The organism is Novosphingobium sp. JCM 18896 (assembly GCF_025938095.1).
Lineage (GTDB): Bacteria > Pseudomonadota > Alphaproteobacteria > Sphingomonadales > Sphingomonadaceae > Novosphingobium.
In genome coordinates, this window is record NZ_JAPCZF010000004.1 from 440,508 (window position 1) to 555,528 (window position 115,021).

A 115,021-nucleotide genomic window follows, 5' to 3' on the forward strand; every position below is an offset into this window, starting at 1 on the left:
CAGAGCCGTAGCTGTACTCGTCTTCGGTGAAATCGAGCCGCAATGTCGAGCCGCGCGTCGCGCGCGGATCGCAGGGCGAAACCTGGGTGCGATTCTTGTCCTCCACCGGAACCGCGCCGGCGAACACGCCACTGTTGGGGGCAGTCTCCAGCAACTCGTTGCGAATGCTGGTTTCACCAGAAGTGGTTGTTATATAAGCCTTTTCTCGGACGTTCGGGTTGCGATTGCCGCCCGAATTCTCAAGCACCATGATGATCGGCTGTTTGAGGTCGAGCGCTTCTAGAGCAGGAGAGGACTCGAGGGTCTGCTGCGTGATCGCTGCGGGGACGAAGGTCGCTTCCACTCCGTCCGTGACGCAGGCGATGCCATCGTAACCGAGCTTATAGTCGACCGGGAGCAGGCGAAAGCTCAACCGTGTGGGAACCTTGGCCCGCGCGACGTCGAGTGTGACGGTGTTCGACGAGACCGAGCGAGGTTCGCCGGCCTCGCGGAAACGCATGACCGCCGTGTTCGACACTTGCGCGGCATCGCCCGCCGACGCCGGAACGGCGACGATCAGCCAGAAGGCCAGGGCGATGAAACGCGCGAGATGCCGGAGAGCGGACATGACGGGGCCTTGCCCGAAGCGCTGAGCGCTACGAGCCGAGTTCATCTCTTCTCGACCTCTTTAGTTGATCTTGACGTGGAACAGGGCGCCGACCGAGGTATTGCCGGGCACGGACGCAATGTTCATCGTCACGGTCTTGGATGTCGGGTTGAACGAGGCCGTGTAGCCGTCGATCTCGCCCGAATCGCTATCGTCGTCGTCTTCGGTCGAGCCGGTAAGCAGGCAGGCCCCGAGGATGCCAACGGGACCGAGCGAAATCGAGCCCGGAACGTAAGTCGTGTTCGCGGGGATGAGGTCGGTCAGTACGACGGCGCTGGCTGCAGTATTCGCCGTTCCGTTATTGACGACGAAGCAGTATTCGACTTCCGCACCGGGCAAAGCCTTCGGCAGCAATGCATTGACGCCGTCGGAGATGACCTTGGCGGTCTTGGTCACGCTAAGGGCAACGTTGCTCGCGGTGACCTGCACACCGCCATAGGCGCGACCCTGGCCGTTGCGCGCGATGTCGCCCGCATAGGCGCCATCGCTGTCGTCGTCGGCGAAGACGATGTCGACGGTATTGTCGGCATTGGCGAGATTGAGATCGGTCGCGACCAGCGCGGCGCCGAGCGAATTCGCCGTGCCGCCCGTGGCGATCGTCACATGCATCGAGGTGAAGGCCAGATTGATGCTCTGCGAGTTCGGCACGTTGCCGACCAGGAACACCGTCGCCGAGGCGTCGGGTGCCAGTTCGTCGATGTATTCGGCGGTGTCGACGCCCGGATCGTAGACGCCGTTGCCGTTCTTATCGACATAGGCCTTGAGCCCGGTCAGGTCGAAGTTGTCGGTGCCGGGAAGGATGCCCAACGAGATGTTCTGCTGATCGGGATCGAGAATGAAATCCTGCGTGCCGTTGGTGGTGTTGGTCACCTTGAACTTCACGAAGACGTTCTGCTGGTTGACCGTCGCCTGGGTGAAGCCCGACTGGTCGAGCGTCACGGTGAAATTCGCCTTGCGGTCGACCACGAAGCTCGACGTCGTCGAGTTCGTCGTCTGCGCGTTGCCGTTCACGGTGTAGGACACCGAGGCCGTGTTGCTGATCGTCGTGCCGGCGGTGGTGCCGGTATCGGCATGTGCGGTGCCGGCGCTGGCGAGTAGCGCCGTTCCCGACAGCAGGATTGCGCGTGTTCTATACATTTTCTTCAAGCCCCGTTTTTATACGATAATGGTTCGATATTTTTACTTGAGCAGGCCTTCGAACGAGACCTGGCCCTGCGCGCCGGCAGCGATCGGCGAGGCGATCCGCCAGCGGACATGGGTGACGTCGTCGGTCGTCGCGGCGCGCGGACGGCCATCGGCACCCGTCACGCGGAGCGTGGCGAGCGCGCCGAAGTTCTGTCCGTCGACCGAGACCTCGAGCGGTGCCGAGCCCGCGGTGGGCGCGCGGAAGGCGATGCCCTTGGGCACCGGATTGCTCAGCACGACATTGCCGATCGGAACGCTGCCCGTGTTGCGATAGGCGAGCCGCATCACGACCTTGTCGCCGGGCACGGCCTTGGCCGCGCGGACGAGGCTGACCGTGGTCGTGCCGTCGGCCGCAGCGCGCTTCTGGAAGGTCAGCATGCTGGACTCGACCGTCAGCGGGCCGTTGGCGAGGGCAGGAACGGCGATCGTGGCGGCCAGAGCCGCCATCAAGTATCGGGACATGAACGATTTCCTCATAGTATTCGAACCTTGAAAACGATGGTGCGAGTGCCGGGGGCCACCTCGCCGAGACCGACGAGGATCGAGCTGTCGTCGGCGCGACCAGGGTCGTCGTCGCCCGCGTCCGACAGCGTGGCGCCGTCGAGTGTGAGGCTGCCGGGCACGTAGGCCGTGCCGGCGGGGATCGGATCCTCGATCTCGACATCGGCGGTGGTGCGCGGGAAGGCGGCGACCAGGCGGTAGGTGACGATCGCACCGGCGCTCGCCGTATCGCTACCGTCCGAGGTCTCGACGCTCTGCGATTTCGTCAGGCTGGGCTCGACCGACTTGGCGAGCAGCCGCAGTTTCGTTCCGGTGACCGTGCCGTTTTTGTCCGCGCCGGTCTTGCCGACGATCGCGTCGCCGCCGCCGTCGCCCTGTCCCGGGAAGACCGTGCCGGGCACGCCCGAACCCGTCCGTGCCAGGGCGCGCAGTCGTACCGACCCCGCCTTGGCGCAATCGCCGCCGACCACCGCGAAGACGTGCGCGCTTGCGCCGCTGGCGAGGGTCAGTTGCGAATTCGCCAGCGGTTTGTCGATCGCGGCGTTGTAGACCCGGCTGCCGTCGGTATCGCCGGCGATGTGGACGACCGATGCGCCCGGTCCCTCGGCCTGGGCGGTCAGGTCGAAGGTTTCCGTGCCGCTGCCGTGGTTGGCGACGACGAAGCCGACCGCACACTCTTCTCTCTCCGGTACGGGGCCGCTCGGCGCATCGGTATCGACCGAAACGTCGAGCGTTTCGGCGATGATCAGGCTGGCCGTGTTCGAGAATACGGTGTGGCGCATGCCGGCGATGTCGAAGCTCAGCGTGGCCGTGTTCGAAATGACGGTGCCGGCGGTCGTCGCTGCTCGGGCCTGAGCGCTGGAGAGCGCGATGGCCAGGCCGAACGCAACAAGCCACACCGCCAGCTTCTTCGCTGCGGTGGGGATGAGGCTCGACCCGAAATTCCGGGTGGCCACAAGGGGTTCTGCGCCGTTCACGCGATCCACCAGCGGCGAACGCGGTTAACTCGGACTTACCTCAGCGCCCAAACCGGGGATTCTGCGACCATGGTCTTAGCCCTACGACCAAGGTCGATGGGCGGATTTTCCGTTTCTGCAGAGAGGGATGGGCCTTACGAGAGCATCATCAGGCTCGCATTGCCACCCGCCGCCGTGGTGTTGATCGAGGTCGAGACTTCCTCGAGCAGCCAGTCGCAAGCATAGGCTAGCGGTTGACCCGTTTCGGCGGCGTGGACGGTCACGATAGCGCCCGGCATGGCGGCGACTGCTTCGACCATCGCCGCGGCCTGGGTGCGGCTGCCTTCGACCAGTGCTGCGGCGAAAGGCGCGGAACGATCAAGCGCGAAAGCCGCCGCAACGGCGGGCGGCAGGCCGGCGGGAAGCGGCATGGATTCGACGAAGCCGCGATTGCCGGTGGCGAGCACCGCGGCCATCTGCTCGATCAGGCCGTCGCGCGTGGCGGGCCGCATCAGCACGGCGCCGCGCGGATGTAGCGCATAGAGATTGCGTTCGCCCACCGGACCCGGCAGCGCGAGTTCGACAGCGAGCGCCGAAGCCTCGCCATAACGCCGCGCGAGCGCCGCACCGGGCGCGTTGCCCGCACGCTCGAGCCAGTCGGCGAAATCGTGCAGCGGTGTCGCCAGGTGTCCGGCGCGTTCGGCGAAGACCGGCGGGACCGTCACCAGCCGCCCCAGATAGAGTGGGCCGCCCGCCTTGGGACCGGTGCCCGAGAGCCCGCGCCCGCCGAAGGGCTGCACCCCGACGATCGCGCCGATGACGTTGCGGTTGACGTAGAGATTGCCCGCCTTCACCCGCGTGGTGACGTGCGCGACGGTTTCGTCGAGCCTGGTGTGGAGGCCGAAAGTCAGTCCATATCCGGTGGCGTTGATCGTATCGATCAGTTCGCCCAGCCGCTCGCGGCGATAGCGCACGACATGCAGCACGGGGCCGAAGACTTCGTGCGTCAGTTCGGCAATGCTCGGGATCTCGATGATCGTCGGCGGCACGAAAGTGCCTTGGGCGGCCTCGGGCGGCAGGTCCTGCTGCTCGACCGCGAAGCCGCGCGCGCGCATCGACGCGATGTGCCGTTCGATGCTCGCCTGAGCCTCGTCGGTGATGACCGGGCCGATGTCGACCGCCAGCCGGTCGGTCCGCCCCAGCCGCAATTCCTTGAGCGCGCCCTTGAGCATCGCCAGGGTGCGATCGGCGGCCTCTTCCTGCAGGCAGAGTACACGCAGTGCCGAACAGCGCTGACCGGCGCTGTCGAAGGCCGAGGCGATGACGTCGGCGACGACCTGTTCGGCGAGCGCCGAACTGTCGACGATCATCGCGTTCTGCCCACCCGTCTCGGCGATCAGCGGGATCGGCTTGCCGGCGGGCGACAGGCGCGTCGCCAGTTCGCGCTGGATCAGGCGCGCGACCTCGGTCGAGCCGGTGAAGATGACGCCCGCCGTCTCGGGTGCCGCGACCAGCGCTGCACCGATCGCGCCGTCACCGGGGATCAGTTGGAGCGCGTCGGTCGGCACGCCGGCGAGGTGCAGCAGGCGTACGGCCTCGGCGGCGATCAGCGGGGTTTCCTCGGCGGGCTTGGCGAGCACCGGATTGCCGGCAACCAGAGCAGCGGCGATCTGGCCGGTGAAGATCGCGAGCGGGAAATTCCACGGGCTGATGCAGACGACCGGCCCGAGTGGCATCTGGCCGGGGCCGAAGGTCGCCCGCGCCTGGCTCCCGTAGTAGCGCAGGAAGTCGATCGCCTCGCGGACTTCGGACACGGCGTTCGCCGCCGACTTTCCTGCCTCGCGCATGGCCAGGCCCATCAGTGCGGGCATCCGTTCCTGCATGGCATCGGCCGCGCGTTCGAGCACTGCGGCGCGTTCGCCGACGGACACCGCGCTCCAGGTCGAACCGACGGCCTGGGCGACTGCCGCTGCGGCCTGCTCGGGCGAGACTTCGACGACTTCGCCGACCACGTCGCGGTGATCGGCCGGATTGCGCACTTTGCGCGCCGTTCCTCGTCCGTCGGCCGGGGCGGCCGTCCAGGTGGAGCGGGCGCTGTCGGTGAGAGCATCGGCGAGGGTTGCGAGCGCATGCTCGTCGCTGAGGTCGATACCCGCTGAATTGCATCGGTCGGGATAGAGTTCGGCCGGCAGCGCGATCCGATCGTGCGGCGCGCCCGGGTGTGGCATCGCGCGGACGAGGTCGATGGGATCGGCGATCATCTCGTCGATCGACACCGCTGGATCGGCGATGCGATGGACGAAGGAGGAATTGGCGCCGTTCTCCAGCAGGCGGCGAACCAGATAGGCTAACAAGGTCTCGTGCGTGCCGACCGGCGCATAGATCCGGCAGGGGCGATCGAGCTTCTGCTTACCGACCACCTGTTCGTAGAGCGGCTCGCCCATACCGTGGAGGCACTGGAACTCGTATTGGCCCAGGGTGAAGTCGGGCCCGGCGAGATGGTAGATCGTCGCCAGGGTCTGCGCATTGTGCGTGGCGAATTGGGGGAACACCGCCTCGGGCGCGGCGAGCAGCTTCCTGGCGCAGGCGATATAGGCGACGTCGGTGTGGAGCTTGCGCGTATAGACGGGGAAGTCGGCCAGGCCCTCGACCTGGGCGCGTTTGATCTCGGCATCCCAGTAGGCGCCCTTGACCAGTCGGACCATGATCCGGCGCCCGGCGCGCCGGGCAAGATCGACGATCCAGTCGATCACGAAGGGACAGCGTTTGCCGTAGGCCTGGATGACGAAGCCGAGCCCGGCCCAGCCGGCCAGTTCGCGATCGAGCGCCAGGCTTTCGAGCAGGTCGAGCGAAAGTTCGAGGCGATCGGCTTCCTCGGCGTCTATGTTGAAGCCGATGTCATAGGCCTTGGCGAGGCAGGCGAGCCGTTTCACCCGTGGCAACAGTTCCTGCATGACTCGATCGGCCTGGGCGCGGCTGTAGCGCGGATGCAGCGCGGAGAGCTTGATCGATATGCCGGGGCCCTCGTAGACGCCGCGGCCGTGCGCGGCGAGGCCGATGGCGTGGATCGCGCGCTCGTAGTCGGCATAGTAGCGTTCGGCATCGGCCGCGGTGGTCGCCGCTTCGCCGAGCATGTCGTAGGAGTAGCGGAAGCCTTTCGCTTCCTGCACCTCGGCGCGCTTCAATGCCTCGGCGATCGTCTCGCCGGTGACGAACTGTTCGCCCATCAGTCGCATCGCCAGATCGACACCGCGGCGGATCACCGGCTCGCCGGCGCGTGCGACCAGTCTTGCCAGCGCGGCGCCGAGCCCGCGATCGTCGACGCTGCCGACGAGCTTGCCGGTGACGACGAGCCCCCAGGTCGCGGCATTGACGAACAGCGACTTGCCGCCGCCGATGTGCGCGCTCCAATCGCCATCGGCGATCTTGTCGCGGATCAGCGCGTCGCGCGTCGCGTCGTCGGGAATGCGCAGCAGCGCTTCGGCCAGGCACATGAGCGCAACGCCTTCCTCGCTCGACAGCGAGTATTCCTGGACCAGCCCTTCGACGCCGCTGCCGCGCTTCTGCTTGCGCAGCGTGGTGACGAGCTGCCGCGCGGTTTCGCGGATGGCGCTTCCGGTCGGGGCGTCGACTTCGGCTGCCGCGATAAGCGGCGCCAGGCATTCGGCTTCGGCGCGTCGATAGGCTGCGGTGATCGCCTGCCGGAGCGGGGTTTGCGGAGCGACGGGCGGGGCGAACTGATCGAAGGGTGTTGAGGCCATGCTCCGAATATAGATCATTTCACGGCGAGGACGATCCGTTGCCTTCGCAGCGCATCCCGCGCTAGCGCGCGCTCATGGCAGATACGACGATCATCGACTGGACCCGCGGCGACATCCTCGGGCTCGACTTCCCCGCCCACCCCCAAGCGCTGCAGGCGGGTGGCCCCGAATTCCTCACGCGTGCGTTCCGTGCGAGCGGCGTGCTCGGCCCCGACAACAGCGTGACCGCGATCACCGGTCTCGACGAATGGACGCTGGGCGGTACCGGCGTGAAGGCGATGCTCTCGGTCGCTTACGAACGCGAGGTGCCGGGTCTGTCGACGGATCTCTTCGTGAAGTTCTCGCGCAATTTCGCGGACCCGGTGCGCGACAGCGGTCGCTATCACATGCCGCCGGAGGTGAGGCTTGCAAACCTTTCGCGTGAGCTGAATTTTCCGGTGGCGGTGCCCGAGTGTTTCTACGCCGATATCGCACAGGACACGCTTACCGGGATCATCGTCACCGAGCGCATTCCCTATGGGCAGGGTAGAGTAGAACCACATTATCCCAAATGCATGGATCACCTTCTTCCCGATCCGAGCGAGCATTACCGGGCATTGGTTTCGAATCTCGCGCGATTGTCGGGCGCGCACAAGTCGGGGCGTTTGGGAGAGACGGTCGAGCGCGATTTCCGCTTCGATGTCGATGGCCTGGTCGCGCGCCGTGCCGGCCTCGAGGTGTCGCTCCTCACAAAGAGGATCAACCGGCTCGCGGAATTCATTCTGCAATATCCGCATTTGGTGCCCGCTCATGTCGCCGACCGCGGCTTTCTCGATCGCTTCTGCGCCGAGGCGCCGCTGGCGGTCGAACGGCAGGAGCAGATCTGGCTCTTCCTCTATTCGCGGCCCGACATGATCGCGCTCTGCCACATGAACGCGAACATCGATAATGCCTGGTTCTGGCGAGAGGCGGACGGCACGCTCGGTGCCGGTCTGATCGACTGGGGCAGCGTCGGGCAGATGTCCGTGGCCTCCTCGATCTGGGGTTGCGTCGGTGCGGCCGAACCCGAGATGCACGATCGCTATCTGGACGAATTGATCGATCTCTTCGTCGAGGAATATGCGCGTGCAGGCGGGCCCGCTCTCGATCGCGCCGAACTCGCGCTGCATCTCGAGATGCACGTGATGATGTCGGCGCTGCACATGACGACGGCGCCGCCGGCGATCCTGCGCGAGGTGCCCGATCCGAACGTCGCCGTCGATCGATACGATCCGATCTTCACGGCGAACGAGACCGCGCGCGTGCAGTTGAAGATCACCGTCTCGCTGCTGAACATGTGGCAGCGACGCGACCTGGGGCGGTACTTGCGCGCGGATGCTGCCTGGCAGGGCTAGGACGGAGAAAGTTCGCCCCCACGAAGTTCCGGGCGATTGACCCGAACGACACATCCCGGTTATTATGCTGAAATATTATTCGGTATATCGAACAATTTGGGAGTCGGAGAGGTTATGACCGCTACGGTAGCGAGCGCGGCTAAGGACGACGATCTTTACGAAGCCCTCTACGACGTGCGCAAGGAAGCCGAGGAAATCGGCAACTACATCGACCACGATCCCTATCCGACGATGAACGCGCTGCGCGAGCGTGGGGCCGTGCAGAAGGGCTTCATGCGCCAGCTGATGGAACTGCCGCCGTTCCACCGGCACAAGGGTTCGCTCGAACGCCAGGGCTATACCTGCTTCACCTTCGACGCTTGCGAGAAGGCGTTCCGCGACAACGTGAACCTGTCGAACAACGTCTATCATTTCGACGGCAGCCCGCCGAAGACGATGGGCATCCTCGAGATGGACAATCCCGAGCACCACGCGTTCCGCCGTGCCGTGCAATCGCTGTTCATCAAGCCCAAGGCGCAGAAGTGGTGGCGCGAGCACTTCATCGACAAGCTGGTCGACGATCTCGTCGTCGACCTCGAGCGTCGCGACCGCGCCGAACTGAACCTGCAGCTCTGCGCACGCGTGCCGGTTCACACGATCACGCGGGCGGTGGGGCTCAATGGCGACGACGCGCTGCTGTTCCGCAACGCGCTGGTCGGCACCTCGGCCAGTCGGCACGGCATGGAAGTGCGCATGCAGTCGCATGCCACCGTCCAGCGGATGCTCATGGAGCAGATCGCCAAGCGCAAGAGCGATCCGGGCGAGGACATCATCTCGTGGCTGCTGGCCGCCGAGATCGACCCGCCGGGCGAGGAACGCCGGCATCTGACCGACCAGGAGATCGTGATCTTTGCGCGGCTGATCCTGCTGGCCGGCGGCGGCACGACCTGGCGCCAGCTCGGCATCGTGCTGTTCGCGCTGCTCGACAACCGCGACTATTTCGAGGCCTGCAAGGCCGATCGCAAGCTGATCGACGCGGCGATCGAGGAATCGCTGCGCTGGAACCCCACGAACCCCACGTTCAGCCGCGTCGCGCTGGTCGATACCGACCTCTGCGGGGTGACGATCCCGCAGGGCGCCGTGCTCGACATCTGCCTGGGCGCGGCGAACCGCGATCCGGCGCGCTGGGACAATCCCGAGGTGTTCGATCTCTACCGTCCGTTCCAGCAGCATCTGGGCACGGGCATCGGCGCGCACATGTGCCTGGGCCGCTTCGTCGCGCAGGCCGAGATGGGCGTCACGATCAACAAGCTGTTCGATCACTTCCCGAACATGCGGTTCGATCCCGACGCGGAAACGCCGCACATCACCGGTGGCCTCGAACAGCGCGGCGTTTCGGCTCTGCCGGTGCTGCTGCGCTGAGCCTGCGGCTTCATTCAACACACAACGAGATCGAGAGGAGAACGCCATGAGCGACGCAGAAGCCACCCCCGCGCGCAGCAATCTGGGCACCGACATCACGCTGATCGGCGAAGAGCACGTGCGCCAGTATCGCGAGACCAATGGCGAGACCGGCTATATGTGGAACGGCGCCACGGCCTGTCTGCTGACCACCAAGGGGCGCAAGTCGGGCGAGGACCGCACGATCGCGATCATCTTCAAGCAGGTCGGCGATCGCTATGCGATCATCGCCTCGAAGGGCGGCTCGCCGACGCACCCGGCCTGGTACCTCAACGTCGAGGCCGATCCGCACGTCACGATGCAGATCAAGGGCGAAGCGTTCGCCGGCATCGCGCGCACCGCCGAAGGCGCGGAACGCGAGGAGCTGTGGGCCGCGTCGCTCGAGCAGTGGCCGAACTACGACGTCTACCAGTCGCGCACCGATCGCAAGATCCCGGTCGTCGTGATCGAGCGCGCCTGACCTGAGGTTTCGGCGCGGGGCGACCTGCGTCGATTGTCGGTAATGAGAAAAGCCCGCGGTCCGAGAGACCGCGGGCTTTTCCTTTTTGGCCGCCGGCAGGCCGGGCTTAGAACGGCGACTGGCTGATGAAGGTGTCGCCGCGGTCGATCTGGACCAGCGAATAGTCCTTGACGCCGAGCAGCGTGACCGTGCCGTTGAGCCCGAGCAGCCCCAGGGTCAAGGTCAGATCCTGCTTGCCGTCGCCGTTGACGTCGCTGACCTTGGTCTTCGACACCGACACGCCGAAGCCGAGCATCAGGCGGTCTTCCGCCACGTTGAAGTCGGTGATCGTGTCCTTGCCGCCGAACAGGCTGAAGCCGAAGGTATCGCGACCCGCGCCGCCGGTCAGCTTGTCGTCACCGGTGTCGCCGTACAGCATGTCGTCGCCGGCACCGCCGTCGAGCTCGTCGTCGCCGAAGTCGCCCGACAGCATGTCGTTGCCGTTGCCGCCGAACAGCTTGTCGTTGCCGAGCCCGCCCCAGAGCTTGTCGTTGCCGTCGAGGCCATAGAGCGTGTCGTTGCCCAGCAGGCCGCCGATCAGGTCCTCGCCCGAAGTGCCCGTCAGCGTATCGGCGCGCAGGCTGCCCACGCGGATCGCGCCGTCGGAGACGCCGGTGACCGAGACCTGGACGGTGGCGGTGCTGGTGAACTGGCCGTCGGTGACCGTGTAACTGAAGCTGTCGCTGGCCTTGGCGCCGCTATCGAGATCGTCGAAGCTTTCGTCGTCGGCGATGTAGAACAGCGTCTTGGCGGCAGCATCGAACTGGACGGTGCCCTTGGTCCCGCTGGCGTTCACCGCGCTGATCGACAGCGTGGCGATGCCTTCGGGATCGATGTCGTTGCCGATCAGCTGCGACCAGAGATTGCCCGAGGTGGCGTCCTCGTCGATCGTGATCGCGTCCGCCTTGGCGGTCGGTGCCTCGTTGACGTTGTCGACCGCGATCTCGATCGTCTTCTCGATTATCGCGTTCGCCTTGTCGCGAACTTGCGTGGTGATCTGGAAGCTCTTGTCGGTCTCGTAGTCGAAGGCCCGGGTCGTGGTGACCTGGCCCGTCGCCGCGTCGACCGCGAAGCGGCCGCCGGCGTTGTTGGTCAGGCTGTAGGTCAGCACGTCGCCAGCCGTGTCCTTGGCCGACAGGGTGCCGACCACTGCACCGGCCGCCAGGTTCTCGGCGACCGCGGCATGGCTGATCGCCAGATCGGTCGGCGCGGTGTTGGGCTTGGCGTTGACCGTCACCGCGACCTGCGCCGAGTGGACCGCACCGTATTCGTCCGTAACCGTATAGGTGAACCTGTCGGTGGCCGATCCGCCGCTCGGAATGGCGTCGAAGGCGTCGTCATCGGCGGCATAGGTGAGCGTCTGCGTCGCCGCGTCGAACACCACCGTGCCGAGCGTGCCAGTGGCATCGACCGCCTTGATCCGCAGGGTCGAAGCGCCGTCGGGGTCGGTGTCGTTGGCCAGAAGCTGCGACCAGAGGTTGCCCGTCGTCGCGTCGACCGTGACGGCGACCGCGTCGTTCACCGCGACCGGCGCCTCGTTCTCCTGGACGTCGGTGATGTCGCCGAGATCCTGGGCCTGGTCGATCGCCTGGGTGACGTCCTGCGTCTCCTCGACCAGCTGGGCGAGCGTCGCCGGCGCCGCGCCGGGCAAGCCGGCACCGATGACCTGGGCAAGGACCTCGGTCTTGGTCAGATCGACCGGCTGGCCATTCTTGGCGAGATCACCGAGCGCGACGAGCGCCGCGGCGAGATCGCCCTGGTTGTCCTTCACCGTGTTGAGCACTTCGGCAACCGATGCGGCGGCCTTCTGGGCTTCGAAGGCTGGCGAACCGGGATTGGCCGCTCCGGCGACGAGGTCGACCTGGGTCAGCGCGAGGCCCGCATCGAGCCCGAAGGCTTGCTTCACCGCCGCCTCGGCCTGGGCCGCGGTCTTGCCGCCATCGACCAGGGTCTGGATCAGCGTGGTCAGCGGGTTGATCACCGAGGCGCCGTCGGGGGCCGAGAGCACGAGGTTGTTCGGCAGGTTCGTGTCGGTGTTCACGCCGCCCACCGCGCGGATCGGGCCGGTGGCACTGCTGAAGAAGCTGAACTTGCCCTGGCTGTCGGTCGTGGTGGACGTCTCGCCGGCATCCAGCACGCCATTGCCGTTGGCGTCGATGAAGACCGTCGCGCCGCTCAGATAGCCGTCGGCCACGGTGCCCTGATTCAGCGCGATGCCGCCCGGCGAGCCGATCTCGTTGGCATCGTTGATCGCCTTGAAGGCATCGTTGGTGCCGACCGCGCTCAGTACCGTGATCGTGCCGTTGAGGCCGGCGGTGTTGTCGAAGGTCGAATAGGGCGCGGTGCTGTCCGCGGCGCCGAACGCGACATTCGCCTGGAGCTTGCCCGAGGCGTCGTAGATGTTGACCTCATCGCCCTTGCCGCCGAGGCCGATCCCGCTGCCGGTGTAGGTGCCGATCTGCAGGCCAGCGGGCTTCACACCGCCGAACCAGGTGTCGACGAACTGCGCGGCGATCGCGGGAGCCCCCTCGATGAAGATCACCGACTCGCCCGGCGCGATCGTCGTGATGCCGTTGAGCGCCAGGGCCGAGCCGAAGGCCTTAGAGTCGTCGTCGACCTTCCAGCCGGCGATGTTGACCGCCACCGTGCTGGTGTTGGTCAGCTCGAACCAGTCGGCCTTGAACGGGCTGTTGTCGTTCGACCAGGGCGCGACCTCGGTGATCGCGATCTTGCCCTGCGGGGTCTCGTTGACAACGTTGGTGAGGCCGAGCGTATAGGTCGTGCTCGCGTCGGGCGTGGTGCCCACGGTGACGTCGTCGACCGAGACCGTGACCGAATAGCTCTGCTTGGCTTCGTAATCGAGCACGGTGCCGGCCTTGATGTAGAGGCCGGTGCTGTCGACTTCGAAATACTGCGCATCGGTGCCGGTGACGCTGAGCTGGTTGGTGCCCATGCCGTCGTCGGTGACGTTCACGTCGGCCACCTTGATCCGCGTCGCCGTGCTGGTGTTTTCCTCGATCGCGGTCGTGGCGTTGGCCAGGGTGATCGCGGTCGGCGCCTTGTTCGACGCGACCGGCGGCGTTGCGCCGCCCGGCGAGCCGATTTCGTTGGCGTCGTTGATCGCCTTGAAGGCGCCGTTGGTGCCCGTGGCGCTCAGCTGCGTGATCGTCGTGCCGTTGAGGCCGGCAGTGTTGTCGAAGGTCGAATAGGGTGCGGTGCTGTCTGAGGCGCCGAAAGTGACGTCCGCCTGGAGCTTGCCAGAGGCGTCGTAGATGTTGATCTGATCGCCGCCCGCGCTGAGCCCGATGCCGCTGCCGGTGTAGGTGCCGATCTGCAGGCCCGCCGGCGCGTTGCCGCCGAACCAGGTGTTGATGAACTGCGTGGCGATTGCGGGATCGGCGGATTCGATAAAGATCACCGACTCGCCTGGCTTGATCGTGGTGATGCCGTTGAGCGCGAGTGCCTTGGTGAAGTCCCTCGAGTTGTCGTCAACCTTCCAGCCGGTGATGTCGATCGCGACCGCGCTCGTATTGGTCAGCTCGAACCAGTCAGCCTTGAACGGGCTGTTGTCGTTGGACCAGGGCGCGACCTCGGAGACGATCAGGCGCCCCACCGAGCCCGGCGAGCCGATCTCGTTGCTGTCCTGCGCCGCAACGAAGGCGCCGTTCTTGCCGACTTCGCTGAGCGTGGTGACGGCCGAGCCATTGATGCCGGCAGCGTTGTTGAACGTCTGGTAGGGTGCGGTGGCATCCGCCGCGCCGAAGGTGATGCTGGCCTGGAGCGTGCCCGTGGTGTCGTAGAGGTTGAGCGCATCGCTTTCGGTGCTGAGGCCGATACCGCTGCCGCTGTAGGTGCCGATCTGCAGACCAGCGGGCTTGGTGCCGCCGAACCAGGTGTTGATGAAGGCATCGATTGCAGCGGGTGAGCTGCTCTCGATGAAGATCACCGATTCCCCGGCAGCGATGCTGGTCACGCCGTTGAGCGCGACGGCCGTGCTGAAGGCCTTCGAGCTGTCGTCGATCTTCCAGCCGGCGATGTTGACCGCGCTCGTGCCGCCGTTGGTGATCTCGAACCAGTCGGCGCCGACCGGGCTGTTACCGCTCGACCAGGGTGCGGCTTCGGAGATGTAGAGGCCCGAATTGCCGCCGCTGCCTTCGTTGACCACGTCCTTGAGCGTGAGCGTGTAGTTCACCGTCGCGTCGGGCGAGCCGCCGACGGCTGCGTCGTCGACCTGGACCGTGACCGAGAAGCTGGCCTTGGTCTCGTAGTCGAGGACCGTGCCGGCCTTGATGTAGAGCCCCGAGGCGTCGGCCTCGAAATACTGCGCGTCGGCGCCGGTGACGCTGAACACGTTGTTGCCGAGCTGATCGTCGGTCACCGTGATGTCGGCAACCTTGAAGCGCGTTGCCGTGCTGGTGTTTTCCACGAGCTCGGTCGCGGCATTGGTCAGCGCGATCGCGGTCGGTGCCGCGTTGGGCACGGACGAGGTCTGGTAGACCCAGAGCTGCGGATGGCTGGCATCGCCGCCGCCGTTCTCGCTGACGACATAGAGGTTGCCCTGCTTGTCCATCGCCAGGCCTTCGTGCTGCTGCTGGTTGGCGCTGTTGCCCGGATCGCCGATGATCGTCAGCGACGAGAGCACGTTGCCCGCGCGGTCGACCTCGAGGATCTTGCCCGATTCCTGGCTGAGCACGAGCAGGTTGCCGCGCTCGGACGTGCCGATCGTCGACAGGTTCGACAGCGCGAAGACGTCGGCCATGTCACCCAGGGCGAGCTTCGCGGGATCGAACAGGTTGGTCGAATTCGCGGTGGTCGCCGAGCCGTTGCTGGCGGTGCCATTGGCGAAATCGACCGTCGTCTGGAAGATGCCCTGCGGATCGCTTTCCTTGACGAAGATGTAGCCGCCGGTTGCGGGATCGTAGGTCACGCCCTCGAGACCGACGTTGCCGGTCGTCGTGCCCAGCTTGACCACCTGGGTATCGGTGCGAACCAGCGAGCCGCCGGCCGTATATTCGAAGCTGATGACGCTGCGCGTGCGCTCTTCGACCATGACGAACTTGCCGTTGCCGACATAGGCCAGGCCCTCGATGTCGTCGAAGGCGCCCGCGGTCAGGGTCATCGAACCGATGAGCTGGCCGGTCTTGCTGATCTCGACGATCGCGGTCGTGCCGTCACCGACGACGAACAGCGAGTCCTTGTCCCAGTTGTAGGTGATCGCCGAAGCTTCGGTTGCGAGCTTGTTGCTCGCCGGAACGCCGGCAGCGGTGGTCGGCAGGTCGTAGCGGCCGGTGCGGACGTAGGTCGACAGGTCGACCGAGAGCGGCGTCTCGCCCTTGATCTCGAACGAGGCGACGAGCGGATCGTGATCGGTGCCGCGCGCGGCGGTATCGGGCTGTTCGGAATTGATGTGGACCGCGTCGAACTGCACGTTCTGATACAGCGCGTTGCTGACCAGGACGTTGTCGAGCGCCTGGGCATTGCTGCCGAACATGTAGGAGTAGCGCTCTTCCTCGGGCAGCGTGCGATGCAGGTTGGTCAGCAGGCCGCCGGCTTCGAGCAGTTCGAGCGACTGTTCGAAGTAGAAGCCGTTGAAGTCGCCGAGCACGGCGACGCGCGCCTCGGTATCGGCACCGATCAGGTCCTCGACATAGTCGCGGATTGCTTCGGACTGGGCGATGCGCGCGGCCTCGGCGCCGTTGACCGGCGGCTGGGTCGCGCCGAACAGCGGATCGCTGCCGCCGCGCGAGCTCGAATGCACCGAGATCGCGGTCACTTCCTCGCCGTTGAACTCGAAGGTCGCGGCCAGCGGATTGCGGCTGTTGGCGAAGGCTACGCCGGTGATCAGCTCGGCGCTGCCCTCGACGTAGTCGACGCGGCCCGGATTGTAGAGGAAGCCGTTGCGGATGTTGCCGCCCGGCTCGCCGCCGGTGGTGCCCGCCGCGCTCGGCGTGATCTCGATATAGACGTATTCGGGGCCGCCGAGCGCCTTGATCGCGTCGATCAGGCCCTTGGCCGTGACATAGCCCGAAAGATCGCTGCCGTTGCCTGCGCCGTCCTTGTCTTGGATTTCCTGCAGCGCGATCACGTCGGGCGCACGCAGGTTGTAGGCGATGTCGCGCGCGAGGATGGTGAACTTGTTGTCGCCGGGATCGAGGTTCTCGACGTTGTAGGTCGCCATCGTCAGGTGGGTGGCGTCGCCGACCAGCGTGGTGGTCTCGCGCGTCGGCTCGGCCACGTCCTTGGTGACGGTGACCGCGCCGGTCACCAGCAGTTCGTAGGACTGGAAGTCGTAGTTGATGATGCCGGTGACGTCGCTGAGCTCGTCGCCCTGGGTGTACTTGCCGTTGAAGCCCGAGAGGCTGGAATCGTCGAGCTGGATCCGCTCGGGATTGTAGTCGTCGAAGCCGTTGGCATTGCCCGAGATGGTCATGCCGCCGCGGTCGTTGAGGCCGGTGGCGCCAGCGCCGCCCGAGGCGACGACATAGGTCTCGCCGAACGAATTGGTGCGGTCGACGACGATGGGTGCATCCACCGTGACGCGCATGCCTTCGAGCGATTCGAAGAAGTCGGCGGCGTCGTTCTGCGGGTCGTAGACCGCGAACTGATCGTCGTCGAAGGTGTCGGTCGGCGGCAGCAGGCCGCCGGTGCCGATCACGACGGCATCGGGCAGGGCGTGGACCAGGGCCTGGCCGCCGGTGTCCTTGGCGACCGATACGGCGGTCGCGACGATTTCGGTGGTCGTGAGATTGGCCGCGGACCCGCCCGGCAGGAATTCCTCGACCTTGCCGGTGACCGTGGCTTCGTTGCCCACCTGCACGCTCGGCGCGGTCGTGGTGAAGACGAAGATCGCGTCCGAAGTCCGCGCGTTGCCGTCGCCGGTCTTGTCCTGGAGGTAGAAGCCGTTGCTGGCGACCGCGGTGACCACGCCGGTCGTCGTCACGCTCTGGCCGGCATAGGCCGACTTATGCGCTTCGCCCTGGATCTGGTAGATCGCGATCTGCTGGGCATCGTCGTTGAGGATCTTGCCCGTTGCCGCGGCCGTGCCGATCGTGCCGGCCGTGGCATTGGCGAGCGTTACGGTGAAGGTCTCGTCGGCTTCGGCGATGGTGTCGTTGACCACCGCGATCTTGATCGTCGCCTCGGTCTGACCGTCGGCGAAGCTGACCTGGCCCTGGGGAAGGGCGTTGCCGACGAAATCGGCGGCGTTCGCCGTGCCGGCGCTGACCAGATAGTCGAGCGTGGCCGCACCGGCCGAACCGCCGCTGCGCGTGACCTTGAGCTCGACGAAGCCAGCGCCCTCGGCGGCCGAACCTGCGGCGATGCCGAACACGCCCGGGGTCGGAGTGACGGGACCCGGATTGGCGGTGATCGCGAAGTTGTCGATCGCGAGACCATCGTCGGAGCCGTTGGCGTTGAAATCGGTCCAGCGGATCCAGAACTTGGCACCCGCGGCGAGCGGATTGTCGAGCGCGACGGTCGACGAGATGTCGGTCCGGTTGGCGGCCGCATTGCCGTCGAGCGCGCCGGCGGTACCAGCCTGTACCGGCGCTACGAAATCGAGCGCGTCGATGTCGGTCCAGGTGCCCGTGGTCAGGCTGGTCGCGTCGAAGCTGATCTGGAAGTCGAGCTGATCCTTGCGTCCGGTCGCGCCCAGGCGCCACTGCTCGCCGGTATAGGCGATCAGCAGCGAGGTAAGCGTCTGACCGGTTTCGTTGACGAATTCGGCGCCGATCGTGGGGGTGTTGGTGCCGCTCAGCAGAGTACCCAAGGCGCGATCGGTGCCGTTCGCCGCGCCGAAGCTGTAGGTATCACCCGCCGTCCCCGAACCGGTGCCCGCCGTGTAGGATTGGTTGACGGTGGCGCTGGTGCCGCTTTCGGACAGGAACCAGCCACTGGGCAGGGCGCTGCTCGCACCAGAAGCCGCAAGGCTGTCGAAATTCTCGGTCGCGGCAGTCCCGGTGCTGGTCAGCTTGGTCACGTCGATTCGCCCCTCGTTAATAAAGCGTTAAGGTCGCTAGGAACTGTCGATGACGGCCGGATGGAGTTTTTGTGACCCTATGAAGACTCTCCCGAAATGAATGGCTGGACCGTGCGGTCCCGGGTGGGGTGGGCTTTGAGAGGCCGGATGAGACGTTAACCGTCCCGACCGCTGAAGGCCTCCCGGCTAGGGGCGAGCCAAGGAGCATGGTTAACGGTTCCGAATGACTTGGCTGCTAGAATTCCGGCCATGCGTTTGTCGACCATCACCAATTGGGCCTACGGGGCAACCGTTGCGCTGACGCTCGTTTCGGGAACGACGATGCTGCTCGCATCGGACGCGCAGCGGGAGGAGCGGGCCGCGGTCGCGCAGCGGCATGGCCTCGATCAGGCGACCGCCAATCTCGAGCGCGACATCTTCGCGCTGACCGATCACGCGCGGCAATATCTGAACACCGGCGACGAGACCTACCTGGTGCTCTATCGCGGTGACATTGGCGCGCTTGCCTCGATCGAGGACCGCATCCGCCATGTCCGCGACGCCGGGGCGAGCGTGCAGGAACTGACGCTGCTCAAGGACGCGATGCGTTGGGCCGACACGCTCCACGACGAACAGCAGGCAGCCCTCGCGGCGCACCAGCGCGGCGACGAAGCCGGGGCGCGGCGCATCCTGTTCGGCGGCGAGTACGAACGCGAACTCGACCGTGCGGTAACGCTGGTCGAACGCTTCCAGGACCAGCTCGATCAGCGGACCGATGCCGAAGTGGTGGAAGCGGGCCGGGTCGCGCAGCTCTGGCGGACGACGTCGGAGATCGTGCTCGGTCTCACCGGCCTGCTGTTCCTCGCGGTGCTCTATTTCATTTTCAAGCGGCGCGTGCTGCGGCCGGTCGTGCGCCTGTCCGACGTGGTGAACCGCCTCGCCGCGCAGGATTTCGCGGTCGAACCGCCGGCCTACGGCGAGATCGACGAGATCGGTGACATGGCGCAGGCGATCCGGATATTCCGCGAGAACGGCCTCGAGCGCCAGCGGCTGGAGGAAGAGCGTGCCGCCGACCGTGCGGTGCGAGACCTGCTCTCGCGGATGACCCAGCGCATGCAGGGCTGCGATACCCTGCTCGATCTCAAGGAGGTCGTGCAGCGCTTCGTCCCCGAGATCGCGCCGGAATTCGCAGGACGGCTCTACCTCGTCGATCCCGCGCGCAACGCCGTGGTCGAGGCCTGCGATTGGCTGAATCCCGTTCATTCGAGCCCTGAATTCTCGCCGCTGTCGTGCTGGGCCATGCGTCGCGGACTGGCCCACCGGCCCGCGGGCGAAGCCATCGACGTTCCCTGCGATCACCTCGATCGCGGCGACGGTCCGGTGCTCGACACGCTGTGCCTGCCGCTGACCGCGCATCGCAAGACGCTGGGCCTGCTCTATTTCGAACTGCGCGCTGCTTCCGGCCGTGGCACGCCCGACGTCTACCTGTCGATGCTCGCCGAGAACGTCAGCCTCGCGCTGGCCAACCTGCGCCTGCGCGACACCTTGCGCGAGATGGCCATGGCTGATCCGCTGACCGGGCTGGCCAACCGCCGCCAGCTCGACGGCATGATGGAAGCGCTGCTCGCAGACGCCGAGCGGCTCGGTCAGCCGATCTCGTGCTTGATGGTCGATATCGATCATTTCAAGCGCTTCAACGACGCCTTCGGTCACGAGGCCGGCGACACCGTGCTGCGCGAAGTCGGCGCGGTCTTGCGCCATGCCACGCGCGAGGAAGGCCATGCCTTCCGCTATGGCGGCGAGGAATTCCTGCTGGTCATGCCGGGCTTCGATGCCGAGCGGGCGGCGGAGCGGGCCGAGGACATCCGTCAGCGCATCGCCGCGCTGGACGTAACCCATCATGGCGGTGATCTGGGACCGGTAACGGCGTCGCTGGGCGTCGCCACGGCGCCGATCCAGTGCACCATGGATCGCCTGATCCAGTCCGCCGACGCGGCGGTCTATCGCGCCAAGGCGCTCGGCCGTGATCGCGTCATTTCGGCGACGGCGCGCAAGATCGTCGCCTAGCGAGCGGCACGCATCGGCGTTGCATCGCGCCTGAAAGGTGACGGGACACCGCTTGCGCGGCATCCCGTCCCATGGTTGCTCAGAACTTCTTGCTGAAACCGACCTGGACCACGCGGCCGAGTGTCTGGCTCTGGCCGCTGGGGAAGCCGTTCTGACGCGCGGCACCGTCGCGCAGGACCGGCGGGTCCGTGTCGAACACGTTGTTGACGTGGAGCGTCATCGCGAGGTCGTCGGTCAGGCCGCTGCCTTCGAAATCGTACTTGAAGAACAGGTTGACCACGTTGAACGCGCCGATGCGATCCTGCAGCCGCGTCGACGACCTTACCGTGTCGTAGCCGTGGGTGTGGTAGAGGCTCGCCTGGGCGCGGAACTTGCCGACAGTGGCGCCGAGGCTCGCCGAGAAGCGCAGGACGGGCTCGTTGGTGTCGAGCAGATCGACCTGCGACGCCAGCGGGCTGACCTGGTTGGTCCGCACCGTCTGCAGGTTGCCGCCGAAGCTCGCGTCGATCGCGCCGAAGCCGGTCTCGTGCGTGTAGTTGGCGCTGAAGTCGATGCCGCCGAGACGGAACAGGCCGAGGTTGCGCGCGCGGATGTCGAACACCGCGACGACGCGCGGGCCGCCCGGCGTGTTGATCGCATTGGGGTTGCCATTGATGATCGTGGTCTCGAGCGCGGCGGTTCCGCCGATCACCTGCGATGCATAGGCCCTGACCTGGGCATCGGTCGGATCGACGATGACGAGCTCGGGGAACTGCGCGAAGAAGGCCTGCGAATCCGAACCAGTCTGCGGGCTGTTGATCGCGTCGCGATAGTCGATGCGATAGTAGCTGGCGCTGAGCTGGAGCCCGGGCACGAAGGGCGGCTGGATCTTGGCACCGATCGACCAGTTGGTGGTCCGCTGCGGCTTGAGATCGCTGACCGTGCCGCGCAGGAGGCTCAGGTTGAACACGGTCTGGCCCAGGGTCAGCGGCGCATAGGTTGCGGTGTTCGGCGCCGAAAGCGTCGCGGGCAGCGAGGCCGAGCTGCTGCCGGGCACGGTGACCACGCCCGACGAGATGTTGGTTCCCGCGGTCAGCGGACCCAACTGGTCGGCGGCGCTCGGCGCGGCGAAGGACTTGCCGTAGTTGGCGGTGATCGTGATCCAGTCGACCGGCTTCCAGGTCAGCGCGAACTTCGGATTGAAGGTGTCGCCGAAGTCGTTGTACTTGTCGTAGCGACCCGAGGCGGAGAACGAGAGCTCCTGCAGGCCCGGCATGGCATTGTCGGTGCCGAACACGGGGACCTGGATCTCGCCGAACAGCGACTTGACGTTCTGCCCGTAGGACACCGCTGCCGGCAGCGTGTAGTTGGTCGTGTCGGTCTTCTGCTGGGTATAGCGCGTGTTCATGTACTCGCCGCCCGCGGCGATCTTCACATCGCCGCCCGGCAGGGTGAACAGGGTGCCGTCGAGCACCGCGCGAACGTCGGTGAAGCGGTGGCGCCCGGTGCCGATGTTGTGCTTGAGCAGCCCGGCGAGCACCGCCGGATTGGTCGCTGCGATGTCATAGGGATTGAGCGCGGTCGCCAGGGTCGTACCGTTGATCGCGGCGGTCTGCGCGGCCGTGTAGAGATCGACGTTGTCGAACAGCGTCGTGCTCTCGCCATAGTTGAACAGCGTGCGGAGCTGCCAGTTGCCCTTGCCGCCGAGATCGGCGGTGAAGGTCGGCGTGATGTTCCAGGTGTCGTAGACGTTGCGCGTGGTGCGCGCATAGTCGCCGAACACCGGGCCGTAGCTGAAGCTGACGGTCTGGTTCGCCCCGGCGTCGGTCGTGCCGACGAGGTTGCGGTAATAGGGATTGGTCGGCCGGATCGTCAGGTTGTTCGCGCGCGCCGGGCCGACGCTACCCTTGTCCTCGCGCCAGGTGTAGTAGGCCTTGACGTCGACGGTCAGCCAGTCGGACAGCTCCTGATAGAGGCTGGCCAGCGCGTGGTGCTGCTCGCCCGCCGGATAGATCGCCTGATAATCGGAGATGTCGCAGGTGTTGGGCAAGGTCGCGCGCGTGAGCCCGGGCAGCGGATAGTTGCGTCCGCCGACCGAGACGTTGGCATTGTCGCAGCCGCGCTCCTGGCCCAGGCCATAGGTGGCATTGGCCGGGTTCCAGTCGATGTTCTTCACATAGTCGCGTTCGATGCCGAAGATCGAGTCATGCTTCGAATAGGAATAGGCGGCGTAGACCGAGCCGCTGTCCCAATCCTTGCCGACGATCGTGTTGGCATCCCAGGTCCAGTAGTCGTCGCCCAGGCCGTAGTGCGCCTCGACCTTCACGCCGTCGAAGCGCTTGCGCGTGATGAAGTTGATCACGCCGCCGATCGCGTCCGACCCGTAGACGGCCGAGCCGCCGTCGGTGATCGCCTCGACGCGTTCGATCGCGCCGGGCGGGATTGCATCGGGATCGACCGCGACCGTGCCGATGCCGGCGCCGACGACGCGGTGGCCGTCGAACAGGACCAGGGTCAGGGCCGCGCCGCTGGTCGAGCTGCCGGGCAGGTTGCGCAGGTTGGGGCGGTTGATCGTCGAGACGCTGTTGCCGCCGGCCGTGCCGCCACCAGGCTGGGGCAGGACGTTGAAGAAGTTGGTCGCCTGCGGAATCTTGGCCAGCAGGTCGTTGGTGGTGGTCGCACCGGTCGCGGCGATCTGCTGCTCGCCCAGGCCGATCACGTTCGAGCCGGCGGGCGCGATGCCGCGGATCTGCGATCCGGTGACGACGATGTCCTTGCTGTCCTCGTCGACCCAGGCCGTGTCCTGCGCCATGGCGGCGGTCTGGAACGCGGCGGCCGCGGCCACGCTCATGCCCAGCTTGAGGGCTGTCCTGAACTGCATTGAAGCTATCTCCTCCCGTAACGTCCACTGTCGGGACGGGGAGCAAGACGCAGCGCTGGACGAAGTCCGAACCGGTTTTTTGGTGTGCTGGTTTCTAGCGGGCCTTGAGCACGATGCGGTTGCTCGTGCTCTCGGCGGTTTCGATCGGCAGGACGTCGGTGAGGGCCTCGGCGAAGGCCTTGGTGTCGCCGAGGCGGAACGCGCCGCTGATCCGCATCCGCGCGGTGCGTTCGTCGGCGAATTCGATGTGCCGGGCGTCGTAGCGGTTCATTTCCGCCGCGGCCGAGCGCAGATCGCGATCGTGCAGTACCAGCAGTCCCTCACGCCAGGAGGCCAGGGCATGCACGTCCTCGCTGTCGACGGCAATGCGGTTGCCGCGTGCGGTCAGGACTTCGTTCGGTTTCAGCATGATGCGGCCGGCCTGCTTGTCGGCTGGCGCCGTGACAGAGACCGAGCCTTCGAGCAGGGCGACGCGGAAGAGATCGGCATCGACGCGGACGTCGAACTCGGTGCCGTGCGCGGTCACCTGCCGCAGCCCCGAGGTGACGGTGAAGGGACGTGCGGCATCCTTGGTCACCTTGAACAGCGCCTGCCCGCGTTGCAGCACCAGACGGCGCTCGCGCGCGGAATAGGCGACATCGAGCGCCGTGTCGGTGTTGAGCGTGACCTCGGAACCGTCGGCGAGCTGGATCGTGCGGCGATTACCGATCGCGGTGCGATAGTGCTGCGAGGTGACCTCGGCATCGCCCGAGGCCAGGGTCGCGACATAAGGGTAGCCGAGCCAGACCGTCGGTACCGCCAGGACCAACGCCACGGCAGCGGCGACGGCGCGCGATCCGTACCAGGGGCGCCGACGCAGCGCGACGCGCGCGAGTGTCTGATGGCGCAGTGCGAGCAGGCCCGGATCGTCGGCGGCATCGCGCGCGATCGCCAGGGTCGCCTCTACCTCTGCAAAGGCCTGGGCGTGGGCCGGCGAGGCGACGAGCCAGGCATCGAGGGCATTGCGGGTCCGTTGCGGATCGCGCGCCAACCGCTCGTGCCAGAGCGCGGCCTGTTCGATCACGGCTCCTTCGATCTCGGGAAGCTGCTCAGACATGACCGCGGGCCTTCATCGCGGCGGTGACCTTGGCCAGCGCCTTGGCATGATGCTTCTCCACTGCACGCTGCGAGATGCCGAGCGCGGTGGCGATCTCCGCCGTACGCATCTCCTCGAACACGCGCAGGACGAAGATGTCGCGCGTGCGTTCGGGCAGCCGCTCTATGACCTCGCGCAGCTCGCGGACGGCGAAACGGCCGATGGCGACGCGCTCGGGCGAGATCTCGCTGCCGCCGTGATGGCTCTCGTTGAACTCCTGATGCGCGCCGTGCTCGCGGGCCGTGTCACGCCGCGCCCGGTCGCGCAGCGCCGAGGAGGCAGTCTGGAACAGGTAGTGCTCGGGCTGGCGCACTTCGTCGAGGCTGCGCAGCTTGGCTAGACGCAGGAAGGTGTCCTGGACCAGATCGGGCACGTCGGCCTTGTTCGACACGCGGCGGCGGAAGAAGCTGGCGAGCGCGCGCGAATAGCGGCGTGCGAGGTGTTCGAGCGACCGCTCGTCCTCGCCGCCGGTGCCGGCCTCGGTGTCGTGAGTCTCGCTTTGCGGCATGGCCTGTCCCGTGAAGGAGAAGGCCGGACCTTGCGCGGCATCACAAGCGAAAAGCGCCGGCTCTTCGAAACAACGCCAGGGCGTGCCGGTCTCGGCCCGCAGCGGTTCGGTCTCGTGAAGGAGATCGCCCTGGCGCATGTCTCGGTTCACTCGGCTGCCAGCGCCGATGCTTCCGCCGCGCAATCGCGCTTCGCCGCGATGGCGGGCAGGGTCGCCAGTTCCTGCCGTGCCGCGGCGAGATCGGCGGCGAAGGCGGGGTTGGACTGGAGGCGCACGAAAGTGGCGGTCGCGGTGACCCGGCCTTCCTCGATGTCGCTGAGCCAGTGGACGTTGCACACGCGCCGGCTGTCGCCGAAGGCGCGGCCGCGCGCGACGAGCGCGGCGGTGCGCGCGGGGATCAGCTCGGCGAGGACCAGGCCCCAGCCATAGCCGATCGCGCTGTGGCCCGAGGGATAGGAGCCGTTGAGCCGCAGATAGCGTTCGGCGTCGGGGGTGCAACTCGGCTGGCCGTTCTCCATGAACGGCCGCGGCCGCTTGTAGTGATCCTTCGCCGATGCGGTCGAGTTCGAGAAGTCCACCGCCGCGCGGCGCAGCAGCTTGAGTGTGACGGGGGTCGCCTCGGCGTCGATCTGGCGGCCCGCCGCGCAAGACAGCGCCGCGGTCGAAGTGGGCGAAAACAGTTCGGCATCGCTGGTCGCGAGGTTCCAGCGTGCGCTGCCGCGCTGGGCCACCGCGCGCTGCGCACCCTCCAGATCGCGCGCCAACGCGGCCGAGCCGGCTTTGGGTGGCGGCGGCACCAGCAGCATGCCGTCGGGCAGTTCACCCGCCGCGAGGTAGGACGCGGGCCGATCGCCGGGCGCCGGAATGCCGGCTATGGGCGCGGCAGGGGCAGCGGCGGGAGCCCGGGGCTCCTCCGCTCGCGACGAGGCGACGCAGCCCGCGGCGAGCAGGACGATCGGCAAGGCCAGCCGGTAGGCGCGAGGTTGGATCATAAAGGCTCTTCTCCCAATCGGTATCGTGCTTGACCAGGACCAAGACGCAAGACGTGGCCAAGCGCGAACCAGAAAATTTACGGTGCGGGACGCCGTATTCGTTTCAGGTCACGGTGTTGCTTATTGTGCATCACGACAAATCTGGCCACTAGCTCGTACGAGGTCCGTGACGGACCGCAGGTGCAAGGGGCCGATGACGAGCAAATCCGATCCGCAGGACGATCCCAAGCTGCAGGACCGCCGCATCCGCAAGACCCGCAACGCGATCCGCGCGGCGCTCAAGACGCTGCTCCAGCGCGGTTCGATCGAGCAGATCACGATCAAGGACATCGCGCGAGAGGCGGACATCGGCTACACCACCTTCTTCCGGCATTTCGGTACGAAGGAAGCGGCGATCGCCGATTTCGCCGACACCGCTGCGGCCGAACTTCTCGACGCGACCCTGCCCCTGCTGAGCACCAGCGATGGCCTGACCTCCACCCTGGCTCTGTGCCATCACGTCGCGGCCAACCGCCACGTCTGGGAAGCGCTGCTGACGGGTGGTGCGGCCGACTACGTGCGCAGTTCGCTCGCCGCCCACACGACGGAACGCGCGACGCTATGGCCGCCGATGCAGGACTGGTTGCCCGCGGACAAGGGCACGATCCTCGCCACCGGCATGGTGGTCGAGACGCTGACCTGGTGGCTGGCTCATGCCCCCGAACTCTCGCCCGAACAGGTGGCGCAGATCATGAACCACACCTTCATTTCGGCGCTGCTCGGCGCGCGCTAGGCGAAATAGGCGAGGAGCATCGCCAGGCCGAAGCTCGCCAGCCAGCCGTCGGTGATCCAGCGCAGCCTGGCCGGCGCGTGGCGCACGTCCATGAATTCGCGGATGATCACGCGGACCTTGATCAAGGTGATCGCGATGGCGCTGAAGGCCACCGCCGCGTCGGGCTCGATCGGTCCCCGGCCATGACTGGCGCCGATCGACCAGGCTACCAGGGTGATCGCCGAAAGCGTGAACCAGGCGGCGACGAGCCGTTGATGTGCCGAAAGTGTCACCGATCACCTCATGACGTAGAGCAGCGCGAAGATGATGACCCAGAGGAAATCGACCATGTGCCAGAAGGTGGCGCCGGTCTCGATGACCTCTAGGGAACGGCGCGCCGGGCTCTTGAGCTGGTAGTAGACGACCCCGAGCGCGATGAACCCCACGAGGACGTGCAGCAGGTGCATGCCCGTGAGGAAGTAGTAGAACGAGAAGAATTCGTCGGTCGAAAAGAAATTGCCCCGGCCGATCTCGACCGACCACTCGTGCAGCTTGAGTGCCGCGAACAGCAGTCCGCCGCCGGCGGTCAATGCCAGGTTGCGGGTAGCGGCGCGATGGTCGCCGGCGCGGGCGCGTTCGACGCAGCGCGCGACCGACCACGAACTTGCCAGCAGGATCAGCGTGTTGATCACGCCCAACGCGAGGTCGAGCTGCGATTGCGATCGCAGAAAGGCCTCGGCGCTGCGGCAATAGTAGATCGTGTAGACGACGAAATAAGACGAGAAGGTGATGGCCTCGATCATCACCAGGACCCACATGTCGGACTGGCCGGGCATGCGCTCCTGGCCGTCGTCGGACGAGGTCGGGCGGGCGCGGGCGACTTCGGTCATGGCGTGGCCTTTCTTTGCGGGGGCACGGCGGCGGTGCGGCGCTAGCGGATGCCGCGCACCTGGGGACTGTCCATGTCCTCGCGCTCGATCATCTTGCGGAGGTAGGTGATGAACAGGCCGGTGTAGATGCCGAACACCACCATGTTGATGTAGAACGCGATCACGCCGTCCCAGGCGAAAGGGCCGCTCTTGAGCACGCAGCAGGTCGCGACGACGACCTCGGTCAGCGCGTTGCAGATGTTGAAGTAGCCGAACCACTTGGGCAGGATCGCGTTCTCGTCGAGCAGGATGGCGACGCCCCAGACGACCGAGCCGATCAGGAAGATGCCCATCGTGCCGCTGAACGACAGGAAGCCCATGTCGTAGAGCAGGCCCATCAGCCTGGGATCGCGATCGGGGCGCATCGCCCCGGTGACGAGCGCGATGCAGGTCAGCAGCATGCCCGGCACGGCGGCCAGCGAATAGAGGATCAGGTAGGACCAGGCGAAGGCCGGGCTCACCGACATGCGGCGGATCGAATAGGTGATCAGCGCGGTCGAGGCCGTGGCGAAGGCGCCCATCACGAAGATGATGCCGAAGCCGACCAGCAGGCCCCAGCCCTTGTCGTGGAACCACCAGACGATCTTGGGCAGGTCCCACCAGGCCTTCGGCGGCGGCTGGGTCCGCGTGATGCCGAAGAACACGATGCCGAACACGTTGTAGAAGACGAGGATAGTGTACCAGGACAGCCATAGCTCGAGCTTGGGATTGTGGCGCCACTGCCAGGCCAGCTTGCCGAGGCTGGAGGCGGGGGGCTGCGGCGCGGTCTCTTGCGCGAGCGCGGCGACGGTCATGCCGCGGCTCCCTGTTCGTGCCGCTGGCGGTAGACCGCCTGACCCGTCACCAAGGTCATGACGACGATCCACAGCGCGATCGCGCCGTTCTTCAGGCCGAACGAGAGCGCGCCGTCCCAGGCGATCGGGCCGTCGAAATGGATCGCGGCGAAAGCCGCCGGCGCCATCGCCGGGGCGGTCGCGAGGTTGAAGTGCGCGACCCAGGTGGGGAAGATCGGTCGCGGCTGGCGATCGAGATGGATCGCGACGGCGAGGAACACGTTCTGTGCGATCAGAAAGGCGACCTGGCTGGTGAAGGTCACCCAGGCCATGTCGTTGAACAGTTGCACCAGTGCGGGATCGCGCTCGGGGCGGAAGGCGGCGATCAGCCAGAACAGGTCGGCGATGCAGAACAGCGTCGGACCGCCGGCAATACAGCCGATGAAGCAATAGGTCAGGATCGGCGTGCGATGGGCCATGCGCTGCACCTGCATCGCGATCATCGCCAGGAACGGGATCAGCGCGACGCCGAACCAGTTGAACACGATCATCGAATAGCGGATCCGCGGCAGGTTGGCGGGATCGAAATAGAAGGCGGCCACCTCCTGCGCCGACAGCTTCGGCGACATCGGCGTGACGAAGCCGGGGAACGCGAGGAACGATCCCAGCCAGAAGATCCAGATCACCGGCATGGCCCAGAGCAGGATCAGTTCGCCGTTCACATGCGTCGCCGGCTTGGCCAGATTCGTCATCGATCCTCTCCCTCGGGGCGCTTCAGCGGGAGGGCATCGTCAGCCGGCACCGTCACGCGCCATTGCCGAGGCGCGCGAAACCTTGCTGCCCACAGAGCCGCTTTCGCCATCGATGACGGCACGCGGATCCCATGCTCTCCCGTTGATTGCGGCCGGCGTGCGGCGCCGCCCGCGAACGCCCTTTGGGTAATTGACTGGATATAGGAGTCAATGGACTATTTGGATTTATATATAGCTTATGGAATACAATGTTCAATATCGTGAGGCGGGTTGAGGCTTGGCATTCGGGTCGAAAGCCGATCCGCCTAGTTCGGCTCCGGGTCTTCCCAATTGCGCACCAGATCGACGAAGGACTTGATCGCGATCGTTTCGATCATGGGCATGCGCGCCTCGAAGGGTTTCTCGTAGCCTGCGAACATCGTCGTGCCTTCCATCGAGGCCGAGATGAACAGGGCGAGATCGTGGCGCTGGTCTTCGCTCAGGTCGGGCCGCATCTCGCCGACGATCTCGACCAGCGGCGCGCGGGCGCGGGCATAGGTTTCCTGCACGCGCTCAAAGACGAAGGGGTCGTGGTTCGACAGCGCCCATAGCTCGGGAAACACCCGCGTCGTCTTCTTGGTGCGGATGTCTTCGAGGATGAGGCCGCAAATCTCCGCCAGGCGTTCCTCGGGCGGGGTGCCGGGCATGTGCACGATCGCTGCGAACTCGATCTCGTAGGCGCGGATGACCGCATCGAGCAGGCCGCGGACCAGGTCCTCGCGACTGGCGAAATGGTAGGTGAGGTTGCCCAGTTTCATGCCGCAGGCCGCCGCGACTCGGCGCATCGACATGGCCTGGTAGCCCTCCTCGACGAGCAGGTTGAGCGAGGCGGCGAGGATCGCCTCGCGCGTTTCGTGGCCTTTGGCATAGCCACCCTCGCGAGGGGGAAAGGCCAGGTCGGCGACCGTGATCGACCGGAAGTTTCCCTTGATCTCCGTCATTTAGGCCATCCTCATTCGCCTGTAAAAAATAGGTCTTACGACAAATTTAGGACGCTTGACAACTTTTATCCCTCTAGGTCACTTTTGTTGCAGTTCTTCGGCAATTCCGATCGAAGCAAGAGGGGACATCCATGCGGACGACACTATCGTCGCTGGCTCTACTGCTCGTTTCCACGACGGCACCGGCATTCGCCAAGTCGGCGCCGCTGCCCGAGGAAGCTATTCCCAGCGTCGCGACTTTGCCGGCGGACTATCCGGCATCCTGGCTACTGGTCCACGACTTCCACTTCAACGCGCTGCTCGATGGCCGTATTGCGATCGTCGACACGCAGAACGAGAAGCTGCCGCTCAAGGCGCAGGTCCGCGCGGCCCAGTTCGCCAACTATCTGCTGTCGCGCGGCAAGCGCGAGATCTACACGGCCGAGACGTTCTATTCGCGTCTCACTCGCGGCGAGCGGACCGATGCGATCACGATCTGGGACACGGCGACCTTGGAGCCCAAGGGCGAGATCGTCCTGCCTGGCGGCAAGCGCCAGCTCTCGGTCAGCTACACGGGCCTGTTCCAGTTCACCAATCGCGAGAAGTGGGCGCTGGTCGCCAATTTCACCCCCGCGCAGTCGATCACCGTGGTCGATCTCGATGGCCGCAAGGTGCTGAACGAGATCGACCTGCCGGGTTGCGCGCAGATCTATCCCACCGGCGACCGCGGCTTTGCCAGCCTCTGCGCCGACGGTTCGCTGATCAGCATGACGCTCGACGACAAGGGCGCGGTCGCCTCGTCGAAGACTTTCGAAGGCTTTCAGGACATCGACCGGCAACCGCTGTTCGGCATGCCCGCCCTGGTCGGCAAGACCGCCTGGTTCGTCAGTTATTACGGCCAGCTCCAGGCGGTCGACCTGTCCGGCGCCGTGGCCAAGCCTTTGCCCGCCAAGGCCTCGGTCGGGACGGCGGAGGGTGGGGCGCCCGAATGGCGGCCCGGCGGCTGGCAGGTGATCGCCAGCGACGCCAAGGGCCTGCTCTACGTGCTGATGAGCCCCAACGGCCGCGAGGGCAGCCACAAGGACGGTGGTACCGAGGTCTGGGTGGTCGATCCCGTGGCCAACAAGCGCCTGCGCCGCATCGACCTCGGCGGTCTGGCCGGCTCGATCACGGTGACGCGCGAGGCGGCGCCGCGGCTGGTGGTCTCGCGGCCCGATGCCAAGGTCGACGTCTTCGACGCGCAGAGCGGCCAGCTCGTTCGCCATCTCGGCGCGAACGTGGGGGCCAATCCGATCCTGCTGGTGCCCGCGCAATGATGGCGCCGGTCACGCTCTTCCTCGCGCTGCTGCTCGCGGTGTCGGCTGGTCACAAGCTGGTCGATCGCGCGCGGCTGGCGCCGGTCGCGGCCCGCCTGACCGGCGCGCCGGCACCGCTCGGCCCCGTGCTGCTGCTCGCCGCCGCCGCGGTCGAGGCACTCGCGGCGCTCTCGCTGCTCGCCGCGCCCGCGCCGGTCGGCGGCGCGCTCGCGGCGGCGCTGTGGACGACCTATGCCCTGGCGCTCTGGCGCCGCCGCGGCGAACGGCTCGATTGTGGCTGCGATCTCGTCCGGCGCGAGCGCCCGGTCGCTGCGGCCGCGATCCTGCGTCCCGCTGCACTGGCAGCGCTCTCGCTCGTCCAGCTTGCCATGCCCGGTCCGGTCTGGACCGCCGAAGCGCCCTTCGCCGCGCTCGCGCTGTTGGCGCTGTGGTTCGCCGCTGCCGAACTTTCTGCTCTTCCCCAATTCGTGAGGAACAAGCCATGATGCTGACGTCGCAGATCCTCCTATGGGTGGCCGTGGTCGTGCTCGCCCTGCTCGTTGCGGCGCTGGCCCGCCAGGTCGGCATCCTGCACGAGCGTATCGCCCCCGCCGGTGCGCTGACGCTGCACCAGAACGTCGCCGTGGGCGAGGTGCCGACCGCGCTCGAGCTCAAGGCCGTGGGCGGAGGCAGCGTCACCGTCGGCGGCCCGCGCGGTCGCAGCCAGCTGGTGTTCTTCGCCGCACCCGACTGCCCGATGTGCAAGAGCCTGCTGCCGGTCCTGCGGTCCTCCGCCAAGGCCGAGGCCGACTGGCTCGACGTGGTGGTCGCGGGTGACGGCAACGAGGCCGCCTATCGCGCCATGGCCGACCAGCACGGGCTGGGCGATCTGCCGATGGTCCTGTCCGAAGCGCTCGGCCGCTCGTTCGGGGTGTCTAAGCTGCCCTACGCCGTACTGCTCGACCAGGACGGCCGCCTGGCCTCGCTCGGCCTCGTCAACAGCCGCGAACATCTCGAAAGCCTGTTCGAAGCCAAGGAGCGCGGCGTCGCCTCGATCCAGGACTTCCTCGCGCGCCGCAGCGGGAGCCTCTGACCATGGCCGACTTCGATCGCTGGACCGAAAAGCTCTCGCGCGGGCTCGCCCGCGGCACCTCGCGCCGTTCCTCGCTGGCTTGGCTCGGTGCCTTGGCCACCGGCGCGGCGGTAATCCCGGCGCTGCCCGTGGCGCGCGCCGCCACCCCGGCACCGAGCGGCGGTGACAAGCGCCCGCCGGTCATGTCGAGCAACCCCCAGGATCCCGGCGACGCGACGACCTGCGAATACTGGCGCTACTGCGCGATCGACGGCTTCCTCTGCACCTGCTGCGGCGGCACGGTGAACACCTGCCCGCCGGGCACCGAGATGTCGCCGATCACCTGGATCGGCACCTGCACGAACCCCGCCGACGGCCGTGCCTATGTGATCAGCTACAACGACTGCTGCGGCGTCTCGTCCTGCGGACAGTGCCTGTGCAACCGCAACGAGGGTGATCGCCCGCAGGTCCGCCCCCAGGCCAACAACGACTACAACTGGTGCCTGGGGACGCAGAGCAGCATCTACAATTGCTCGGTCGCGGCGATCGTCGGCGTCGCGCTGGAGGATGCGAAGTGAGCCGGGGGCCGATGCTGTCGGCCGCCCTGAGCCTGGGGCTGGGCCTTTCCCTCACGGCCGCGGGATCCCCCGCCTTCGCGGCTGGCCCGGCCCCAAACGGCGCGCAGATCTATACGCGCTGCGCCGCCTGTCACACCGCCACGGGCCGCGGCGTCCCCGGCGCCTTCCCACCGCTCGGCGCGGATTTTCGCAGCCAGGCGACCACGCCTGCGGGGCGCCGCTATCTGTCGCTGACGGTGATCAAGGGGCTGATGGGGCCGCTGACCGTCGAGGGCCGGACCTATCGCGGCATGATGCCGGCGCAAGGTGGGCTCGACGATGCCGCGGTGGCGGCCGTGCTCAACCACGTCGGCACCGTCATCGCGCGGGTCGGCCCGCCGTTCCGCGCCTTCACCCCCGCCGAGGTCGCGGCGGCGCGGGCCAGCGGCGCGAAATTGACCGCCGCCGACGTCGCCAAGCTCCACCCCTAGGCCATACCACGATGAAGCGCCTCGCCCCCCTTGCTCTTGCCGCCGCATTGGTGCCGCTGGCAGCTTGGGGGAATGCCGGCGATGCGGCAAACCCGCCATTGGCGATGACCGGCGTGCCCGATCCGGCGCAGGCGCGGATCGACTACATGCTCAAGTGCCAGGGCTGCCACCGCCCCGACGGCACCGGCGACATGGCGAGCACGCCGCCGCTCAAGGGCATGGTCGCGCGCTTCCTCCAGGTCGAAGGCGGACGCGAATTCGTCGGCCGGGTGCCCGGCGTGGCGATGACCGATCTCGGCGACCGCCGGCTCGCGCAGTTGCTCAACTGGACCTTGCACCGCTTCGATGCCCGCCACGTCCCGGCGGGCTTCCGACCATATACCGAGGCGGAGATCGGCGCGCTGCGCCGCGATCCGCTGCGGCTCGACCGAGCGCCGACAAGAGCGCGCCTCATTGCACGCATGAGGGATGACTGACGGCAAACACACCGCACACAGGGAAGGGCAGAACGATAATGTCGAACGTCAAAATGCGGATCTGGGCATTGCCCAATCTCGCCATCGCCGCCGCGCTCTTCGCCAGCCCGGCCTGGGCGCAGGCGGAAACCGAGGCCGGTGCGGGCGATGAGATTGTCGTCACCGCCGCCAAGCGTGCCGAGAACCTGCAATCGGTGCCGATCTCGATCTCGGCGATCGGCGGTGATGCGCTCGAACGCGCGCGCGTGACCAATGTCGACGATCTGGTCACCAAGGTCGCCAACCTGCAGCTGACCTCGATCGTCGGCGACAACACGCCGATCTTCGCGCTGCGCGGCGTGTCGATGTCCGACTACAGCCTCAACCAGTCGAGCCCGGTCGCGACCTATTACGACGAGGTCTACAAGGGCAACTTCGCCTTCCTCGGCGTGTCGATGTTCGATCTCGAACGCGTCGAGGTACTGCGCGGGCCGCAAGGTACGCTCTACGGCAAGAACACCACGGGTGGCGCGGTCAACCTGATCGCGCGCAAGGCCAAGCTGGGCGAGACCAGCGGCTATTTCAACGCGGGCTACGGCAATTACAACCGGATCGACGTCAACGGCGCGATCAACCTGCCGCTGGGCGACAAGGCGGCGCTGCGCCTCGCGGGCGTCTTCGCCAATGCCGATGGCTGGTTCAAGAACGTCGTGCCGGGCAAGGCCGATCTCGCCAGCGTGCGCGAATGGGCGCTGCGCGGCACACTCTATGTCGAGCCGACCGACGGCCTGCGCATGACCCTGCGCGGCTCCTACAGCCGGCAGACGCCGCGCAACTACGGCATCTATGCGCAGCCCGAGGCGGTGAACAGGCCGGGCTTGGGCAAGTGGGAGATCGCCGCCAACATCGACGATCGCCGCCTGGCGGAAACCTGGTCGGTCGCGCTGACCACCGACATCGACGTGGCCGACTGGCTGACCCTGACCAGCATCACCTCCTACGACGACGGCAAGCTTTCGTTCTATGAGGATACCGACGGCATCGCCGGGCAGACGCTCGAAATCCCCTACTACGACAAGGCCAGCCAGTTTGCGCAGGACCTGCGCCTGACCAGCGACACCGGCGGCCCGTTCGATTTCATCCTCGGCGTCTATTACAACCGCGAGAAGGTCTTCAACCGCACCACCTTCGAGATCGGCAAGGACGTCGATTCCGACGGACTGCCCGGCATCACCGCGAATGACTGCGCGGTCGGCTTCCCGCTCGGCTGCCTGTTCAACAACCGGTTCACCCAGATCAAGAAGAGCTTCGCGGTCTACACCGATCTCAAATACGTGGTGTCCGATGCGGTGACCCTGCGCGGCGGCCTGCGCTATACCAACGACCGCGGCCGGCAGAGCGACTTCGAGGCCAATGCCTTCGGCGTCGATGGCGTGCTCGTCACCAACCTGATCCCGAATTCGGAGCTGCGCTACAAGACCGACAATCTCTCGGGAAAGATCGGCATCGACCTCAAGTTCGCCGACAACGACCTGCTCTATGCCAACGTGTCGAAAGGCTATCGCGCGCCGAGCTTCAACGCCCAGGCCTTCTTCGATCCTTCCGAGCTTTCGGTGGCCAAGCCCGAGAAGGTCACGGCCTACGAGGTCGGCGCCAAGCTCCAGTTCGCCGGGCGCTCGATCACGCTCAACATGGCGGGCTTCTATTACGACTATCGCAACCAGCAGTTCATCAACGTCGATCCGGCGACGGCGGCGCAGACCCTGCTCAACATCGACAAGTCGCGGATCTACGGCGGCGAAGCCGAGCTCTCGATCCGCGCGAGCGACATGCTGTCGCTGCGCGGGGGCCTGGGCGTGCTCTCGACCAAGATCCTGCGCGGCACGGTCAGCGGCGTCAACGTCTAGGGCAACCGCCTGTCGAACGCGCCGAGCGTGACCTTCAACCTGGGCGCCGACCTCACCCTGTTCGACAACGACAGCGGCCGGCTCTCGTTCCACCCCGACATGGCCTACCAGTCGAGCCAGTTCTTCGAAGTGCTCAACGTGCCCCGGCTGCGCCAGAGCAGCTATGCCATCGTCGGCGCCCATCTCGACTTCGAGACCGCGGACGGACGCTGGAACGCTTCGGTCTGGGGCAAGAACCTGACCAACAAGTTCTACTTCACCTCGCGCGTCGATCTGCTGGCGGGCTTCGGGCTCGACTACAACCACATCGGCAACCCGCGCACCTACGGCGTCACCGTGGGCACCAAGTTCTGAAGAACGAAAACGAAGGGCTGAGGATCATGACCGAGTACCGACTGCTGATCGGCGGCGAACTCGTCGCGGGCGACGCGACCCTCGAGGTCGTCAATCCCGCGACGGGGCAGCCCTTCGTCACGGTGCCGCGCGCCTCGCCGCGCCAGGCCGAGGCCGCGATCGCCGCGGCCAAGGCGGCGCTGCCGGGCTGGGGCGCGACGCCGATCGACGAACGGCGCGCGCGGATCGTCGCGCTCGCCGATGCCGTCGCCGCCAATGCCGATGCGCTGGCGCGCAGCCTGACCCTCGAACAGGGCAAGCCGCTGCCCGAGGCCCAGGGCGAGGTCGCCTGGACCGAAGGCTACCTGCGCCACTACGCCACGCTCGACCTGCCCGACCGGGTGATCCAGGACGACGACCAGGGCTACATCGCGGTCCGGCACAAGCCGCTGGGCGTGGTCGTCGGTATCATCGCCTGGAACTTCCCGCTGCTCGTCGCCTGCTGGAAGATCGGCCCGGCCGTGCTCGCGGGCAATGCCATCGTGCTCAAGCCCGCGCCGACCACACCGGTCACCGCGCTCAAGCTCGGCGAGCTCTGCCGCGAGATATTCCCCGCGGGCGTGGTCAACATCATCACCGATGCCAACGACCTCGGCGCCCATCTGACCTCGCATCCCGACGTCGCCAAGATCGGCTTCACCGGCTCGACCGGTACGGGCAAGGCGATCGTCGCCAATGCCGCCAGCGGGCTCAAGCGCGTGACCCTGGAACTCGGCGGCAACGATCCGGCGATCGTGCTCGACGACGTCGACATCAAGGCGACGGCCAAGGCGATTTTCGGCAATGCCTTCCTCAACGCCGGCCAGGTTTGCCTCGCGGTCAAGCGCGCCTACGTCCACGAGGACATCTACGACGCGATGTGCGAGGAACTGGCGCGGCTGGCGCAGGAGGCGGTGGTCGGCGACGGGCTCGAGCAGGGCACGTCGATCGGCCCGATCCAGAACCGCGCGCAGTTCGAGAAGGTCCAGGGTTTCCTCGAGACCGCGCGGCGCGACGGCAAGGTGATCGCCGGCGGTCAGGTGCTCGATCGCGACGGCTTCTTCATCGCGCCCACCATCGTGCGCGACGTCACCGATGGTGATAGGATCGTCGACGAGGAGCAGTTCGGCCCGATCCTGCCGGTGATTTCCTATGCCGACATCGACGACGTCGTCATGCGCGCCAATGCCAGCGAATATGGTCTCGGCGGTTCGGTCTGGGGCAGGGACGTCGAGCGCGCGGCGGCGATCGCCGGGCGGATCGAGAGCGGCCAGGTCTGGGTCAACCAGCACATCGCGATCGGTCCGCATATCCCCATGGCGGGCTTCAAGAACTCGGGCCTCGGCGTCGAGCAATCGGTCGAAGGCCTGGCCGAATATACGCAGACGCAAGTGGTGAACATCGCCCGATGATCGAGACCAGCCACGCCGCCGGGCCGACCGAAACGCCGCTTCTGGAGATCACGATCGGCGAAGCGCTGCAGGCGGCGGCGCGGCAGTGGGGGCCGAACCCCGCGCTCGTCTCGCGCCACCAGGGGCTGCGCTATACCTGGGCCGAACTCGATGCCGAGGTCGATCGCGTGGCCTGCGGCCTGCTCGACCGGGGCGTCGGCAAGGGCGACCGCGTCGGCATATGGGCGCCGAACTGCGCCGAATGGACGGTGATCCAGTTCGCCACGGCCAAGATCGGTGCGATCCTCGTCAACATCAATCCGGCCTACCGCACCTCCGAGGTCGACTATGCGCTCAACAAGGTCGGCTGCTCGGTGCTCGTCATCGCGAGCGCGTTCAAGTCCAGCGACTATATCGCCATGCTGCGCGAACTGGGACCCGAGAGGCTGCCACAACTGCGGCTGATGGTCGCGCTGGGCGAGGGCGAGCACGAAGGTTTCCTGCCCTGGGCGGCGCTGCGTGCGCCGGTCGATCGTGCGCGGCTCGACGCCGTCGCCGCAACGCTCGACCGCAACGATGCGATCAACATCCAGTTCACCAGCGGCACCACGGGCTTCCCCAAAGGCGCGACGCTGACCCACCGCAACATCCTCAACAACGGCTATTTCGCCGGGCGGCTGATCGGCGTCGGGCCAGACGATGCGATCTGCATACCGGTACCGCTCTACCACTGCTTCGGCATGGTGCTGGGCAACCTGGCTTCGCTGACCAGCGGCGCGGCGATGGTCTATCCGGGCGAGGCCTACGATCCCGGACTGGCGCTCGAAGCGGTCCAGGCCGAGCGTTGCACCGCGCTCTACGGCGTGCCGACGATGTTCATCACGATCCTCAACCGGCCCGACCTGGCCGACTACGACGTCTCGACTCTGCGCACCGGGATCATGGCCGGCGCGACCTGCCCGGTGGCGACGATGCAGGCGGTGATCGACAAGCTCAACATGCGCGAGGTGACGATCGGCTACGGCATGACCGAGACCAGCCCGCTGACCACTCAGACCGCGACCGACGATCCGCTGGCGGAGCGCGTCGGCACGGTCGGCCGCGTCCACCCGCATGCCGAGGCCAAGGTGATCGGCCCCGACGGCGCGACCCTGCCGATCGGCGAACAGGGCGAATACTGCTCGCGCGGCTATGCGGTGATGCTCGGCTACTGGAACGATCCCGACAAGACCGCCGAGGCGATCGATGCCGAGGGCTGGATGCATTCGGGCGATCTCGCGACGATCGACGCCGCCGGCTACGTCCGCATCACCGGCCGGATCAAGGACATGATCATCCGCGGCGGCGAGAACATCTACCCGCGCGAGATCGAGGAATACCTGCTCACCCATCCGGCGGTGGCCGATGCCCAGGTCTTCGGCGTCGCCGACGAGAAATACGGCGAAGAGGTCTGCGCCTGGGTCATTGCCAAGCCCGGTGTGGTGCTCTCGGGCGAGGAGATCATCGCCCACTGCAAGGGCCGCATCGCCCACTACAAGGTGCCGCGCTACGTCCGCGTGGTCGAGGCCTTCGCGATGACGGTCACGGGCAAGGCGCAGAAGTTCGAGATGCGCAAGGTGATGGAGGTCGAACTCGGGGTGGGGTAAGGCTTTTCAAGCCTCTATCACGATGTGCGGCCGCTCGCCGACGATGCGTCCGACGCGATCCAGCGACACGAGCAGGCGCTCCCGTATCTGCGCCACCGCTCGCCCGAATGGCGCCTGGGCTTCGGCCAGCCAGTCGGGCTCGGCGCGAAAGCCGATCGTCCGGCGCAGATCGTAGCCCGCCACCACGATCGGCTTCGTCCCTGGGCCGCGCAGCGACAGCGGCGCGGTGGTCATGCCGAGCCCCGCGGCGACCATGCGGATGCAGCGCTCGTCGCTGTCGCTGCGCAAGGCGAAGCGCGGGCGGACGTCGTGGCGAGTGAAGAAGCGGCTGGTTTCGTCGAGGCTCTCGCAGCCGCGGCGCAGGATCATGACTTCGGCCGCGAGATCTTCGGGGCGGACCGGGCTGGCGAGGTCTCGATCCTGCGGCACCAGCATGACGAAAGGCTCGTCGAGCAGCGGCACCACATGGCTCGTGTCCGCGCCGATCACGCCGAGCGCGAGATGGATGCGATGGCTGGCCAGCGCCGCGCGCAGCTCGGAATCGGTGCCTTCGATCAGTTCGATCGAGAATTCCGCGGCGAGCGCGGCCACCACCGTTTCGAGCAGTTCGGCGGAAATCGAGCGGATCACCCCGAGCTTGAGCTGCGGCCAGTCGTCGCCTTCGCCGCGGCCGAAGGCGTCAGCCTGGCGGAAGCCGCGCTCGAGATCGCGTGCGATCGGCAGGAAATGCGCGCCGGCGTCGGTCAGTCCGATCCGCTTGCGCGTGCGCACGAAAAGCTGCGTCTGGACCAGCCGTTCGAGCTCGGCGATCCCGAGCGACAGTGTCGGTTGGGTCACGCGGATGCGGTGCGCGGCCTGGGTGAAGCTGCCGGTTTCGACCACGGCCAGGAAATGGCGAATGTGCGACCGCTTTATCATAGATTTTTTCTATACTGATGCCGTCGCCGTTTCAATTTTCTTCGGATGCGGCAGATGCGTATGATGCCGTTCGACCCGCGAGACAGCGAGAGGATGGCACATGCGCGCGACCCCCGACTTCGACTTCGGCCTGCCCGAAAGCGCCCAGATGATCCGCGAAGCCACCGCGCGCTTCGCCGACGAGCGGATCGCGCCGCTCGCCGCCAAGGTCGATGCCGAGGACTGGTTCCCGCGCGAGCTCTGGCCGGCGATGGGCGAGCTGGGCCTGCACGGCATCACCGTCGAGGAAGACCAGGGCGGGCTCGGACTCGGTTATCTCGACCACGTCATCGCGGTCGAGGAGGTCAGCCGCGCTTCGGCCTCGGTCGGGCTCAGCTACGGCGCCCACTCGAACCTCTGCGTCAACCAGATCCGCCGCTGGGGCACGCCCGAGCAGAAGGCGAAGTACCTGCCCAAGCTGATCTCGGGCGAGCACGTCGGCAGCCTCGCCATGTCCGAGGCCGGCGCCGGTTCGGACGTCGTCTCGATGAAGCTCAAGGCCGAGGCGGTCGCGGGCGGCTTCCGGCTCAACGGCACCAAGTTCTGGATCACCAACGGCACCTATGCCGATACCCTGGTGGTCTATGCGAAGACGGGCGAAGGCTCGAAAGGCATCACCGCCTTCCTCATCGAGAAGGACTTTGCGGGCTTCTCGATCGGCCAGAAGATCGACAAGCTGGGCATGCGCGGCTCGCCGACGGCCGAGCTCGTGTTCGACGACTGCTTCGTGCCCGAGAGCCAGATCATGGGGCCGCTCAATGGCGGCGTCGGTGTGCTGATGAGCGGGCTCGACTACGAGCGCGTCGTCCTCGCCGGGCTCCAGCTCGGTATCATGCAGTCGTGCCTCGACACGGTCATCCCCTTCGTCCGCGAGCGCAAGCAGTTCGGCAAGGCGATCGGCACCTTCCAGCTGATGCAGGCCAAGGTCGCCGACATGTACGTCGCGCTGCAATCGGCGCGCGCTTACACCTATGCCGTCGCGCGCAGTTGCGACGCCGGCCAGACCACGCGCTTCGACGCGGCGGGTGCGATCCTGCTGGCCAGCGAAAGCGCCTTCCGCGTCGCGGGCGAGGCGGTCCAGGCATTGGGCGGCGCCGGCTATACCAAGGACTGGCCGGTCGAGCGCTACCTGCGCGACGCCAAGCTGCTCGACATCGGCGCGGGCACCAACGAGATCCGCCGCATGCTGATCGGTCGCGAACTGATCGGCGCCGGGGCTTAGGACGCGCGCGATGTTCTATTTCGAACGCCTGGGACCCAGCAGCTTCCGCGCCTCCGAGCATGTCGGCGGCGCCTGGAATCCGGCCGAACAGCACATCGCGCCGGCGCTGGGCCTGATCGCCCACGCCATCGAGCGCGATCATGCTGCCCGGCGCGACGACCGACTGCGGCTCGTGCGCCTGTCCTACGACATCCTCGGCACCCTGCCGATCGACGTCGTCGAGGTCGAGGTCTCGGTGCTGCGGCCGGGGCGGACGATCGAGCTGGTCGAGGCGCGCCTGGCCCATGGCGGCCGCACCGCCGTGGTCGCGCGCGCCTGGTTGCTTCAGGCCTTCGACACGGGGGCCTTCGCGGGCACGGCCTTCCCGGCGATCCCGTCGCTGGAATCGATGGCGCCGTGGCAAGTCGGCGAGACCTGGCCCGGCGGCTTCGTGCGCAGCGTCGACGTTCGCCGCACCCCCTTGGCGAAAGGCCGCGCGGCGTCCTGGGTGCGCAGCGACCTCGCGCTCGTCGCCGGCGAGGCGGTCAGCACGATCGCGCAGGCCCTGACCATCGTCGATATCGCCAACGGCCTGGCTCCGCGAGAAGCGGTCAATGCGGTGGCCTTTCCCAACGTCGACCTGACCGTTCACCTTTTCGCCGAGCCGCAAGGCCCCTGGCTGGGCTTCGATACGACCGTGTCGTTCGGCACCGAGGGCATCGGCCTGACCAACAGCACGCTGCACGACCGCACGGGTCCGATCGGCGTGGTGTCGCAATGCCTGACCATACGGGCGCGGTAGTCGAAGCCCGAAGCGCAGCGGGCTAGCTGGCGGTCAGCCACCCCCGATAATGAACGATACGGCCGATGAGCGGCAGCGCGATCGGAACGTCGAAGCAGAAGCGGCCATCCTCTTCCCACTCCTGCGCGCGCGACCGGGGCGCGAGGAAGAGCGGCAGCGGCACGCGCCAGGCCGACCAACCCACCATCCGCATCTCTAGACCGCGATGATCGCTCGGCAGGTCGAAGCGGAAGCGTAATGGTCCGAACCGTTCGACAAGGCAGTCGTCCGCCTCCTCCAGCGAACTGGCGAAGGCCCGAGCGCCGAAATGGCGCGTCCAGTGCTCGCCACCGTCGCGTTCGCTAAACGAGACGTGGAGCGGGTATCGTCCCCCAACTGGAAAGCGCATGATGCGGGCGACTAGTTTGCCGAGTGGGTTCGCGGGCCCGGTGACTTCGGCCTCGCCCGAGGCGCCGCCGTCGCGGAGAACCTCGTGGATCCGCCGCAGTGCCTGGGGCAGCTCCGCAAAGCGGCTGCCCATGACGCGGGCGTAGAGCGGTGGCCGAAGCGTTCGTTCGCTGGTCGCATGCGCGATCGCGAGGCCAGCGAAGGCGTCCTGGAAATCGGCGAGCCTGAGGGCTTGCCCGGCGTCTCGGGCGCCGGGCGGCTCTGCGCCCGCCAGGATGCGCGCGGCAAGCGGGGGCACGGCGAGGGCCGGAATCTCGGGTCCGTCGCCGTGCTCCGCAATCAAGGTCCAACGCCGCTCCAGCCGCTGGTTGCCATCAAGGCCGAACAGGCGCAGTCTCATGGCCGATCGGTCGCTTCCCAGCCGCGCCGTCAGCCGCTGCATGGGTGCGATCCAGCGGGCGAGGCCGGCAAGCGATCCCAGCCAGCCCCAGCGGACTGGCCAGCTCAGCAGTCCCAGCGCGACGTTCTGGAAATCGAGCTCGGTGCCCGCGCGGAATATCACACTCGGCGTGCCCGGCAGACTATCCGGCATCAGTGCGAAGTCGGGCACGTCGACGAGTGCGACGCGGCGGCCTCGGAGTGGACGCAGGCCCGCCACTTCGAAATCGATGCGGATCGGTTCCTGCCAGCCATATGCGATGTCCTCGCGCCCGCTGCGTCGAGCGCGGAAAGGCTTGCCGACCTGACCCAGGATCGCTGCCGCTACGGCAGGACCGGCCGCGGCGCGGTTCGAAGCACTGATCGCGATCTCGACTGCGGTCACTCGGTCGAGCCCTGTCGAAAGCTCTCGGACCACCGCGCCGGAAAGCGCCGGGACGCTCGACGCGCCCGAGATCAAGACGACCCCGCGTTTGCGCGCGGCGGCGTCGAGTTCCGGCACCGCGGTGACGAAAGCTCTGCTATCGGCGATATCGCAATAGTGGACCCCCGCGGCGATGCAGGCTCGCGGGATCGTGAGGTCCATGGCCTGGAACGGGCCCGAAGCATCCACGAGCAGGTCGGGGGCGTGCTGCGACAGCGCCGCGACGATGTCCGAGCGCTCGAGTTCGACGGGGATCAGATGCGGATCGCCACGACAGAAGGCCTCCGCCTTGGCGAACGAACGTCCGGCGACGAGCACCTCCAGTCCTTGGCCTGCCAGGCGCCGGCTGATGCGGCCGCCAAAGCCGCCATAGCCCCCGAGGACGAGCACACGGCGCACGGGCTCGGCCGTCATGCCGGCAAGGCCTGGGTTTCGACCAAGGCAGAATATTCCTCTAGGCCTAGTGTGCCGAGCGGATCACCGATCAAGCCGCTGACCATCGATGCCTGGATGGCGGTGGCGGGCCAGAGCTTCGAGACAGGGCCGACCAATCGATCGCGTACGAAGGGCAGCAGGCGGCTGTCGGACTGGTAGACCGGCGTGAACAAGCAGGTCAGCGCCTGGTAGAGTTTGACGTGGCGACGACGCAACGCAATCGCCTCTGTGAGCGCTTGCGCGATGTCTCCATGCTCCGACAAGGCCCTCGCCAGGGCCCAGGCATCGAGCAGCGCCATGTTCGCCCCCTGGCCCAACTGCGGGCTGGCCGAGTGCCAGGCATCGCCGATGTGCACCAGCCTGTCTTCCAGGGGTGTTTTCAGGGTGCGGTGGGCATAGCGGGCAAAGGTCAGTTGATCGCGATCGACGATCTGCTCGAGGAAGGGCTCGCACTCGGGCCAGAGCGCCAGAACTTCCTGTTTCCAGGCGGCCAGTCCGGTTTCTCGCGACCGCGGATAGTCCGTGCCTTTGAGGGACCAGAAGAAGGCCGCACGCAGGGTCTCACCGGCGCCGACACCCAAGGGCAGTACACCCGCCATGGTGCTCGACCGGCGATAGCGTTGCGACAGTGTGTGGGGATCGAGGGGGCTGCCGCCGGGCCAATCGAGACTGGCCCAAAGCGCACCATAGTCCAACTCGTAGCCGGTGGGCGGAGCCAAGGCCGAACGCGTTCCCAGTCCATCGACGACAAGATCGAAGCCTTCGCTGGCTTGTCCGTCAGCGAAGAGCAGCGACCGTCCGCCGGCGACAAGCCGCGAGCCGACGACGGTGTGATCCGTGCGAATATCGATGCCTTCGGCCAGGATCGCGTCATGCAGGGCGGCGAACAGACTGGCGCGGTGGATGCCGATGCCGAAGCGGTCGCCGCGCGGCATCGCCGAATAGCTTACATCCAGGACCACGCGGTCGCCGGCCCGGCCGAACAAGCGGTCGATCCGGGCACCTTCGTGCCGGATCCGCTCCGCCAGGTGCAATTTCGCGAGCACGGCCAGCCCCGTCGGCTGGATCATCAGGCCGGATCCGATAGGCCTCGGCTTTTCGAACCGTTCGAACAGGGCAACGCGTTCGCCGGCGCGCGCGAGCAGGAGCCCGGTCGCCAAGCCGCCGATTCCGCATCCGGCAATGGCTATCGACCGTCGCTTCATTGCTTGCGTCATAGCGCGCAAGAATGACCAAAAACAAACCCCGCCCCAGCGAGCCGGGTCCGCCAACTCATAGCGTCAGGCGCGTCTCGTCCATGCGCCGTTTGCCGTATTCCCCGGTCGGATGCCTGGGGCGCAGGAATCGTGGGCTTTCCAGCCAGATTCGGAGCGGCCCATGGAACAACCAATCCCCTCGCGTCGCCAGTTCCTCGCGGCCGTGGGCAACCTGGCCAGCGTCGGCTGGATCACGCTGAACTGGCCGCAGATCGCGGTGGCGGCCGAACATGCCGATCATGCCGGTCACGACGCGGCGGCGGGACCCACCAGCCTGACCACCTTGACCGCGGCAGAGGCGGCCGAGGTCGACGCGATCGCCAACCGGATCGTGCCCGGTGGCGCCACCCCCGGTGCCCGCGATGCGCGGGTGATCTACTTCATCGACAATGCGCTCGGCAGCTTCTTCGCCGGCCAGTTGCCCGCCTTTCGCAAGGGCCTGACCGAGTTCGGCAGCGCCTATGCCGCGCGCTACGGCGCCGGCGCGCCGTTCTCCGCGGCGCCCGAGGCGCAGCAGACCGCCTGGCTGAAGGAGGCGGACAAGACGCCCTTCTTCACGGCGGTGCGGCGCCTGACCGTGCTCGGCCTGATCGCGCTGCCCAAGTACGGCGGCAACCACGACAACCTCGGCTGGAAGCTGATCGGGGTCGAGGACAACCACTATTGGGAGCCGCCTTTCGGTTACTACGACCGCGATTACGCGGGCTTCGAACCCTATCCCGGCACCAAGCCCTACACCGCCTGACGGAGCCCGCCTCATGGATCGCAAGACATTCAAGACCAGCGAGACGGTCGACTTCATCGTCGTCGGTTCGGGTTCCTCGGGCGGCATCATGGCGCGCGAGCTGGCGCGCGCCGGCAACAGCGTCGTCGTGATGGAGCAGGGCCCGCGCATGGAGGCGCACGAGTTCGAGCACGACGAGCTCAAATACCGCCAACTCTCGGGCATCACCAATAACCCGGCGACCAATCCGCAGACCTTCCGCCGCGACGCGACCGAGAAGGCCGAGCGTACCGCCGGCCGCAATCCGCTGACCTATGCGCGCGTCGTCGGCGGCAGCTCGACCCATTTCAACGCCAACTTCTGGCGCCTGCACGAGATCGATTTCATCGAGGGTAGCCGCTACGGCGGCATCGAAGGCGCGAGCCTGGTCGACTGGCCGATCACCTATGCCGAACTCGAACCCTATTACACCAAGGTGGAGTGGGAAGTCGGCGTCTCGGGCCTGGCGGGCGCGAGCCCGTTCGATCCCTGGCGTTCGAAGCCCTATCCGATGCCGCCGCTGCCGGTGAAGTCCTCGGGCGTGCTGTTCGAGCGCGGCGCACGCAAGCTCGGGCTGCATCCGTTCCCGGCGCCGATGGCGATCAATTCGGTGACCTATCGCGACCGCCCGGCCTGCGCGCAGTGCGGCCTGTGCGGCGGCTTCGCCTGCGAGGTCATGGCCAAGTCGTCGTCGGTCTGGACCGTGATCCCCGAGGCAGAGGCCACCGGCCGCTGCGAGGTGCGCTCCGAGAGCTACGTCTTCCGCATCGGCATGAACAAGGCCGGACGCACGACCGGCGTCTACTACTACGACAGCGACCGCAAGGAGCAGTTCCAGAACGCGCGCGCCGTCGTGGTCTGCGCCAATGGCGCCGAGACGCCGAAGCTGTTGCTCAACTCCGCCACCAACGGTTTCGAGCAGGGCCTGGCCAATTCGAGCGGCAAGGTCGGTCGCTACCTGATGTTCAACAAGGGCGGCGGTGCCCAGGCGCGGTTCGAGCATCCGCTCAACGAATACAAGGGCGCCAACGTCACGCGCATCATGCACGACTTCTACGATTCCGATCCCAAGCGCGGCTTCTACGGCGGCGGCGGCTTCGATGCGCGCTCGGGCGGGCCGCTGACCTGGGGCCAGAGCGTGCCCAAGGGGACGCCCAACTGGGGGCCGGAGTTCAAGGAATACCTCGAGTCCTACACCTACTGGATGAACTGCTCGGGCCACGGCACCTCGCTGGCGCAGGAGACCAACCGCGTCGACATCGATCCCGAGCTCAAGGACGACTGGGGTGTCCCGGCGATCCGCGTGACCTACAAGGACCATCCCGACGACGTGAAGCATGCCAAGTGGCAGGTCGAGCGCGCGGTCGAGATCATGGACGCGGCCGGGGCCGTGCAGATCGTCCCGGGTGAGGTCGGCGAGGCCAGCGGCGGCGTCCACCTGCTCGGCACTTGCCGCATGGGCAACGATGCGGGTTCGTCGGTGATCGACAAGTACCACCGCACGCACGACGTCAAGAACTTGTTCCTCTGCGACGGTTCGAGCATGGTGACTTCGGGACGCGGCCAGCCGACCCAGACGATCGAGGCGCTGGCCTTCCGCGCTGCCGATCACATCGCCAAGTTCGCGAAAGCCGGCGAAATCTGATCGCGCGAGTGGACGGTTTGCGGGACCTGACGGTCCGCCTATAGTGCGGACTGGCCTGCAACCGGGGGATCATCATGGAACGCCGTACCTTCGTCCTTGGCGCGGCTGCAGCGACGATCGCGCCGATGCGCCTTGCCGCCGCGCCCACCGCCGGAGCCGGCGACAAGGCGTTGCACGAGCTGCTCGATCGCATCTTCCACGTGCGGCTCGACGAGGAGCCCGAAAGCGCGACGAACCTCGGGCTCGACACGGGCCGCCGCGCGCCGCTCAAGGCCCGGCTCGACGATCTGTCGGGGGCGGCCAGCGCCCGGCGGCTCGCCCGGGCCAAGGCCGATCTCGCAGCGCTCCGCAGGATCGACGTGGCGACGCTCTCACGCTTCGCGCGGATCGATCACGAGGTCATGGCCTATCAGCTCGACAGGGCGATCACCGGGGCCGAGCGCTTTCCCTATGGCGGCGGTTTCTCGCGCGGCTCGATCTGGTCGCCCTATGTCCTGAGCCAACTCAGCGGCGCCTATCGCGACGTGCCGGACTTTCTCGACGCGCAGGTGCGCGTGCGCGACGCGGTCGAAGCCGACGCCTATCTATCGCGGCTCGAGGCCTTTCCCAAGGCGATCGACGACAACAACGAGCAGCAGCGCGGTGACGCCGCCAAGGGCGCGTTCGCGCCCGACTACATCCTCGATACGACTTTGCGCCTGCTCGCCGCGGCGCGCGACGTGCCCGCCGAGCAGAGCGTGATGGTCGCGAGCTTCGCCAGGAAACTGGCCGAGGCCGGGCTCCCGGCAGGCCGCGTGGCGCGGGCGACGGCGATCGTCGAACAGAAGGTCTTCCCGGCGCTGGACCGTCAGCGCGCCTTGGTCACCGAGCTGCGCGGCAGGGCGGTGCACGACGCCGGCTGCTGGCGCCTGCCCGATGGCGAGGCCTACTATGCCGCTGCGGCCGAAGCGGCGACGACGGTGCGGATGAGCGGCGACGAGATCCATCGGCTCGGGCTCGAACAGGTCGCCGAACTCGGCGGGCGGATCGATGCGATCCTCAAGGCGCAGGGCATGAGCCAGGGCACGGTCGGCGAACGGCTAATCGAGCTCAACAAGCGGCCCGATCAGCTCTATGCCAACACCGACGAGGGGCGGGCGGCGCTGCTCGCGCAGCTGAACCGGCAGATCGAGGCTATGTACCGGCGGCTGCCCGAGGTCTTCGCCACGCTGCCCAAGGCGCCGGTCGAAGTGCGCCGCGTTCCGCCGAGCATCCAGGCCGGCGCGCCGGGCGGTTACTACGAGGCGGCCACGCTCGATGGTTCGCGGCCGGGCATCTACTACATCAATCTGCGCGATACGTTCGATCGCCCCAAGTTCGGCCTCGCCACCTTGACCCATCACGAGGCGGTGCCCGGCCATCACCTCCAGGTCATGGCGGCGCTGGAAAGCCCGGAGATCCCGCTCGTCCGCCGCCGCGCCGGGTTCTCGGGCTACTCCGAGGGCTGGGCGCTCTATTCGGAACAGCTCGCCGACGAGCTGGGCATGTTCGAGGGCGATCCGCTGGGGCAGGTCGGCTATCTGCAATCGCTGTTGTTCCGCGCGACCCGGCTCGTGGTCGACAGCGGCATGCATGCCAAGCGCTGGAGCCGTGAAAAGGCGACCGACTATTTCATGGCCGCTACGGGCATCGCGCGCGGACGCAGCCAGGGCGAGATCGACCGTTACACGGTCTGGCCGGGGCAGGCCTGCAGCTACAAGATCGGCCACACCGCCTGGGTGCGCCTGCGCGACGAGGCCAAGAAGAATCCGGCTTTCACGCTCAAGGAATTCCACGCCGTGCTGGCTTACGGATCGATGCCGCTCGCGGTGCTGGAAAAGGTCGTTCGAGAACGCTGGGCCGTGCGCTAACGAAAACGCCGGGCCGTCCGCTAAGCGGGCGACCCGGCGTCCTGTAATTCGGCGGTGTTCAGGCCGGGGTCGCTGCGAAGTCCAGCGAGGTCTCGGGTTCTTCCGCCAGCAGCTTGCGGACCCGCGAGCGGAACAGATAGTTCTCGAGGAAGTGGCCGACGACCCACAGCGCGAAGAAGATGCCCATGAAGACGTAGGCGGTGGTCATCGAGGGCTTGCGGTTCCGCTTGCCCATTTCCTCGCCGCCCTTCTTCTTTTCGGGCTTCGGCGCGCCGAGCATCTGGTCGACCGCGTTCATCGGCACGTCCTCGGGCTTGACCAGCTGCCGCTTCTTGGCGGCCTCGGCCTTGGCGGCGACGACTTCGGGCGGATTGCGCCATTTGTCCATCGCCACGCCGAGCTGGCCGACCGCGTAGAACATCAGCGGCGCCAGGAAGCAGGCCAGCAGCGCCTTGCTCATCATGTCGAAGCGCAGCACGCCGTCGGTGACGCGGAGCGTGCCGCCGTCGAAGACCGACATCTTGTCCTGCGGGCGCTGGCGCGACTTGGTGAAGGTCAGCGTGTCGCCGTCGATCCGGCGGGTGGTGTTCTCTTCCTGAAACAGGATGTCGATCTTGCTGAAGACCGCCGCGGGCGATTGGCTCGATCCCGTATCGACAGAGCCCCTAACGCGCCAGATCCAGTCGATGAAACGTAGGTTCACGGGTTTTCCTTCGAGATAGCGACGCGATGATGTTGTCTCGTGGTTGCGAACCTCGCGGCGCCGGCTGCTGAGGGGGACCAGCACCGCGAGGTCGCTTGCGTCATTCGGCCGGGACCGCGACCATGCCGCGACGTGCGCCGAACTTCGCCTTGAGCAGCTTGTACGGCTCTGTGAACGTGTAGTGCATCGTTTCCCAGATCGACATGCGGCGGCCGCCTTCCTGGCCCAGGAGCTCGGCCTCGCCATCGCGGCAGGTGCCGTGCATGCGGTCGATGAAGATCCAGGTGCCGGCGTAGTTGCTGCGGGTGCTGTCGTAGTCCTGAGCGTGATGCAGGCTGTGGTGCTCGGTCGTGTTGAAGATTTTGAACCACCACTTCGGCGTGTTGAAGCGGATGTTGCAGTGCTGGTAGGTGCCGACCGCCAGGCCGAAGGCACCGGCCAGCAGGGCCGCGCGCGGCAGGAAGTCGAACAGCCCGCCGACGCCGAGGCCGATCAGGAAGATCTCGATCGGGTTGCCGATGCTGCCCTTCTGGATGTTGAGCTGCGTGACGAAGTGGTGCGGCGCGTGGGTGACCCACAGCGGGTACCAGTTGTGCATGCCGCGGTGCATCCAGTACTGGAAGTAGTCACCGATGAACGAGATCGCGAAGGCCTGGATCAGCAGGGGCAGGCCCATGAACCAGGCGAACTTGGCGAGGTCGAACGTGTCCTGGAACCAGGTGATGATCGCGTCGCTGTTAATCGGCGCGAAGAACACGCGGACGACCATCATGCCCATGGCCACGTAGAAGGTGTCGCAAGCGAGCTCCTTCCAGGTGTGCTGCCAGCTCTTGTAGCGGGGGCTGACCCACTCCATCGCCAGCATGAAGAACTTGACGCCGAGGCCGATCCACAAGGTGACCGACGGCTTGATCCACTCGGCGGGCGCATAATAGTAGAACGCGACGACCGCGAGCAGGAATGCCGGCTGGAAGTGGGTGAAAAAGGCTTGCTTGACCGGGCCGCCTTCGACGCGGCCGAGATTGTCCAGTCCCATGGTGACGGGTGCGCTTACCATGTAGGACGGTCTGTCGATTGTGATCGCTTCACTCATTGGCGGAACCCTTGATGAGGCACTAGGCGTTGGTATCAGGCCCTACTGGCATCCTCGCGGTATTGCGGGCCGCCGGGGGCGATCAGACGTTCTGGAATGATGTAAAAATCCAAGGCAAAGCGGCAGATACTTGTCGCCAATGATCGGCATAGATCATCCCTATGACCAAGGCGCAGTAACGGCGCGAGGGCGCGGTTCGGCGTGGCTTCGGGCTGGGTGGCGTCAGGCGACTGGCCGGGATCGGGCGATGAAAATCCACCGCGGTATGGGTTTCATCTTCAAGAAGTCGGGGCCCGCCTGAACGACAGGCCCCGATAGTTCGGAGTATTAGTATCGGAAACGGAAGTCTACGCCGACGCGGCGCGGTGCCAGGATATTCTGGGCATAGTAACGCTCGACGATGCCATTGCGGACCTGGTTGAACGAACTGATGTCGTTGCTGATTCCGGTGATGGCGTACTTGTTGAAGATGTTGTCGGCGTAGATGCCGAAGTCGAAATGCTCGGCGCGATAGGTGATCGACGCGCGATGCGTGGTGTAGGAGGGGATGACCTCGCCGTTACCGCGCAGACCGATGCGCGAGTAGACGTCGCCCTTGTAGGCGACAGCCCAGTTCGCCTCGATCTCGTTGCCGTTGGCGAGCGGCTGAGTGTAGGTGACCTGCGCCGAGCCCGCGTGCTTGGAAGATCCCGGCAGGCGGTCGCCGGCGAAGGCGCCGTAGGACTTGCCCTGGCTGACGACGAGGCCCGGGGCGTCGGCGGTCAGATAGGCGTCGGTGTAGCTGTAGTTCCCCTGGAGCGAGAGGTTCGGCGTAACCTTGACCCTTGCGGTGAATTCGACACCCTTCGACACTGCGCTGCTGCCGTTGACGGTGATGCCGACCGCACCATTGACCGTGCGCGACGGGACCTGGAGGCCGGTCCATTTGACGTGGTAGACCGAGCCGGTCAGCTGCAGGCGCTTGTCGAGCAGCGAGGCGCGGACGCCGAGTTCGATGTTGCGCGTCTTGTCGGGCTGATAGGCCAGTTCGCTCGGCAGGGCGCAGACGTTCTGACCGGCCGGCAGCGGGATGATACACGGTGCGACGCGGTTGACGTTACCCGTGCGGTAGCCCTTGCTGTAGGTGAAGTAGGTCATCAGGTCCTCGCTGAACTTGTACGAGGTGTTGGCCTTCCACACGAAACCATCGGCTGCCGTCGATCCCGACCGGACGCGGCTCGGGATGATCTGGGCGAGGGGGTAGGGGGTCCGGACCTGGCCGCTTGCGGTCAGCGGGGTGTCCGTGCCGCCCTCGGCGAAGGCGTCGTACTTGAAGTAGCGGACGCCGCCGGTGACCTGCCACTTGTCGGTGATGCTGAACGTGCCCTCGCCGTAGACGGCCTTTTCCTTGGTCTGGGTATTGACGAAGGAGATGTATTCGAGGTCGTCGGGGCGATTGATCGGCGGGCGCGGCAGGCCGGTGCTCGGAACGATCGTGCCGGCGCGGGTCGAATTGTACCAGGCGACGTAGCCGGGCAGCACTTCCTTGCCGTTCGAACCGGTGCGCATGTTGTTGTAGAAGCCGCCGATGACCCAGCTGAACGGGCCGCCATGGCTCGAGACCAGGCGCAGTTCGGCGTTGAACTGCTTCGTACGGTTGTTCGACTGGGTATAGGCCGAATAGTTCGGGAATGCCTCGTAGCCATAGTTCAGGTCGAGCAGCAGGTCGGTCTGGTCGCCGAAGGTGTCCGTGGTCTGCTTGGTCCAGGCCGAGGTGGCGACCACCTGAGCGAAGCCGAGGCTGACGTTCGCTTCGGCCGCGAACAGGTCCGACGTACGGGTCACGGGTTCCTGGTAGCGCTTGGCCGATTCATAGCGACCGGTGCCCAGCACGCCGGCCTGAACCGTCTGCGTGCCGCCGGTCTTCGTCTGCTGGTGCGCATAGGTCAGGTACAGCTTCGCATCGGGATTCAGCTCGAGGAGCAGCTGGTTGCGCGTGGTGAAGGTGCGCTCGTAGTTGAGGTCCTTCTTCGAGTAGAAGTTGGCGGCCTGCTGCGCTGCCGTGCCGAGGCCGGCCTGGGCTGCGGTCGTCCCGCGGACCGGCTGGGGATTCGACACGCCGGGCTGCTTGAGCAGGTAGTTGTAGTCGATGAAGCCAGGGTTGTCGTAGTAGCCCACGACCGTACGGAAGGCGATGTGATCCTGCACGATCGGCACGTTGATCGTGACGTCGCCGTTGATGCCCGCATCCTTGCTTTGCGACTGACCGAAGGCGCGGAGGTGCGCGTCGATCGACCAGTCGCTGCTGTCCGGACGGTTGGGCATGTAGCGGATCGCACCCGACAGGGTGCCCAGGCCGTAGAGCGTGCCCTGCGGTCCCTGCAGCACTTCGACGCGGGCGATGTCGAGCAGCTTGAAGTCGAGGTAGAGCGGCACTTCGCCGAGATAGACGCCGACCGCGCTGTTGGAGTTGGCGCCGCTGCCGGCATCCGACGACGAGATGCCGCGCATGATGATCGTACCGGCCGAGCGCGGGCCGGTTTCGGCCACGGTCAGGCCCGGCGTGAAGGCCGCGAGGCCCTTGGCGTCGTCGATGCGCTGCTTGGAAAGCTCCTGCGAGCTCAGCGCGCTGATGTTGATCGGCGCGTCCTGCAGCGAAGTGGCGCGGCGGGTTGCCGTGACCACGATTTCGTCACCCTCATCCTTGGCGGTGACGGCGACATCCTGCGCATAGACCTGCGTCGCGCTCACGCCCATCAGCATGGTCGCAGAAAGTAAAGTGTTTCGAATCAATCTCATAAGTCACTCCGACCCCTAGCTGTTTGAGCCTATCGTGAAGTGACATCCCTCCCTTGGCGCTCTGGCTATGCCGGCACCTTGTGGTCGTTCTGGTATTCTTTTGTGTTGAGCCCCCGCCCTACTTTGATGGGCGACAAGGGATAAGGTATGGATATTACGAATGTGGTCAAGCGTAATATTTCCGCACCTGCTCAGTATGAGCAAGATTTATGCTGCATCGCACAAATCGTTGGTTCTATGGGGAAAATCGGACGTCCGCTGATTGCGTCCAAAATGGCTTCGTCGTGAAAATCGCACGCGGAGATAGCTGTCAGGTACCCGTTGGCCACGGTCGGCGAATCAAACCGCGGCATCGCAGATGGATACGCATTTGCCTCTAGCGATGCCGCAACGCGACAATCGGAACGGGGTCACCCTAGGATGCCGCCGGCGCCTTCGGTCGCAAGGCCGGGGCCAGGTAAGGGCTGCGCAGAGCCTTGTCGATTTCACGCTGTGCCTCGGCGAGATGAAAATCCTGCGCCGCGAGATCCAGGAGCAGGTCGGCGGGATCGACGCCGTGTAACAGGTTCTCCGCGATCCAGGTGCGCCATTCGTCGTTGAACGACGGATGGTGGCTCGTCCCCGCGGACGGCGGCGGTGCCGCCAAAGCCCGCCGGGGTGTTCCGGGCTCGGCCAGCAGGCAGGTCTGGAGCAGCGCATCCATCCTGCCCTCGTCGATCAGCCACTTCACCACCGCATGCGGCGCTTGCGGAAAGTCCATGATCCGCACCCCTTCGACCTGCGCGAACCTTTCGGCGTGGAGCCGATCGAGGTTGGTGCTGCCGTCGGTCTCGGCTCCCGTGCCATAGACGAGCTGCATCTCGGGCAGCGCGTCGAGGCCTGAGAGCAGGGCCGGTAGATCGTCATAGAGCGGTGAGGGAGGATGCCGCTCCAGCGCCTCCATGACGGCGATCCAGCGCAGGTCGTCGTCGCGCCGGGCCCAGTCCGAACGCAGGTAGGACAGCGGCCCGAAGGCCAGGACGCGGTCCACGCCCAGCAGGGCGCCGTAGAGCACGGCAGCGTAGGCGCCCATCGACTGGCCGACCATGGTGACTGAAGTCGGGCGCACGGCCTCGATCAACTGCCGGATGCGCGCGGCCGTCTCGTGAACGTTGCGGCCGAGCCCGGCGATGCCATGCTGATACCAGAGGTTTGCACTATCGCGCAGGTAGAGGCAGTTGATCGGGCGCTGCGTCGCAGCGCTCATCTTCTGGACGCGGCCGACGAAATCGAAGGCCGGCAGGCTTTCCCAGGAAACGAAGGCGAAGGACACGACGAGCGGCGCGTTCGCGTGCGGAGCGTTCAGCATGAAGCCGGCATCGGGATCGGCCTGTACCGTCGCGAATGGCGTTCGTTCCGGAGCCGTAACGATTGGCTTCGGTGGTTTGACGAGATCCCGCATCGCCGGCCTCTATCGCATCTTTCTCACGTCGATCCAGTGCGGATCGCTCCGGTCCGGCTCGGTTCGATGCCGCGTTACCGCGGCGAAACCACTTGCACTTCCGCCGATTCTGTCGCCAGTGAAGGTGCGGGAGGGGACATGGCCGAGTGGAAAGCCGGCATGCGGGTGCTGTCTGAGGAAATGGTTTGCATCGGCCCCAGCGCGCTGCGGCGAGCCATCGCATGACCTGCTCGTCCGCGCGGTGCGCCGCCCTGTTCGTCTCTGCGACGCTTGGCGTCGGGCATGCTGCTGTAGCATCTGCGCAGGACCGCGCCGTGCAGATCGAGATTCCGGGGCAACGCCTGGACGGCGCGCTGCTCGAATTCTCTCGCCAGGCGAAACGGCAGCTCCTGTTCTCGCCCGACCTCGTCCGCGGGAGGGTTTCGCGCGCGGTCGCCGGTACCTACCCACCGCTCCTGGCGCTTCGCCGCATGCTCGCGGGCTCGGGCTTGAATGTCAGGACGACGGCTTCCGGGGTCTTCGTGATCTTCGTCGACCGGACGAGCGCAATGCCGCGCGCGGCGGCCGCTGCTCCGCGGCCCCGTCCCCCGGTGGCGATGACCGACCCGGCGACGATCGTCGTCACGGCGCGCCGCCGCGAGGAAATCCAGCAGAACGTGCCGCAGACCGTCAACGCCGTGACCGCGCACGATCTGCGGCGTTTCAACGTTCAACGTTTCGAAGATCTCCAGTACCTGGTGGCGGGTCTCGATCTGTCCAGCGGTGCGCGTGGCTTCAGCAACACGGCCTCGATGCGGGGCGTTACCTTCGCCACCGAGAGCGCCGCCAGTCCGACGGTCGAGTTCTATCTCAACGACGCGCCGGTCAGCTCGGGCTTCCTGTTCCAGTCGCTGTTCGACACCCGGCAGATCGAAGTGCTCCGCGGTCCGCAGGGCACTCTGCGGGGACGCGCGGCACCGTCCGGCGCGATAACGCTGACGACGCGCGAGCCCGAAATCGATGCGTGGGGCGGCTACCTCGAGGCGACCGCCACGAACCTCGGCGGGGTGAACGCCAACGCGGCGCTCAACATGCCGCTGATCGAGGGAGCGGCCGCGCTCCGTGTGGCGGGGCTGGTCGATCACAACGATTACGACGGGGTGCGGAGCGTGAGCAATCCCGCGAAGCCCTGGCAGCGGACCCATGCGGTACGGGCAACGCTGCGCGCCGAGCCGCTTCCCAACCTGTCGGCGACGGTGATGTACCAGCATCTCGACAAGGACATGGGGACCTTCCCCCACGTCGCCGGCACCGGTTCGCCCGGCGGCGTTTTCATGGCGCCCGGCTATGCCGAGCCGGTTCGCCTGGCCGCCGGGTTCAACGGACCGGTCCTGCGGGCGCAGGACCGCCGCGCGATCGCCGAAGTCCCGTTCCGCTCGACCGATCGCTATGATGTCCTCATCGGCCGGATCGATTGGCGTTTCGGGGGGCAACGGCTGATCTATGTCGGTAGCTATGCGAACAGCCGCAACCTGAGCCTGCGTCCGGGCGATGCCGGAAATCTGCTCCCCGGTTACGACTACGACGTGACCACGACCAGTCGTAATCGCTACTGGACCCACGAAGTCCGGCTCGAATCCGAAGAGCGCCTGGCCGGCATTTTCGACTATACCGCGGGCTTGTTCCACTCGCGCACCAGGGGCGAAACCGCGAGCAATCGCGGCCCGAGTTTCGATCGCGGCGCCTTCGGTTCGCCGCTCGGCGCGCCGTCTCCGTTCGGGCCCGTGATCGCGCGGTACAGCTCGGCGAGCCAGCTCGACCGTTCGCGCAACACCTGGGAAACCTCGTTGTTCGGCAATCTCACCGTGCATTTCGGTGATCGGACGGAGCTGGCGATCGGCGGTCGCTACATCGCCGCCGGCAAGAACTCGACCACGCGGAATTCGCGTCTGCCCGGCGGGATCGAACTGGTGCCGGCGGCGTCTGACGGGTGCGCGCCTGGACAGACGCTGAGTGCCGCCTATCCCGGCTTTTGCGATGCCGCCATCGCCGCGGGTCTTTCCGGCGCGGCCGTCGTCGAACGCGGTGAGCGCGATCCCTTCGTCTACAATCTCCAGTTCACCCGGCACTTCGACGATCGTCTGATGGCCTACGTCTCCTATGGCACGTCGTGGCGCGATGGCCCGGTCAGCGTCGGCATCACCAATGGCGGGCGCGGCAGCGATGGCGGCACCGGCGATCCGGTCCTCCGGCGGCTGACGGAACTGCGCCCCGAGCGGTCCGCCTCGCTCGAGGCCGGATTGAAAGTGACACTGCCCGATCATCGCGGCCGCTTCAGTCTGGCGGTCTACCGTCAGACCTTCGAGGGGCTGATCTTCCGCGGCACGCCGACCTACTACCTGTCCGACAACGGCGTCTCCCCGCCCTCGGTGGTGCGGTTCAACTTCACCACCAACGCCGATGCCATCGTCGAAGGTGTCGATCTCGATTTCGCCTTCCATCTTCTCCCACGCTGGGTGATCGCCGGGGGCCTCAGCTATGCCCGGGGCCGGATCGACAATGCTCCGATCCCCTGCAACGATGGCAATTTCGACGGCCGCACCGACGCGGTGGTGCCGTCCGCTGCCGATTTCGCTGCTGCGGGACTGCGGATCGCGCAGTGCCTGAGCAATCGGACGATCTCGCAGACACCGCGGTGGAATCTTGGCTTGCAGAGCGAATACGGCTTTCCCGTTTCCCGCCGCGTCGACGCCTACCTGCGCGGGCAATTTTCGCTCTATCCCGAAAATCGCCAGGAGGACGGCAACGCCGCGATCGCGGGATATGGGATCGTCAACCTGTTCGCAGGGATCAAGGATCCCGACGATCGATGGTCGCTCGGCTTGTTCGCCAAGAACCTGCTCGGGGGCAACCGGCTGGTCGCGCGCGAGACGATCGAGGTGGTCTCGGACGGGAACGTCGGGCGCTATTTCGGACCCACCGGCTACTACAACGTGCGAAGCTCTCCGCGCAGGACCTACGGCCTGACTTTCACGATCACGCAATGAGCGATCCATGACGGTCGATTTGGATGCAGCGCTACGGTGCTCTTCCCGGGGCTCACACCAGGGCGATTAGACCAAAGTCTAATACTGGGGGCGATGGGTCTATTGCTTTGCCGGGCATGTCGCCGAATTGTTCGGGGGTTCGTTTGCTCGGGAGACGTCGCTCGCCTCTAAGCATGGGAGGAACGCGTTCCATGGATGATGCCGGTGCCGAACGTCCGCGTCGTACGATCCTTCTGCTCGAAGACGAGATGTTGCCGGCCCTCATCGTCGAGGGGATTCTTTCCGACGCGGGCTACGACGTGGTCGGCCCGGTTCCCAATGTCGAGGAAGCCCTGGCCTTGCTGCGCGGCGCGCGCGTGGATGCGGCCTTGCTCGACCTCAACATCCAGGGGACCTTTTCGTACGACGTGGGCGAACGCTGCGAAGAGCTCGGCATCCCATGGGGCGTGACCACCGGATACGAGGCGCAATCGCAGCAGCTGTCGGCTCGCGACATCCCGGTCCTGATGAAGCCCTTCACCGATGAGCAGTTGCTCGCGATGGTCGCCGACCTGCTCGATCGCTAGGCAGGGGCCTCAGCGCCCAGCGGGGAGAGATCGCGACCTCGTCGAAGATGTGCGCGCCCAGCGACGACAGAATGACCCCGGCACTCGCGCCGAGGAATGCGACGGCGGCGAGGCCCATCTCGGCCGGGGAGCCTTCGTGGGCAGGCGGCGTCTGCACCATGGCGACGAGGCCTGCGGCGGCCAAGCCGGAGATCGCCATGAGCCCCAGGCCGAGGACCCGCAAAAGCAGATCCGTCGCCAGATTTTGCCGTACCTTGGGCATGCCGCACTCCGTCGTTGCGGCGCTTCATCTAACGGTGCGGCAATATGGATTCGAGCCGCAGGCGCTGCCCCTGGCGTAGTAATTTCATAGCAATCGGACGAACCGATCGCCGTGTTCAGAGATCGGCGATCAGGCGGTATCCGACACCCAGCTCGTTGATGATGAGCCGCGGGCTGGCCGGGTCGTCCTCGAGCTTTTGCCGCAGATTGCGGATGACGATGCGCAGATAGTCGACCCGGCGATCGGCCTCGTGCGGCCAGTTGGCTTCGAGGATCTTCTGATGCGTCACCACGCGGCCTGGATGCTGGGCAAGCTGCTGCAGCACCGAGAATTCCTTGCGGGTGAGGTGGACCTCTTCGTCCCCGCGGGTGATCGCGCGATTGGTGAGGTCGATCGTCACCTGGCCCGCGTTCACGATCGGCGCCGCGCCCTGGACGGCAAGCCGGTCGCGCAAGGCGGCGCGGAGCCGGGCCAGCACCTCGTCGCTGTCGAAGGGTTTGGTGACGTAGTCGGCCGCGCCGAGATCAAGCGCGGCGACCTTGTGATCGGTCGCTTCGCGTGCCGAGATGACGAGGATCGGTGCGGGCGTGCGCTGTCGCAGCAACTGGATAATCTCGAGGCCGTCGCGATCGGGCAGGCCAAGGTCGAGCAGCACGGCCTCGGGCTGGTGCCGGGCCGCGAGCTCCAGGGCTTCTGCGGCGGTCTTGGCTTCGATCACCTCGTAGCCGCCGCGTTCGAGGGTGCTGTGCAACAGCCGCCGAATATGGAGATCGTCGTCGACGAGTAGCACGCGGATCGCATTCATATGTCGAGCTCCTGATCCGAGCCGCGCACGAGCAGGCGCTCGGGAAAACCGATCGTGAAGACCGCGCCGGTTCGGTCGGTACGGTTCGTGGCGCTGACCGTCATTCCCATCGCTTCGGCAAAGCCCTTGACGATGGCCAGTCCAAGGCCGGTTCCGCTGATCGAGCGGTCCGATCCCTCCAGCCTTCTGAACGTCTCGAAGACTTCGTCCTCGCGGCCGGGCGGCACACCGACGCCTTCGTCGAGGACCGAGAGCAGCAGGTCGTCGTAGCGCCGTTCGGCGCGCACGGTGATCGGCGAGCCCGGATTGCCATAGCGGCCGGCGTTGTCGAGCAGGTTGAGCAGGCAGTGATGGAACAGCTGCGGATCGACCCGCACCAAGGGAAGGTCGGGCGCGACTTCGAGTTGGATCGCGTGGCCTTCGAGCGAGCGGCGCGTATCGTGCACGGCGCTGGCGACGGCATCGGTGAGATCGACGGGTTCGATGTTGAGCTTGAGCGCGCCGGCTTCCACCCGCGTCATGTCGAGCAGGTTGGCGACGAAGCGGTTGAGCCGCATGGCCTCGCTTTCGATCGTCTCGAGCAAGGGATCCTCCCGCGTTCGGCGCAGTTCCGCCGCAGCCGCGAGCACCGAGGTCAGCGGCGTGCGCAGATCGTGGCTGACCGAGGAGAGCAGCGCGGCACGCAGACGATCGCGCTCGCGCACCGTGTCGACGTCGCGCATCTCGGTCTCGAGCCGCAGCCGTTCGAGCGCCAGCGCGGTCTGATCGATAAGGCTCGCGAGCAGGGCGAGCTGATCCGAACGCACCGGATCGCCGCCGTCGTCGCGGGCGAGGCCCAGCACGCCAAGGATGCGTTCACCGGCCTGGAGCGGCTGGAACCGCCAGTCGGAGGCGGTGAGCGTCGCCGTGCCACGACCGGCCGGCTGGCCCGTGTCGCTGACCCACTGCGCAGCCGCCAGTTCCATCGTTTCCAGGTCGAAGCCCGCTTCGCTGGCGGCCTGGATCGCGAAGCCGGTTTCGGATTGCTTGAGCAGGACCACCTTGACCGCCAGCAGTCGCGCGATCTCCACGCAGGCCGCGCGCGCGACCTCGTCCGCGTCATTGAGCGCGGTGATTTCGCGCAGGTATCCGGCCAGGGCCGCGTTGGTCCGCGCGCTCGTCGCGGCGAGATCGGCCTGCAGGCGCACGCGCGAGGTCAACTGGCTGGTGACCGCCGCCACGCCGAGCAGGACGATGATCGAGATCACGTTCTCGGGATTGTTGACGGTCAGCGTGCCGGTGGGGGGTAGGAAGAAGAAGTTGTAGGCGAGGCTCGACAGCAAGCCGGCGAAAAGGCCGGTGCGCAGGCCGAACAGGCTGGCCGCGGCCATCACCGGCAGCAGGAAGAGCAGGGCCACGTTGCCCAGGTCGAGAATGTGGAACAGCGAAGAGCCGGCGGCCGTCACGCCGGCGACCATCAGCGAGGTGTAGACGTAGCCCGACGGGGCGCCCCAGTCGCCCAGGCTGCGTTTGCGCTTGCGGCTGCGTGCCGGGACGTCGGCCGTGGCGGGCTTGAGCGGCAGGACGTGGACGGCCACGTCGGGCGTCTGCCGCACGAGCCGATCGACCACCGAACCGTGACGCAGCTCGAACAGGCGCGAGCGCGACGACTTGCCGACGATCAGCTGGGTGGCGCGGGCATCGGTCAGGAAGGTCTTGAGCCCTTCGGTCACGCTGGCCGCGGGCAGCGTGGCGACCTGGCCGCCGAGCTGGGTGGCCAAGGCCAGCACGGCCGCGACGCGCTTGTGATCCTCGGGGTCGAACTGGCGCGTGCGCGCGGTTTCGATGTGAACCGCCGTCCAGGGCGCGTGCAGCGCGTCGGCGATGCGCTTGGCGGCGCGGACCAAGCCGTCGGCGCCCGACAGTTCGCTGACCGCGACGACGATCCGCTCGCTACCCGCCCAGGTGCCACCCAGCGCATTGGCGCGCAGGTGCTCGAGCATCTGCGCGTCCACCGCCTGCGCGGCGCGGCGCAGCGCCAGCTCGCGCAGCGCGGAAAGGTTGGACTTGGAGAAGAAATGCCCGAGCGCGCGCGTCGCCTCGTGGGGCAGGTAGACCTTGCCCTCCTTGAGCCGCTCGATCAGCTCGTCGGGTGGGATGTCCACCACTTCGATCTCTGCCTGTTCGAGCACGCTGTCGGGCACGGTCTCGCGCACGCGGATGCGGGTGAACGAGGCGACGATGTCGTTGAGGCTCTCGATATGCTGGACGTTGATCGTCGAGTAGACGTCGATCCCCGCTGCCAGCAGTTCCTCGACGTCCTGATAGCGCTTGGGGTGGCGGCTGCCGGGGGCATTGGTGTGCGCCAGCTCGTCGACCAGCGCCAGCTGGGGGCGGCGTTCGAGCAGGGCGTCGAGATCCATCTCGTCGAGCACGCGACCCTGATAGGGCTCGCTGCGGCGCGGCAGGATTTCGAGGTCGTGGGTCAGCGCCTGGGTCTCGGCGCGGCCGTGGGTTTCGACCACCCCCACCACGACATCGACGCCGGCCCGTCGCCGGGCGGCGCCTTCGGAGAGCATTTCATAGGTCTTGCCGACACCGGGGGCGGCACCGAGGAAGATCTTGAGCTTGCCCCTGCCTTCCTGCGCGGCGGCGCGCAGGAAGGCTTCGGGCGCAGGTCGGTCCCTGTCCGTCAACGGGTTCCGCCCGAACCGTTCACGGCCAATTTGTCGAGTGCCTGGTTGAGCGCCAGGACGTTCACCCGGTCTTCGCCGAGCACGCCGGCGATCGGATGCTCGACATGGCGTTCGACCAGCGCGCGGACTGCGGCTTCGGGTATGGCGCGGATCCTGGCGACGCGCGAGACCTGCGCGAGCGCTGCGGCGGGTGACAGGTCGGGATCGAGGCCCGAGCCGCTCGTCGTTACGAGATCGGCCGGGATTCCGCCCGTGATGCCTTCGGCACGACGCTTTTCGACGTCGGTCTTCACGCGGTCGGTCAGCGCCTGCGCGGTCGGGCCGAGGTTGGAGCCGGCCGAGGCGAGGCCGTCGTAACCCTTGCCGGCGGCCGAAGGACGCGTCTGGAAATAGCGATCGGAGGTGAAGGCCTGGCCGATTACGGTAGAACCGATCACCTTGCCGCTCGCGTCGCGCAGAAGACTGCCGTTGGCTTGCGACGGGAACAGGGTCTGGCCGATGCCGGTCATGGCCAGCGGATAGACGATTCCGAGAAGGATCGCGAACAGGATCGCCATGACGATCGCCGGTCGCAGCGAAGAGGTGAAGTCGTTGCCCATGGTAGTATCTCCTCAGGCCAGACCGAGGCCGCCGACGGCCAGGTCGATGATCTTGATGCCGACGAAAGGCGCGATCAGGCCGCCAAGGCCGTAGACCGCGAGGTTGCGCGCCAGCAGCGGCCCCGCGCCCATCGGCTTGTAGGCCACGCCCTTGAGTGCCAGCGGCACCAGCAGCGGGATGATCAGCGCGTTGAAGATGATCGCGGAGAGGATCGCGCTCTGCGGCGTCTCGAGGCCCATCACGTTGAGCACGCCGAGCCCCGGATAGAGCGCGACGAACATGGCCGGGATGATCGCGAAATATTTGGCCACGTCGTTCGCCACCGAGAAGGTGGTTAGCGCGCCGCGCGTCATCAGCAGCTGCTTGCCGAGGCCGACGACCTCTATCAGCTTGGTCGGATCGCTGTCGAGATCGACCATGTTGCCGGCTTCGCGCGCCGCCTGGGTCCCCGTGTTCATCGCCACGCCGACGTCGGCCTGGGCGAGGGCGGGAGCGTCGTTGGTGCCGTCGCCGCACATCGCGACGAGGCGGCCGCCCTGCTGCTCCTTGCGGATCAGGTCTAGCTTGTCCTCGGGCGTCGCCTGGGCGAGGAAATCGTCCACGCCCGCCTCGGCGGCGATGGCGGCGGCGGTCAGCGGGTTGTCGCCGGTGATCATCACCGTGCGGATGCCCATCTGGCGCAGTTCGCCGAAGCGTTCGCGGATGCCGGCCTTGACCACGTCCTTGAGAAAGATCGCGCCCAGCAGGCGCGGTCCGTTTCCGGCATCCTGCGCCACGGCCAGCGGCGTGCCGCCCTGGCGCGAGATCTCGTCGGTCACGCGGCGCAGCTCGGTCGCGGCAGCGGTCTCGCCCAAGCCGGGATTGGCCTTGAGGATCGAATCGACCGCGCCCTTCTGAATCACCGTGTCACCCAGCTTCACGCCCGAGATGCGGGTCTGCGCGGTGAAGGGGATGACTTCGGCGCCGGCCGGCAGTTCGGCCTGCGACACGCGGAACCTGTCGCGCGCGAGGACGACGATCGAGCGGCCTTCGGGCGTCTCGTCGGCGAGGCTGGCGAGCAGCGCGGCTTCGGCCAGCTCCTGCTGCGCGGCACCGCCGACGGCACGGAACTCGCTGGCCTGGCGGTCACCGATGGTGATCGTGCCGGTCTTGTCGAGCAGCAGCACGTCGACGTCGCCCGCGGCCTCGACCGCGCGGCCCGACTTGGCGAGCACGTTGAAGCGCACCAGGCGGTCCATGCCGGCGATGCCGATGGCCGAGAGCAGCGCGGCGATCGTCGTCGGGATCAGGGTGATGAGCAGGGCGGCCAGGATGGCGACGGGGATGTTGCCGCCGGCATAGCTCGTGAAGCCCGGGATCGTGCCCACGGCGATCAGGAAGATGATCGTCAGGCCGACGAGCAGGATGGTCAGGGCGATCTCGTTCGGCGTCTTCTGGCGCTCGGCGCCTTCGACCAGCGCGATCATGCGATCGAGGAAGCCCTGGCCGGGATCGACCGTGACGCGTACCTTGATCGTGTCCGAAATGACGCGGGTACCCGCGGTCACGGCCGAACGGTCGCCGCCGGCCTCGCGGATCACCGGCGCGCTCTCGCCGGTGATCGCCGCTTCGTTGACCGAGGCGACACCCTCGATCACCTCGCCGTCGGCGGGGATCAGGTCGCCGCCGTCCATGCCGGCTTCGACCAGGACCACGTCGCCGGCGCGGAGCTGGCTGGCGGGGACCATTTCGGTGATCCCGTTCTTGAGCCGGCGCGCGACGAGTTCGGCCTTGGTGGCGCGCAGCGAGGCGGCCTGCGCCTTGCCGCGGCCTTCGGCCAGCGCCTCGGCGAAAGTGCCGAACAGCACGGTCAGCCAGAGCCAGACCGCGAGCTGCGCCTTGAAGGCGAAGCCCAGGGTGTCGTGGCCGACGACGAGCAGGATCGTGAGGAGCAGGGCCACGACCGCCGTGACGAACATCACGGGGTTGCGGATCAGCTCGCGCGGATCGAGCTTCTGGAAGGCGCCGCCGATGGCGGGAACGATCAGTTCCGCCGTGAACAGCGATTTGTTGGATGCTTGAGCCATGGTGTGGCGTCCCGCTTAGAAGAGTTGACCGCGGATCATCGCGAGATGATCGGCGATGGGGCCAAGCGCGAGGCTCGGCAGGAAGGTGAGGCCGCCCAGGATCAGGATGATCCCGACCAGCAGGCCGATCCACAGACCACCGGTCGTCGAGAACGAACCCGCGCTTTCCGGGGTGTGCTTCTTGGCGGCCAGGCCACCGGCGATGGCGAGCATCGGCACGATCACGAAGAAGCGGCCGACCCACATGCAGACGCCGAGCAGGCCGTTGTACCAGGGCGTGCCCGCGGTCAGGCCGGCGAAGGCCGAACCGTTGTTGGCGACCGCGCTGGTGAAGGCATAGAGGATCTCGCTGAAGCCGTGCGGGCCCTTGTTGAGCGGACCGGCCAGGCCGGCCTCGAACACCGCCGACAGCGCCGTACCGCCCAGGATGAACAGCGGCAGCACCGCGATCGCCAGGACCGCGAGCTTGACCTCGCGCGCCTCGATCTTCTTGCCGACATATTCGGGCGTGCGGCCGACCATCAGCCCGGCGACGAAGACCGCGAGGATGGCGAACAGCAGGAAGCCGTAGATGCCCGCACCGACGCCGCCGACGACGATTTCGCCCAGTTGCATGTTGAGCAGCGGGATCATGCCGCCGAGCGCGGTAAAGCTGTCGTGCATGGCGTTGACCGCGCCGCAACTGGCTGCCGTGGTGACGACGGAAAAGAGGGCGGAGGCGGCGAGGCCGAAGCGGACTTCCTTGCCTTCCATGTTGCCGCCGGCGACGCCGAGGCCATGGAGGATCGGGTTGCCCGCCGCCTCCGCCCAGTAGGTGACGGCCGTGCCCAGGAGGAACAAGCACAGCATGGCCGTCAGGATCGCCCAACCCTGCCGCGTGTCGCCCACGGCCTTGCCGAAGGTCCAGGTCAGGCCCATTCCGATCAGGAAGATCGAGACCATCTGGACCAGGTTGGTCAGCGCGGTCGGATTCTCGAACGGGTGGGCGGAGTTGGCGTTGAAGAAGCCGCCACCATTGGTGCCGAGCATCTTGATCGCTTCCTGCGAGGCGACCGGGCCGAGGCCCAAGGTCTGCTTGACGCCTTCGAGCGTGGCGACGTCGACCGAGCCGGCAAACGTCTGCGGCACGCCGCTGGCAATCAGGAACAGGCCGTAGACCACGCAGATCGGCAGCAGCAGGTACAGCGTCACGCGCGTGACGTCGGCCCAGAAGTTGCCGATGCCAGTCGCCTGACGGCGGGCAAAGCCGCGGAACAGCGCGAAGGCGAGGGCGATGCCGGTGGCCGCCGAGAGGAAGTTATGGATCGTCAGCGCCAGCATCTGGCTGAGGTTCGACATCGCCGCCTCGCCCGAATACCACTGCCAGTTGGTGTTGGTGGTGAAGCTGATCGCGGTGTTGAACGCGCCGTCGGCACCGATCGCGGCATAGCCGAGCGGGTTGAGCGGCAGCACGTCCTGCAGCCGCAGCACGGCATAGGTCAGCAACAGCAGCACGACGTTGAAGATCAGCATGTGCACGGCGTAGCGCTGCCAGGTCTGCTCGGCCTCGGGGTCGATCCCCGCCAGCTTGTAGAACCCGCGCTCGACCGGGCCGAGCACCGCGTGAAGCGGCGTCCGGCGGCCTTCGTACAGCGCGAAGAGCCAGAGCCCCACCGGCTTGGTCAGCGCCAGCAGGATGCCGACGAAGGCGAATATCAGTATCCAGCCTTGGATGGTCATGATTGCGCTCCCCGTGTCAGAAGCGTTCGGGGCGGATGAGCACCGCCACGAGGTAGATGAGAAGCCCCAGGGCGGTGAGGGCGGCGAGCCAGAGGTCGATGGTCATGGCTGCACCTCACGCCTTGTCCAGTAGGCGGACATAGGCCAGCGTCGCCGCCAGCAGCCCCCCGAGGATCGCGATCCAGATCAGGTCCTGCATCGTGCCGCTCCCGTCAGGAGGAGGCGGCCTTGCGGACCGGGATGGCCGTCGGAGTGGCCGAGGTACACCTTGGCGATGAGCGGCGTGCCGGAGCTAGCGAGCGTCATGGACTTGATCCCCTGTGATCCCGGTCGAGGTGACCGGAGATTCGTGAGGGGGCTCAATTAGTACCGCGATCCGTAGCATATCGAGATCGAGGCGGGCCCGATCGCATAGTGTTTTCGTATAGATGACCGACTATTTTGCGGCGGCGATTGGTCTGGGCGCTTGGATTAGCGCGCCGGTCGAAACGCTCTGACGAATGTCCGCAATTCGTCGACGAAGGCCTTGGGCTGTTCGAAAGCGGCGAAGTGGCCACCCTTGGGCATTTCGGTCCAGCGCACGATGTTGGTGTAGATCTGGTCGGCCCAGGCGCGCGGGGTGGGACGGATCTCGGCAGGGAAGAACGCGTAGCCGGTGGGCACCGTCACTTTGGCAAGCTGCGTCGGCGTTCGTCCCGGGCCATTGCCCTCGTAATAGAGGCGCATCGCCGAATTGATCGTTCCCGTCACCCAGTAGAGCATGATGTTTTCGAGCAACTGGTCCTTGGAGAACGAGGTTTCGACGTCGCCGTCGCAGTCGCTCCAGGTCTTGAATTTCTCGACCACCCAGGCGGCCAGGCCCACGGGCGAGTCCGTCAGGCCGTAGGCCAGCGATTGCGGCTTGGTCGACTGGATGATCCGGTAGCCGTGTTCGTGGAGATCGTAATTCTCCTTCCAGGCGACCGCGGCCTTCTCCTTGTCGGTCAGGCCGTCGAGCGGATTGGCCGGATCGGCGGGGAAGCCGACGATGAAGTTGAGGTGCAGCGCGATCAGCCGTTCGGGCCGCATCGCGGCCATCGCGGTGGAAATGCCCGAACCCCAGTCACCGCCCTGGGCGACATAGCGATCATAGCCGAGCCGTTCCATCAACCGCAGGTTGACCGCTGCGGCCTTGGCGATGTCGAAGCCGCGCTGACGGGTGGGGCCGGAGAACCCGTAACCCGGGATCGAAGGGGCCACGATGTGGAAGGCGTCGCGAGGGTTGCCGCCGTGGCTGGCCGGATCGGTCAGCGGTCCGAAGATGTCGAGGAATTCGGCGACCGATCCGGGGTAGCCGTGCGTGATGATGAGCGGCACGGCATCGGGTTCGGGCGAACGGATGTGGTAGAAATGGACCCTTTCGCCGTCGATCTCGGTCAGGAACTGCGGGAAGGCATTGAAGCGGGCTTCGGCCGCGCGCCAGTCAAAGCGGTGTCGCCAGTGATCACACAGCGCTCGGAGAAAGCCCATTTCGGTGCCGTAGTCCCAGCCGGCATCGGGAAGCTGATCGGGCCAGCGCGCGCGGTCGAGGCGATCGCGAAGATCCGCGATGATCTCGTTCGGCACTTCGCAGCGGAACGGCTCGATGGCTTGCTCGATCAAGTGGTTCTCCCGACAATTCTATTTATCGAATAAAAATCTTCTAATTGGAAACGAGAATAGGGATCAGGCAGCCCTCGTCAATCGCTTAGCTCTTCGCGATGCACGTCATCGATTGCTCGAGGTTGACGCAAAAATCGATCTCGCTCGACGGGTCGGCAAGGACCGGCTACCCGGACCAGCCACTGTCGACGCGGCGAGGCGGTGAGGCATCGCGCGCGACATGGTTCCGTCCGACCCGCATTTGGCAAGGGAACTTTTGGTGCCTTGAGACTTCAGGACTCGGCGGACATCAATGCGCTGCAGCAAGCTTTCCTCGAAGAACGCGGGAAACTGATCGGCTTTCTTGTCGCGCGAGGCGCGGGCGACGTCGCTGAAGACGTGCTGCAGGACGTATGGCAGCGATTGCCGACGGGCTCGGCTTTGGTGGTGGATTCGCCGGTATCCTATTTGCTGCGCTGCGCGGAGAACGCGCTGCGCGATCAGCGTCGTGCGGAGGTCAGCCGCATGCGGCGCCAGCGGGAATGGCTGGATCTGCTCGGAGATGATAGCGTGGCTCCCGGGGGAGATCAGATATTGATCGGTCGCGAGCGTTTGCAGAAAGCAGAAGCCGTACTGCGCAAATTGGGGCCGCGGATCGACTATGTGTTCCGGCGCTTCAGGCTGGACGGTGTCAGGCAGGCGGCCATCGCGGCCGAACTCGGAATGAGCCTCGGTTCGGTGGAGAAAGACCTGCAAAAGGCCTATCGCGCTCTCGCGAAGTTGAAGGCGACCTTCGATGCCGAACGGGGCTGATCCTCGCGCGACCGGTGCCGCGAACATTCCGACGGCGGGTGTGCCGGACGCGCTACGCGACGCTGCAGCCCTTTGGTTCGTCAAGGTCAGCGATCCCGCTTTCGTGGACTGGCAGGGCTTTACGCAATGGCTCGAGGCTGATCCGGCGCATCGCGACGCCTATACCGAGATGGTCGATGCCGATGCCGTGATCGGAGACGCGCTTGCGCAGGAGGCGCGAGTGACCGCCCGTCACGCTCCACATTCGTTCCCGACCTGGTTGCGCCGGGCGGCGGCCGTGCTCCTGTTGTTCGGCGTTCCCCTGGGCGCATGGAGCGTTCTCGACAGTCGTCCAGAGGTCGAGACGATCAGCACGCGGCCGGGCGAGAGGCGCACCTTCGTGCTGGCCGATGGATCAAGCATCATGCTCAACGGCGAAACCCGGCTGCGGATCGATCGGAACGCGCCGCGCAGTGCGAAACTTCTGGCCGGCGAGGCCCTGTTCGAAGTTCGCCATGACCCGGAACATCCCTTCGTCGTAGATGCGGGAGAGAGCCGACTTGTCGACGTGGGCACGGTCTTCAACGTGACGCTGCTCGGCAAGCGAATGGATGTGGCGATCGCCGATGGTGCCGTGATCTATCGATCGAGTGGCAGAAATGTGCGTCTGAAAGCGGGCGATACCCTGACGGTGGAGGCTGACCGTCCCCTCGTGATCAAGCGCACCAATCCCGAAACCGTCGGAGGATGGCGTTCGGGCCAGTTGGAATATGTCGATGCCCCAATCGGCCGCATCGCCACCGATCTGTCGCGCACGCTCGGCCTACGTCTGGAGGTTGCGGAGAGCGCTCGCCAACGGAGGTTCACCGGTATCCTCATTCTCGACGGCACAGCGGACGAGGCGCTGGTTGCGGTGGCTCCGGTTCTCGACATGTCCGTCCGGCGTTCGGGGGATCATTGGCTGATGACCTCTCGCGATGGGATATAGCGCCGCCCTTGCCGTCATGGGGCTGGTGCTCGTCTCGTCTCCCTTGGGCGCGAAGGAGCGACGACGCGACATCTTCGTTCGGGCCGGCCCTCTGGGGCAGACGGCGATGGTGCTGGGGCGCCAGACGCGCACGAGCATTCGTATCGCGGATCCTGCTCTGCTGAGCGTCATGGTGCGCGAAGTGCGCGGACGGTTCACGGCGCTCGAAGCGCTCACGCATCTGCTGCGTGGCACGTCCGCCTACGCACGAGCATTGTCTCCTACGGCCTTCGCTATCGAGCACCGCGAAATGCCATCGCGGCGAACGCTCGCCAGAGCGAAGGCGGCTGCGGTGCAGCCGAGAGAGATCGTCGTGACCGGCGCAAAGCGTGACCTGCCGTTGAGCGCCTATGCGGGTAGCGTCGCGCTGATCGACGGGACGGCCTTCTCGGATGCCGACGGCGCGCTCGGCACCGGGGCGATCGTCTCGCGTACATCCGCCCTGTCATCGACCCATCTCGGTCCGGGGCGCGAGAAGCTGTTCGTTCGCGGCATTGCGGACTCGAGCTTCGTTGGTCTCGCCCAGTCGACCGTCGGCCAATATTGGGGGGACAGTCGGATCAATTACAGCGCGCAAGATCCCAATCTTAGGCTCTACGACATCGAGCGCGTGGAAATTCTCGAAGGTCCCCAGGCCACGCTCTATGGCGCCGGCGCGCTCGGTGGCTTGCTGCGCGTGATCCCCCGCTCGGTCGACCTGCGCAAGACGACGGCGCGTATCTGGGCTGGGGCGAGTGCGGTCTGGCACGGCGGCCTCTCCCGCGACGGTGGCGTGATTTTCAATCTACCGCTCGTCGCCGAAACATTGGGTCTCCGCCTGGTCGCCTATGACGCACACGATGCAGGCTATATCGATGACCTCTCGCGCGGGCAGCGTGACATCAACAGCGTTCGCACCTTCGGCTGGCGGGGCTCGCTGTCGGCCAGGATTTCCGATCGGCTGAGGCTGGAAATTCGCAGCCTTCGGCAGGTCATCAACGGGCAAGACTGCCAATATGTCGACCTGGGCTCCGACGGCCTGGATCAGATGAGCGTATTTGCCCAACCGTTTCGAAGCGCATTTCAACTGACCGACGCGACGGTGCGTGCGGACCTTGGCCATCTGGATTTTACGTCGGTACTGGCGGTGGCTCGGCACGACGTGGCGGAGAGGTTCGTCGGCGTTTCCGGGGTTCGTTCGGACGATCCGAGCGGTCCCGTGCCCCATTTTACGCCGGAAGTCCGGACGCGCAGGGCGCGCGGCCGTACCGTCACGTTGGAAACGCGCCTGGCCCGGGCCGGGCTCGACGAAACGGGCTGGCTGGCCGGTTTCGCGGCGATGCGAAACGATGCGAGCTCCGAGCGCGGCCGACGGGAAGACGGTCCCCTGGCCAGTTCGATCCGGCTGCGCACCCGCACCGACGAACTGGCGCTTTTCGGCGAGGCATCGCTCAAGCTGCTGCGAAAGTTTCTTCTGACCGGCGGCGGCCGATACTCCTGGTTCTCGGTTGCCGATCGTTCGCAGACCATCGGTTCCGTGGCGACGGGCGCCATCTCCGCCAAGCGCCGCCCCATCGATCGGCAGCGTTTCGGTCGGTTCTATCCTTCGCTGGGGCTCGCACTGCGAACCGATCGGGACACGACTGTGTTCGCGCGATACCAGGAGGGGTTTCGCCCAGGCGGTGCGACCGAAGCCGGAGGGGAGGTCCAGAGCTTCGCGGGCGATCGTATGACGACCGTCGAGTTCGGTCTACGCCATGCCGGAAGACTTGGCGGGATCAATGCCAGCCTTTCCTGGTCACGGTGGCATGGCATTCAGGCCGATATCGTCAACCCGACGGGCTTCACCTCGACGCGTAACGTCGGGGACGCCGAGATTCTATCGGCCAGTCTGTCGGGTTATTGGAAGCCCTTTTCCGCCCTGACGCTGGATGGTGCGGTCGATCTCAACGATAGTCGGATGGTATCCTTGCTCCCCGCATCGGCCGGGACGCAAGGCCAGGCTGGGCAAATGCATCTGCCCAATATCGCCGACGTGACGGGCCGGGTCGGCATGAACTATCGGCGCTTCGTCGGGGCAGCCGAGATGACCCTCGAAGGTCATGCTCGGTACGTCGGCCGGTCCTATCTCGGCGTGGGCCCCATTCTCGGGTTGCCGCAAGGGCGATATGTCGAGACGGGCCTGCAGATACGGTTTGGCATGGGGGCACATGGCTTCAGTCTTGCACTCGACAACCTGCTCGACAGCAAGGGCAACCGCTTTGCGCTCGGCTCGCCATTCCTTCTCGTGACCCGGCCAGCGCAGACGCCGCTGCAACCCCGTACGCTTCGTTTTGGATACGAAATGACGATGTGATACGGTCGGGAATTCGTCCCGCGTCAGCCCCAATACATCCATAATCGTTCCATTTTGCCGTCCTCGCCTTCCGGTTGCTCCTGCGCGGCTGCGTCATCAATCGTCCGTCGGCGATCAGGCCGCGCGGGGACGTTCGGGGAACGATGTGCCGAGTTTGGACGATCAGGTTGGAGAATTCTGCGGCATATCCATCGCGCGGGCTGGCCTCGTGCGGCCGCAAGAATTGGATATGATCGCCAGCCCCGAACGCCTTCGCGATGACCTCGAAGATCGAGATGAACGCGCCGCGAGCGCGCAGTTCACCGCGATCTGGCCAACGGGCCGGGCAGAGCTGGGCATTTCCGCCTGCCCGCGCACGACGGAGTTCATCTTCTCCTCGGAGGATCACTGCCTCGTTTTTCTCATTGGCGGCGGGGCCGAGCGAGCGGAAATGCGGATCGGAGAGGGGGCCGCGGCTTCCTCGTCGATCCGTCCCGGCAGCGCCTGGTTCATCCCGGCCGGGCAGACCGTAAGGTCGACGTGGCGATCTTCGGGCCTGCTGCGCTACATTCGCATATTCCTGTCGCCTGCATCGGTTTGCGCCGTCGCCCGTGTTTCGGGCTGGGAGTCGGTCGGTGGCGGCCAACCCGACCTCGTTGCCGATCCCGATATCCGCAACCCCGAGATACTAAGGATTGCCGCCGAAATCGGCGAAGAGACCAGGCGGCAGGGCAAGGGCTACCAGGCCTATCTGCGCGGCCTGGCGCAATGCCTGGTCGTGCAACTGGTTCGCGATCAGATACGGCCGAGGCAGCGTGATTGCGATGATTGCATCGCACGGCGCGGACCCAACGCATGGCGGATCCGCCGCGCGATCGAGGCGATGGAGGCGCGCATTTCCGAAAGTCTGTCGATCGACGAACTCTCGCGGGTCGCCGGACTGAGCCCGTTCCACTTCTCGCGCCAGTTCAAGCTCGAGACGGGGCGTGCGCCCAATCGCTACCTCGTCGAAATTCGTATCGAGCGGGCGAAACTGCTGCTCGTGGCAAACCTCGACTGGCCTCTGCCCATGATCGCCGAGGCCGTCGGATACCGGTCCGCCAGCCAGTTCTCCGCGGTGTTCCGGCGGGAAACGGGGCGTTCTCCGGGGGCCTTCCGGCAGGGGGTGCAGGCGCTCTCGGTCGGTACCTGTCTGCCGGGGAGCCTCTCAAGGGGCTGAGCCCGAGCTCTGATGTGCCAGACGAGCGGGTCGGCTGCGGTTGGATGACCGTCCGTGCCTGTGGGTCGATCCCCGACGTACGAGGACCGAAAGATAGTTCGCTCGCACCCGCTCGGCGAAGGCCAGTTCCTCAGGACCCACCGCATCGGCGTAGATCGCGGTCGTGCGGATGTCGGCATGGCCGAGCCAGCGTTGAACGAGGTTCAACGGTACCCCGGCACCGATGGATCCTACGGCGAACCCATGGCGAAGCCCTTTAGGGCTGGCCTGCGCGCCGTGGATCCGGGCTGTCGTGAAAATGCGATGGACGTGCCGCCAGGCCGTCATTCGCGTCCACGACCAAATCCGGGCATCCGCATGCTCGACGGGAAGGTCGAGGAGCAGTCTGGCCAGGTAGGGTGAGACCGGCACCGACCGAAACACGCCGCGACGGCGCTTCTTGAGCGATTCGAAGACGATCGTGCCGCTCTCGATTTCGATGCGCCCCAGGGTCAGGCCGAGCGCTTCGGAAATGCGGCAGCCCGTCTCCGCCATCAGGCGGCAAAAGGCATAGACCGACGCTGGCTCGTCGAGGGCAGTGTCGAGAAATCGCTCCACTTCGCCCCGATTGAGATATTTGCGCCGTCCCCTTGCATCGAAAACAGACCACGCCATTCAGCTTGCTTCCATAGCGCCGTGCGATCGTACGCACGGCCCTTGCGACCATTGTTTTTGGCTGTCCGCAGACACGACCACGCATTTGCGGACCGGGTTTCAGCCAGTCCGCATCGAGATCGCCCCAACGACACAGGGCCGGCGGGTGATGTCCAGAAAGAACGGCGCCTTGAGATCCGCCGTTCGCGATCAGCTCGTAATTAAGCTTAATTTCAGGTCTGGGCGGCAAAGGTCAATTCGTTCGAGGCGCCTGGGGCGATTTCGAGCAAGATCGAATAAACGGAGCACGTTTCCGATCGATCAAGGGAGCCGCGGGAGAGGCGTGCTCGATTTTCCGGCGAAGATACGACAAGGCGAAGGCGATGGGTGAAAATACGCCCGCGCGATTGGCTCATCTACATTGGAGTTAAGTAAATGATTTATAACAATAATAGTTGTTACAAAATAGCGCAAATTGTTTCGTCGGGCAAGTGCGGAAAGATAGATCGATAAATCGATCCAACTGAATTTCTCAACGTTTATCCCGGATTGGCTATAAACGAGACGGCATCGGCGCGCGTGATCCCAACTGCACTTAGTGATCACGATAGCGCGTGCCGCCACATTCGCGCGGCGATCTCGCGCTCCTCTGGTCCCATCGCATTGGTATAGATCGCCGTCGTCTTGATGTCGGCGTGACCGAGCCAGCGCTGCACCATGTTCAACGGAACGTGTGATTGCACGGCACAGACGCCGAAACCGTGCCGCAAGCCGCGTGGTGTGGCATAGGTTCCCCGGATGCCTGCCGCGGACATGACTGCGCAGACGCGGCGATAGCCGGTGATCCGCGACCATGGCCAGAGCCTGTCCCGTCCCAGCGCACCCGTGCGCATACCCTCTTTCAGGATGGCCAACACGTCGGGCGGCAGCGGTACGCCGCGGAATACCTGGCGGCCGCGCTTCTTCAGCGAGTGAATGACCACCTGGCCTTCTGAAAAATCGATGCTTCCGGCTCGAAGTTGCAATGCTTCGGAGATTCGGCAGCCGGTGTAGGCGAGAACATAGCAGAATGTCATCGTCTCGACGTCGCCGAGTCGCGCATGTTTCAGAAAGGCATCGCGCTCGTTTCTGGTAAGATACTTTCTGCCGCCGGTACGCGTGAACATGGATGGTTGCGCCGACACCGATCGACTGCCGCTATTATTTGATTTTACCTGCCCGATCGGACCCGGCGTGGCGATCCCGCCCGGATCGGGTGTTACACTATGCGCTATTCGGTTTCCTGCGTGGGCGCGCTTCGGCGTCCCGGTAGGGCACCAAGGTCGATGAGCGCAGGGAACAGGAAGCGGGAAGCGGCAAGGCATACGATGCGCGGCGCGTGGGGCGCCGGCTTCGGGGCTGGCCTTGCCGCTGCCCGCTACCGCAGAGACCGGCATGGCTGAGCGTAAGTCTCGATCGAGGCCGTCGCTGTCGATCGTGCCGCGTCCATGGCATGTGGGCATACCGCTCCTGCGTCCCTGCGCGATCCTCGCCATCGCGGTGTTCGACAACTTTGCGGCAATCGGCTGCGTCTACGGGCGGGCCGCCGCAGAGACGATGCGCCGCGAACTCACCGAGCGAGCGCGCGAATTCGTGGGTGAGGCGGGAGCGGCCTACTGGGTCGAGGCGCGGCTGATCGTAGAGATGTCGCGCGGGGAGAGCCCGCGCGGCGGTGGCGAGGTAGCGGCCGCGCGGCTGGCGTCGCGTCTGGTCAGAGCCTTGACGGGCGAGGGCTTCGAGGTCGGCGAGGCCAAGGTGTTCGCGATGGTCACCATCGTTGCGGCGCCGATAGACGCCGGGGGGCCCGGCGGTGCGAGCCGGGCAACTGCCGTGGATGAGCTCGTTCGCCGGCTCGTTGCAGCGGCACCGCGGCTGTCCTGCACCGCGCCCGATGCGCTTTCGCGCGGTCGCTACCGCACGCAGATGGATTGGGCGGCGCTGGCAGCCGACTGCATCCGCGAGAATGGCCTGGTGCTCACTTGGCGGCCGGTCGGCGGCCTCGACGGCGGTATCCTCTATCGCGAGGCCGAGGTGGGGCTCGTCGATGCCAGAGGTGCCCAATGGCCGGCGGCGGACCTTCGTGCCGCGCTGGAGGAGACCGGGCTCGTTCGTGCGATCGACACGCATGCGTTCGGCCTCACGCTCGATCGGCTGCATGCCGAGCCGGACGCGATCCTCGGCTGCAACATTTCCGCCGCCAGCGCGATCGTCGACGGCTGGTGGGCTCCGCAGTTCGATCGTCTGGTGCGCGACCGTGACGTCGCATCCCGAATGATCGTCGAGATCGACGAAACCGTCGCGTTTTCGAGCATTTCGCTCGCCGTGGAATTCGTCGACCGGTTGCGAGGTGCAGGGTGCCGCATCGCGATCGATCACTTCGGTGTCGGCCATGCGAGCCTGCGTCACGTCCTGGCGCTGGCGCCCGACATCATAAAGATCGACCCGCTCTATCTGCGCCTCGCGGCCACCCGTCCGCAAGGGCAGGGTGCGGCCTTCGCGCCGCTCGTCGGTCTCGCGCGATCGATCGCGCGACATGTGGTCGTCGAGGGCGTCGATGATGCCGCCGCGCTGGCAATCGCCCAGGCAAGCGGCGCGGACTGGCTGCAGGGCCATCACTTCGGCATGCCCGCGCCTAGGCTCTCGCGTGCGGCAGCGATGGCCGGATTGGGCGATACGATCGTCCGGTCTTCCACGGTGCGTCGGTCGGCATTGTCGGGTCGGCTCCAGGTCTTCGCCTGCCTTTTCGTCGGCGCAGTGCTCGCCGTCGGCATGATCTGGGGAGCACCGCTGCCGTGACTTCCCGTCGGCGTCGCATCGCACGCGCCATCGCCCATCCCTGGCCCTTCGGATCGCACCGGGCCAGCGCGAGGGACACCCGGGACAAATCCGGGGCCCCTCGCGTGTCGGTCTTCTGGAAAAAGGTCCCGGACGAGGCGGTCGCGTCGCCCGGCAGCGATCCGCTGGATTCGACACGGGGACTGTTTCGTGGCCTCGCTTTTAGCCTGCCCGTGTCGTTCGCGATGTGGGGTGTCGTTCTGTGGTGGGTGTGGCGGCGATGAGGGGCTCGTCCTGTCTTCGCCGCAAGGCTGCTGTTGCGGCGGGGCTTTGCCTGTTCGCGCGGTCGCCCGCGCAGGCGGAGGAAATCCGCATAGATATCCGCTTCGAAGTCCGTTCGGGCTGTGCGGTCGCGGCGGGAACCGGAGAGCTGGCGCTGCCCGACGTCCGATTGAGTTTCGGCGAGGCTGCAGCCGGTGCCGGAGAGCCGATCGACGCCATGGCGGCCGCGGGCGGCGGCGTGCCGCTGCTCACGTTGAGTTGCTCCTCCAGCTTCACCAACGATGCCGCGCCGACGGTTGTGCTCGATGCCGGTCTCAACGCGGAGGACGGCCAGCGCCGCATGCGCGGGCCGGGCGGGGCTACAGTTCCCTACCTGCTGTTCCAGGATCAGGCGTGCTCGATCCCCTACGATCCGACCACCCCGACCCAGATCTCGATCCCGACCGCGGGTATCGGCGTGCCACTCGCGATCTACGGCCGCGTGCCCGTGATCGGCGACCTCCCGGCCGGGCGCTACGCCGACACGGTCACCCTGACTCTCAGCTATTAGGTGCGAAAGACGATGATCCTGCGCCTGGGTGCCATTGCAGCGTCCTCGATCCTGACCATTTCGCTCGGTGGCCCGGCCACTGCCGCGTCGCTGCGGCTGTCGCCGATCCTGATCGAGATACAGCCTAGCCAGCGCGCCACGGCGGTGACGGTGACGAACACCGATTCCCAGCCTGTCAGCCTTCAGATCCGCCTCTATCGCTGGTTGCAGCGTGACGGCGCGGATACCCTCGATCCGACATCGGACATGATCGTCAGCCCGCCGGTCGCGACGATCCCGGCGGGAGCCAGCTACACGATCCGCTTGGCCCGGCGCGTCATGGCGCCGCCCGCCGGCGAGGTCAGCTATCGGCTGATGCTCGATGAGATTCCGAAGGTCGCCGATCCGAACAAGCCGATCCAGGGCGTCGCAATGGTACTTCGTACCTCGCTCCCGGTTTTCGTCACCGATCCCGCCGCCAAGGCGCAGATAAGCTGGCGGTTCTGGCAGGACGCGAGCGGAATCCACGCCGAGGCGGCGAACCTGGGTACGCGCCGCGCGCGCATCGCGGGGCTGCAGGTGGAAACGCCGAACGGCCGGACGATCGCCTTCGGCAGCGGGCTCAACGGCTATGTCCTCGCACAAGCGACGCGCCGCTTCGACGTGACCGGAGCCGCGGCGGCAGGCCTTCCGTCGCTGAGCGGTGCGCAGGTGAACATCACCGCGCGCGAAGGGGATCGGCAATTGAGGGAAACCGTCCTTGTCGAGCAGCGCTGATCATGATGGCGCGCTGCCGCCCCGACCTCGGCGGCCCATGTTCTCGTTGCGCTCGGCGCTGCTGGCTGGCGCGGCGGCCGGCGCATGCCTGGTCGGCATTTCCGAGGCGCAGGCGGATCCGGTACCCATGACCACGACCGCCGATCCTTCGCGCGCGGACAGCGAGCCGGTCCTGATGGTGCTCGAAGCGAGCGTCAACGGCACGCCGACGCACCAGTTGCTCACAGTCAGGCGCTTGCCCGATGGCGCCTTCGTGGCGCGGCTCGACGAACTGCGCACGATCCGGATCACGCCGCCATCGGAATTCGCCGCTCAGGAAGAGGTCGATCTGGCCGCGCTCGGCATTGCCGGGACCTATGACGAAGCACGTCAGGCGATCGAGCTTACCGTGCCGGTCGAACGGTTGGAAACCTTCGTGGTCGGGCTCGGAGGGCAGCGCCGGCCGGTCGATCTCGACGCGATCACGCCGCTTTCCGGGCTGGCGCTCAACTATGGCCTCTATGCGCAGACGGCTTCGGGGGCCACGGCCGTCAGCGGCAATCTCGAGGCGCTGGCCATGACGCGGCTGGGCCTCTTCGCCAACACTGCGGCCTTCAACAGCCGACGGTCGCGCGGCGACAAGGCAGTCCGGCTCGACAGCAACTGGCGCCTGATCGATCCGAAAGCGGTTCGTTCCTACATGCTCGGCGACTTCGTCAGCAATGCCCTGGCCTGGACCAATGGTGTGCGGCTCGGCGGTTTCCAGATCGCCAGCGCCTTCGACCAGCGCCCCGACATCGTCACCGCCGCCCTGCCGGAGTTTTCGGGCTCGGCCGCCTTGCCGTCCACGCTCGATCTCTACCTCAATCAGCAAAGGGTATTTTCGGGCGAGGTACCCTCCGGGCCGTTCGACCTGCGCGCATTGCCGTCGATCACGGGGGGCAGGGCGCGGCTGGTCGCGACCGACGTGACCGGCCGGCAGGTCGAGATGACGAAGTCCTACTATTACGTCAGCCGCCAGCTCAAGGCGGGGATCCTGCAGTATTCGCTCGATGTGGGCGCACCGCGGCTCAACTACGGCATAGAATCGTTCGACTACGACAACACCGTCTTCGCGTCGGGATCGATGCGGTACGGCGTCAACGGCAGGTTGACGGTCGAAGGTCACGTCGAGGCATCGGCGGACGGGCTGATCGGCGGCGGCCTCGCCGTCGTGCAGTCGATCGGCGGGATCGGCGCGATCATCGGCTCGTTCGCGGCAAGCCGCTACGACGGCCTGACCGGTGCCAAGTACACGATCGAGGCGTCGAGCCAGTTCGGACGGCTTCGCCTGTTCGCCGGCACCGAGCGTACCGTGGACGACTATTTCGATCTCGCGCGGGTCTCGCTCCTGCGTAGTCGCCGGCGCGATGCGCTCGACGGCGCCGACGGTTCGATCCTGGCGACCGCGCGTGCGCGTATCCTGGATCGCGCCGGAGCCTCGTTCCGCCCGGGGTTCGACCCGATCACGATCAGCCTTGCCTACAATCGCATCGTCACCGCCGAACGCAGCCAGCGAACCGGCAATCTCTCGCTGAGCCGGCCGTTCTCCCAGCGCCTGAGCTTCCATGCCAGCGGCTATCTCGATCTCGACACGACCAGCCGCTACGGCCTGTTCTCGACGCTGACCTATCGGTTTGGCGGCGGGATCAGCAGTTCGCTCGGGCTATCGCGCGACCAGGGGCGCGACGGCCTGTTCGTTCAGGCCAGTCAGACGACCGGACAGCGTCAGGGCGCGGTCGGCTGGGGTGTTTCGCTGCGCGAATACGAAGGCGGCGGCAACCAGCGGACGGCTTTCGCCAGCTATCGTGCGCCCATGGCCTTGCTGCGCGGGCAGGTCGATCAGAGCGGCGGCCTGTGGCGCGGCAGTATCCAGGCCGAAGGCGCCATCCTAGCAGCCGGGGGGCGACCGTTCCTCGCCAACCGCATCGGCGATGCCTTCGCGATCGTACGCAACGCCGGGCCCAAGGTGGAAATGCTGCAAGGCGGGGTACGCATTGCCCGGACCGATGACGACGGGCGCGCGCTGCTGCCCAATCTCATTCCCTACTACGAGCAGAAGATCACGATCGATCCGGTGGGGCTGCCCGAAGGCTGGGAGCCCGCGGCGACCGAGCGCGTGGCCATCGCCGGCTGGCGGCAGGGCGCGGTCGTCGACTTCGGCGTCCGCAGGATCCATGCGGCACTGGTCGTCATTCGACGGCCGGATGGCACACCGGTGCCGGCCGGTTACACTGTCCAGCTCGAAGGCGGCGAGCCGGCAATCGCCGGTTACGACGGAGAGGTCTATTTGCGCGGCCTCGCCGCGACGAACCGGATAGCCATCGATCTCGGGCGCGACGGCATCTGCCACGCCGACTTTGTCTATGACCTTGCGGGACCTGCCGTTCAGGAGATCGGACCGGTGACATGCCGCTGATCGCGCGTCTCTCGGTGGTCCTCTGCATGGTGCTCGCATCACACGCGGGGCAGGCCCAGACGGCTACCGTTGCCAGCACGGTCGAGGTTTCGCGCAGCCTCGAAGATCGCGAACAGCCCCGCACGCTCGGGCCTGCCCGCGCCGGGGCTCAGGGCGAACCTCGGAGCTTTGGCCGGGTCTTCGTAGAACTGACGATCGTCGATGCATGTGATGTCGCCACCGGTGCACCGGCGCCGCGCGTCAGGTGTTCGGCCGGCTTCGAGCCGCGTTGGGAGATGGCGAGCATCGCTGTCGAGCCGTCGTTCGGCTTGGTGCGACTGGTCCGCCAGACGGTGGAGTATTGAGGATGCCCGGCGCGCAGATCTTCGCCGGCATCTTGGCTGCCATCGGCGCGGCGTTGTTGGCGCTTCTGTTGGTGCCGTCTCCGGCGGCGGCACAGGTCTCCGCGTCCTGCACCGTCACGCCGACGGGCGGGCAAGGCGAATATACCAACGGAACGCCGCCCCAGATCACCACGACGCTGGGTTTTGTCTGCGATTGGACCAACGTGGGGGCAGAGCCCGCGGCAGCTCAGCAAGCGACGATCTGCGTAACCTTGCAGGGCGGTGGCGCAGCCCGCTCGCTGGCGCGAAGCGGCGGCGGCGGCACGCTCTCCTACGAAATCGGATTGCAGGGACCGACGGCGCCAGCGCTTGAAGAGGGTAGCCACGTCGCGGTCGGCGAGTTGGCCATTCCCGCACTGGAAGCGGCGGAAAGCATCGAGGGTTCCGGTCAAAGCGCGCTTTTTGCCGTGACCGGTCTGCCGAACCTGCCCGCCGTTGCGGCCGGAACCTATGAGGATACGCTTAGCTGGAGCGGCTATGTTGCCGATGCCTCGGCGAGCGGCACCTGCGATGGGGCCCAGGGCGAGATCGCCGGCAGTAGCTTTTCCGGGCGCGAGGGAAGCCTCTCCGTTGAGCTCGCACCGACCTGCGGCATCGTCTCGACCACGGCGGTGCGCTTCGAGACCGTGCCGGGCGGAGGCACGCTTGCGACGTCGATCTATGGGCAGGGCGGCATATCGGTGCAGTGCACCGGCGCGGTCACCTATACGATCTATCTGGACCACGGGCAGGCCGATCCGTCGGGCCCCCGGCAGATGAGCAACGGCGCGGGCGGCGTCCTGCCCTACCGTCTGTGCAAGCAGGCGCCCTGCAGCGGCGAGTGGACCGAGACCAGCATTGCCCAGGGTGTCGGCGGGTCCGGCGGCGTCACCGTCAACGGCAGTACCGATCCCGCACTGACGACGGTCTACGGCGAGATCGTCGCCGGCACCCTGGTCCGGCGCGCGGGCGACTACGCCGATCAGGTCCAGGTCACGGTGGCCTATTGATGCCCCAGGCCTGCCGCCTCGATCGCCTCCTGCAAGCGAGATCACCGTCCGGAAGGGGCGCCGGACGGCTGCCTTACTCTTGCGCCATCGGCGCTTCGCCCTCCCATCACGAAAGGACCAAATCATGCGTAAACTTTTCCTCGTGGCCGCCTCGGCCAGCGCGCTGTTCGCGGCGCCGGCCTTTGCCCAGGACACGGGCACGCTCGACGTCTCGGCCGAAGTGCCCGAAAGCTGCGAGATCACCGGGGCAACGCTCGATTTCGGCGAGGTGCGCCGTGACGAAGTCCTTGCCTCGGGCGACGTCGCGCTCGTCTGCACTTCGGGTGCGGAATTCACGTTGACGGCTGACGGGGGCACGAATGCCAGCAGCGGTCAGCGCCGTCTCGTCACCGGCAGCGGCCCGAATGCGACCTACCTTGCCTACAACCTCTTCACCGACTCCGGCCGTTTGGCCGAACTGACCGATGAGGATGGCATCGAGGGCACCGCCGATGAGACCACCGGCGAAGCGACCGTCACGATCTATGGGCAGATCCCGGCTGCGGCGGACGGTGTGGCGCGCGTCGCTGCGGAAGACTACACCGACTCGGTCGAGATTTCGGTCTCCTTCTGATCGTGTCCGAGGCCCGACCACTAGCGATCGCACGAGTTCGGTGCGCCGGGCCTCTCGGGCTGGTGTGGGTCTGTGTCAGCGCCTTGCTGGCGCTGGCGCTGGTGCCGGCGCAGAGCCGGGCGCAGGTCACGGGGAAGCTCGCGATCGCCGCCAGGGTGCCACCGACCTGCCAGATCGGCACGAACCAAAGCGCCACCGGCGGTGCCACGATCGACCTGGGCGGCCAGGATGCGAGCGGTGGGGCTGGGCTGCTGACACCGATCCAGGTGCCGATCGACTGCAACGACAGCGCGACGACGCCCAAGATCTCGGTCGATCCCGGTAGCCATTCGGACGGCACGAGCCGGCGAATGCAGGGGCCTACGGGCAGCTTCATCCTCTACGATCTGCTCCTCGAAGGGAACCAGGTCTGGGACGGCTCCTTCCTTCCGCTCGCCTATCGCCCTGACGGGACGGCTTTCTTCCCCATCGCCGGCGTGCGCGTCCGGGTCCCGCCCGGAACGCCCGACGGAATCTACATCGACACGATCGTCATTACCATCAGCCTTGAAAATTGACCTCGCCTCGACCTTCCCCACGGGGAACTCCGCCGATGCTGGGGCCCTCGGCGAACGCTTCCTGCTACGGGCGCCGATTACGCGTCTGGTGATCGAGCGGCTGGCGGACCGGCTGCGCGATACGGCCATGTTCGCAATCGCTGGCGAGGCGCGCGACGAGGTTTTGACGATCGCCGAGGAACTGTCCGATCTCGCCCGCAGCGAACGGCGGGCGGCCGAGGCGCTAGACGAGGCGGGACCCGTCCAGCCTTGGGCGCTGCGTCTGGCACTCGGCTTCAAGAGCATCAAGGCTGCGCGTCTTCTTCGCCATTTCGTTTGTGCGCCCGGGGTCCATCACCGTCGCGAGGTGCTGCTCCGCGCAGTCGAGACGACGCCGGCTGCGCTGGTCGCGATGGTTTGGGACATTCGCCGTGTGCTTGGACCGCTCGGCCTGCGCGGCGAACTGCGGCACATCGACAGGGGCTACGTCCTGTCCCAGGGTGGGGCCGAGGCGATCTGCCGGCATTGCGCGCCCGACCGAATAGCGATCCTGTTGAAGCAGCACGGCGTCTCGCTCGCCGTCCCGGCTCTGCCGCCGCCCGCGCTTCCGATCGCCCTGTTCGGCGGTGACACCAACCTGCCGTCTTCAGGGACGGATCACGGCGTCCTTCGGCTCGCCGCCACATTGCGGCTCTTCGCCGCGATCCGCGAGGGTGGTCGGCGGACCGCGGACCGATCGACCAAGTCCAGGCTGCTCGAGCTCGTCAGCGGGCTCAGCACCATGGGGCTGAATCTCGTCACGATCTGCTCGGCCAATCCGGGCGTGTTTCTCGCTCACGCTGCGCTCGTCGCACGCGTCGGCTGCGCCGACGCATCGTTGAAGATCCTGATCCTGAAATTGCGCCGCCATTTCATGGAGGCGGGATTTCCCGATCCGATCGAGACGAAGCGGGGTTTCGGCTATCGGTTTGCACCCGCGTTCCTCGATCGTCTCGCCGCGATGGCCGCCGAACTCCATGACGGCGACGGATGAGCGTCGAGCATCGTTCGCCTAGCCGCGCGGCTGGCACCGTGCCGCGCATTGACGACGATGCCGTGCTTACCGGCATCGCGAGCCAGTTGCGCGTGATCGCGCGCCGCTGCCGCAGCGAAGGACGGATCGAAATGACCACGCTTGCGGAGATCGACCGGCTTGCGGACGGCCTCGACGGGGTCGCATCGCAGCGGCAGGTCCTGGCACCGGAAGTCGCCGAAGCGCGGATGCGGCATCTGCAGCGTCGGCTGGTATTGCGCACGCCCCGCGCGGCCGAATTCTTGCTCTACCTCGCCGATCATCCGGGGCAGCTATGCCCTTACCACATGCTAGAGCGGGCTGTCGGTGGTGGGCGGAATGTCATCAACGTCTACGCCTGCTATGTCCGCAGCGCGCTCGTTAAGCAGCAGCTGGAAGAACCGCTCGTTTCCGAGGTTGGCCAAGGTTATCGCCTCAGCGTCGAGGCCGCGGCGTTCGTTCGGGGTCTCTTTGCGCCGGTGCCCTTGAGGCGAGCCTGAGTGGAAGACGGGAAGAGCAGCCTCTTGAGGGCCGCGACCATATCCGCACCAGCCATAGCGAGGGAACAGCCCGGTTCGCGCGGTAGCTTCCTCCATCCATTGTGTTTTTTCTCCTGCATGGCCTAGGCTCGCGACATCGCCAGTTGGGAGCTTCGCATGATTGATCGGCGCTACTTTCTCTCGTCCGCCTCTGCGGGAGCGGCCCTCGTCGCAGCCGGCCCTTTGCTCGCTCGTGCGACAGGGCCCCAGGCGACCGCGGGCTCGTCGAACAAGGCCCTTGCCGCCTTCATGGACAAATATTTCGAAGCGGAGGTCGACGCTTCGCCCGAGACTGCGACGGGCCTCGGGCTAGACACGGGCGCCCGCGCTGCCCTGAAGTCGCGCCTCACCATTCCGACGCCCGAGCATGAAGCGGAGAACCGTGCGCGCATTCGTGCGGCGCGCGCCGATCTCGGCAAGCTCGATCGCGCATCGATGAGCACGCAGGATGGCATTTACTACGATACGCTCGAGGCCCATCTCGATGCTGTCATCCGCACTTACGCCATTCCCTATGGCCAGGGCGGCTGGCCGGAGGTCTACAGGGTCAGCCAGGGCGGCGGCGCCTACCTCAACACCGGCGATTTTCTCGACAACCAGCACACCATCAAGAACGCGGCCGACGCCGAAGCCTATGTCTCGCGCGTAAACGACTTCGCGGACGTGCTCGCCGCCGAGACGGACCGCATGCGCGAGGACTTCGGCATCGGCGTGGTTCCGCCGGACTTCATCCTGCAGAAAACCATCGGCCTTCAGGCGGGCATGCTGCGTACCAAGGCAGGCGATTCCACGCTCGTGGGCTCGATCGTGCGCCGCACGAGCGAGCAGTCGATCGCGGGCGACTGGCGCGCGCGCGTTGAGAAGCTGGTGGCCGAGCGGGTCTATCCGGCCCTGCAGAGCCAGAACGATGCGCTGAAAGCGGTGCTCCCCAAGGCTGGGCACGAGGCTTCGGTCGCGCGTCTGCCGCAGGGCGCGCAATATTATGCGAACAGCCTGAGCTACATCACCACCACGCGCATGACGGCGGAGGAAATCCACCGTGTCGGGCTCGCGCAGGTTGCGGAGCTGACGGCGCTTTCGGACGCAATGCTGAAGAAGCTGGGGCACACCAAGGGAACCGTCGGCGAACGGATGGTCGCGCTCAACGCCGATCCTGCCAACGTCTATCCCAATACGGATGCCGCCAAGATCGAACTGGTCGCGCATCTCAACACGCAGATGGCAGAGATGCAGAAATTGCTGCCCAAAGCCTTCGGTCGCCTGCCCAAGGCCGGGGTCGAGATCAAGCGCGTCCCGCCCGAGATTCAGGAAGGCGCATCGCAGGGCTATTACAACCCGCCGAGCCTCGATGGCACGCGTCCGGGCATCTACTGGATCAATCTCACGGATACGGCAAACTGGCCCAAATACGGTCTGCCGACCTTGACCTATCACGAGGCGAGCCCTGGCCATCATCTGCAGATTGCTCTGCAGCAGGAGAGTTCCGCCACGCCAAAGGCCATGAATCTCATATTCTTCTCGAGCTACGGCGAGGGCTGGGGGCTTTATGCCGAGCAATTGGCCGACGAACTCGGCACTTACGACAACGATCCGCTCGGTCGCATCGGATTCTACCAGAGCCTTCTGTTTCGTGCCGTGCGCCTTGTCGTCGATACCGGCCTTCACGCGAAGGGTTGGAGCCGTGAGCAGGCCATCCGCTACTTCATCGACAATACGGGGCGGGCCGAGGGAGGCGCGACATCCGAAGTGGATCGCTACTGCGCGTGGCCGGGTCAGGCCTGTGCCTACAAGGTTGGCCACAACGAATGGCTGCGCCTGCGCGCGAAAGCGCGCTCGGCGCTGGGCTCAGGGTTCGACCTTCGCAGCTTTCACGATACGGCGCTGGCAAGTGGCAGCATGCCGCTCACCGTTCTGGAGCGCGTGGTCGATAACTGGATCGGAGCACGCAAGTCGCGGGGAGTGTGAAGGGGCAAGTACCCTTTCGCACTCAGCCGAAGGTGAAGACATAAACTCGCGCTTATGGTCGCGGGGCAGCGGACGATCACCGACGTCGCGCTGATCGAGAACAGCGACCGTTATCTGAGGTGGGCTGCAAGGCAAAACGATCGGCTCGCTGGGCTGGTGTCGGGATCAAGCGGGTCGGCGATTGCTCTCGCGCCGACGATCCCGCTGGCGCTCCGCGGCCCGGCCGCGGTGACTTCCTACGCGCCGTCAAAGATTCCCGAACCTTCGGACGACCTCATGCTGCGTGTCGGTCAGCTCTATGCGGCCGACCGGCAGCTTCACCCATTGTGGTCCGCCGCGCTCGACGCGAAGATGGTCGGGGAGGGCGCGACCATCGAGAAGGGCGCGGCAGCGCTCGGCACGTTGACCGCTGCTTTCCTGACAAAGCCCGATGGTCCCCGCATCGCCATGCTCGAGACCGGCGGTTGGGACACTCACAATGCGCAGGCCGGACGGCTGACGGCGCAGCTCAAGGCGCTGGACGCGCTGGTCTCTGCACTACGCGCCGGCATGGGACCGGATTGGAGCAAGACGACGGTACTGGTTGCCACCGAATTCGGTCGCACGGCAGCGGCCAACGGCACGGGCGGCACCGATCACGGCACGGGATCTATGGCAATGCTGATCGGCGGCGCGGTGAAAGGCGGGCGCATAATTGCCGATTGGCCGGGACTTGCTCCGAGACAGCTCCACGAAGGCCGCGATCTCAAGCCAACCAGTGCGCTCGACGCCGTGATTGCTGGCGCGGCGGCCGAAAGCCTGGCACTCGATCCGGAGCTGACGGGGCGGCGGCTATTTGCCAATATCGCGCAGCGACCCGTGACGGGGCTCGTTAGCTGAGCCCAAAATGGCACGATCGTTCAGACTAAGGTAGCGCCGACGGTTAGAGGTTTTCGCTTTCCGACATCATGAGCTTCTGTTCGACGTTGCGGCGAGCCCGGCACAGATGGTCGCGCATCGCATCCTCGGCCGCCTTGGGGTCGCGGGCTTCGAGCGCGGCCACGATCGCGCGATGTTCCTGCAGCACCTCGGCCGCGCGTCCGGGCTGGGCGCCCGAGCGATAGCGATAGACGCGCAGCATGTAGTGCAGATCGCCGGCCAGCATATGCGCCAGCCGGTCGTTGCCGCTGCCGTTGACGATGCGGAAGTGGAAATCCAGGTTCTTGGTTTCCTGGTAGTATCCCTTGTTTTCCTGGACGCTCTTCTGGTTTTCGTGATCGTCGAGCATCTTCTTGAGCGCGGCGATCTCCGTATCGCTCATGTTGGTCGCGGCGAGGCTGCAGGCCAGGCATTCGAGGGCCTCGCGCACCTGCAGGATCTCGTTGAGGTCCTTCAGGCTGAGCGAGGCGACACGCACGCCGATATTGGGCGTGCGTTCGAGCAGCTTGCGACCTTCGAGCCGCCGGATGGCTTCGCGCAAGGGGCCCCGGCTGACGCCGAGGGAAGCCGCCAGCGCTTGTTCGCTGAGGCGGCTGCCAGGTTCCAGCTGTCCCGATATGATCGCGGCTTCCAATCGCTCGGCGACGACGTCGACGAGCGATTGGACCTGCACCTTGTTATTGAGCGCTCCGGCCATGAAGCGTCCTTAGCGCGCTTCAGGCGGCCTTGGCCAGTAGCCCGGCGTTCTTGCCCGCCAGGCGGCCGAAGACCGAACCGTTGAGCAGGCCGGTGCCGCCCGGATAGTTCTCGTAGAAGATGCCGCCGACGAGTTCGCCCGCGGCATAGAGGCCCGGGATCGGCTTTTCGGTCAGGTCCAGCACCTGCGCGTCGGTGTTGATCTTGAGACCGCCGAAGGTGAAGGTGATGCCGCAGGTCACGACATAACCGTGGAACGGGCCGGTATCGATCGGCAGCGCCCAGTTGGACTTGGGCACTTCGAGACCCTTGGTGCCGACGCCGTCGAGGATCGAGGGGTTGTAGGTCGTGCCGAAGGCGCCTTCGGGGCAGGCCGCATTGTAGGCGGCGATCTCGGCCTTCAGGCCTTCGACGTCGATGTCGAGCTTTTCGGCCAGTTCCTCGATCGTGTCGGCCGTCGCCTTGGTCACCTCGCGGATGCGGTATTCGTCGCGGACGTTGTCGTGCGTCTTGGCGTCGAAGATCTGCACCGCGGCGCGGCCGGGCTGCTTCATCACTTCCTTGCCGTACTTGGCATAGGTGTGGTTCCGGTAGTCGGCGCCCTCGTCGATGAAGCGCTTGCCCTGCATGTTGACGACGATGCCGATGATGTAGCTGTGCTTCTGGAAGTTATCGAGGATCACGCGGTCGCCGTAGGGCGGGGCCGAGATGTCCCACTGCACGGCGTGGCAGCTCGACCAGCCGCCGTGCGGGCGTGCGCCGATCCGCATCGCGGCCTGGATGCCGTCGCCGGTGTTGTGCTGGGTGCCGCGCACGCGGCACGATTCCCAGCCCGCGCCGAGATAGCGCACCCGCATTTCGGGCGAGCTCTCGAACCCGCCGCAGGCCAGGACGGTGGCCTTGGCGTGGAAGTCGACGTAGCCGTCGGGGCCGAAGGCGCGCACGCCGGTGACGCGGCCCTTCTGGTCCTGGATCAGCTCGCGCAGGCCGGTCTCGTACTTGATCGTGACACCCATGCGGTCGCAGGCCTGGACCAGCATGTCGACCAGGCCCCAGCCGCCGCCGACCGCCTCGATGTTCACGCCGCCGTAGAAGTGGTGCTTGCCCTCGATCTTGAACGACTGGCGGCCGAACATCGGGATGAAACGGATCTTGTGCTTGCGCATCCAGCGCATGGTGTCGCGCGATTCGCCGATCAGGATGCGGCCCAGGTCCTCGTCGGCCTGGTTGTCGGTGACCTTCATCAGGGTCGCCATGAATTCGTCTTCGGACAGGCTGGGCAGGTTGCCGATCGAATCGTATTCACCCGGCGTCATGTCGTCGAGGATGTCGGTGCGCAGGTCCTCGACACCGTTGTGGCAGAAGCGGAAGCCGCCGGCGGTGAAGGTGGAGTTGCCGCCGCGGTCTTCGAGCGTCGCCTTTTCCAGCACCAGCACCTTGACGCCCTGCTCGGCGGCGGACAGCGCGGCGCAGAGCGCGGCATTGCCGGCGCCGACGATGATGACGTCGTAGGTTTCCTCAGCGGACATTGCATTCACTCCTTCGATTTGAATGGGTGGGGCGCCTCAGGGCGCGCGATAGAGAACCTTGCCTTCGAACAGTCGGCGCGCGGAGCGGAACACGGCGCCGTTGAGTGCCTTGCCGTCCTCTACGGATGCGTCGACCAGGATCGTGCCCGAGGAATGACCGATACGGATCGGCCCCTCGCTGTTGGCGCAGAGCCGGTGCGGGATCGAACCCGGCACGCGCGCCGCGACGGCGAGGCAGACCGCGCCGGTGATCGGCACCGCGCGGTGCGGCTGGCCGACCGAGATCATGCGCACGACGATGTCCATCTCATTGGCGGCGAGTTCGCGGCCCGACAGCGTCGGCGAGTGCTGCGGCGCCGAAATCATCGCCACCTTGGGGATCGAGGCGAGCTTCTTCGCGCCCGCGAGATCGGCGGTCAGCCCCATTGCCACCGAGGCGGCCTGACGGATCGCTTCCATCTTCTCAAGGAAGGCGGCGTCGCGTTCGAGCGCGGTCGGCAGTTCGACCCCGGTCAGGCCGAGGTCGCTGGCGGCGACGAAGACGCAAGGGTTGGCGGCATCGATGCACGAGGCTTCGATCGGGCCGAGGCCGGGCACGTCGAGCCGGTCGACGGCCTGACCCGTGGGCAGCAGCTTGCCCGTCTTGGCGCCGCCGGGCTCGACGAATTCGAGCTTGATCGGCGCGGCCGTGCCGGCGACGCCGTCGAGCGCGAAATCCCCGTCGGCGGCCAGCATCCCGTCCACGACGGGGAAGCGCGCGACGATGATCTTGCCGGTGTTTGTATTGTGGATGCGGACTGCGATTTCGCCATCGGCCGGTGCCGGGATCAGCCCTTCCTCGATTGCGAAAGGCCCGATCGCCGAGGACATGTTGCCGCAGTTGCCGCCGTAGTCGACCAGCGCCTCGTCGACGCCGAGCTGGACGAAGGTGTAGTCGACGTCGGCATCGGGACGGCTGGCGGGGCCGACGACGCAGACCTTGTTGAGCGAGGACAGCCCGCCGCCCATGCCGTCGAGCTGGCGGCCGTTGGGATCGGGTACGCCCATCGCGGCCAAGAACACCGCATCCCATTCGGCCCGGTCGGCGGGCAGATCCTGGATGCGGAACATCAGCGCCTTCGACGTGCCGCCGCGCATGAAGACGGCCGGGATGCGGTGGAGCGGCATCAGGCGGGCTGCTGCTTGCGCCAGTCGATCAGCCGGCGGATGCCGTCTTCGACGCTGACCTGCGGCTCCCAGCCGATAGAGGCCTTGATCTTCGCGCGGCTGAGCTTGAGCGAAGGGCTGCTGGTGGCTTTCACCGCGCTAGCATCGTCGGCGTAGACCGGTTGCAGATCGCTGCCCGTCACGTCGAGCACGATCTCGGCGATGCGCTTGACCGTGGTCTCGACGCCGGTGACGACGTTGAACACCTCGCCGGTCACGTCCGATGCCATGGCCATGACGTTGGCCCGCGCGACGTCGGCGACGTGGATGTAGTCGTGCACCTCGCTGCCGTCGCCAGGCAGGACCGGCGGCTCGCCGCGCACGATCTTGTCGTAATTCTGGATGATGTAGAGCGCGTTGACCCCGCGGTAGTGCTGCCGCTCGCCGTAGACCGTGGCATAGCGCAGCGCGATCGCATCGACCCCGTGCTTCTGGCTGTAGAGCTTGCAGAGCGCTTCGCCGATCAGCTTGGTGCACGAATAGAGCATCGAGCCAGGCTGGTAGCCCGCGAGGTTGGCGGGGAAGCTCTCGTCGATCACGGCGTCGCCTTCTGGCTCGCCATAGGCTGCGATCGACGAGGAGAAGATCACCTTCTGCACGCCGGCATAGCGGCAGGCCTCGAAGACGTTGACCTGGCCCTCGACGTTGACCGCCAGGCCCAGCGGAGGGTTCTGCGACAACGGCAGGGTCAGGAACCCGGCGATTGCGAAGACCCCGCGCGCACCCTTGAAGGCGTCGTAGAGCTGGTTGATCCGCAGGATGTCGCCCTTGAGCAGCTTGACGCGATCATCGCCGGCGAGGTGCGCGACGGTCTCGGGCGTGCCGAGCGAGAAGTTGTCGAGCAGCACGACCTCGGCCGCACCCTCGGCGAGCAGTATGTCGGCGACGTGCGAGCCGATGAGGCTCGCGCCGCCGGTGACGACGAATTTTCCACCCGAGATCTGCATCGTTCCGCCCTTTCTATTCTGCACGCAGCAGCGCCATGAGCTCTGCCGCGGTTACCTCTTCCAGCGCGAGTACGGCATCGCGGATGCGTTCCGCCTGCGTCGCCGGGATCGCCAGGCTCGCCGAAGCGAGGAACTTGTCTGCGACCGCGCCGGCATCCATCGCGCGTTCGCCGGCGCCGCTGTTGACGCGGACATGGCGGTTCAGCACGCGGCCGTCGTCGAGCGTGACGGTGACGCCGCCCGAGAAGAAGGTCGGGAAGGCAGTGTCGGGATCTTCGTGGCATTTTACCCGTAGGGCGAGGTCGCGCACTTCGGCATCGGCCAGGGCCTCAGGCAGCAGGTCGGGCAGGCCGAAGCGGCCGCGCAGCAGGCAATAGGCGACGACGAACTGCGCGCTGAACTTCGCCTCGTAGTCGGTGGTCGGCCGTTCCTTGGCTTCGGCTGGCTCGGCGATGATGTGCAGCGTCGGCTGGGCGAGGAAGGCGTCGACCTTGACGATCTTGGCCGAACCGATCTCGGCATGGAGGTCGATCGCGGCGTCGGCGCAGCCGTGGATGAAGTGGCAGACGGGGTAGGGCTTCAACGCGGTCTCGCCGAAATGCCAGACCTGGCCGAGATCGTCGGACAGCGGCGCGAGCTTGGTGGCTTCGCCGTGGAGGTGCGTGTCGAACAGGCCGAACTTGCCTTCGTAGGGCCGCGTCGGTCCCTTGAAGCCCGAGCGCGCCAGATAGGCTGCGGTGATCCCTGCGACCGCGCCCCAGCCCGGGTGGAAGCGCTTGGTCCAGGCGCCTTCCTCGAGGAAGACCTGGATGCCCGACGCCGTGCTGCCGGTGATGCCCTGCGCGGCGGTGATCTGCTCGGGGCTCAGCCCCAGCAGCCGCCCCGCCGTGACCGCGCTGGCGAAGTGCGAGACCACCCCGGTCGCGTGATAGCCGACGTGGTGGAAACCGCCGTCGACCGCGAGACCGATGCGGATCCCGGTTTCGGCACCCGCGAGGAAGGCGGCGAGGAGGTCCTTGCCGCTGGCGCCGAGCGTTTCCCCGAGCGCCAGCGCGACGGGCAGGCTCGTGCAGGTCGGATGGATGATCGAGGCGAGGTGGGTATCGTCGAAGTCGAGGCCGTGGATCAGGATCGCGTTGACCAGCGCAGCGTCGCGCGGCGCGAGCCGTGCGCGATGGCCGATCACCGAGCAGTCGCCGGTGCCGCCCATGGCCGTCACCCCCTCGACCGCGCTCCGGCCATAGGTCTGGACCGTCGAGGCGAGCCCGAGTCCGAGGCCGTCGAGAATGTGCAGCTTCGCGCGCAGCCGCACGGCTTCGGGCACCTCGGCCAATCGGAATTCGGTCGCGAACTGTGCGATGCGCTGCGCGGGCGTAGCTTCGGGCATGGGTCTCGCTCGGTTGTCGTTCTGCAGGCCTTTCAAGTGGCCCGGTCGACTGCGCTCCTGACATCGGATCGATGCATGGTCAACTGTTGACAGTTTTCTATCTGCACGAAATAGGTCTCGCGTTAGCGCGCTGCCGCACCCCTGCCAGGAACGATGAAGCCATGACCACGACCTATCAGCTTTTCATCGACGGCCGCTGGCGGCCGGCCTCGGACGGCGCGACCCTGCCGGCGATCAATCCCTACAACCAGGAGGTCCACGCGACGATTCCCGTCGCCACCGCGGCCGACGTCGAAGAGGCGATCCAAGCCGCCCGCCGTGCGTTCGACCAGACCTGGTCGAAGACCACGCCCGGCGAGCGCGCCAAGCTGCTCAACAAGGTCGCCGACCTGCTCGACGCCGATGCGAGCCGCATGGCGCTGCTCGAGACCACCGACAACGGCAAGGTCATCCGCGAGACCTCGAGCCAGATGGGCTATGCCGCGCGGATCTTCCGCTACTACGCCGCCTGGGCCGACAAGATGCACGGCGACGTGATCCCGCTCGACCAGAAGGACACGCTCGATCTGGCGATCAAGGTGCCCTACGGCGTGGTCGCCTGCGTCACCGCCTGGAACTCGCCCGTCGCGATCCTGACCAACACGCTGCCGGCCGCGCTGGCTGCGGGCAACTGCGTGATCCTCAAGCCCAGCGAGCACGCCTCGACCACCACGCTCGAAATGGCCAGGCTCTGCGAGGCGGCGGGCTTCCCCGCGGGCGTGGTCCAGGTCGTCACCGGCGCGGGCGAGGTCGGCGCGGCGCTGACGGGCTCGACCCTGGTCGACAAGATCTCGTTCACCGGCAGCCCCGGCGTCGGCCGGCTGATCGCGGCCAAGGCCGGTGCCAATCTCAAGCCGGTGACGATGGAACTCGGCGGCAAGAGCCCCAACATCGTGTTCGACGATGCCGACTTCGACCGCGCGCTGATCGGCGCGCTCGCGGGCATCTTCGGCGCCACCGGCCAGACCTGCATCGCCGGCTCGCGGCTCCTCGTGCAGCGCGGCATCTACGACCGCATGGTCGAGGGCCTGGCCGCGCGGGCCAAGCAGATCGTCATGGGCGATCCGCGCGATCCCGCGACCGAGATGGGCACGGCCGCCAACGAGCCGCAGTTCGCCAAGATCCTGTCGTTCATCGAAGCGGCCAAGGGCGACGGCGCCCGCCTCGTCGCCGGCGGTGGCCGCGCCGAGGGGCCGGGGCTCGACAAGGGGTTCTTCATCGAGCCGACGATCTTCGCCGACGTGCGCAACGGCATGAAGGTCGCGGCCGAGGAGATCTTCGGTCCGGTCCTGTCGATCATCCCCTTCGCCGACGAGGACGAAGCCGTCGCGATCGCCAACGACACGCCCTATGGCCTGGCCTCGGGTGTCTGGTCGGAGAACATCAGCCGCTGCCTGCGCATGATGCGATCGATCCAGTCGGGCGTGGTCTGGGTCAACACCTACCGCGTCGCCGCCCCGCAGGCCCCGTTCGGCGGCATGAAGGATTCAGGCTTCGGCCGCGTCCGCGGCGAGGCCGGCATCCAGGAGTTCATGCAGACCAAGAACGTCTTCATCGACTTCTCCGGCGACAAGCGCGATCCTTTCTCCATGAAGTTCTGAGGAATAAGACCATGACCTATCTCGTCGCCGACGATCTCCCGCAGGAACCCGCCGGCCATCGCTTCCGCGCCTTGGTCGAAAGCCCGGGAATCGCCAGGTTGCCGGGTGCCTACAACGGGCTGTCGGCGCTGCAGGCGAAAGCCGCCGGTTTTCAGGGCCTCTATCTCTCGGGTGCGGCGATGTCGGCGCAGATGGGGCTGCCCGACCTCGGCATCATGACGATCGACGACGTCTGCTTCTTCACGCGCCAGGTATCGCGCGCGAGCGGGCTGCCGATTCTCGTCGATGGCGACACGGGCTTCGGCGAAGCGCTCAACGTCATGCAGATGGTTCGCGCTTTCGAGGATGCGGGCGCCGGCGCGGTGCAGATCGAGGATCAGCTCCTGCCCAAGAAATGCGGACATCTGAACGACAAGAAGCTGGCGCCCGCGGCCGACATGGCCGCCAAGGTCGCGGCGGCGCGCAAGGCGCGGCGCCACCTCTACATCGTCGCACGCACCGATGCGCTCGAACGCGAGGGGCTAGAGGGGGCGATCGCGCGTGCCAAGCTCTACGTCGAGGCGGGCGCCGACGCGATCTTCCCCGAGGCACTCAACGATGCCGAAGCCTTCGCGCGCTTCGCCGCGGAAGTGAAAGTGCCGCTGCTCGCCAACATGACCGAATTCGGCAAGACGCCTTTCATGACCGCGCAGCAGTTCGAGCAACTCGGCTACAAGATGGTGATCTGGCCGGTCAGCGCCTTGCGCATGGCCGCCAAGGCGCATGAGGAGCTCTATGCGACCTTGCGAAGCGAGGGTTGGGTCAAACCGCTGGTCGATCGCATGCAGACGCGCGCCGAGCTCTATGCGACGATCGGCTATCACGAATACGAGGAACTCGACGGCACGATCGCCCGCTCGTTGATCCCGAACGGGAACCCCGATTGATGTAACGGGATGACCCAGAAGAGTGCCTCAGGCGCCAAGAAGGGGGAGGATGCAGTGACATGTTCATCAAGCTTCTTGATGATCTATCGACGGCCTTGGTGGGTACGACGTTCGCGCCGCATCAATGGCTCGGCGCGACGATCTTCCTGGTAGGTCTCGTCATTTTCGTTTGGCCGGAATGATATCGGCGCGGATCATGGCAAGCGCTGCCAGAGATTGATGGGCCGCGGGGCGTTGGTCTTGGTCGTCGAGATCGAAAAACAAGCCTGAGCGGGGCTCTCGCATGCCGTCGTCTACATCGACGCCAAGGTCCGGCCCCTATTCTCGATTTTGGTGTGGCTGAGCGGATATCGCCGGCTCGCAGGGCTAGTTTGTATTGATGATCGACGCTTTCGCCCGGCGCGGCGAGTTCGTGCCATAAGATGACGTTCGTCCCCACCGGCGGAGTGCACAAGCCGGTTGAACTAAGCACCAGAAACCGATTGATTCCGAATCGGGTCAATTCGATCGGAGCGTTGTGGAACACGAAGTCTTGAGGAACCTCTCCGGGAGGCAGCGGCAGTTGCTGGAGCTTGTCGCCGAAGGCTGTGTCAAATCCAAGGCGCTCGCGAACAGGACCGGGATTGCCGCCGGCACCGTCGACAACCAGTTGCAGCAGGCGGCCAAGGCCCTGGGCGTCGTGGGCAGGCATGCCGCCGCGGAACGCTACAGTGCGCTCAAGGAAAATTCTCACGATCCCTCTCACGTGAGAATTTCCCCCCTTCCAACACCCCGGGAAATCACGCCATCTCGAAAGGCCGGCGCTGTTCGGCGCGGACTGAGGAGGATCGGTCGCTTCTTCCTCGGTCCCGCGTTGGGCGGTGAGGAGTTCAGGCTCCGGTGGGATCAGATAACGCTGCGCATCATGTGGGTGGCAATGGTTTGTCTGACGACCTTCCTGGCTCTGGTGCTGTTCGTTCTGGGCATCATCAAGACGTTCGACTGATTTGTCATCACATCACCGCGGATCCCCTGGATCGCGGAGAAGGGGAAGCCATGCTCAAATTTCAGGAGGCCGCCGTGCATGTCATCGGCGGGGACATCCGAACGACGCTCGACACCATGGACCAGGCCTTCGCATCGCATCTGCGACTGGCGGCCGAAGCCGTCGAGGCCATGCGCGGATCGGGCATGCCGGTCGCGCAGTCCCAACGCCTGATGACCATGCTGCACGAAGGGCATTCGGCGGGACTTGCCTGGCGCCAGAAGATGCAGACGTCCATCGGTCTGATGCAGGCGTTTCACCGCCGCAGCAACCAGGCCGAAACGGGGGCGGGTTGCCCCGAAGGATGGGACGACATCGGTTTCTTCACGTCGGGCTCGATCGCCGAGGCCGAGGCCCCAGAGGCCGCGATGGTCGAGGCGCCCTAGTCTGGATCGGATGCATCGCGAATTGACGCGGTGCGACCGGCTCGATCTCATCCCGGCATGATCATAGGCCTCCTTTACTGGACCGTCGCTGCGGCATGCTGGGCCTATGCCCTGGCCTATGGCGGCAAGCCGAGCCGCTGGGCATTCGCCTGTTTCGTGATGGCCATGCTGGGCACCACGGTCGCGACACCCGGCTCGGGTTTTGCCGGGGTCGTCGGCCTGGTGAAGGTCGAGGCCTGGAGCCGGATGAACCCCGTGCTCCTTGCAACCGATACGCTTTATTTTCTGGGATTGTACGTCGCCGCACTCTCGTGTCGGAGGCACTGGCTGATCTGGTCCGCGGGTCTCCAGTTCGTTTGCGTGGCGACACATTTCGGCCCCCTGCTGGATCCGGGCACCAACGCGAAGCTCTATCGCGGCCTGGAAACCGTGTGGTCGATACCGATGCTCGCGACGATGGTCGTCGGCATTTTCAAGGATCGGAGGTACGAACGCCGTGTCGCTTCCACATACCCGCCCTCACGGCGCCGGCCAGCCTGACTCTGGCGAGATTCAGGCAAGGCTCCAGGATTTGCAGGCGCAGGTCTGGGAACTTGTCCGCCAGGTCGCCTTTCTTGCCGAAGCCTGCGCAAGCCCGTCCGAGGTCTCGGTGTCGGCTTTCGAACGCTCTCCGCCGCCGCTTGGCGTGGTCGCGGAAGACGGCAGCGTGAACCTCGTCTGCAATGCCGGACCGTCATTGCCCGATCCGCGGCTGCTGCGACGCATCGTCCGCAATCGGCAGGCGCGAGCCAAGTTCTTCGGCAGTCTGCCCTTCGCGGACCCGGCCTGGGACATCCTTCTGGACCTTGCCGCGGCTCGCATCGAACGCCAGCGCGTTTGCGTCACCTCGCTGTGCATAGCTTCCGGCGTGCCGCCGACCACGGCGCTGCGATGGATAAAGGTCCTGACCAACGCTGGTCTGTTGACCCGCGTGAACGATGAGACCGACCGGCGCCGCACGTTCATTGCGCTCTCCGATCGCGCGGCCGACGCCATGGCTCGCTATTTCGCGCAAATCGGGGAGGGCGGTGTGCAATCGATCTAGCGAAGCGCGACGGGATGATGGGGCTTCGCAACCGTCGCCGGCTCTTCTCTGGAATAGGTGTGATCGGACCATCGGCGCTTCGTCGACGCGTGTCTGAGCATTCGGGCCGAGAGGGCGCCCTGGCTTATGCCAAGGCGCCCTTCTGGTGTCAGAACTAGGAGAAGGCGTGGGTTGGACCGAGGAGAGAGAGCGTCCGGACCCACACGAGGTTTCTAGGCGGGTATGGTTAACAAATCCTTCACGTCCCTCGGAGGATCGACGTGAAGCCGTCGCTGCGTCAGCCGTATGTGGTCGCCTCGTACTGGCTTCGGTCGCTGCGGCCGACATTCCGATTGCGCTAGGCCGGCACCGCCGCGACCCGGCCGCTGCGCTCGAGCTTGCCCCAGCCGACGACCCAGCCGCCGATCGCGGAAGCGATCGCGCGTAGCACGACCCAGTACATGATCTGGCGATAGACGATCCTCTGCGCGACCAGCAGGAGGGCCGGATAACGCGCGCGGTTGCCGTCGAGGCGATAGGCGATCCAGCCGCAAAGGACGTCGATCGCGGTGAAGGCCAGCCAATAGAGCCCCATCGACGCGACGTCGCCGCTGGTCTGCGCCCAGCCGTGCTGGACGACCCGCAGCGCGGTGGCGACGATCGATATCAGCAGCGCGATGTCGATCAGCGGCGAAACCACCGCGAAGGCGATCTGGAACAGCCAGGCTTGCGGGAGCCCGACCAGCGCGAGCCCCGAAGGCCGGCCTTGCCGCAGTATCGTGCGGTGCTTCCACAGGCACTGCAGCGTGCCGAAGGCCCAGCGATAGCGCTGGCGCGCCAGGGCGCGGAAGGTTTCGGGCGCCTCGGTCCAGGCCGTGGCGCGCGGATCGTAGGTGACGCGCCAACCCGCGCGTTGAATGGCGATGGTGAGGTCCTGATCCTCGGCCAGCGTGTCCTCGGGATAACCGCCGACGCAATCGAGCGCGGCGCGCCGCCAGGCGCCGACGGCCCCGGGGACGACGGTCATCGCGTCGAAGCCGGCGAGCGCGCGACGCTCGAGATTCTGCGCGGTGATATATTCGATGGCCTGCCACCGCGCGACCAGGTTGACGCGATTGCCCACGCGCGCGTCGCCGGCGACGGCACCGATCCGCGGATCGGCGAACCAGCGCGCGAGCCGGCGGATCGTCAGCGGTTCGAACTGGGTATCGGCATCGAGTGCGATCACGATCTCGCCGGTGGCGTGAAGCAGCGCGCGATTGAGCGCCGCGGCCTTGCCGCCATTGGCGAGCCTGAGCAGGGTCACCCGCGGCTCATCGCCGAAAGCGGCGGCGACGACGCGGCTGGTGGCATCGCTCGACCCGTCATCGGCCACGATCACCTGCAGCGCGGGATAGTCGCTGGCGAGGACGCGCGCGATCGACGCGGCGATCACGCGTTCCTCGTTGTAGGCCGGGATGATCACCGAGACGCTGGGCGTGAAGGTCGGCGGATCGGCGCGGAGCCGGCGGCTCTGGAGCCAGGCAAGCCCGGCCATGACCACGGCGCGCGCCACGCCCAGCGCGATGGCGAGATAGAACAGCCAGGCCAGGAGCGCGCTGAGCGCGGCCAGGCAGACGAAGATCGCCACGTCGGCGCGGACGGCCCAGAGATCCTGCCCGGCGATGCGCGGCATCGCCTGCGAAGGCGGGACGCCGACCAGTTGCGAAGCGGGAACGAAGCGATAGCCCTCGGCCTTCAGCGCCGCGACGATACGGGGCAGGGCCGCCACCGTCTCGGCGCGGTCGCCGCCGCCGTCGTGGAGCAGGATGACGTTGCCCGAACTGGTCGGCGTCGCCGCGTGGACCTGGTCGAGCGTCTGGCGGACGATCGCATCGGTGCCGGGGCGCTGCCAGTCGCCGGGATCGACGTGCAGGCCGACCACCGTATAGCCCGCCCGCTGTGCTTCGAGTGCCGGCCCGAGTTCGTCGATCGTGGTCGGCTCGGCATCGCCGAAATAGGGCGCGCGGAACAGCGACATGCGGTGTCCGGTATAGGCTTCGACCAGCCGCTGCGTGGCGTTGAGCTCGAGCCGGGTCTGCGGTTCGCTGGCATTGGCGAGGTTGGGGTGGGTGTAGCTGTGGTTGCCGAGCTCGTCGCCGTCGGCGATGATGCGGTTGAGCAGGCCCGGTTGCGACAGGGCGTTCTCGCCGATCACGAAGAACGTTGCGGGCACATGCAAGTGTTCGAGCTCGTCGAGGATCTTGGGCGTCCAGGTCGGATCGGGACCATCGTCGAAAGTCAGCGCCAGCAGCTTGGGATCGGCGGCGCCGGCGCGCTGCACGACATAGGGCGTGGGCAGGGTATCGTAGCGCTCGTCGCGGATCATGCCGGCGGCGTCGCGCGTGACCTGGCGGCTCCCATCGGTCGGCGTGGCGGTGATGCGCAGGATCTCGCCGCTGCCCTCGACGTCGGTGCCGAGGAGGGCGGTCAGCCGCGACAGGTCGGGAAGGCCACCCGCGCGGAAGGCGTGGAGATCGGACCAGAAGCCCGGATCCTCGCTGCCCAGCCGCCACAGCGCGACGTCGCCCAGCCCCAGCCGTCCCAGGGCGGTGAGCTGATTCGAGCTGGCCGCGGCATCGAGCATCCAGACGACGTGATGTTCGCCGTTCTCGTCATAGGCGAAGCCGGAATTGCCGCTGGCGGCGTCGAAGGTGATCGGTGCCTCGCTGTCGTGTGCCGCCAGCCAGGCTTCCTCGATCGACAGCGCATCGGTGGTCTTGCCGTGCCAGTCGTAGGCATAGCTGCCGAGCGCGACGACGAGCTTGTCCGCGCCGATGATCTGCCGCGCATGTTCGACCTTGCTGACGAACCAATCCTGCGCGGCGATCGGTCCGGCTGTGCCGCCTTCCCAATGCTGGTCGTAGGCCATGAGGATCAGCTTGTCCGAGGCCTTGGCCAGGGCGGCGATCGGCCAGTCGGGATTGTCGACCGGCGCGGTGACGGCGATGCTGGTTCCGGCGGGCAGCGCGCGGCGCACCTGCCCGAGAAATCCCAGGTAATCGGGCATCGCGCCGGCGGGGAGCGCCTCGAAGTCCATCACCAGTCCCGCATCGTGGTGCGCCGTGACGAAGGCCGCCAGACGGGCGGCGAGATCGCGGCGCTGGGCCGAATCGCGCAGCAGGGCGGCCGCACCGGTTCCGTCCCAGGAGGAACGGTCATCGTCGAAGTTCTGGACCATCGGCAGGACCTGCGGGGCATCCTTCATGCCGGCGATCGCTCGGTCGAATCCCGGATCGGCTTGCACGCTGAGGGCGTGCCGCGGCCCGGTCACGAACAATTGCGCCGGCACCACCCAATCGAGAGCCGCCGCATGCTGGCGCAATGAGACCAGGCCGGCGTCGTCGCCGGGCATGTAGAAGCCGATGCTCAGTGCCTTGCGGGACGATGCGCTGTGCCGGGCCGGCAGCCACGCGGCGAGGCGATGACGCAGGACCGTCGGCGTGAACCGCGCCGCGCGCGACGTCGGCAGCGGCAGAGCCAGGTCTCGCGCGCGCGGGACGGTCACCAGCGTGGTCGCAAAGACCAGGGCGCCGAGCAGGATGGTGCCGATCAGCGTGGCGACCAGCCGCTTGGACCAGCGATCGCGGCGACCCGTCGGATCGAAGAAAATGGGTGCGCGCATGCGCTGGCCTCCGGTGCGGCATTGACGCTGCGCCCTTAGCCCGCGCGACCTGCCGTCCGGCTGAGCGGAACCTTAAACTTTGGTCATCTTGGCCTGGGCCGCGCCGGCCGTCAGGTCGCGAGTGCGTAGGTGATCACGAAGCAGGCGGTGGTCAGCAGCAGCATGGCGGCGATGAAAGCCATGTCGGCCACGCGCTCCAGCCCGTGCAGGCGGCCGCCCGATTGCACGCGCAGGGCGAAATAGGAGGTCAGCGTCGCCAGGAGAAACAGCACGGCATCGATCGACAGGAGATCGTCGGCCACCGTGCTGCCGCCATGGACCGCGATCGATACGTGCAGCAGGCCGATGCCGGTCAGGCAGACGCCGACCATCGCCGCCGCAATCGGGCAGATCAGGCGGCAGGTGCGCTCGTCGAGCTCGGCACGAGCCCGCTCCGCGCGGCGGGCGTTGTCGCCGCTTGGCGGTTGTGATCGGGACATACGACGCTCCGTAATATGACCGACCTTGCCGCAGACTGAAAGGAACGCGACTGCAAACCTTCGCCGCCGGCCGGATATCACGCGATGCGCTGAACCATCCTGATGCCGTTCTCCTTGAGCCGGCGACGGCACATCACACTAATCGTGGCAATCGCGCGATGAGATCGAAAGCTTACAGTCCCAACCTGGCCCTCACTTGCGGCTCCAGCTCCAGCACCCAGAACTGGCCGTTGCCCGACATGTAGATCAGGCCGCGCGCTGCATCATAATGGCCGACGCCGCCATGGACCGGCACGCCGTGGTTGAAATAGGCGACCTCGACCGGCTTGGCCGGATTGCGGATATCATAGAAGCGCAGGCCGGCGTTCCCGAAATTGACCATCGCGAAATGCGCGTTCATCGCGTCGTCGATCAGGTGGTAGGCGACGGTCGGATCGCGATCCGATGCCTTGCGCGCCGCACAGTTCTCCGGATCGTTGATCGCCAGCGTCAGCCGCGACACGTCGCGCGGACGGGTCGGCTGGGTGACCTCGGTAATGATCGCATCGAATGCCCAGCCCAGCCCGGTTGGCCGCGGATAGGGGCGGCAGGTGTCGCTCTTGCTGGCGGAAGCGGCCGCGAGGGCGGCGATGCTGGCGGTAGGCGGCGCGCCGGCAGCGGCGGGGCCGAGTTGGAGGGGACCGGTGCCGACCTCGTTCGAATGCAGCACGTATTCGCGGCTACCGACGCGGAACCAGTCGAGGCCATGCCCCGGACCGTCGATCTCAGCCAACAGTTTTACCGGACGCTGGGAGACGTCGATGATGCGCATCGTGGTTCGCCCGTTCGATACCTTCGCACCGCTGCCGCCGGCCTGGTCCGCGATGAAGACGCGCTTGTCGTCGCCGCTGACGTCCGGCGAATGGGAAAGCTGTGGCCACAGCAGAAGGGTCTGCGCGCTGCTCGCGCCCAACCGCCAGTTGGCACCCCGAGCCGAATCCGGTTTGGCGGCATCCTCGCACAGGTCGAGACCGGCCTTGCGGGCGCCCTGATGGATGCCCTGCCAGGGGCCGGGGGATTGGGACAGGATTTCGCAGCGATAGTCGGTGACCTTCCAGCTGCTCGGGTCCTTGAGATTGCTGATGTCGACTTCCCACAGGCCCAGCGAGCCATAGACCTTGGTGCCGGCATGATTGACCCTGAGGTCGTGGGGCAGGATGCCGGTGCCACCGCCGCCGCCCAGCGGCGGGCTGATGCCGACGCTGAGCGGCGGCCATTTGATCTCGCCGAGCAGCACCGGGTTCTGGCAGTCTCTGATATCGTAGACCGAACTGCCCGACACCAGGATCGCCCGATCCTGGTTGACGACGACGCGCATGGTCTCCGAACCATAGAGCACGGGAACGCTGCGGAGGTTCACGGGCTTGGCGGGATCGCTGACGTCGATGACATTGACGGCATTGGCCCCGCGAGGGCGCACGTAGGCGCATCGCCCGACACCCTGAACATTGCCGCCGATGGGCAGTTGTCCGACCAGCCGCACACCGCAGTTGAAGTTCGGCACCTGACCTGCGGCCAGTACGCCGCTTGGAACGTCACCTTGAATGCCCGGTTCCTTGATGTCGCCCGGCCCACAGAGCGCGGGAGACGTGGCTGAAGCAGGTAGCGTCGCAGGCACTTGAGCCAGAGCCGCCGGCGTGGAAAGCGCGAGCGCCAAGATGAAGCTAGTCAGAGAAGCCGCTGGTTTTCCGGCAAGGCGGCTCTTGAACGAATTAGCCATGACAACACTGCTCCCCAATAGTTCAAATTTTGTCTGATTTGACGGGGAGGGTGCTTATTTGTCAAGCGAGGGGCACTTGGTGACCCGTGTCGCGGGTGCTTGGCGGCATCGCCGACAAGCCGCCTTCCGATGTTCCGCTCATTCAGTTTCGAAATCTGCGGTCATCCGAGATGAGGTTTGAGAACGGCATGCGGGTCGAGCCCTCGCAAAATCGCCGCCTTGGCCGGTCGCGCGGGTCGACATCGGTCGAGCCTCGGTACCTCGAGCTGCCCTGGCTACCGGCGTTTTCAAGTAGGGCGGACCGCCGCGGAAGCCTGCGAGCAGCGCGGTGGCGGAGACGGAGGGATTCGAACCCTCGGTACCGGATTTACCAGTACGACGGTTTAGCAAACCGTTGGTTTCAGCCACTCACCCACGTCTCCGGATCGCAGCGGCGAGGGCGCGCTATAGCGAGGGGTTTTGGACCCGGCAAGGGGGGCTTCGCGCAATTCGCGCAAATGTCTTTCGGGAGTGTTCGGCGGGAACATTCGCCCGGTTGCCGGGCTATGGCCCATGAAGCACTATTGTGAGCACTTATGGCCACTTCCAACGCGAAACTCATCGTCCGCCCGGCGCTGTCGGTCGACGCCAAGGCGATCGCCGCGCTGTCGACCAAGGTCTATGGCCGCGCCGACGCCTTCACCGCCGCGCAGATCCGCGGGCTCATCAACAATTTCCCCGAGGGACAGATCGTCGCCGAATACGAAGGCACGATCGTCGGTCATGCCGCCACGCTGATCGTCAGCTCGAAGCAGGCCTTCGCGCCGCATAGCTGGAACGAGATCACCGGTGACGGCTATGGCCGGGTGCCGCCCGACAACGGCGACGTGCTCTACGGCATGGAGGTCTGCGTCGATCCCGACTTCCGCCGCCTGCGCATCGGCGAGCGGTTCTATCGCAAGCGCAAGGAACTGTGCCAGGAGTTCGAGCTCAAGGGCATCGTCATCGTCGGGCGCATGCCCGGCTATGCGCGCAAGAAGCGGCAATATCCCGATCCGCAGGCCTATGTCGAAGCCGTGGTCGAGAAACAGGTGCGCGACCAGGTCATCAACTTCCAGCTCAACCAGGGTTTCAGCCCGCGCGGCCTGTTGCCGGGCTACATTCCCGAGGACAAGGCCAGCGGTGGCAACGGCCTGGTGATGTTCTGGCCCAATCCGCTCGCGCCCGAGGAGACTACGGTCAAGATCCATCGCCGCAAGGCGCGGCTGCCCTCGTCGGTGCGCGTCGCCACGGTGCAGTTCCAGATGCGACGCATCTCGAAGATCGACGAGTTCGAGGAACAGGTCGAATACTGGGTCGACGTCGCCGCCGACTACAACGCCGACTTCGTCTGCTTCCCCGAGCTGTTCACGCTCGAGCTGCTGTCGATCCCCGAGAAGAAGCTCGAGCCGGCCCAGGCGATCGAATGGATCGCCGACTATACCGAGCGCTTCGTCGCCTTCATGGAAAAGCTCGCGGTCAGCTACAACATCAACATCATCGGCGGCTCGCACCCGACGCGGATGGACAACGGCGACATCCGCAACATCGCCTACGTGTTCCTGCGCGACGGCTCGGTCCACACCCAGGACAAGCTCCACCCGACCCCTTCCGAGCGGCGCTGGTGGAACATCAAGGGCGGCCACGGCGCCAATGTCATCATCACCGACTGCGGGCCGATCGGTGTCATGATCTGCTACGATTCGGAATTCCCCGAACTCGCGCGGCACTTGACCAACCAGGGGGCGCTGCTGCTGTTCGTGCCGTTCTGCACCGACGAGCGGCGTGGCTACCTGCGCGTGCGCTATTGCTGCCATGCGCGTGCGGTCGAGAACCAGTGCTACGTCGTCACCTCGGGCGTGGTCGGCAACATCCCGAACGTCGAGAACATGGACGTGCACTATGCCGAAAGCGCGATCCTGACGCCGTCGGACTTCGCCTTCGCGCGCGACGGCGTCGCCGCGGACACCGCGCCGAACACCGAGACGATCGCGATCGCTGACCTCAGCCTCGACGACCTGCTGACCAGCCGGCGCTCGGGTGTGGTGCAGAACCTGCACGATCGGCGGTTCGATCTGTACCGGGTGACCTGGCGCGAAAAGTAGGGTGAACTTGCCGGCCTCGTCGTCCGGTTCGGCCGGCTGAACGGGCGAGAACGACTCGCCTGGCCGCAATTTCGATTCGCCTCGTCGCGGCCTCGTTGCGGCGGCGCGGGTAACTGTCTGTTAACCATAATGGGTGCAGGCAGGCCTCACGAATTGGTCCAGGACGGACTGCCTGGGTACGGAGGCAAGCACGATGGTGCGCAACACTTCTCTCTGGCCGACGGTCATCAGCATCGCATCGGCTTTCGCAATGACGGCGTCGCCCGTGGCGGCGCAGATCCGCCCGGTCGACCCCGACGCGATCGATGGCGATCTCTCGGCGCCGCGGGCCGCACCTGTCACGACCCCGAGTACGCCCACGCCGGCTTCTCCGACGATCGCCGCCGATCCAGTCTACAACGCACCGCTGAGCAATCCGGGCGTTCCGGGCGCGGCGCCGACGCTCCCGCCCGTGGCGATCCCGACCAATGGCAGCAACACCTTCCACAAGGACGACCTGATCGGCGCGGCCGAAGGCGTGTTCGGCAAGGGCGCGCAGGGCCTCGCGCAGATGATCGAGGACGTGCTCAAGAAGCAGGGTGAGCCCAACGGCTACATCGTCGGTCGCGAGGGCGGCGGCGCTTTCGTCGTCGGCCTGCGCTATGGCTCGGGCACGCTCCACCACAAAGTCGAGGGTCAGCGTCCGGTCTACTGGACCGGTCCGTCGATCGGCTTCGACGCCGGCGCCAATGCGGGCAACGCCTTCGTTCTCGTCTACAACCTCTACGACACCCAGGACCTCTACAAGCGCTATGGTGCGGGCGAGGGCCAGGCCTATCTCGTCGGCGGCTTCAACGTTTCCTACCTGCGCCGCGGTAACGTGGTGCTGGTGCCCGTGCGCATGGGCGCGGGTCTGCGGCTGGGCATCAATGCCGGCTACATGAAGTTTTCCGACAAGCAGAAGTGGCTGCCGTTCTGAGCCGCCAGCGGGCGGCGCGTCACAAGATTACGACGAATTCACAAATGTAACATTGTCACATGGGTTGGGCTGGCGTAACGGCGGCCTTATGGCGACGATATATTATCACACCGATTCGCGGCTTCGGCGTTCCCTTCTGGGCGCCGGGGCCGTCCTTTCCATCTTGCTGGTCCCGATGGCCGCGCGTGCGGAGGAGGCCGCATCGCCGCCTGATGACGCGGATCAGGCCGGCGAACCCGCCTTCCACCGCGAGAAGAGCACCGAGATCGTCGTTACCGGCGGTCTGCGCAATGCGCGACAGGACATGCTCTCGGGCGTGGCCGTGGTCCAGGCGGAGGCGCTGACCCAGGCGCTGCGCCCCTCGATCGGTGAAACCCTGGCCCATACCCCCGGTGCTTCGGCAACCTCCTTCGGCCCGACCGCCTCGCGCCCCGTTCTCCGAGGCCTCCAGGGCGAGCGCGTGCGTCTGCTGACCGACGGGCTCGGCGCGATCGACGTGTCGAACACCTCGGTCGATCACGCGGCCGTGGTCAATCCGCTGCTGGCCGAGCGTATCGAGGTGCTACGCGGACCGCAGTCGCTGCTCTACGGCTCCTCGGCGATCGGCGGCGTGGTCAACGTCATCGACCGCCGCATTCCCGTGACCGTGCCCGACGAGGCTTTCCACGCCGGCGCACTGGCGACCTACGGTTCGGCGGCTAACGAGCGTTCGGTTGCGGGCGCGGTCGACGTGCCCGTGTCGGGGCGCTGGGTGGTCCACGTCGACGGCAGCTATACCAAGACCGACGATATCAAGATCGGCGATTATGCGCTATCGCCGGCGCTGCGGGCGGAAGCGCTGGCTTCGGGCTTTGCCGAGAACGCCGCCGTGCGCGGCAAGCTTCCCAACAGCGCCAGCGAGACTTGGGCCGCGGGCGCCGGCGCTGCCTATATCGACGAGGGCGGCTCGATCGGCGTGTCCTATGGCCACTACGACAGCCTTTACGGCATTCCTGTGCGCTATGCGACGCAGCCGGGGCAGGAGCAGGAAGCGCCGCGGCTCAGTCTCAAGCAGGACCGCGTCGATGCCCGCGCCGAGATCAACGCCGGCGGCGATCTGATCGACAAGATCGGTCTGCGCCTCGGCTATGCCGACTACAGCCACTTCGAACTCGAGGAAGACGGCGAAATCGGTACGGCCTTCTACAACAAGGGGCTCGAAGGACGGCTCGAGCTGACCCAGGCCAAGCGCGGTGCTTGGCGCGGTGTCACCGGCGCACAGTTCTTCGCGCGCGACTTCAACGTCATCGGCGAAGAGGCCTTCCTGCCGAAGAACAAGACCCAGCAGATCGGCCTCTTCACCCTGCAGCAGCTCGACTACGGCGCGTTCAAGGTCGAAGCCGGCGGGCGGTTCGAGCATTCGACCTTGCGCGCCGCGCCGGGTGACGACCAGCCGCAGTTCTTCGCGGGTGAGCGCAGTTTCGATGCCTTTTCGGGTTCGCTCGGCGCGTCCTACGTGATCGCGCCGAACTGGCGTTTCGGCGTCAACCTTTCGCGCACCGAGCGCGCGCCTTCGGCCGAGGAGCTCTTCGCCAACGGCCCGCACGCGGGGACCGAGGCCTTCGAGGTCGGCGATCCCGACTTCAAGAGCGAGCGCGCCTGGAGCGTCGAGGCGATCCTGCGCGGCAGCGGCGAGAACTACACGTTCGAGGCCTCGGCCTATCACTCGTGGTTCTCGAACTTCATCTACCAGGACCTGACCGGCGAAGTCGAAGACGGCTTGCCCGTCTACGCCTTCCGCCAGGCCGATGCGCGCTACTACGGTTTCGAGGCGCAAGGTTCGGTGGTGCTGGCGCGGATCGGCGATGCCACGATCGGAGCCGATGCCCTGGCCGACTACGTCCATGCAACGATCAAGGGCGCGGGCCCCGCGCCGCGGATTCCGCCGCTGCGCATGCTCGGCGGCGTGTCCTACAAGGCGCGGATTTTCGACCTGCGCGGCGAGGTCGAACGCGTCTCGGCGCAGGACCGTATCTCGCCGTTCGAGACCCGCACGCCCGGCTACACGATGGTCAATGCCGAGCTCAACGTGCGGCCTTGGGGGCTCGACCATCCGCTGACCTTGGCGCTCTCGGCGAACAACATCTTCGACGTGAACGCGCGCCGTCATGCCTCAGTGCTCAAGGACTATGCGCCACTCGCCGGGCGCGACATCCGCGTCACGGCGCGGGTGAATTTCTGAACAGGCCGCCAAACCCCTTGCCCCCGGCCACTCCCGGGGGTTAAGGGCCCGCCGTCATGCTTACCAACCTGCAGCAACAGCCCGCCGACGCGCTTCTTGCGCTGATCAAGCTCCACAATGCGGATCCGCGTGCCGACAAGATCGATCTCGGCGTCGGCGTCTACAAGACGGGGCAGGGCGATACGCCCGTCTTCGCCTCGATCAAGGCGGCCGAGAAGAAGCTGGTCGAGACGCAGGAGACCAAGGCCTACCTCGGTCCCGAGGGCGACATGGGCTTCGTCGAGAAGCTGATGCCCTACGTGTTCGGCAAGGCCGACCCCAGCCTGGGCGGCCGCATCGAGGGTATGCAGACCCCGGGCGGCACCGGTTCGCTGCGCCTGGCGCTGGCGATCGTGCACAAGGCCAAGGTCAAGCGAATCTGGATGGGCGTGCCGAGCTGGCCGAACCACGCGCAGATCTGTGCGGACCTGGGCCTCGAGCTCAAGACCTTCAACCACGCGACGCCTGAAGGCACGGCCGACATCGAGGCGATCCGCGCCGCGATCGCCGAGGCGGACGAGGGCGATGCCTTCCTGCTGCAGTCGTGCTGCCACAACCCGACGGGCATCGATTACACCAATGCCCACTGGGACGAGATCGCCGGCCTGCTCGCCGCGAAGAAGATCCTGCCCGTGCTCGACCTCGCCTACCAGGGCCTCGGCCAGGGCATGGAAGAGGACGCCTACGGCATGCGCCGCGTGCTCGTTTCGGTGCCCGAGGCGCTGATCGCCTATTCGTGCGACAAGAACTTCGGCCTCTACCGCGATCGCGTCGGTGCGCTCTACATGATGACCGCCGAGGTGGCGCAGCTGCCCGTGGTGATCTCGAACGCCTATGCGCTGGCGCGCGCCAACTGGTCGCAGCCGCCCGATCACGGCGCCGCTGCGGTGCGCCTGATCCTCGAGGACGAAGCCCTGACCGCGCAGTGGCTCGACGAACTCGACACGATGCGCGAGCGCATGCGCCAGGTTCGCGCCAAGCTCGCCGCGGCGGGCAAGGTCGGCGGGGTCGATCTGACCCCGGTCGGTGGCCAGAACGGCCTGTTCTCGATCATCCCCTTCACTCCCGAGCAGGTGCAGGCGATGCGCGAGAAGCACGGCATCTATTTCGCCGGTTCGGGCCGCATCAACGTGGCGGGCCTGACCCAGCTCAACATCGACAAGTTCATCTCCGCCACCGCGGACGTGACTGCTTAAGATGGACCGGCAGCCGGTCCTCGAAGGGGATCGGCTGCTGCTCCGGCCCCTGCGCCCCGACGATTGGTCGACGCTCTACGCGGTCGCCTCCGATCCGCTGATCTGGGAAGTCCACCCGCAGCACGATCGCTGGCAAGAGCCGGTGTTCCGCAAGTTCTTCGACCAGGCCCTTGCCGGCGGCGGCGCCGTCGCGGTGATTGACAAGAGCACCCAAACGATCGTCGGGTCGTCGCGTTGGGAAGGCTTCGATCCGGCCCAGGGCGGCTCGGTCGAGATCGGCTGGACCTTCCTCGCACGCAGCCACTGGTCTGGCGCCTACAACCCTGAATTGAAACGGCTCATGCTTGCACACGCGCTGCGCTTCGTCGCACGGGTGCTGTTCCGCGTGGGCGAGAACAATGGGCGCTCGCGCCGCGCGATGGAGAAAATCGGCGGGCGACTGACCGACGAGTCGAGCATGGTCGAGACCGCCAGCGGCCTCGTCCGGCATGTCGTCTACGAGATCGACCGCGAGAGTTTTGCGCGCGGCCCGCTAAGCGCTTAGCCGCGCAAGCTCTGCATGCGCTTGAGGTAACGCGCCAGCACGTCGATCTCGAGATTGACCCTGCTGCCAGCGGCGAGCGCGCCGAGCGTGGTGACTTCGGCGGTGTGCGGGATGATGTTGACCGAGAAGTGGCAGGTGCCGTCGGCCTGGTCGGTGACTTCGTTCACCGTCAGCGAGACGCCGTCGACCGTGATCGAGCCCTTGGGCGCGAGATAGGGCGCGAGTTCGGCCGAGATCTTGAAATCGATCCGCCGCGAATCGCCGTCGGGCGTCACGCCGATCACTTCGCCGACACCGTCGACGTGGCCAGTGACGATGTGCCCGCCGAGCTCGTCGCCGAGCTTGAGCGCGGGCTCGAGGTTGAGCTGGCGTCCTTCTTCCCAGCGACCCGGCACGGTTCGCGCGACGCTCTCGGCCGAAATGTCGACCGCGAACCAGGCGTCTCCGGCGATACCACCCTTGTCGACCACGGTCAGGCAGGTGCCAGAGCAGGCGACCGAGGCGCCCATGGCGATCCCGGCGGGATCGAAGGGGCAGGTGATGACCGCGCGCAGGTCGCCCTGCTGGCGGGCTTCGCGGATCGTGCCGACGGCGGTGACTATTCCGGTAAACATGGGGCGGTCTCGTATACTTCCAGAGTGTCGCTGCCAAGCTGGCGGCGATCGGTGATGCGCCAGCGGCCGTGCGCATCGGCGAGCGCGCCGAGGCCGATGTCGGCGATGCCGGGCTGGCCGCCGCCGATCACGATCGGGGCGCGGTAGATCGCGAGCCGGTCGACGAGATCCTCGGCGAGGAAGGCCGCGGCGGTCTGCGCGCCGCCTTCGACGAAGAGATACTGCACCCCTGCCATCGCGGTGATCGCCGCGGGGGAGGGCAGCGCCTGCCAGCCTTCGGGCGCCGCGCCGCGCGTGAGCACCCAGCGCTGCGGGCTGCGGGCTTCGAGCCCAGCCAGGCGCACGTCGAGCCGTGGCGCGTCGGCGCGCAGGGTACCGCCCCCGACCAGGATGGCGTCAGCCTTCGCACGCAGGACATGCGTATGCGCGCGAGCGGCGGGGCCGGTGATCCACTGGCTTTCGCCGTTCGCCAGCGCGATGCAGCCGTCGAGTGAAGTCGCCAGCTTGAGAGTCACATGTGGCCGGTTCTTCGTGCGCTGTGTGAGGTAGCCGATCAGGCTCGCGCGTGCTTCAGGCGACTGATGAAGTTCGGCTGCTATCCCCGCGGCGCGGATTCGTTCGAGGCCGGCGCCGGCCGTGCGGGGATCGGGGTCCTGGCAGCCGACCACGACGCGTGCGAGTCCCGAGGCTACGACAAGATCCGCACAAGCCGGGCCGCGCGTAGAGGCATGGGCGCAAGGCTCGAGCGTGACGCAGAGCGTGGCGCCGCGCGCGGTGTCGCCGGCCATGGCCAGCGCCATGGCTTCGGCATGAGGGCGGCCGCCGGGCTGGGTCCAGCCATGGCCGACCACGCGGCCCTCACGCACCACGATCGCGCCGACCGCGGGGTTGGGGCGGCTGAGCGGCAGGCCGCGCGCGGCCAGGCTCGCGGCCGCGGCCATCCAGCGCGCGTCGTCGTTCACTGCTGCGTGTCAGCCTTGGGCAGGTTGAGCTTGGCGCGTTCGCGGGCCGCCTCCACCGCCTGCTCGGCCTTGGCCTTCTTCTCGATCGCGTCGACGTCCATGCCGCTGGCGCGGCCGATCGTCTTGTACATCTGGCGTACGTCCTCGTCGCGCTTGGCCTGTTCGGCGGCGAGGCGCTCCTTGCGCTTCTGGTTGGCGATGTTGGAGGCGACGATCTCGGCCTGGGTGCGGTGCGGGTCCCAGACGGTGATGTAGGTCACCTTGGGCGGCCTGGGCAGGCCGCGGCCGCCCTCGTTCCACATGACCGAGAACACCGCGATCGTGCAGACCGCCGCGGCCACGCCGATACGCCACTTGTTGTCGCCGGCCTGGCGCACGACCTCGGCGAAGTCGGCGATCATGCCGCGCGGGGTGGAAACGTTGCTGAGGAAGCTGCGTGAGCGAAGGAGACCCATTGCGCCTAGATAGGCCGCCTTGGCGCCGAGCGCTAGCCGAAGGCGGCGTAGAGCTTGCGACCCTCGCGCTTGAGCCAGGCATTGGCCTCGTCGATCGAACCTTCGAACAGCTCGTCGAGCAGCGCGTGGAAGCGCGGGCTGTGGTCGAAATGGACGAGATGCGCGGCCTCGTGCGCGACGACCGAGCGGCGCACGAAATCGGGCGCCATGATCAGTCGCCAGTTGATGCGGATCGCGCCGTCGGGGCCGCAGGAGCCCCAGCGCCGTTGCGCGCTGGTCAGCGCCAGCTTGCGCAAGGGCCGGTCCGCCAGCGCGCAGTAGTGCGCGAGATCCTCGGCCATGACCGCGCGGGCCTCGGCCTCGAGCCAGCGCTTGAGTCGCGCCGACAGCGATTCGGCCGGGCCGCCGATGAGGATCGCGCCATCGGCCAGCTCGGGCTTGCGGCGGCGCGCGGGATCATGCGCGATCCGCAGAACCTCGCCGCGATAGGCGAGGGTGCCGCCGGCTTCGGGCGCCTGCGCCCTCGGCAGCGCGGCGAGCTGGCCGGCGAGCCAATCCTTGCGCGCGGCGGCGAAGGCCAGTGCCTCGGCCGTGCGGCCCCAGC

95 protein-coding genes and 1 tRNA gene (2 of these 96 only partly in view) are annotated in these 115,021 nt (G+C 66.4%); 51 read left to right on the forward strand and 45 right to left on the reverse strand.

What is annotated here, in order from left to right; genetic code table 11:
* The 5 genes from OLX23_RS16685 to putA form a co-directional block, all read right to left on the reverse strand.
* Positions 1 to 607: the start of a DUF11 domain-containing protein gene (locus tag OLX23_RS16685; RefSeq protein WP_264446146.1), read on the reverse strand. The gene continues 4,382 nt to the left of window position 1, outside the view; the window shows 607 of its 4,989 coding nt (coding positions 1-607); its start codon is at positions 605 to 607; its stop codon lies beyond the left edge, outside the window.
* Positions 608 to 667: 60 nt separating this feature from the next.
* A complete protein-coding gene (locus OLX23_RS16690) occupies positions 668 to 1,783 on the reverse strand; it encodes a hypothetical protein (protein ID WP_264446147.1) in 1,116 nt (371 codons plus the stop codon).
* A 42-nt stretch (positions 1,784 to 1,825) separates the two neighbouring features.
* Positions 1,826 to 2,293 (reverse strand): hypothetical protein, encoded by a 468-nt coding sequence (locus tag OLX23_RS16695; protein ID WP_264446148.1) that lies wholly within the window; start codon positions 2,291 to 2,293, stop codon positions 1,826 to 1,828.
* A gap of 11 nt (positions 2,294 to 2,304) precedes the next feature.
* Complete coding sequence (locus OLX23_RS16700; protein WP_264446149.1) at positions 2,305 to 3,231, reverse strand: hypothetical protein; 927 nt, start codon at positions 3,229 to 3,231, stop codon at positions 2,305 to 2,307.
* A 212-nt stretch (positions 3,232 to 3,443) separates the two neighbouring features.
* Positions 3,444 to 7,049, reverse strand: a complete 3,606-nt coding sequence (gene putA / locus OLX23_RS16705; RefSeq protein ID WP_264446150.1) for a trifunctional transcriptional regulator/proline dehydrogenase/L-glutamate gamma-semialdehyde dehydrogenase — start codon at positions 7,047 to 7,049, stop codon at positions 3,444 to 3,446.
* A 74-nt stretch (positions 7,050 to 7,123) separates the two neighbouring features.
* Between putA and OLX23_RS16710 the strand changes: the two genes are divergently transcribed.
* The 3 genes from OLX23_RS16710 (at position 7,124) to OLX23_RS16720 (ending at position 10,322) form a co-directional block, all read left to right on the forward strand.
* A complete protein-coding gene (locus OLX23_RS16710) occupies positions 7,124 to 8,422 on the forward strand; it encodes a hypothetical protein (protein ID WP_264446151.1) in 1,299 nt (432 codons plus the stop codon).
* 114 nt (positions 8,423 to 8,536) lie between these two features.
* Entirely contained in the window at positions 8,537 to 9,823 is a 1,287-nt protein-coding gene (locus OLX23_RS16715; protein WP_264446152.1) for a cytochrome P450, read from the forward strand.
* 46 nt (positions 9,824 to 9,869) lie between these two features.
* Positions 9,870 to 10,322: a nitroreductase family deazaflavin-dependent oxidoreductase gene (locus OLX23_RS16720; protein WP_264446153.1), complete on the forward strand. Its 453-nt coding sequence runs from the start codon at positions 9,870 to 9,872 to the stop codon at positions 10,320 to 10,322.
* A 106-nt stretch (positions 10,323 to 10,428) separates the two neighbouring features.
* On the opposite strand, the gene OLX23_RS16725 is transcribed toward OLX23_RS16720, so the two are convergent.
* Positions 10,429 to 18,339 carry an SdiA-regulated domain-containing protein gene (locus OLX23_RS16725; RefSeq protein WP_264446154.1) on the reverse strand — a complete coding sequence of 2,637 codons (7,911 nt, stop codon included), beginning with the start codon at positions 18,337 to 18,339 and terminating at the stop codon, positions 10,429 to 10,431.
* Positions 18,340 to 18,588: 249 nt separating this feature from the next.
* Between OLX23_RS16725 and OLX23_RS16730 the strand changes: the two genes are divergently transcribed.
* The gene (locus tag OLX23_RS16730) at positions 18,589 to 20,385 is read left to right on the forward strand and encodes a diguanylate cyclase (RefSeq protein ID WP_264446155.1); all 1,797 of its coding nucleotides are present in this window, start codon (positions 18,589 to 18,591) and stop codon (positions 20,383 to 20,385) included.
* Between the two features lie 79 nt (positions 20,386 to 20,464).
* Here OLX23_RS16730 and OLX23_RS16735 read toward each other — a convergent pair whose 3' ends face one another.
* The 4 genes from OLX23_RS16735 to OLX23_RS16750 all read right to left on the reverse strand — a co-directional run bounded on the left by OLX23_RS16735 (position 20,465) and on the right by OLX23_RS16750 (position 25,880).
* Entirely contained in the window at positions 20,465 to 23,245 is a 2,781-nt protein-coding gene (locus OLX23_RS16735; protein WP_264446156.1) for a TonB-dependent receptor domain-containing protein, read from the reverse strand.
* A 94-nt stretch (positions 23,246 to 23,339) separates the two neighbouring features.
* On the reverse strand, positions 23,340 to 24,341 hold the full coding sequence (locus OLX23_RS16740; RefSeq protein ID WP_264446157.1) for a FecR family protein: 1,002 nt from the start codon (positions 24,339 to 24,341) through the stop codon (positions 23,340 to 23,342).
* Positions 24,334 to 25,026: an RNA polymerase sigma factor gene (locus tag OLX23_RS16745; RefSeq protein WP_264446158.1), complete on the reverse strand. Its 693-nt coding sequence runs from the start codon at positions 25,024 to 25,026 to the stop codon at positions 24,334 to 24,336. The genes OLX23_RS16740 and OLX23_RS16745 overlap by 8 nt, the downstream gene beginning before the upstream one ends.
* A gap of 8 nt (positions 25,027 to 25,034) precedes the next feature.
* On the reverse strand, positions 25,035 to 25,880 hold the full coding sequence (locus OLX23_RS16750) for an acid phosphatase (RefSeq protein ID WP_264446159.1): 846 nt from the start codon (positions 25,878 to 25,880) through the stop codon (positions 25,035 to 25,037).
* 193 nt (positions 25,881 to 26,073) lie between these two features.
* Between OLX23_RS16750 and OLX23_RS16755 the strand changes: the two genes are divergently transcribed.
* A complete protein-coding gene (locus OLX23_RS16755; protein WP_264446160.1) occupies positions 26,074 to 26,652 on the forward strand; it encodes a TetR/AcrR family transcriptional regulator in 579 nt (192 codons plus the stop codon).
* On the opposite strand, the gene OLX23_RS16760 is transcribed toward OLX23_RS16755, so the two are convergent.
* The 5 genes from OLX23_RS16760 to OLX23_RS16780 all read right to left on the reverse strand — a co-directional run bounded on the left by OLX23_RS16760 (position 26,649) and on the right by OLX23_RS16780 (position 30,065).
* Entirely contained in the window at positions 26,649 to 26,924 is a 276-nt protein-coding gene (locus OLX23_RS16760; RefSeq protein WP_264446161.1) for a cytochrome C oxidase subunit IV family protein, read from the reverse strand. The two genes, OLX23_RS16755 and OLX23_RS16760, sit on opposite strands and share 4 nt — an antisense overlap.
* Before the next feature lie 3 nt (positions 26,925 to 26,927).
* Positions 26,928 to 27,521, reverse strand: a complete 594-nt coding sequence (locus OLX23_RS16765; RefSeq protein WP_264446162.1) for a cytochrome c oxidase subunit 3 — start codon at positions 27,519 to 27,521, stop codon at positions 26,928 to 26,930.
* A 41-nt stretch (positions 27,522 to 27,562) separates the two neighbouring features.
* Positions 27,563 to 28,354 (reverse strand): hypothetical protein, encoded by a 792-nt coding sequence (locus OLX23_RS16770; RefSeq protein ID WP_264446163.1) that lies wholly within the window; start codon positions 28,352 to 28,354, stop codon positions 27,563 to 27,565.
* A complete protein-coding gene (locus OLX23_RS16775; protein WP_264446164.1) occupies positions 28,351 to 29,085 on the reverse strand; it encodes a hypothetical protein in 735 nt (244 codons plus the stop codon). The genes OLX23_RS16770 and OLX23_RS16775 overlap by 4 nt, the downstream gene beginning before the upstream one ends.
* 305 nt (positions 29,086 to 29,390) lie before the next feature.
* The gene (locus OLX23_RS16780; RefSeq protein WP_264446165.1) at positions 29,391 to 30,065 is read right to left on the reverse strand and encodes a TetR/AcrR family transcriptional regulator; all 675 of its coding nucleotides are present in this window, start codon (positions 30,063 to 30,065) and stop codon (positions 29,391 to 29,393) included.
* 131 nt (positions 30,066 to 30,196) lie between these two features.
* Here OLX23_RS16780 and OLX23_RS16785 point away from each other — a divergent pair, with 131 nt between their 5' ends.
* Genes OLX23_RS16785 through OLX23_RS16830 form a run of 10 tightly spaced genes read left to right on the forward strand, consistent with a single transcriptional unit; the run spans position 30,197 to position 39,230 of the window.
* Positions 30,197 to 31,360 (forward strand): amine dehydrogenase large subunit, encoded by a 1,164-nt coding sequence (locus OLX23_RS16785; protein ID WP_264446166.1) that lies wholly within the window; start codon positions 30,197 to 30,199, stop codon positions 31,358 to 31,360.
* A complete protein-coding gene (locus tag OLX23_RS16790) occupies positions 31,357 to 31,845 on the forward strand; it encodes a MauE/DoxX family redox-associated membrane protein (protein ID WP_264446167.1) in 489 nt (162 codons plus the stop codon). The genes OLX23_RS16785 and OLX23_RS16790 overlap by 4 nt, the downstream gene beginning before the upstream one ends.
* Entirely contained in the window at positions 31,842 to 32,432 is a 591-nt protein-coding gene (locus tag OLX23_RS16795) for a thioredoxin fold domain-containing protein (RefSeq protein WP_264446168.1), read from the forward strand. Before OLX23_RS16790 ends, OLX23_RS16795 begins: the two co-directional genes overlap by 4 nt.
* 2 nt (positions 32,433 to 32,434) lie before the next feature.
* Positions 32,435 to 32,989, forward strand: a complete 555-nt coding sequence (locus OLX23_RS16800; protein WP_264446169.1) for a methylamine dehydrogenase light chain — start codon at positions 32,435 to 32,437, stop codon at positions 32,987 to 32,989.
* Positions 32,990 to 33,000: 11 nt separating this feature from the next.
* Positions 33,001 to 33,459: a c-type cytochrome gene (locus OLX23_RS16805; RefSeq protein ID WP_264446170.1), complete on the forward strand. Its 459-nt coding sequence runs from the start codon at positions 33,001 to 33,003 to the stop codon at positions 33,457 to 33,459.
* A gap of 11 nt (positions 33,460 to 33,470) precedes the next feature.
* A complete protein-coding gene (locus OLX23_RS16810) occupies positions 33,471 to 33,935 on the forward strand; it encodes a cytochrome c (protein WP_264446171.1) in 465 nt (154 codons plus the stop codon).
* Positions 33,936 to 33,973: 38 nt separating this feature from the next.
* Positions 33,974 to 35,821 (forward strand): TonB-dependent receptor domain-containing protein, encoded by a 1,848-nt coding sequence (locus OLX23_RS16815; RefSeq protein WP_264446172.1) that lies wholly within the window; start codon positions 33,974 to 33,976, stop codon positions 35,819 to 35,821.
* Positions 35,822 to 35,848: 27 nt separating this feature from the next.
* Positions 35,849 to 36,175, forward strand: coding sequence for a hypothetical protein (locus tag OLX23_RS25825; RefSeq protein WP_264446173.1), 327 nt, complete (start codon positions 35,849 to 35,851; stop codon positions 36,173 to 36,175).
* Positions 36,176 to 36,201: 26 nt separating this feature from the next.
* On the forward strand, positions 36,202 to 37,605 hold the full coding sequence (locus OLX23_RS16825; RefSeq protein ID WP_264446174.1) for an aldehyde dehydrogenase family protein: 1,404 nt from the start codon (positions 36,202 to 36,204) through the stop codon (positions 37,603 to 37,605).
* On the forward strand, positions 37,602 to 39,230 hold the full coding sequence (locus tag OLX23_RS16830) for an AMP-binding protein (protein ID WP_264446175.1): 1,629 nt from the start codon (positions 37,602 to 37,604) through the stop codon (positions 39,228 to 39,230). The genes OLX23_RS16825 and OLX23_RS16830 overlap by 4 nt, the downstream gene beginning before the upstream one ends.
* A gap of 6 nt (positions 39,231 to 39,236) precedes the next feature.
* Here the strand turns inward: OLX23_RS16830 and OLX23_RS16835 are convergent, their stop codons facing one another.
* Entirely contained in the window at positions 39,237 to 40,148 is a 912-nt protein-coding gene (locus OLX23_RS16835) for a LysR family transcriptional regulator (RefSeq protein ID WP_264446176.1), read from the reverse strand.
* Positions 40,149 to 40,248: 100 nt separating this feature from the next.
* Here OLX23_RS16835 and OLX23_RS16840 point away from each other — a divergent pair, with 100 nt between their 5' ends.
* Together OLX23_RS16840 and OLX23_RS16845 are read left to right on the forward strand one after the other, a co-directional pair.
* The gene (locus OLX23_RS16840) at positions 40,249 to 41,409 is read left to right on the forward strand and encodes an acyl-CoA dehydrogenase family protein (protein WP_319641329.1); all 1,161 of its coding nucleotides are present in this window, start codon (positions 40,249 to 40,251) and stop codon (positions 41,407 to 41,409) included.
* Between the two features lie 10 nt (positions 41,410 to 41,419).
* On the forward strand, positions 41,420 to 42,190 hold the full coding sequence (locus tag OLX23_RS16845; RefSeq protein WP_264446177.1) for a thioesterase family protein: 771 nt from the start codon (positions 41,420 to 41,422) through the stop codon (positions 42,188 to 42,190).
* 22 nt (positions 42,191 to 42,212) lie between these two features.
* Here OLX23_RS16845 and OLX23_RS16850 read toward each other — a convergent pair whose 3' ends face one another.
* The gene (locus OLX23_RS16850) at positions 42,213 to 43,853 is read right to left on the reverse strand and encodes a DUF4166 domain-containing protein (protein WP_264446178.1); all 1,641 of its coding nucleotides are present in this window, start codon (positions 43,851 to 43,853) and stop codon (positions 42,213 to 42,215) included.
* Complete coding sequence (locus tag OLX23_RS16855; protein ID WP_319641330.1) at positions 43,850 to 45,091, reverse strand: NAD(P)/FAD-dependent oxidoreductase; 1,242 nt, start codon at positions 45,089 to 45,091, stop codon at positions 43,850 to 43,852. Before OLX23_RS16855 ends, OLX23_RS16850 begins: the two co-directional genes overlap by 4 nt.
* Positions 45,092 to 45,251: 160 nt before the next feature.
* Here OLX23_RS16855 and OLX23_RS16860 point away from each other — a divergent pair, with 160 nt between their 5' ends.
* From OLX23_RS16860 to OLX23_RS16870, 3 genes are all read left to right on the forward strand, one after another.
* Positions 45,252 to 45,875, forward strand: coding sequence for a gluconate 2-dehydrogenase subunit 3 family protein (locus tag OLX23_RS16860; RefSeq protein WP_264446180.1), 624 nt, complete (start codon positions 45,252 to 45,254; stop codon positions 45,873 to 45,875).
* A 13-nt stretch (positions 45,876 to 45,888) separates the two neighbouring features.
* The gene (locus OLX23_RS16865; RefSeq protein ID WP_264446181.1) at positions 45,889 to 47,538 is read left to right on the forward strand and encodes a GMC family oxidoreductase; all 1,650 of its coding nucleotides are present in this window, start codon (positions 45,889 to 45,891) and stop codon (positions 47,536 to 47,538) included.
* Positions 47,539 to 47,612: 74 nt separating this feature from the next.
* Positions 47,613 to 49,427: a DUF885 domain-containing protein gene (locus OLX23_RS16870; RefSeq protein WP_413629902.1), complete on the forward strand. Its 1,815-nt coding sequence runs from the start codon at positions 47,613 to 47,615 to the stop codon at positions 49,425 to 49,427.
* 58 nt (positions 49,428 to 49,485) lie between these two features.
* Here OLX23_RS16870 and OLX23_RS16875 read toward each other — a convergent pair whose 3' ends face one another.
* The 3 genes from OLX23_RS16875 to OLX23_RS16885 form a co-directional block, all read right to left on the reverse strand.
* The gene (locus OLX23_RS16875) at positions 49,486 to 50,130 is read right to left on the reverse strand and encodes a hypothetical protein (RefSeq protein WP_264446182.1); all 645 of its coding nucleotides are present in this window, start codon (positions 50,128 to 50,130) and stop codon (positions 49,486 to 49,488) included.
* 100 nt (positions 50,131 to 50,230) lie between these two features.
* Positions 50,231 to 51,223: a sterol desaturase family protein gene (locus tag OLX23_RS16880; RefSeq protein WP_264446183.1), complete on the reverse strand. Its 993-nt coding sequence runs from the start codon at positions 51,221 to 51,223 to the stop codon at positions 50,231 to 50,233.
* 327 nt (positions 51,224 to 51,550) lie between these two features.
* Complete coding sequence (locus OLX23_RS16885) at positions 51,551 to 54,001, reverse strand: TonB-dependent receptor (protein ID WP_264446184.1); 2,451 nt, start codon at positions 53,999 to 54,001, stop codon at positions 51,551 to 51,553.
* Between the two features lie 147 nt (positions 54,002 to 54,148).
* Here OLX23_RS16885 and OLX23_RS16890 point away from each other — a divergent pair, with 147 nt between their 5' ends.
* Positions 54,149 to 54,289 carry a hypothetical protein gene (locus tag OLX23_RS16890; protein ID WP_264446185.1) on the forward strand — a complete coding sequence of 47 codons (141 nt, stop codon included), beginning with the start codon at positions 54,149 to 54,151 and terminating at the stop codon, positions 54,287 to 54,289.
* Between the two features lie 127 nt (positions 54,290 to 54,416).
* Here OLX23_RS16890 and OLX23_RS16895 read toward each other — a convergent pair whose 3' ends face one another.
* Entirely contained in the window at positions 54,417 to 55,442 is a 1,026-nt protein-coding gene (locus tag OLX23_RS16895; protein ID WP_264446186.1) for an alpha/beta fold hydrolase, read from the reverse strand.
* Between the two features lie 314 nt (positions 55,443 to 55,756).
* Between OLX23_RS16895 and OLX23_RS16900 the strand changes: the two genes are divergently transcribed.
* Together OLX23_RS16900 and OLX23_RS16905 are read left to right on the forward strand one after the other, a co-directional pair.
* Positions 55,757 to 58,468 (forward strand): TonB-dependent receptor plug domain-containing protein, encoded by a 2,712-nt coding sequence (locus OLX23_RS16900; protein WP_264446187.1) that lies wholly within the window; start codon positions 55,757 to 55,759, stop codon positions 58,466 to 58,468.
* Positions 58,469 to 58,659: 191 nt separating this feature from the next.
* The gene (locus tag OLX23_RS16905) at positions 58,660 to 59,034 is read left to right on the forward strand and encodes a response regulator (RefSeq protein ID WP_264446188.1); all 375 of its coding nucleotides are present in this window, start codon (positions 58,660 to 58,662) and stop codon (positions 59,032 to 59,034) included.
* Here OLX23_RS16905 and OLX23_RS16910 read toward each other — a convergent pair.
* From OLX23_RS16910 to OLX23_RS16945, 8 genes are all read right to left on the reverse strand, one after another.
* A complete protein-coding gene (locus OLX23_RS16910) occupies positions 58,985 to 59,296 on the reverse strand; it encodes a hypothetical protein (protein ID WP_264446189.1) in 312 nt (103 codons plus the stop codon). The two genes, OLX23_RS16905 and OLX23_RS16910, sit on opposite strands and share 50 nt — an antisense overlap.
* A 115-nt stretch (positions 59,297 to 59,411) precedes the next feature.
* The gene (locus OLX23_RS16915; RefSeq protein WP_264446190.1) at positions 59,412 to 60,101 is read right to left on the reverse strand and encodes a response regulator; all 690 of its coding nucleotides are present in this window, start codon (positions 60,099 to 60,101) and stop codon (positions 59,412 to 59,414) included.
* Positions 60,098 to 62,776, reverse strand: coding sequence for a sensor histidine kinase (locus OLX23_RS16920; RefSeq protein WP_264446191.1), 2,679 nt, complete (start codon positions 62,774 to 62,776; stop codon positions 60,098 to 60,100). Before OLX23_RS16920 ends, OLX23_RS16915 begins: the two co-directional genes overlap by 4 nt.
* A complete protein-coding gene (kdpC, locus tag OLX23_RS16925; protein WP_264446192.1) occupies positions 62,773 to 63,375 on the reverse strand; it encodes a potassium-transporting ATPase subunit KdpC in 603 nt (200 codons plus the stop codon). The genes OLX23_RS16920 and kdpC overlap by 4 nt, the downstream gene beginning before the upstream one ends.
* A 12-nt stretch (positions 63,376 to 63,387) precedes the next feature.
* A complete protein-coding gene (kdpB, locus tag OLX23_RS16930; RefSeq protein WP_264446193.1) occupies positions 63,388 to 65,442 on the reverse strand; it encodes a potassium-transporting ATPase subunit KdpB in 2,055 nt (684 codons plus the stop codon).
* 15 nt (positions 65,443 to 65,457) lie between these two features.
* A complete protein-coding gene (kdpA, locus tag OLX23_RS16935; protein WP_264446194.1) occupies positions 65,458 to 67,161 on the reverse strand; it encodes a potassium-transporting ATPase subunit KdpA in 1,704 nt (567 codons plus the stop codon).
* A gap of 16 nt (positions 67,162 to 67,177) precedes the next feature.
* Positions 67,178 to 67,267, reverse strand: coding sequence for a K(+)-transporting ATPase subunit F (gene kdpF, locus OLX23_RS16940; protein WP_184060222.1), 90 nt, complete (start codon positions 67,265 to 67,267; stop codon positions 67,178 to 67,180).
* Between the two features lie 365 nt (positions 67,268 to 67,632).
* Entirely contained in the window at positions 67,633 to 68,802 is a 1,170-nt protein-coding gene (locus OLX23_RS16945) for an epoxide hydrolase family protein (protein WP_264446195.1), read from the reverse strand.
* A gap of 264 nt (positions 68,803 to 69,066) precedes the next feature.
* Between OLX23_RS16945 and OLX23_RS16950 the strand changes: the two genes are divergently transcribed.
* From OLX23_RS16950 to OLX23_RS16965, 4 genes are all read left to right on the forward strand, one after another.
* Positions 69,067 to 69,594: an RNA polymerase sigma factor gene (locus OLX23_RS16950; RefSeq protein WP_264446196.1), complete on the forward strand. Its 528-nt coding sequence runs from the start codon at positions 69,067 to 69,069 to the stop codon at positions 69,592 to 69,594.
* The gene (locus tag OLX23_RS16955; RefSeq protein WP_264446197.1) at positions 69,578 to 70,561 is read left to right on the forward strand and encodes a FecR family protein; all 984 of its coding nucleotides are present in this window, start codon (positions 69,578 to 69,580) and stop codon (positions 70,559 to 70,561) included. Before OLX23_RS16950 ends, OLX23_RS16955 begins: the two co-directional genes overlap by 17 nt.
* Positions 70,551 to 72,935, forward strand: a complete 2,385-nt coding sequence (locus OLX23_RS16960; RefSeq protein WP_264446198.1) for a TonB-dependent receptor — start codon at positions 70,551 to 70,553, stop codon at positions 72,933 to 72,935. Before OLX23_RS16955 ends, OLX23_RS16960 begins: the two co-directional genes overlap by 11 nt.
* A 229-nt stretch (positions 72,936 to 73,164) precedes the next feature.
* Positions 73,165 to 74,133, forward strand: coding sequence for a helix-turn-helix domain-containing protein (locus tag OLX23_RS16965; RefSeq protein WP_264446199.1), 969 nt, complete (start codon positions 73,165 to 73,167; stop codon positions 74,131 to 74,133).
* Here OLX23_RS16965 and OLX23_RS16970 read toward each other — a convergent pair.
* Positions 74,122 to 74,787, reverse strand: coding sequence for a tyrosine-type recombinase/integrase (locus OLX23_RS16970; protein ID WP_264446200.1), 666 nt, complete (start codon positions 74,785 to 74,787; stop codon positions 74,122 to 74,124). The genes OLX23_RS16965 and OLX23_RS16970 overlap by 12 nt on opposite strands.
* Positions 74,788 to 75,368: 581 nt before the next feature.
* Positions 75,369 to 75,932: a tyrosine-type recombinase/integrase gene (locus OLX23_RS16975; protein WP_264446201.1), complete on the reverse strand. Its 564-nt coding sequence runs from the start codon at positions 75,930 to 75,932 to the stop codon at positions 75,369 to 75,371.
* A 328-nt stretch (positions 75,933 to 76,260) separates the two neighbouring features.
* Between OLX23_RS16975 and OLX23_RS16980 the strand changes: the two genes are divergently transcribed.
* The 12 genes from OLX23_RS16980 (at position 76,261) to OLX23_RS17035 (ending at position 88,560) form a co-directional block, all read left to right on the forward strand.
* Positions 76,261 to 77,601, forward strand: coding sequence for an EAL domain-containing protein (locus tag OLX23_RS16980; RefSeq protein ID WP_264446202.1), 1,341 nt, complete (start codon positions 76,261 to 76,263; stop codon positions 77,599 to 77,601).
* A 259-nt stretch (positions 77,602 to 77,860) separates the two neighbouring features.
* Positions 77,861 to 78,412, forward strand: coding sequence for a spore coat U domain-containing protein (locus OLX23_RS16985; protein ID WP_264446203.1), 552 nt, complete (start codon positions 77,861 to 77,863; stop codon positions 78,410 to 78,412).
* A gap of 12 nt (positions 78,413 to 78,424) precedes the next feature.
* Entirely contained in the window at positions 78,425 to 79,168 is a 744-nt protein-coding gene (locus OLX23_RS16990; protein WP_264446204.1) for a molecular chaperone, read from the forward strand.
* 37 nt (positions 79,169 to 79,205) lie between these two features.
* On the forward strand, positions 79,206 to 81,605 hold the full coding sequence (locus OLX23_RS16995) for a fimbria/pilus outer membrane usher protein (RefSeq protein WP_264446205.1): 2,400 nt from the start codon (positions 79,206 to 79,208) through the stop codon (positions 81,603 to 81,605).
* Positions 81,596 to 81,949, forward strand: coding sequence for a hypothetical protein (locus OLX23_RS17000; protein WP_264446206.1), 354 nt, complete (start codon positions 81,596 to 81,598; stop codon positions 81,947 to 81,949). The genes OLX23_RS16995 and OLX23_RS17000 overlap by 10 nt, the downstream gene beginning before the upstream one ends.
* A gap of 2 nt (positions 81,950 to 81,951) precedes the next feature.
* Positions 81,952 to 82,977 (forward strand): spore coat U domain-containing protein, encoded by a 1,026-nt coding sequence (locus tag OLX23_RS17005; RefSeq protein WP_264446207.1) that lies wholly within the window; start codon positions 81,952 to 81,954, stop codon positions 82,975 to 82,977.
* A gap of 124 nt (positions 82,978 to 83,101) precedes the next feature.
* Entirely contained in the window at positions 83,102 to 83,590 is a 489-nt protein-coding gene (locus tag OLX23_RS17010; protein ID WP_264446208.1) for a spore coat U domain-containing protein, read from the forward strand.
* 83 nt (positions 83,591 to 83,673) lie between these two features.
* Positions 83,674 to 84,147, forward strand: a complete 474-nt coding sequence (locus OLX23_RS17015) for a spore coat U domain-containing protein (protein ID WP_264446209.1) — start codon at positions 83,674 to 83,676, stop codon at positions 84,145 to 84,147.
* A complete protein-coding gene (locus OLX23_RS17020) occupies positions 84,137 to 85,159 on the forward strand; it encodes a helix-turn-helix domain-containing protein (protein ID WP_264446210.1) in 1,023 nt (340 codons plus the stop codon). Before OLX23_RS17015 ends, OLX23_RS17020 begins: the two co-directional genes overlap by 11 nt.
* Positions 85,156 to 85,677 (forward strand): helix-turn-helix domain-containing protein, encoded by a 522-nt coding sequence (locus tag OLX23_RS17025; protein ID WP_264446211.1) that lies wholly within the window; start codon positions 85,156 to 85,158, stop codon positions 85,675 to 85,677. The genes OLX23_RS17020 and OLX23_RS17025 overlap by 4 nt, the downstream gene beginning before the upstream one ends.
* Positions 85,678 to 85,833: 156 nt before the next feature.
* A complete protein-coding gene (locus OLX23_RS17030) occupies positions 85,834 to 87,681 on the forward strand; it encodes a DUF885 domain-containing protein (protein ID WP_264446212.1) in 1,848 nt (615 codons plus the stop codon).
* Positions 87,682 to 87,735: 54 nt separating this feature from the next.
* Complete coding sequence (locus tag OLX23_RS17035; protein WP_319641331.1) at positions 87,736 to 88,560, forward strand: DUF1501 domain-containing protein; 825 nt, start codon at positions 87,736 to 87,738, stop codon at positions 88,558 to 88,560.
* A 43-nt stretch (positions 88,561 to 88,603) separates the two neighbouring features.
* Here OLX23_RS17035 and OLX23_RS17040 read toward each other — a convergent pair whose 3' ends face one another.
* Genes OLX23_RS17040 through OLX23_RS17060 form a run of 5 tightly spaced genes read right to left on the reverse strand, consistent with a single transcriptional unit; the run spans position 88,604 to position 94,364 of the window.
* Entirely contained in the window at positions 88,604 to 89,296 is a 693-nt protein-coding gene (locus OLX23_RS17040) for a GntR family transcriptional regulator (protein ID WP_264446213.1), read from the reverse strand.
* Positions 89,297 to 89,315: 19 nt separating this feature from the next.
* The gene (gene tcuA / locus OLX23_RS17045; RefSeq protein WP_264446214.1) at positions 89,316 to 90,824 is read right to left on the reverse strand and encodes an FAD-dependent tricarballylate dehydrogenase TcuA; all 1,509 of its coding nucleotides are present in this window, start codon (positions 90,822 to 90,824) and stop codon (positions 89,316 to 89,318) included.
* A 36-nt stretch (positions 90,825 to 90,860) separates the two neighbouring features.
* The gene (locus tag OLX23_RS17050; protein WP_264446215.1) at positions 90,861 to 91,991 is read right to left on the reverse strand and encodes a 2-methylaconitate cis-trans isomerase PrpF family protein; all 1,131 of its coding nucleotides are present in this window, start codon (positions 91,989 to 91,991) and stop codon (positions 90,861 to 90,863) included.
* On the reverse strand, positions 91,991 to 93,001 hold the full coding sequence (locus OLX23_RS17055) for an NAD-dependent epimerase/dehydratase family protein (RefSeq protein ID WP_264446216.1): 1,011 nt from the start codon (positions 92,999 to 93,001) through the stop codon (positions 91,991 to 91,993). Before OLX23_RS17055 ends, OLX23_RS17050 begins: the two co-directional genes overlap by 1 nt.
* Positions 92,991 to 94,364: an MmgE/PrpD family protein gene (locus OLX23_RS17060; RefSeq protein WP_264446217.1), complete on the reverse strand. Its 1,374-nt coding sequence runs from the start codon at positions 94,362 to 94,364 to the stop codon at positions 92,991 to 92,993. The genes OLX23_RS17055 and OLX23_RS17060 overlap by 11 nt, the downstream gene beginning before the upstream one ends.
* Positions 94,365 to 94,525: 161 nt before the next feature.
* On the opposite strand from OLX23_RS17060, the gene OLX23_RS17065 reads away from it, so the two are divergent.
* The 7 genes from OLX23_RS17065 to OLX23_RS17095 all read left to right on the forward strand — a co-directional run bounded on the left by OLX23_RS17065 (position 94,526) and on the right by OLX23_RS17095 (position 99,424).
* Positions 94,526 to 96,004 (forward strand): aldehyde dehydrogenase, encoded by a 1,479-nt coding sequence (locus OLX23_RS17065; RefSeq protein WP_264446218.1) that lies wholly within the window; start codon positions 94,526 to 94,528, stop codon positions 96,002 to 96,004.
* An 11-nt stretch (positions 96,005 to 96,015) separates the two neighbouring features.
* Positions 96,016 to 96,930, forward strand: coding sequence for a methylisocitrate lyase (gene prpB / locus OLX23_RS17070; protein ID WP_264446219.1), 915 nt, complete (start codon positions 96,016 to 96,018; stop codon positions 96,928 to 96,930).
* A gap of 59 nt (positions 96,931 to 96,989) precedes the next feature.
* Complete coding sequence (locus OLX23_RS17075; RefSeq protein ID WP_264446220.1) at positions 96,990 to 97,112, forward strand: hypothetical protein; 123 nt, start codon at positions 96,990 to 96,992, stop codon at positions 97,110 to 97,112.
* A 335-nt stretch (positions 97,113 to 97,447) separates the two neighbouring features.
* A complete protein-coding gene (locus tag OLX23_RS17080; protein ID WP_264446221.1) occupies positions 97,448 to 97,915 on the forward strand; it encodes a sigma factor-like helix-turn-helix DNA-binding protein in 468 nt (155 codons plus the stop codon).
* Between the two features lie 50 nt (positions 97,916 to 97,965).
* Positions 97,966 to 98,340 carry a hypothetical protein gene (locus OLX23_RS17085; protein WP_264446222.1) on the forward strand — a complete coding sequence of 125 codons (375 nt, stop codon included), beginning with the start codon at positions 97,966 to 97,968 and terminating at the stop codon, positions 98,338 to 98,340.
* Between the two features lie 57 nt (positions 98,341 to 98,397).
* On the forward strand, positions 98,398 to 98,880 hold the full coding sequence (locus OLX23_RS17090) for a hypothetical protein (protein ID WP_264446223.1): 483 nt from the start codon (positions 98,398 to 98,400) through the stop codon (positions 98,878 to 98,880).
* A 31-nt stretch (positions 98,881 to 98,911) separates the two neighbouring features.
* Complete coding sequence (locus OLX23_RS17095; protein ID WP_413629904.1) at positions 98,912 to 99,424, forward strand: winged helix DNA-binding protein; 513 nt, start codon at positions 98,912 to 98,914, stop codon at positions 99,422 to 99,424.
* Between the two features lie 337 nt (positions 99,425 to 99,761).
* Here OLX23_RS17095 and OLX23_RS17100 read toward each other — a convergent pair whose 3' ends face one another.
* From OLX23_RS17100 to OLX23_RS17115, 4 genes are all read right to left on the reverse strand, one after another.
* Positions 99,762 to 103,067: a glycosyltransferase gene (locus OLX23_RS17100; protein ID WP_264446224.1), complete on the reverse strand. Its 3,306-nt coding sequence runs from the start codon at positions 103,065 to 103,067 to the stop codon at positions 99,762 to 99,764.
* A 110-nt stretch (positions 103,068 to 103,177) separates the two neighbouring features.
* Positions 103,178 to 103,546, reverse strand: a complete 369-nt coding sequence (locus tag OLX23_RS17105) for a hypothetical protein (RefSeq protein WP_264446225.1) — start codon at positions 103,544 to 103,546, stop codon at positions 103,178 to 103,180.
* 172 nt (positions 103,547 to 103,718) lie between these two features.
* Complete coding sequence (locus tag OLX23_RS17110; protein ID WP_264446226.1) at positions 103,719 to 105,305, reverse strand: LVIVD repeat-containing protein; 1,587 nt, start codon at positions 105,303 to 105,305, stop codon at positions 103,719 to 103,721.
* Between the two features lie 329 nt (positions 105,306 to 105,634).
* Positions 105,635 to 105,727: transfer RNA gene (locus OLX23_RS17115), tRNA-Ser, on the reverse strand.
* A gap of 153 nt (positions 105,728 to 105,880) precedes the next feature.
* On the opposite strand from OLX23_RS17115, the gene OLX23_RS17120 reads away from it, so the two are divergent.
* The 5 genes from OLX23_RS17120 (at position 105,881) to OLX23_RS17140 (ending at position 112,386) form a co-directional block, all read left to right on the forward strand.
* A complete protein-coding gene (locus OLX23_RS17120) occupies positions 105,881 to 107,428 on the forward strand; it encodes a bifunctional GNAT family N-acetyltransferase/carbon-nitrogen hydrolase family protein (protein WP_264446227.1) in 1,548 nt (515 codons plus the stop codon).
* Between the two features lie 250 nt (positions 107,429 to 107,678).
* Entirely contained in the window at positions 107,679 to 108,386 is a 708-nt protein-coding gene (locus tag OLX23_RS17125) for a DUF1134 domain-containing protein (protein ID WP_264446228.1), read from the forward strand.
* Positions 108,387 to 108,561: 175 nt separating this feature from the next.
* Positions 108,562 to 110,607, forward strand: coding sequence for a TonB-dependent receptor (locus OLX23_RS17130; protein ID WP_264446229.1), 2,046 nt, complete (start codon positions 108,562 to 108,564; stop codon positions 110,605 to 110,607).
* Between the two features lie 56 nt (positions 110,608 to 110,663).
* On the forward strand, positions 110,664 to 111,842 hold the full coding sequence (locus OLX23_RS17135; RefSeq protein WP_264446230.1) for an aromatic amino acid transaminase: 1,179 nt from the start codon (positions 110,664 to 110,666) through the stop codon (positions 111,840 to 111,842).
* A 1-nt stretch (position 111,843) separates the two neighbouring features.
* Positions 111,844 to 112,386: a GNAT family N-acetyltransferase gene (locus tag OLX23_RS17140; RefSeq protein WP_264446231.1), complete on the forward strand. Its 543-nt coding sequence runs from the start codon at positions 111,844 to 111,846 to the stop codon at positions 112,384 to 112,386.
* Here the strand turns inward: OLX23_RS17140 and OLX23_RS17145 are convergent.
* The 4 genes in view from OLX23_RS17145 to OLX23_RS17160 are tightly spaced (at most 32 nt apart) and all read right to left on the reverse strand, a layout consistent with a single transcriptional unit that may run on beyond the window.
* The gene (locus tag OLX23_RS17145; protein WP_264446232.1) at positions 112,383 to 113,000 is read right to left on the reverse strand and encodes a riboflavin synthase; all 618 of its coding nucleotides are present in this window, start codon (positions 112,998 to 113,000) and stop codon (positions 112,383 to 112,385) included. The two genes, OLX23_RS17140 and OLX23_RS17145, sit on opposite strands and share 4 nt — an antisense overlap.
* Positions 112,985 to 113,962 carry a bifunctional diaminohydroxyphosphoribosylaminopyrimidine deaminase/5-amino-6-(5-phosphoribosylamino)uracil reductase RibD gene (gene ribD / locus OLX23_RS17150; protein WP_264446233.1) on the reverse strand — a complete coding sequence of 326 codons (978 nt, stop codon included), beginning with the start codon at positions 113,960 to 113,962 and terminating at the stop codon, positions 112,985 to 112,987. The genes OLX23_RS17145 and ribD overlap by 16 nt, the downstream gene beginning before the upstream one ends.
* Positions 113,959 to 114,417: a hypothetical protein gene (locus OLX23_RS17155; protein WP_264446234.1), complete on the reverse strand. Its 459-nt coding sequence runs from the start codon at positions 114,415 to 114,417 to the stop codon at positions 113,959 to 113,961. Before OLX23_RS17155 ends, ribD begins: the two co-directional genes overlap by 4 nt.
* Before the next feature lie 32 nt (positions 114,418 to 114,449).
* Positions 114,450 to 115,021, reverse strand: the 3' portion of a protein-coding gene (locus tag OLX23_RS17160; RefSeq protein WP_264446235.1) for a M48 family metallopeptidase. The gene runs 154 nt beyond the window's last position; only the last 572 of its 726 coding nucleotides appear in the window; its start codon lies beyond the right edge, outside the window; it ends in the stop codon at positions 114,450 to 114,452.

What these genes read in the sequence shown, in the direction of transcription:
- OLX23_RS16690 (WP_264446147.1), bottom strand. Translation starts at nt 1,783, where the DNA reads ATGTATAGAACACGCGCAATCCTGCTGTCGGGAACGGCGCTACTCGCC.
- OLX23_RS16695 (WP_264446148.1), bottom strand. Translation starts at nt 2,293, where the DNA reads ATGTCCCGATACTTGATGGCGGCTCTGGCCGCCACGATCGCCGTTCCT.
- putA (WP_264446150.1), bottom strand. Translation starts at nt 7,049, where the DNA reads ATGGCCTCAACACCCTTCGATCAGTTCGCCCCGCCCGTCGCTCCGCAA.
- OLX23_RS16710 (WP_264446151.1), top strand. Translation starts at nt 7,124, where the DNA reads ATGGCAGATACGACGATCATCGACTGGACCCGCGGCGACATCCTCGGG.
- OLX23_RS16715 (WP_264446152.1), top strand. Translation starts at nt 8,537, where the DNA reads ATGACCGCTACGGTAGCGAGCGCGGCTAAGGACGACGATCTTTACGAA.
- OLX23_RS16720 (WP_264446153.1), top strand. Translation starts at nt 9,870, where the DNA reads ATGAGCGACGCAGAAGCCACCCCCGCGCGCAGCAATCTGGGCACCGAC.
- OLX23_RS16730 (WP_264446155.1), top strand. Translation starts at nt 18,589, where the DNA reads ATGCGTTTGTCGACCATCACCAATTGGGCCTACGGGGCAACCGTTGCG.
- OLX23_RS16735 (WP_264446156.1), bottom strand. Translation starts at nt 23,245, where the DNA reads ATGCAGTTCAGGACAGCCCTCAAGCTGGGCATGAGCGTGGCCGCGGCC.
- OLX23_RS16740 (WP_264446157.1), bottom strand. Translation starts at nt 24,341, where the DNA reads ATGTCTGAGCAGCTTCCCGAGATCGAAGGAGCCGTGATCGAACAGGCC.
- OLX23_RS16745 (WP_264446158.1), bottom strand. Translation starts at nt 25,026, where the DNA reads ATGCGCCAGGGCGATCTCCTTCACGAGACCGAACCGCTGCGGGCCGAG.
- OLX23_RS16750 (WP_264446159.1), bottom strand. Translation starts at nt 25,880, where the DNA reads ATGATCCAACCTCGCGCCTACCGGCTGGCCTTGCCGATCGTCCTGCTC.
- OLX23_RS16755 (WP_264446160.1), top strand. Translation starts at nt 26,074, where the DNA reads ATGACGAGCAAATCCGATCCGCAGGACGATCCCAAGCTGCAGGACCGC.
- OLX23_RS16765 (WP_264446162.1), bottom strand. Translation starts at nt 27,521, where the DNA reads ATGACCGAAGTCGCCCGCGCCCGCCCGACCTCGTCCGACGACGGCCAG.
- OLX23_RS16770 (WP_264446163.1), bottom strand. Translation starts at nt 28,354, where the DNA reads ATGACCGTCGCCGCGCTCGCGCAAGAGACCGCGCCGCAGCCCCCCGCC.
- OLX23_RS16775 (WP_264446164.1), bottom strand. Translation starts at nt 29,085, where the DNA reads ATGACGAATCTGGCCAAGCCGGCGACGCATGTGAACGGCGAACTGATC.
- OLX23_RS16780 (WP_264446165.1), bottom strand. Translation starts at nt 30,065, where the DNA reads ATGACGGAGATCAAGGGAAACTTCCGGTCGATCACGGTCGCCGACCTG.
- OLX23_RS16785 (WP_264446166.1), top strand. Translation starts at nt 30,197, where the DNA reads ATGCGGACGACACTATCGTCGCTGGCTCTACTGCTCGTTTCCACGACG.
- OLX23_RS16790 (WP_264446167.1), top strand. Translation starts at nt 31,357, where the DNA reads ATGATGGCGCCGGTCACGCTCTTCCTCGCGCTGCTGCTCGCGGTGTCG.
- OLX23_RS16795 (WP_264446168.1), top strand. Translation starts at nt 31,842, where the DNA reads ATGATGCTGACGTCGCAGATCCTCCTATGGGTGGCCGTGGTCGTGCTC.
- OLX23_RS16800 (WP_264446169.1), top strand. Translation starts at nt 32,435, where the DNA reads ATGGCCGACTTCGATCGCTGGACCGAAAAGCTCTCGCGCGGGCTCGCC.
- OLX23_RS16805 (WP_264446170.1), top strand. Translation starts at nt 33,001, where the DNA reads ATGCTGTCGGCCGCCCTGAGCCTGGGGCTGGGCCTTTCCCTCACGGCC.
- OLX23_RS16810 (WP_264446171.1), top strand. Translation starts at nt 33,471, where the DNA reads ATGAAGCGCCTCGCCCCCCTTGCTCTTGCCGCCGCATTGGTGCCGCTG.
- OLX23_RS16815 (WP_264446172.1), top strand. Translation starts at nt 33,974, where the DNA reads ATGTCGAACGTCAAAATGCGGATCTGGGCATTGCCCAATCTCGCCATC.
- OLX23_RS16825 (WP_264446174.1), top strand. Translation starts at nt 36,202, where the DNA reads ATGACCGAGTACCGACTGCTGATCGGCGGCGAACTCGTCGCGGGCGAC.
- OLX23_RS16830 (WP_264446175.1), top strand. Translation starts at nt 37,602, where the DNA reads ATGATCGAGACCAGCCACGCCGCCGGGCCGACCGAAACGCCGCTTCTG.
- OLX23_RS16835 (WP_264446176.1), bottom strand. Translation starts at nt 40,148, where the DNA reads ATGATAAAGCGGTCGCACATTCGCCATTTCCTGGCCGTGGTCGAAACC.
- OLX23_RS16840 (WP_319641329.1), top strand. Translation starts at nt 40,249, where the DNA reads ATGCGCGCGACCCCCGACTTCGACTTCGGCCTGCCCGAAAGCGCCCAG.
- OLX23_RS16845 (WP_264446177.1), top strand. Translation starts at nt 41,420, where the DNA reads ATGTTCTATTTCGAACGCCTGGGACCCAGCAGCTTCCGCGCCTCCGAG.
- OLX23_RS16850 (WP_264446178.1), bottom strand. Translation starts at nt 43,853, where the DNA reads ATGACGGCCGAGCCCGTGCGCCGTGTGCTCGTCCTCGGGGGCTATGGC.
- OLX23_RS16855 (WP_319641330.1), bottom strand. Translation starts at nt 45,091, where the DNA reads ATGACGCAAGCAATGAAGCGACGGTCGATAGCCATTGCCGGATGCGGA.
- OLX23_RS16860 (WP_264446180.1), top strand. Translation starts at nt 45,252, where the DNA reads ATGGAACAACCAATCCCCTCGCGTCGCCAGTTCCTCGCGGCCGTGGGC.
- OLX23_RS16865 (WP_264446181.1), top strand. Translation starts at nt 45,889, where the DNA reads ATGGATCGCAAGACATTCAAGACCAGCGAGACGGTCGACTTCATCGTC.
- OLX23_RS16870 (WP_413629902.1), top strand. Translation starts at nt 47,613, where the DNA reads ATGGAACGCCGTACCTTCGTCCTTGGCGCGGCTGCAGCGACGATCGCG.
- OLX23_RS16880 (WP_264446183.1), bottom strand. Translation starts at nt 51,223, where the DNA reads ATGAGTGAAGCGATCACAATCGACAGACCGTCCTACATGGTAAGCGCA.
- OLX23_RS16885 (WP_264446184.1), bottom strand. Translation starts at nt 54,001, where the DNA reads ATGAGATTGATTCGAAACACTTTACTTTCTGCGACCATGCTGATGGGC.
- OLX23_RS16890 (WP_264446185.1), top strand. Translation starts at nt 54,149, where the DNA reads ATGGATATTACGAATGTGGTCAAGCGTAATATTTCCGCACCTGCTCAG.
- OLX23_RS16895 (WP_264446186.1), bottom strand. Translation starts at nt 55,442, where the DNA reads ATGCGGGATCTCGTCAAACCACCGAAGCCAATCGTTACGGCTCCGGAA.
- OLX23_RS16905 (WP_264446188.1), top strand. Translation starts at nt 58,660, where the DNA reads ATGGATGATGCCGGTGCCGAACGTCCGCGTCGTACGATCCTTCTGCTC.
- OLX23_RS16910 (WP_264446189.1), bottom strand. Translation starts at nt 59,296, where the DNA reads ATGCCCAAGGTACGGCAAAATCTGGCGACGGATCTGCTTTTGCGGGTC.
- OLX23_RS16915 (WP_264446190.1), bottom strand. Translation starts at nt 60,101, where the DNA reads ATGAATGCGATCCGCGTGCTACTCGTCGACGACGATCTCCATATTCGG.
- kdpC (WP_264446192.1), bottom strand. Translation starts at nt 63,375, where the DNA reads ATGGGCAACGACTTCACCTCTTCGCTGCGACCGGCGATCGTCATGGCG.
- kdpB (WP_264446193.1), bottom strand. Translation starts at nt 65,442, where the DNA reads ATGGCTCAAGCATCCAACAAATCGCTGTTCACGGCGGAACTGATCGTT.
- kdpA (WP_264446194.1), bottom strand. Translation starts at nt 67,161, where the DNA reads ATGACCATCCAAGGCTGGATACTGATATTCGCCTTCGTCGGCATCCTG.
- kdpF (WP_184060222.1), bottom strand. Translation starts at nt 67,267, where the DNA reads ATGACCATCGACCTCTGGCTCGCCGCCCTCACCGCCCTGGGGCTTCTC.
- OLX23_RS16955 (WP_264446197.1), top strand. Translation starts at nt 69,578, where the DNA reads ATGCCGAACGGGGCTGATCCTCGCGCGACCGGTGCCGCGAACATTCCG.
- OLX23_RS16960 (WP_264446198.1), top strand. Translation starts at nt 70,551, where the DNA reads ATGGGATATAGCGCCGCCCTTGCCGTCATGGGGCTGGTGCTCGTCTCG.
- OLX23_RS16965 (WP_264446199.1), top strand. Translation starts at nt 73,165, where the DNA reads ATGATCGCCAGCCCCGAACGCCTTCGCGATGACCTCGAAGATCGAGAT.
- OLX23_RS16970 (WP_264446200.1), bottom strand. Translation starts at nt 74,787, where the DNA reads ATGGCGTGGTCTGTTTTCGATGCAAGGGGACGGCGCAAATATCTCAAT.
- OLX23_RS16975 (WP_264446201.1), bottom strand. Translation starts at nt 75,932, where the DNA reads ATGTTCACGCGTACCGGCGGCAGAAAGTATCTTACCAGAAACGAGCGC.
- OLX23_RS16985 (WP_264446203.1), top strand. Translation starts at nt 77,861, where the DNA reads ATGAGGGGCTCGTCCTGTCTTCGCCGCAAGGCTGCTGTTGCGGCGGGG.
- OLX23_RS16990 (WP_264446204.1), top strand. Translation starts at nt 78,425, where the DNA reads ATGATCCTGCGCCTGGGTGCCATTGCAGCGTCCTCGATCCTGACCATT.
- OLX23_RS16995 (WP_264446205.1), top strand. Translation starts at nt 79,206, where the DNA reads ATGTTCTCGTTGCGCTCGGCGCTGCTGGCTGGCGCGGCGGCCGGCGCA.
- OLX23_RS17000 (WP_264446206.1), top strand. Translation starts at nt 81,596, where the DNA reads ATGCCGCTGATCGCGCGTCTCTCGGTGGTCCTCTGCATGGTGCTCGCA.
- OLX23_RS17005 (WP_264446207.1), top strand. Translation starts at nt 81,952, where the DNA reads ATGCCCGGCGCGCAGATCTTCGCCGGCATCTTGGCTGCCATCGGCGCG.
- OLX23_RS17010 (WP_264446208.1), top strand. Translation starts at nt 83,102, where the DNA reads ATGCGTAAACTTTTCCTCGTGGCCGCCTCGGCCAGCGCGCTGTTCGCG.
- OLX23_RS17025 (WP_264446211.1), top strand. Translation starts at nt 85,156, where the DNA reads ATGAGCGTCGAGCATCGTTCGCCTAGCCGCGCGGCTGGCACCGTGCCG.
- OLX23_RS17030 (WP_264446212.1), top strand. Translation starts at nt 85,834, where the DNA reads ATGATTGATCGGCGCTACTTTCTCTCGTCCGCCTCTGCGGGAGCGGCC.
- OLX23_RS17035 (WP_319641331.1), top strand. Translation starts at nt 87,736, where the DNA reads ATGGTCGCGGGGCAGCGGACGATCACCGACGTCGCGCTGATCGAGAAC.
- OLX23_RS17040 (WP_264446213.1), bottom strand. Translation starts at nt 89,296, where the DNA reads ATGGCCGGAGCGCTCAATAACAAGGTGCAGGTCCAATCGCTCGTCGAC.
- tcuA (WP_264446214.1), bottom strand. Translation starts at nt 90,824, where the DNA reads ATGTCCGCTGAGGAAACCTACGACGTCATCATCGTCGGCGCCGGCAAT.
- OLX23_RS17050 (WP_264446215.1), bottom strand. Translation starts at nt 91,991, where the DNA reads ATGCCGCTCCACCGCATCCCGGCCGTCTTCATGCGCGGCGGCACGTCG.
- OLX23_RS17060 (WP_264446217.1), bottom strand. Translation starts at nt 94,364, where the DNA reads ATGCCCGAAGCTACGCCCGCGCAGCGCATCGCACAGTTCGCGACCGAA.
- OLX23_RS17065 (WP_264446218.1), top strand. Translation starts at nt 94,526, where the DNA reads ATGACCACGACCTATCAGCTTTTCATCGACGGCCGCTGGCGGCCGGCC.
- prpB (WP_264446219.1), top strand. Translation starts at nt 96,016, where the DNA reads ATGACCTATCTCGTCGCCGACGATCTCCCGCAGGAACCCGCCGGCCAT.
- OLX23_RS17075 (WP_264446220.1), top strand. Translation starts at nt 96,990, where the DNA reads ATGTTCATCAAGCTTCTTGATGATCTATCGACGGCCTTGGTGGGTACG.
- OLX23_RS17085 (WP_264446222.1), top strand. Translation starts at nt 97,966, where the DNA reads ATGCTCAAATTTCAGGAGGCCGCCGTGCATGTCATCGGCGGGGACATC.
- OLX23_RS17090 (WP_264446223.1), top strand. Translation starts at nt 98,398, where the DNA reads ATGATCATAGGCCTCCTTTACTGGACCGTCGCTGCGGCATGCTGGGCC.
- OLX23_RS17100 (WP_264446224.1), bottom strand. Translation starts at nt 103,067, where the DNA reads ATGCGCGCACCCATTTTCTTCGATCCGACGGGTCGCCGCGATCGCTGG.
- OLX23_RS17105 (WP_264446225.1), bottom strand. Translation starts at nt 103,546, where the DNA reads ATGTCCCGATCACAACCGCCAAGCGGCGACAACGCCCGCCGCGCGGAG.
- OLX23_RS17110 (WP_264446226.1), bottom strand. Translation starts at nt 105,305, where the DNA reads ATGGCTAATTCGTTCAAGAGCCGCCTTGCCGGAAAACCAGCGGCTTCT.
- OLX23_RS17120 (WP_264446227.1), top strand. Translation starts at nt 105,881, where the DNA reads ATGGCCACTTCCAACGCGAAACTCATCGTCCGCCCGGCGCTGTCGGTC.
- OLX23_RS17125 (WP_264446228.1), top strand. Translation starts at nt 107,679, where the DNA reads ATGACGGCGTCGCCCGTGGCGGCGCAGATCCGCCCGGTCGACCCCGAC.
- OLX23_RS17130 (WP_264446229.1), top strand. Translation starts at nt 108,562, where the DNA reads ATGGCCGCGCGTGCGGAGGAGGCCGCATCGCCGCCTGATGACGCGGAT.
- OLX23_RS17135 (WP_264446230.1), top strand. Translation starts at nt 110,664, where the DNA reads ATGCTTACCAACCTGCAGCAACAGCCCGCCGACGCGCTTCTTGCGCTG.
- OLX23_RS17140 (WP_264446231.1), top strand. Translation starts at nt 111,844, where the DNA reads ATGGACCGGCAGCCGGTCCTCGAAGGGGATCGGCTGCTGCTCCGGCCC.
- OLX23_RS17145 (WP_264446232.1), bottom strand. Translation starts at nt 113,000, where the DNA reads ATGTTTACCGGAATAGTCACCGCCGTCGGCACGATCCGCGAAGCCCGC.
- OLX23_RS17155 (WP_264446234.1), bottom strand. Translation starts at nt 114,417, where the DNA reads ATGGGTCTCCTTCGCTCACGCAGCTTCCTCAGCAACGTTTCCACCCCG.